This is a genomic window from Leeuwenhoekiella sp. CH_XMU1409-2 (assembly GCF_037029365.1).
In the GTDB taxonomy this organism is placed as follows: Bacteria; Bacteroidota; Bacteroidia; order Flavobacteriales; family Flavobacteriaceae; genus Leeuwenhoekiella; species Leeuwenhoekiella blandensis.
The window spans coordinates 1-112339 of the sequence record NZ_JAYMEI010000014.1 but is presented as its reverse complement, the minus strand read 5'-3'; the positions used below and the strand labels follow the sequence as shown (position 1 = coordinate 112339).

95 protein-coding genes and 3 tRNA genes are annotated in these 112339 nt (G+C 39.4%); 50 read left to right on the top strand and 48 right to left on the bottom strand.

Translation table 11 applies throughout. The features are described from left to right. Positions 1–202 precede the first annotated feature (202 nt). The 5 genes from WA338_RS14695 (at position 203) to WA338_RS14675 (ending at position 3797) form a co-directional block, all read left to right on the top strand. Positions 203–910 carry a DsbA family oxidoreductase gene (locus tag WA338_RS14695; protein WP_154648907.1) on the top strand — a complete coding sequence of 236 codons (708 nt, stop codon included), beginning with the start codon at positions 203–205 and terminating at the stop codon, positions 908–910. Between the two features lie 173 nt (positions 911–1083). Then, the gene (gene modA, locus WA338_RS14690) at positions 1084–1857 is read left to right on the top strand and encodes a molybdate ABC transporter substrate-binding protein (RefSeq protein ID WP_009779328.1); all 774 of its coding nucleotides are present in this window, start codon (positions 1084–1086) and stop codon (positions 1855–1857) included. After that, positions 1835–2254, top strand: coding sequence for a TOBE domain-containing protein (locus tag WA338_RS14685; protein WP_154648908.1), 420 nt, complete (start codon positions 1835–1837; stop codon positions 2252–2254). The genes modA and WA338_RS14685 overlap by 23 nt, the downstream gene beginning before the upstream one ends. Then, a complete protein-coding gene (gene modB, locus WA338_RS14680; RefSeq protein ID WP_009779330.1) occupies positions 2251–2922 on the top strand; it encodes a molybdate ABC transporter permease subunit in 672 nt (223 codons plus the stop codon). The genes WA338_RS14685 and modB overlap by 4 nt, the downstream gene beginning before the upstream one ends. Beyond that, entirely contained in the window at positions 2919–3797 is an 879-nt protein-coding gene (locus WA338_RS14675; protein ID WP_272985955.1) for an ATP-binding cassette domain-containing protein, read from the top strand. Before modB ends, WA338_RS14675 begins: the two co-directional genes overlap by 4 nt. Positions 3798–3862: 65 nt before the next feature. On the opposite strand, the gene fbp is transcribed toward WA338_RS14675, so the two are convergent. After that, entirely contained in the window at positions 3863–4870 is a 1008-nt protein-coding gene (fbp, locus tag WA338_RS14670; RefSeq protein WP_272985956.1) for a class 1 fructose-bisphosphatase, read from the bottom strand. A 303-nt stretch (positions 4871–5173) separates the two neighbouring features. On the opposite strand from fbp, the gene WA338_RS14665 reads away from it, so the two are divergent. From WA338_RS14665 to WA338_RS14645, 5 genes are all read left to right on the top strand, one after another. Beyond that, on the top strand, positions 5174–6442 hold the full coding sequence (locus tag WA338_RS14665) for an NAD(P)/FAD-dependent oxidoreductase (protein WP_009779333.1): 1269 nt from the start codon (positions 5174–5176) through the stop codon (positions 6440–6442). Between the two features lie 558 nt (positions 6443–7000). Beyond that, positions 7001–15259, top strand: coding sequence for an Ig-like domain-containing protein (locus WA338_RS14660; protein ID WP_336093873.1), 8259 nt, complete (start codon positions 7001–7003; stop codon positions 15257–15259). Between the two features lie 33 nt (positions 15260–15292). After that, positions 15293–16216 carry a PorP/SprF family type IX secretion system membrane protein gene (locus tag WA338_RS14655; RefSeq protein ID WP_009779335.1) on the top strand — a complete coding sequence of 308 codons (924 nt, stop codon included), beginning with the start codon at positions 15293–15295 and terminating at the stop codon, positions 16214–16216. 12 nt (positions 16217–16228) lie between these two features. Then, positions 16229–18151, top strand: a complete 1923-nt coding sequence (locus WA338_RS14650) for an OmpA family protein (protein ID WP_009779336.1) — start codon at positions 16229–16231, stop codon at positions 18149–18151. A gap of 491 nt (positions 18152–18642) precedes the next feature. After that, positions 18643–20124, top strand: coding sequence for an SLC13 family permease (locus WA338_RS14645; RefSeq protein ID WP_009779337.1), 1482 nt, complete (start codon positions 18643–18645; stop codon positions 20122–20124). 302 nt (positions 20125–20426) lie between these two features. Here WA338_RS14645 and rpe read toward each other — a convergent pair whose 3' ends face one another. The 11 genes from rpe to tamL form a co-directional block, all read right to left on the bottom strand. Next, complete coding sequence (rpe, locus tag WA338_RS14640; protein ID WP_009779338.1) at positions 20427–21086, bottom strand: ribulose-phosphate 3-epimerase; 660 nt, start codon at positions 21084–21086, stop codon at positions 20427–20429. A 250-nt stretch (positions 21087–21336) separates the two neighbouring features. Next, complete coding sequence (locus WA338_RS14635; protein ID WP_009779339.1) at positions 21337–22200, bottom strand: sigma-70 family RNA polymerase sigma factor; 864 nt, start codon at positions 22198–22200, stop codon at positions 21337–21339. 193 nt (positions 22201–22393) lie between these two features. Then, entirely contained in the window at positions 22394–25114 is a 2721-nt protein-coding gene (locus WA338_RS14630; protein ID WP_273016453.1) for an ATP-binding protein, read from the bottom strand. Positions 25115–25328: 214 nt separating this feature from the next. Continuing rightward, positions 25329–26528, bottom strand: coding sequence for a glutamate-5-semialdehyde dehydrogenase (locus WA338_RS14625; protein WP_273016451.1), 1200 nt, complete (start codon positions 26526–26528; stop codon positions 25329–25331). A gap of 53 nt (positions 26529–26581) precedes the next feature. Further along, positions 26582–27352, bottom strand: a complete 771-nt coding sequence (proB, locus tag WA338_RS14620; protein WP_072984438.1) for a glutamate 5-kinase — start codon at positions 27350–27352, stop codon at positions 26582–26584. 4 nt (positions 27353–27356) lie between these two features. Continuing rightward, entirely contained in the window at positions 27357–28163 is an 807-nt protein-coding gene (gene proC, locus WA338_RS14615) for a pyrroline-5-carboxylate reductase (protein ID WP_336093870.1), read from the bottom strand. A 381-nt stretch (positions 28164–28544) separates the two neighbouring features. Next, on the bottom strand, positions 28545–30770 hold the full coding sequence (locus WA338_RS14610) for a polyribonucleotide nucleotidyltransferase (RefSeq protein WP_273016448.1): 2226 nt from the start codon (positions 30768–30770) through the stop codon (positions 28545–28547). Between the two features lie 259 nt (positions 30771–31029). Beyond that, complete coding sequence (rpsO, locus tag WA338_RS14605; protein ID WP_009779345.1) at positions 31030–31299, bottom strand: 30S ribosomal protein S15; 270 nt, start codon at positions 31297–31299, stop codon at positions 31030–31032. Positions 31300–31395: 96 nt separating this feature from the next. Continuing rightward, positions 31396–32253: an acetyl-CoA carboxylase, carboxyltransferase subunit beta gene (gene accD, locus WA338_RS14600; RefSeq protein ID WP_009779346.1), complete on the bottom strand. Its 858-nt coding sequence runs from the start codon at positions 32251–32253 to the stop codon at positions 31396–31398. 127 nt (positions 32254–32380) lie between these two features. Beyond that, complete coding sequence (gene fbaA / locus WA338_RS14595; protein ID WP_009779347.1) at positions 32381–33448, bottom strand: class II fructose-bisphosphate aldolase; 1068 nt, start codon at positions 33446–33448, stop codon at positions 32381–32383. Positions 33449–33516: 68 nt separating this feature from the next. Beyond that, the gene (gene tamL / locus WA338_RS14590; protein ID WP_009779348.1) at positions 33517–36111 is read right to left on the bottom strand and encodes a translocation and assembly module lipoprotein TamL; all 2595 of its coding nucleotides are present in this window, start codon (positions 36109–36111) and stop codon (positions 33517–33519) included. 5 nt (positions 36112–36116) lie between these two features. Here tamL and WA338_RS14585 point away from each other — a divergent pair, with 5 nt between their 5' ends. Beyond that, complete coding sequence (locus tag WA338_RS14585; RefSeq protein ID WP_009779349.1) at positions 36117–36830, top strand: TrmH family RNA methyltransferase; 714 nt, start codon at positions 36117–36119, stop codon at positions 36828–36830. 50 nt (positions 36831–36880) lie between these two features. Here the strand turns inward: WA338_RS14585 and WA338_RS14580 are convergent, their stop codons facing one another. The 3 genes from WA338_RS14580 to ubiE are packed head-to-tail and all read right to left on the bottom strand — an operon-like array spanning position 36881 to position 39064. Then, positions 36881–37630, bottom strand: a complete 750-nt coding sequence (locus WA338_RS14580; RefSeq protein ID WP_009779350.1) for a methyltransferase domain-containing protein — start codon at positions 37628–37630, stop codon at positions 36881–36883. Continuing rightward, on the bottom strand, positions 37630–38331 hold the full coding sequence (porT, locus tag WA338_RS14575; RefSeq protein ID WP_336093866.1) for a type IX secretion/gliding motility protein PorT/SprT: 702 nt from the start codon (positions 38329–38331) through the stop codon (positions 37630–37632). The genes WA338_RS14580 and porT overlap by 1 nt, the downstream gene beginning before the upstream one ends. Positions 38332–38335: 4 nt before the next feature. After that, the gene (gene ubiE, locus WA338_RS14570; RefSeq protein WP_336093865.1) at positions 38336–39064 is read right to left on the bottom strand and encodes a bifunctional demethylmenaquinone methyltransferase/2-methoxy-6-polyprenyl-1,4-benzoquinol methylase UbiE; all 729 of its coding nucleotides are present in this window, start codon (positions 39062–39064) and stop codon (positions 38336–38338) included. Between the two features lie 214 nt (positions 39065–39278). Between ubiE and trkA the strand changes: the two genes are divergently transcribed. From trkA to WA338_RS14550, 4 genes are all read left to right on the top strand, one after another. Next, entirely contained in the window at positions 39279–40628 is a 1350-nt protein-coding gene (gene trkA, locus WA338_RS14565) for a Trk system potassium transporter TrkA (RefSeq protein ID WP_009779353.1), read from the top strand. A gap of 6 nt (positions 40629–40634) precedes the next feature. Beyond that, positions 40635–42143 (top strand): TrkH family potassium uptake protein, encoded by a 1509-nt coding sequence (locus WA338_RS14560; protein WP_336093863.1) that lies wholly within the window; start codon positions 40635–40637, stop codon positions 42141–42143. A gap of 97 nt (positions 42144–42240) precedes the next feature. Beyond that, positions 42241–43218 (top strand): YpdA family putative bacillithiol disulfide reductase, encoded by a 978-nt coding sequence (locus tag WA338_RS14555; protein ID WP_336093861.1) that lies wholly within the window; start codon positions 42241–42243, stop codon positions 43216–43218. Positions 43219–43306: 88 nt separating this feature from the next. Continuing rightward, a complete protein-coding gene (locus WA338_RS14550) occupies positions 43307–43867 on the top strand; it encodes a fasciclin domain-containing protein (protein WP_336093860.1) in 561 nt (186 codons plus the stop codon). 72 nt (positions 43868–43939) lie between these two features. Here the strand turns inward: WA338_RS14550 and WA338_RS14545 are convergent, their stop codons facing one another. Further along, positions 43940–45136: a pyridoxal phosphate-dependent aminotransferase gene (locus WA338_RS14545; RefSeq protein WP_009779357.1), complete on the bottom strand. Its 1197-nt coding sequence runs from the start codon at positions 45134–45136 to the stop codon at positions 43940–43942. Positions 45137–45153: 17 nt separating this feature from the next. Then, the gene (locus WA338_RS14540) at positions 45154–46260 is read right to left on the bottom strand and encodes a fatty acid desaturase family protein (protein WP_009779358.1); all 1107 of its coding nucleotides are present in this window, start codon (positions 46258–46260) and stop codon (positions 45154–45156) included. Between the two features lie 143 nt (positions 46261–46403). Between WA338_RS14540 and rsmG the strand changes: the two genes are divergently transcribed. Continuing rightward, the gene (gene rsmG, locus WA338_RS14535) at positions 46404–47033 is read left to right on the top strand and encodes a 16S rRNA (guanine(527)-N(7))-methyltransferase RsmG (RefSeq protein WP_272984720.1); all 630 of its coding nucleotides are present in this window, start codon (positions 46404–46406) and stop codon (positions 47031–47033) included. A gap of 99 nt (positions 47034–47132) precedes the next feature. On the opposite strand, the gene WA338_RS14530 is transcribed toward rsmG, so the two are convergent. From WA338_RS14530 to WA338_RS14510, 5 genes are all read right to left on the bottom strand, one after another. Continuing rightward, positions 47133–47414, bottom strand: a complete 282-nt coding sequence (locus WA338_RS14530) for a hypothetical protein (protein WP_009779360.1) — start codon at positions 47412–47414, stop codon at positions 47133–47135. 156 nt (positions 47415–47570) lie between these two features. Then, positions 47571–49196 carry an L-glutamate gamma-semialdehyde dehydrogenase gene (gene pruA, locus WA338_RS14525; protein ID WP_009779361.1) on the bottom strand — a complete coding sequence of 542 codons (1626 nt, stop codon included), beginning with the start codon at positions 49194–49196 and terminating at the stop codon, positions 47571–47573. Positions 49197–49426: 230 nt separating this feature from the next. Then, entirely contained in the window at positions 49427–49813 is a 387-nt protein-coding gene (gene apaG, locus WA338_RS14520; protein WP_009779362.1) for a Co2+/Mg2+ efflux protein ApaG, read from the bottom strand. 3 nt (positions 49814–49816) lie between these two features. Then, positions 49817–51055 carry a DUF3667 domain-containing protein gene (locus WA338_RS14515; protein WP_195891554.1) on the bottom strand — a complete coding sequence of 413 codons (1239 nt, stop codon included), beginning with the start codon at positions 51053–51055 and terminating at the stop codon, positions 49817–49819. A 30-nt stretch (positions 51056–51085) separates the two neighbouring features. Further along, positions 51086–52345 (bottom strand): type IX secretion system plug protein, encoded by a 1260-nt coding sequence (locus tag WA338_RS14510; protein WP_272984719.1) that lies wholly within the window; start codon positions 52343–52345, stop codon positions 51086–51088. Between the two features lie 243 nt (positions 52346–52588). On the opposite strand from WA338_RS14510, the gene WA338_RS14505 reads away from it, so the two are divergent. The 8 genes from WA338_RS14505 to WA338_RS14470 all read left to right on the top strand — a co-directional run bounded on the left by WA338_RS14505 (position 52589) and on the right by WA338_RS14470 (position 60098). After that, positions 52589–53941 carry a Na(+)-translocating NADH-quinone reductase subunit A gene (locus WA338_RS14505; RefSeq protein WP_009779365.1) on the top strand — a complete coding sequence of 451 codons (1353 nt, stop codon included), beginning with the start codon at positions 52589–52591 and terminating at the stop codon, positions 53939–53941. A 5-nt stretch (positions 53942–53946) separates the two neighbouring features. Then, positions 53947–55158 carry an NADH:ubiquinone reductase (Na(+)-transporting) subunit B gene (locus WA338_RS14500; RefSeq protein WP_009779366.1) on the top strand — a complete coding sequence of 404 codons (1212 nt, stop codon included), beginning with the start codon at positions 53947–53949 and terminating at the stop codon, positions 55156–55158. A gap of 2 nt (positions 55159–55160) precedes the next feature. Beyond that, entirely contained in the window at positions 55161–55895 is a 735-nt protein-coding gene (locus WA338_RS14495; RefSeq protein ID WP_009779367.1) for a Na(+)-translocating NADH-quinone reductase subunit C, read from the top strand. Positions 55896–55897: 2 nt separating this feature from the next. Further along, a complete protein-coding gene (locus tag WA338_RS14490; protein WP_009779368.1) occupies positions 55898–56545 on the top strand; it encodes an NADH:ubiquinone reductase (Na(+)-transporting) subunit D in 648 nt (215 codons plus the stop codon). 49 nt (positions 56546–56594) lie between these two features. After that, positions 56595–57326, top strand: coding sequence for an NADH:ubiquinone reductase (Na(+)-transporting) subunit E (nqrE, locus tag WA338_RS14485; protein WP_009779369.1), 732 nt, complete (start codon positions 56595–56597; stop codon positions 57324–57326). A gap of 2 nt (positions 57327–57328) precedes the next feature. Then, complete coding sequence (nqrF, locus tag WA338_RS14480) at positions 57329–58636, top strand: NADH:ubiquinone reductase (Na(+)-transporting) subunit F (protein WP_009779370.1); 1308 nt, start codon at positions 57329–57331, stop codon at positions 58634–58636. Between the two features lie 86 nt (positions 58637–58722). Beyond that, positions 58723–59085 carry a hypothetical protein gene (locus tag WA338_RS14475; protein ID WP_009779371.1) on the top strand — a complete coding sequence of 121 codons (363 nt, stop codon included), beginning with the start codon at positions 58723–58725 and terminating at the stop codon, positions 59083–59085. After that, positions 59082–60098 carry an FAD:protein FMN transferase gene (locus WA338_RS14470; RefSeq protein WP_009779372.1) on the top strand — a complete coding sequence of 339 codons (1017 nt, stop codon included), beginning with the start codon at positions 59082–59084 and terminating at the stop codon, positions 60096–60098. The genes WA338_RS14475 and WA338_RS14470 overlap by 4 nt, the downstream gene beginning before the upstream one ends. Here WA338_RS14470 and WA338_RS14465 read toward each other — a convergent pair. The 9 genes from WA338_RS14465 to WA338_RS14425 all read right to left on the bottom strand — a co-directional run bounded on the left by WA338_RS14465 (position 60091) and on the right by WA338_RS14425 (position 70555). Next, complete coding sequence (locus WA338_RS14465) at positions 60091–62178, bottom strand: T9SS type B sorting domain-containing protein (protein WP_272984718.1); 2088 nt, start codon at positions 62176–62178, stop codon at positions 60091–60093. The genes WA338_RS14470 and WA338_RS14465 overlap by 8 nt on opposite strands. A 5-nt stretch (positions 62179–62183) precedes the next feature. Beyond that, positions 62184–62951: a class I SAM-dependent methyltransferase gene (locus WA338_RS14460; protein WP_009779374.1), complete on the bottom strand. Its 768-nt coding sequence runs from the start codon at positions 62949–62951 to the stop codon at positions 62184–62186. Continuing rightward, positions 62948–63487, bottom strand: coding sequence for an HNH endonuclease (locus WA338_RS14455; protein ID WP_009779375.1), 540 nt, complete (start codon positions 63485–63487; stop codon positions 62948–62950). The genes WA338_RS14460 and WA338_RS14455 overlap by 4 nt, the downstream gene beginning before the upstream one ends. A 20-nt stretch (positions 63488–63507) precedes the next feature. Continuing rightward, positions 63508–64326, bottom strand: coding sequence for a type I methionyl aminopeptidase (gene map / locus WA338_RS14450; protein ID WP_009779376.1), 819 nt, complete (start codon positions 64324–64326; stop codon positions 63508–63510). Between the two features lie 123 nt (positions 64327–64449). Beyond that, positions 64450–65856: a TolC family protein gene (locus WA338_RS14445; protein WP_009779377.1), complete on the bottom strand. Its 1407-nt coding sequence runs from the start codon at positions 65854–65856 to the stop codon at positions 64450–64452. After that, a complete protein-coding gene (locus WA338_RS14440; RefSeq protein WP_009779378.1) occupies positions 65853–67211 on the bottom strand; it encodes an HlyD family secretion protein in 1359 nt (452 codons plus the stop codon). The genes WA338_RS14445 and WA338_RS14440 overlap by 4 nt, the downstream gene beginning before the upstream one ends. A gap of 6 nt (positions 67212–67217) precedes the next feature. Further along, a complete protein-coding gene (locus WA338_RS14435) occupies positions 67218–68885 on the bottom strand; it encodes a peptidase domain-containing ABC transporter (RefSeq protein ID WP_009779379.1) in 1668 nt (555 codons plus the stop codon). A 6-nt stretch (positions 68886–68891) separates the two neighbouring features. After that, positions 68892–69566: a TetR/AcrR family transcriptional regulator gene (locus tag WA338_RS14430; protein WP_009779380.1), complete on the bottom strand. Its 675-nt coding sequence runs from the start codon at positions 69564–69566 to the stop codon at positions 68892–68894. Between the two features lie 128 nt (positions 69567–69694). Next, on the bottom strand, positions 69695–70555 hold the full coding sequence (locus WA338_RS14425; protein WP_009779381.1) for a ChaN family lipoprotein: 861 nt from the start codon (positions 70553–70555) through the stop codon (positions 69695–69697). A 159-nt stretch (positions 70556–70714) separates the two neighbouring features. Between WA338_RS14425 and WA338_RS14420 the strand changes: the two genes are divergently transcribed. Both WA338_RS14420 and WA338_RS14415 read left to right on the top strand, forming a co-directional pair. Continuing rightward, positions 70715–71833 (top strand): DEAD/DEAH box helicase, encoded by a 1119-nt coding sequence (locus WA338_RS14420; protein ID WP_009779382.1) that lies wholly within the window; start codon positions 70715–70717, stop codon positions 71831–71833. A 155-nt stretch (positions 71834–71988) separates the two neighbouring features. Next, on the top strand, positions 71989–73470 hold the full coding sequence (locus WA338_RS14415) for a T9SS type B sorting domain-containing protein (protein WP_336093853.1): 1482 nt from the start codon (positions 71989–71991) through the stop codon (positions 73468–73470). Here the strand turns inward: WA338_RS14415 and trxA are convergent. Beyond that, complete coding sequence (trxA, locus tag WA338_RS14410; protein ID WP_336093852.1) at positions 73467–73763, bottom strand: thioredoxin; 297 nt, start codon at positions 73761–73763, stop codon at positions 73467–73469. The two genes, WA338_RS14415 and trxA, sit on opposite strands and share 4 nt — an antisense overlap. Positions 73764–73933: 170 nt before the next feature. Here trxA and WA338_RS14405 point away from each other — a divergent pair, with 170 nt between their 5' ends. Together WA338_RS14405 and WA338_RS14400 are read left to right on the top strand one after the other, a co-directional pair. Beyond that, positions 73934–74581, top strand: a complete 648-nt coding sequence (locus WA338_RS14405) for an SDR family oxidoreductase (protein WP_336093851.1) — start codon at positions 73934–73936, stop codon at positions 74579–74581. Between the two features lie 12 nt (positions 74582–74593). Beyond that, on the top strand, positions 74594–75088 hold the full coding sequence (locus WA338_RS14400) for a cupin domain-containing protein (RefSeq protein ID WP_272984715.1): 495 nt from the start codon (positions 74594–74596) through the stop codon (positions 75086–75088). A 97-nt stretch (positions 75089–75185) separates the two neighbouring features. On the opposite strand, the gene WA338_RS14395 is transcribed toward WA338_RS14400, so the two are convergent. The 3 genes from WA338_RS14395 to WA338_RS14385 all read right to left on the bottom strand — a co-directional run bounded on the left by WA338_RS14395 (position 75186) and on the right by WA338_RS14385 (position 75533). Continuing rightward, positions 75186–75268: transfer RNA gene (locus tag WA338_RS14395), tRNA-Leu, on the bottom strand. A 58-nt stretch (positions 75269–75326) separates the two neighbouring features. After that, positions 75327–75402 (bottom strand) — tRNA-Lys (locus tag WA338_RS14390). 58 nt (positions 75403–75460) lie between these two features. Next, positions 75461–75533, bottom strand: a tRNA-Lys gene (locus WA338_RS14385). Between the two features lie 122 nt (positions 75534–75655). Between WA338_RS14385 and WA338_RS14380 the strand changes: the two genes are divergently transcribed. Beyond that, positions 75656–76174: a shikimate kinase gene (locus tag WA338_RS14380; RefSeq protein WP_009779387.1), complete on the top strand. Its 519-nt coding sequence runs from the start codon at positions 75656–75658 to the stop codon at positions 76172–76174. On the opposite strand, the gene WA338_RS14375 is transcribed toward WA338_RS14380, so the two are convergent. Genes WA338_RS14375 through WA338_RS14365 form a run of 3 tightly spaced genes read right to left on the bottom strand, consistent with a single transcriptional unit; the run spans position 76166 to position 77641 of the window. Then, positions 76166–76669, bottom strand: coding sequence for a phosphoribosyltransferase family protein (locus WA338_RS14375; RefSeq protein ID WP_009779388.1), 504 nt, complete (start codon positions 76667–76669; stop codon positions 76166–76168). The genes WA338_RS14380 and WA338_RS14375 overlap by 9 nt on opposite strands. Further along, positions 76669–77268, bottom strand: a complete 600-nt coding sequence (locus tag WA338_RS14370) for a methyltransferase (protein ID WP_009779389.1) — start codon at positions 77266–77268, stop codon at positions 76669–76671. Before WA338_RS14370 ends, WA338_RS14375 begins: the two co-directional genes overlap by 1 nt. Next, positions 77258–77641, bottom strand: coding sequence for an RNA-binding S4 domain-containing protein (locus tag WA338_RS14365; RefSeq protein WP_009779390.1), 384 nt, complete (start codon positions 77639–77641; stop codon positions 77258–77260). Before WA338_RS14365 ends, WA338_RS14370 begins: the two co-directional genes overlap by 11 nt. 85 nt (positions 77642–77726) lie before the next feature. On the opposite strand from WA338_RS14365, the gene WA338_RS14360 reads away from it, so the two are divergent. Further along, complete coding sequence (locus WA338_RS14360) at positions 77727–78629, top strand: FKBP-type peptidyl-prolyl cis-trans isomerase (protein WP_009779391.1); 903 nt, start codon at positions 77727–77729, stop codon at positions 78627–78629. An 81-nt stretch (positions 78630–78710) separates the two neighbouring features. On the opposite strand, the gene WA338_RS14355 is transcribed toward WA338_RS14360, so the two are convergent. From WA338_RS14355 to WA338_RS14345, 3 genes are all read right to left on the bottom strand, one after another. Beyond that, positions 78711–79295 (bottom strand): outer membrane beta-barrel protein, encoded by a 585-nt coding sequence (locus WA338_RS14355; RefSeq protein ID WP_009779392.1) that lies wholly within the window; start codon positions 79293–79295, stop codon positions 78711–78713. Between the two features lie 111 nt (positions 79296–79406). After that, positions 79407–80360: a transketolase family protein gene (locus WA338_RS14350; RefSeq protein ID WP_009779393.1), complete on the bottom strand. Its 954-nt coding sequence runs from the start codon at positions 80358–80360 to the stop codon at positions 79407–79409. A gap of 86 nt (positions 80361–80446) precedes the next feature. Next, a complete protein-coding gene (locus WA338_RS14345) occupies positions 80447–81292 on the bottom strand; it encodes a transketolase (RefSeq protein WP_009779394.1) in 846 nt (281 codons plus the stop codon). A 197-nt stretch (positions 81293–81489) separates the two neighbouring features. On the opposite strand from WA338_RS14345, the gene tgt reads away from it, so the two are divergent. The 10 genes from tgt (at position 81490) to WA338_RS14295 (ending at position 90915) form a co-directional block, all read left to right on the top strand. Continuing rightward, positions 81490–82620, top strand: a complete 1131-nt coding sequence (tgt, locus tag WA338_RS14340) for a tRNA guanosine(34) transglycosylase Tgt (RefSeq protein ID WP_009779395.1) — start codon at positions 81490–81492, stop codon at positions 82618–82620. Continuing rightward, entirely contained in the window at positions 82621–83697 is a 1077-nt protein-coding gene (locus WA338_RS14335; RefSeq protein WP_009779396.1) for an LptF/LptG family permease, read from the top strand. Beyond that, a complete protein-coding gene (locus WA338_RS14330) occupies positions 83684–84598 on the top strand; it encodes a DMT family transporter (protein ID WP_336093849.1) in 915 nt (304 codons plus the stop codon). The genes WA338_RS14335 and WA338_RS14330 overlap by 14 nt, the downstream gene beginning before the upstream one ends. 87 nt (positions 84599–84685) lie before the next feature. After that, positions 84686–85639, top strand: coding sequence for an acetyl-CoA carboxylase carboxyltransferase subunit alpha (locus WA338_RS14325; RefSeq protein WP_009779398.1), 954 nt, complete (start codon positions 84686–84688; stop codon positions 85637–85639). 171 nt (positions 85640–85810) lie between these two features. Then, complete coding sequence (gene dnaB, locus WA338_RS14320) at positions 85811–87373, top strand: replicative DNA helicase (protein WP_336093848.1); 1563 nt, start codon at positions 85811–85813, stop codon at positions 87371–87373. A gap of 118 nt (positions 87374–87491) precedes the next feature. Further along, positions 87492–88097, top strand: a complete 606-nt coding sequence (locus WA338_RS14315; RefSeq protein WP_336093847.1) for a hypothetical protein — start codon at positions 87492–87494, stop codon at positions 88095–88097. Positions 88098–88260: 163 nt separating this feature from the next. After that, the gene (locus WA338_RS14310) at positions 88261–89445 is read left to right on the top strand and encodes an asparagine synthetase B (protein ID WP_442913226.1); all 1185 of its coding nucleotides are present in this window, start codon (positions 88261–88263) and stop codon (positions 89443–89445) included. After that, positions 89445–89984 (top strand): DUF922 domain-containing protein, encoded by a 540-nt coding sequence (locus WA338_RS14305; RefSeq protein ID WP_336093846.1) that lies wholly within the window; start codon positions 89445–89447, stop codon positions 89982–89984. The genes WA338_RS14310 and WA338_RS14305 overlap by 1 nt, the downstream gene beginning before the upstream one ends. 97 nt (positions 89985–90081) lie before the next feature. Further along, the gene (locus WA338_RS14300) at positions 90082–90291 is read left to right on the top strand and encodes a DUF2945 domain-containing protein (protein ID WP_009779402.1); all 210 of its coding nucleotides are present in this window, start codon (positions 90082–90084) and stop codon (positions 90289–90291) included. A gap of 6 nt (positions 90292–90297) precedes the next feature. Continuing rightward, a complete protein-coding gene (locus WA338_RS14295; RefSeq protein WP_009779403.1) occupies positions 90298–90915 on the top strand; it encodes an L-threonylcarbamoyladenylate synthase in 618 nt (205 codons plus the stop codon). An 89-nt stretch (positions 90916–91004) separates the two neighbouring features. On the opposite strand, the gene WA338_RS14290 is transcribed toward WA338_RS14295, so the two are convergent. From WA338_RS14290 to WA338_RS14280, 3 genes are all read right to left on the bottom strand, one after another. After that, positions 91005–91835 (bottom strand): OmpA/MotB family protein, encoded by an 831-nt coding sequence (locus WA338_RS14290; RefSeq protein ID WP_009779404.1) that lies wholly within the window; start codon positions 91833–91835, stop codon positions 91005–91007. 90 nt (positions 91836–91925) lie between these two features. Further along, complete coding sequence (locus WA338_RS14285; protein WP_336093844.1) at positions 91926–92924, bottom strand: glycosyltransferase family 2 protein; 999 nt, start codon at positions 92922–92924, stop codon at positions 91926–91928. Next, positions 92921–93367, bottom strand: a complete 447-nt coding sequence (locus WA338_RS14280) for a type I restriction enzyme HsdR N-terminal domain-containing protein (protein WP_040533248.1) — start codon at positions 93365–93367, stop codon at positions 92921–92923. Before WA338_RS14280 ends, WA338_RS14285 begins: the two co-directional genes overlap by 4 nt. Positions 93368–93469: 102 nt before the next feature. On the opposite strand from WA338_RS14280, the gene holA reads away from it, so the two are divergent. After that, positions 93470–94501, top strand: a complete 1032-nt coding sequence (holA, locus tag WA338_RS14275) for a DNA polymerase III subunit delta (RefSeq protein WP_273016442.1) — start codon at positions 93470–93472, stop codon at positions 94499–94501. Here the strand turns inward: holA and WA338_RS14270 are convergent, their stop codons facing one another. Further along, positions 94502–95215 carry a 16S rRNA (uracil(1498)-N(3))-methyltransferase gene (locus WA338_RS14270; protein WP_336093841.1) on the bottom strand — a complete coding sequence of 238 codons (714 nt, stop codon included), beginning with the start codon at positions 95213–95215 and terminating at the stop codon, positions 94502–94504. Positions 95216–95217: 2 nt separating this feature from the next. Next, on the bottom strand, positions 95218–96255 hold the full coding sequence (gene tsaD / locus WA338_RS14265; protein WP_009779409.1) for a tRNA (adenosine(37)-N6)-threonylcarbamoyltransferase complex transferase subunit TsaD: 1038 nt from the start codon (positions 96253–96255) through the stop codon (positions 95218–95220). 268 nt (positions 96256–96523) lie between these two features. On the opposite strand from tsaD, the gene WA338_RS14260 reads away from it, so the two are divergent. From WA338_RS14260 to WA338_RS14245, 4 genes are all read left to right on the top strand, one after another. Then, positions 96524–100882, top strand: a complete 4359-nt coding sequence (locus WA338_RS14260; RefSeq protein WP_272984653.1) for a translocation/assembly module TamB domain-containing protein — start codon at positions 96524–96526, stop codon at positions 100880–100882. A gap of 220 nt (positions 100883–101102) precedes the next feature. Continuing rightward, positions 101103–102089 carry a 6-phosphofructokinase gene (gene pfkA, locus WA338_RS14255; protein ID WP_009779411.1) on the top strand — a complete coding sequence of 329 codons (987 nt, stop codon included), beginning with the start codon at positions 101103–101105 and terminating at the stop codon, positions 102087–102089. Positions 102090–102118: 29 nt separating this feature from the next. Beyond that, the gene (gene gap / locus WA338_RS14250; RefSeq protein ID WP_009779412.1) at positions 102119–103120 is read left to right on the top strand and encodes a type I glyceraldehyde-3-phosphate dehydrogenase; all 1002 of its coding nucleotides are present in this window, start codon (positions 102119–102121) and stop codon (positions 103118–103120) included. 70 nt (positions 103121–103190) lie between these two features. Continuing rightward, the gene (locus WA338_RS14245; protein WP_009779413.1) at positions 103191–104051 is read left to right on the top strand and encodes a BadF/BadG/BcrA/BcrD ATPase family protein; all 861 of its coding nucleotides are present in this window, start codon (positions 103191–103193) and stop codon (positions 104049–104051) included. Positions 104052–104152: 101 nt separating this feature from the next. Here the strand turns inward: WA338_RS14245 and WA338_RS14240 are convergent, their stop codons facing one another. Then, complete coding sequence (locus WA338_RS14240; protein ID WP_009779414.1) at positions 104153–104533, bottom strand: RidA family protein; 381 nt, start codon at positions 104531–104533, stop codon at positions 104153–104155. Between the two features lie 23 nt (positions 104534–104556). Beyond that, entirely contained in the window at positions 104557–107364 is a 2808-nt protein-coding gene (locus WA338_RS14235) for a putative LPS assembly protein LptD (protein ID WP_009779415.1), read from the bottom strand. A 139-nt stretch (positions 107365–107503) separates the two neighbouring features. Between WA338_RS14235 and WA338_RS14230 the strand changes: the two genes are divergently transcribed. From WA338_RS14230 to WA338_RS14210, 5 genes are read left to right on the top strand one after another with little or no spacing between them, the layout of a single operon-like run. After that, the gene (locus WA338_RS14230) at positions 107504–108601 is read left to right on the top strand and encodes an N-acetylmuramoyl-L-alanine amidase family protein (protein WP_009779416.1); all 1098 of its coding nucleotides are present in this window, start codon (positions 107504–107506) and stop codon (positions 108599–108601) included. 59 nt (positions 108602–108660) lie between these two features. After that, entirely contained in the window at positions 108661–109611 is a 951-nt protein-coding gene (locus WA338_RS14225; RefSeq protein WP_009779417.1) for an MlaD family protein, read from the top strand. Positions 109612–109616: 5 nt separating this feature from the next. Then, positions 109617–110960 carry a (Fe-S)-binding protein gene (locus tag WA338_RS14220; protein ID WP_009779418.1) on the top strand — a complete coding sequence of 448 codons (1344 nt, stop codon included), beginning with the start codon at positions 109617–109619 and terminating at the stop codon, positions 110958–110960. A 33-nt stretch (positions 110961–110993) separates the two neighbouring features. Next, positions 110994–111428, top strand: a complete 435-nt coding sequence (locus WA338_RS14215; protein WP_009779419.1) for an LNS2 domain-containing protein — start codon at positions 110994–110996, stop codon at positions 111426–111428. Positions 111429–111458: 30 nt separating this feature from the next. Next, positions 111459–112250 carry a (Fe-S)-binding protein gene (locus tag WA338_RS14210; protein ID WP_009779420.1) on the top strand — a complete coding sequence of 264 codons (792 nt, stop codon included), beginning with the start codon at positions 111459–111461 and terminating at the stop codon, positions 112248–112250. Positions 112251–112339: the final 89 nt, after the last annotated feature.

Below are 112339 nucleotides of genomic sequence, written 5' to 3'. Positions count from 1 at the left end.
GTGCGTTTCTTCTCAGCTCCTTCTGAGTCTTTCATAAATAAGTCGAATTTGTGTCAACTTATTTCAGGACGGGACATTTTTAGAATAAGAAAAAGCAGCTTTTATGCTGCTTTTTTTGTTTTATGAGTTTCTTAGGTAATTTAATAGAATGCTTCACGACCAATCTCCAAATAGAAGAATTTAGATAATGGAACTAAATAAAATGAAAGTCGAAATCTGGAGTGATATTATGTGTCCGTTTTGCTACATAGGCAAACGAAACTTTGAAAACGCACTTGAACAGTTTTCGCAGCGCGATCAGATACAAGTGATTTGGAAAAGTTTTGCACTTGCTCCAGATTTGCAAACAGACACCAGCATAGATAGTAACCTATTTCTTCAAAAACATAAAGGGATGTCTGGAGCTCAGGCAACCGAAGCGATTAAGGGTGTTACACAGATGGCAAAAGCCTCCGGACTCGACTATGACTATGATAATGTTGTTGTGGCAAATACAAAAAATGGCCATCAACTGATTCATCTTGCAGCTCAAAAGGGTCTACAAAATGAGATGAAAGAACGCTTGCTAAAAGCTTATTTCATCGAAGGACATAATGTAGACGACACGCAAACTTTGATCAACTTGGGAACAGAGGTTGGTCTCGATGAGGTAGTTGTCAAGAAGACCTTAGAAGAACAGGAATTCTCAGCTTACATAGAACAGGACATTGCAGAGGCGCGTAACATTGGAGTTACCGGTGTGCCGTTTTTTGTTTTTGACAGAAAATATGCGGTATCAGGAGCACAACCCGAAGCAGCCTTTTTAGATATTTTGAACAAATCATTTTCAGAATGGTTTGCAAAGCAGGAGTTACCACATTTAGAGGTCTTAGAAGGACAAAGTTGTGATACTGATGGCAACTGTGACTAAAAGTCAATACAGGTTAAGATTGAAAAAACTCTCGATTATTGTCGAGAGTTTTTTGTTTTGTCTTGACCCTTCCGGTTATGATTCTTATTAAATATGTGAGAACCACGAGCGTAAAAGAAGAAGAAAAGCACAAGGATATTAAATAAGTAAAACGGTTTGTGGTAACTTCGATTATGCAGAACTTTCTATTGAAAACCCGCTTCCTTTTTATTGTAATACTTGCGGTGTTCACAGCTTGTAGAACAACAGAAGAACACAAAACAATTACTATCGCTACTGCCGCCAATATGCAATTTGCAATGCAAGAGTTGGCCGACACTTTTACTCAAAAAACCGGAACTTCTTGCGATGTGGTTATCAGTTCGTCGGGCAAGCTCACGGCGCAGATAAAAGAAGGAGCCCCGTATGATATTTTTGTAGCTGCCAATATGAAATATCCGCAGGAGGTTTATGCTGCTGGTCGAGCCAAAACTAAGCCTAAGATTTACGCCTACGGAAAGCTGGTGCTTTGGTCTTTAAATGAAAATATAGGTGTGGATCTTGAAACGCTAGAAAGCGAAGCGATACACCATATCGCTCTTGCAAATCCTAAAACTGCACCTTATGGTACCGCAGCAGTTTCGGCTTTGACGCAGTTGAAAATATATGATAGGATTCAAAATAAATTGGTCTTTGGAGAAAGCATTTCGCAAACCAACCAGTTTATTTTATCTGGCGCTGCAGAGCTGGGTTTTACTGCAATGTCTGTAGTCAAAGCGCCGTCTATGAAGTCTCGCGGAGTTTGGATAAGCGTAGTAGATTCTTTGTATGATCCTATAGAACAAGGTGTGGTTTTGATTGAACACGATGCCACAACTAAACCTGAGGCAGTCGCATTTTATGAATATCTTTTTTCTGAAGAAGCGCAGGAAATTCTTCAAGATTTTGGATATTCGATACGTGAATAGTTTTAACGGACACATACAAACTATCGAAGTAAACGGAAACTTGAGTTTAGTTCGGGTTTCGATTACGCCCAAGCTTCAGCTTAAGGCTATTGTGATCGATACGCCAGAAACCGCTGCTTATCTTCAGCCTGAAGCTTCCATCACTGTACTTTTTAAGGAAACCGAAGTGATTATTGCAACTGCAGAAGTGCCGGAGATCAGTTTGCAAAATCGAATCCCTGCGAGTATTAGTTCAATAGATCAAGGAAAACTACTCACAAAGCTCAAATTACAATCAGATGCCGGAGTGTTCACTTCGATCATAAGTACAGATTCCGCGTTGCGATTACAGCTAAAAGAAAAAATGATGGTCATCGCAATGATCAAGTTAAACGAAGTAATGCTACGTGCTTTATGAATTGGGAACCGCTAGTACTCACGTTTAAATTAGCTTTGTTCACGACCTTAATTCTTTTGGTCGTCGCATTGCCTTTGGCACGCTGGCTGAGCTCTACACATTCAAAATTAAAACCGGTAATAGAAACTTTGGTCAGTATGCCGTTAGTACTGCCACCTACAGTTTTAGGCTTCTATTTTTTAATAGCTTTTAGTCCAAATAATTTCTTCGGAAACTGGCTAGAGGAATGGCTGGGAATAAAATTGGTGTTTTCATTTACAGGCTTGCTGGTCGCTTCGGTTTTATACAGTTTACCTTTTATGGTACATCCTATTCAGTCGGGTTTAAGCAGCATTCCAAAGTCGGTAACCGAAGCTGCTTATGTCATGGGAAAGTCGCCGTTAGAAACGCTTTTTAAAGTTCAGCTCCCTCAAATTAAGCCGGCATTACTTACAGGTATTGTATTGTCTTTTGCACATACTGTTGGAGAATTTGGTGTGGTTTTGATGATAGGAGGTAACATTCCCGGGAAAACAAAAGTGGCTTCTATCGCTATTTATGATGAGGTAGAAGCGCTTAATTATGAGGCTGCACATTTATATTCCTTTATTCTTTTTGCCATTACCTTTTGCATTTTACTCGCGATTTATCTCATCAACGGAAATCATTTTAAAAGCCTTTGGAAATGATTGAAATTGATTTTAAAAAGAAACTTAATGGAGGAGATGGAGTCTTTGATCTGGCGCTGAAGCTAAACATTGAAGCTTCAGAATTAGTGACGATTTATGGCGCATCTGGTGCAGGCAAAACTTCAACCTTGAGAATGATAAGTGGTTTGATGAACCCAGATTCCGGAAGTCTGGTAGTTAAGAAAGAAATCTGGTATGATAGCGCAAAAGGGATCAATAGGAAACCTCAGGAGCGTAGTATAGGTTACGTTTTTCAAGATTATGCACTGTTTGCCCATATGACGGTTTTTGAGAATTTGAAGTTCGCCAGAGGAAAAAGAGATGCACATAATCCGATTGAAGAACTTTTGGAGGTGATGGAACTGCAACAGCTAAAACATCGCAAACCTGAAACCTTAAGCGGCGGACAAAAACAACGAGTGGCACTTGCTCGAGCGCTTGTGCAAAAACCAAAACTGCTATTACTTGACGAACCTTTTGCGGCTTTAGATAATACCATTCGGTTTAAGCTTCACGAATATTTAAAACGCGTGCAAGAACACTATCAAGTGACAACAGTTTTAATTTCGCATGAAGTAGGTGAAATTATAAAATTGGCAGATCGGGTAGTGGTTTTAGAGGTAGGTCAAGTCGTGAAAGCAGGGACGCCAGATGCGGTTTTTGCCAATCAAAACCTAAGCGGAAAGTTTCAGTTTCCCGGGATTGTTGTTAAGATCGAAAACGAAGAAGTGCTTAGTGTAGTGACAGTACGCATACATACACAGATAGCTAAAGTTGTGGTTCAACACGAGGAAGCGCAAGCACTTAGTCTAGGCGATCAGGTTATGGTGGTTTCAAAAGCATTCAATCCTATTCTCTACAAATTAGAAGCCTAGTCATAAAACAAAAAAAATCCGGAATGCATATCCCGGATTTTGTCTAATCTTTTAAAGGTGTCGTTTCAGTCTTTTTGTTGTAAGAACCATTCAATTTTTTCTACTTCAGTTTTACAACCGCAATAGAATGGTGCACGCTCGTGCAATTCGTTAGGGATTCGTTCCATAATTCGCCCATAACCGTCAGATGCTTTTCCGCCTGCCTGCTCTGTTAGAAAGGCCATTGGATTACACTCATAATTCAATCTAAGTTTTCCTTTAGGTGCTTTGGTTCCTTCAGGATAAAGGTATACACCCCCTAAAAGCATGTTGCGATGAAAATCTGCCACTAACGAGCCAATATATCTAGATGTAAAGGGTCTGTTTTCTTCTTCATTAAGTTCTTGCGCCCAACGTATAAATTTTTTGATTCCCTTAGGGAAATGCACATAGTTCCCTTCGTTTACTGAATAAATACGTCCTGAATCAGGGTATTGCATATTGGGATGCGATAGAAAAAAAGAACCAATTCCCGGGTCAAAAGTAAAGCCGTGGGTACCATTGCCCGTGGTATATACCAGCATTGTTGATGTCCCATAAATAAGATAACCGGCAGCCACCTGATTGATGCCCGGTTGTAAAAAATCATCTAAAGTTACCGGAGTTCCCACAGGGCTAATTCTACGATAGATACTAAAAATGGTTCCTACGGTGATGTCAACGTCAATATTTGAAGAGCCGTCCAGCGGATCTATAAGCACCACGTAATTTGCGTTCTTATGCTGTTCTTCATTAAACACAATAAAGTCTTCAAGCTCTTCTGATGCCAGACCGCAAATATCACCTCGATCGCGCAAAGTACTTATAAACATATCGTTTGCAAGTATGTCAAGTTTGGCTTGTGTTTCTCCCTGGACATTTTCTTTACCGGCTTTTCCGCGAATTTCTGCCAATCCTGCTTTATTGATTTCTTGATTCACCATTTTTCCTGCAAGGCGTATAGCACTCAAAAGCGCGGTGAGTTCGCCTTTGGCATACGGAAAATCCTTTTGGTTTTGAACAATAAATTCGCCTAGTGTGGTGTGTCTTTCCATAAAATTGTGTTCTGGTTGGTCTGTGTAGAAATTTTAGGTTTTCATTAAAAAATGTGTCAAATACATTTTTTACAATTGATTACTTTTCGTGTTTAGTGATAATTATGCAATAAATTGTAAGTAAAGTTAATTTAAAGTTTTGTGATAAGTGATCTGCAGATTGATAATTAATCAAGGCTTAAAACATATAAAAAGGAAATATTAGTACAGGAATTAGGAATACTTAAATGAAGCATTAAAATTATTTTAAAATCTGAGCTAACTCGATCAAAACCGCTAATTTCGAGCGTAATACTAGATTTTATGAGTAAACATATTGTAATTATAGGCGGAGGTTTTGCCGGAATCAATCTCGCAAAAAAATTAGGTAAAGTCTCCAGCTACAAAGTGACCTTGGTAGATAAGAATAATTACAATTTTTTCCCTCCATTGTTATATCAGGTATCAACAGGATATTTAGACCCGTCGAGTATAACTTTTCCGTTTAGGAATCTGTTTCGAGGTCAGGTTAATCTGCGTTTTAGAATGGGAACCTTTGAAGAGGTAAAACCTGAAGAACAGAAAATCATTTTAAACAATGGCGAGTTGACTTATGATTATCTCGTATTGGCTACGGGAACGCAAACCAATTATTTTGGGCTTGATCAAATAGAAAAGCATGCGATCCCGATGAAGACTTTAGAAGATGCGCTTGACATGCGCAATCTTCTTTTGCAACGCTTGGAACAGGCTACGCGTATCGATGATACTTCCCAGCGTTTGCCGTATTTAAATATGGTCATTGCCGGTGGAGGGCCAACCGGAGTCGAAATTTCAGGAGTTTTTGCAGAATTGCGTAACCATACTATAAGAAAAGAATTTCCTGAGCTTATAGGTTCAGGAAGTCGTATTTATCTAATAAATGGCGGAGGAGAACTGCTTTCTCCTATGAGCGAAAAAAGTCAGAAATATACTTTAGAGCAGTTGCAGTCGATGGGTGTTGAGGTGTTACTCAATACGCGCGTAGTAGACTTTGACGGGGAAAAAGTCTTGATGAAAGATGGTTCGCACATTTACAGTAAAAATCTAATTTGGGCTACCGGAGTTACGGGATTTCGATTTAAAGGTATTCCAGACACATCCTATGTCCGCGGAAATCGATTAAAAGTAGATGAAGTTAATCGCATAGAAGGACTTAAAAATGTTTATGCGATAGGGGATTCTTCATTGAGTGTTTCAGATCCAAAATTTCCAACAGGACACCCGCAATTGGCTCAGGTGGCTATGCAACAAGGACGCGTGCTGGCCAAAAATTTTAAGCGCATGGTAAAGAACAAGCCGCTTAAACCCTTTACTTACCTAGATAAAGGCTCAATGGCGATTATAGGAAGTAACAAAGCTGTTGCTGATATGCCCAAACCTAAAATGCACTTCAAGGGTTTTATGGCGTGGTTCATTTGGTTATTTGTACATCTGTTTGCTCTTATCGATTATCGCAATCGCGTGCGTACTTTTTACAATTGGTCAACCGAATATCTTACCAAAAACCAAGACTTACGACTAATTATAAGACCGAGTCGTAAGAAGCTTTGATTTACATTCACAATCTAAGCATAATGATGAACTTATTTAACAAGTAAAAACGTACATAAAATTTAATTGAATACAGCTTGCCTTCTAGGGAGTGTTCTAATGGCTTAAATTAAACGATTTACTAAATGGATTAAATTGAATTTAATTGTAACTATTTGTATGCGTGTCTATTAATAATTTTATTTACTTGTAAAAAAAGTATTTTTTTAATTTGATTTCCTATCGAAAAAATCTTAAACAATAAAAATAAACTTGTAAAAAATTAAAAAAATAAAAAACTAAACCGATAAAGTTTTGTATTTAATCTACATTTTGTGCTTTTTGTGGAATTCTTATATAGTTTAGTATAAAGAAAAACTAATAACTCTCATTTTCTTCTCCAAAATTGACGTTCAATCTTGTTTCTGCTCATAGTTTGTCCTGAGCGTTAGCAGGATTTTTCTCACCCCTAAGTATTGGTAAAATATTGATTGTTAGAAGCTTGTATTTTCAGGCCAGATCATCTTATGCCTAAACTTAGTGTTTTAATTAACCTCTCAACCTTAAAACAACGTGATTATGGTGAACTTTACTTTTCGAAATTTCTTTTTCAAAACTGTTCTTTGTTTCCTCTTTCTATTTAGTGTAGGACAAAAGCTTTATGCGCAAACGCAAACGTTTGCTACAGAACTGGTTGATGTAGATCCAGATTATGTAACTAATGCATCTTTCGCTGTAGATGGTGATTTGAATACCACAGCAGAGCTTGATGCCTCAAGTGGTATCGTGGCAGGGATTGGAGCTTACGACAGTTTTATAGAAATAGGTTATGCTGCCCCGGTACCGGCAAATACAACCACTTTTGTACGAATCGATACTGAAGATGAATTGCTGCGTGTATTGCTAGGCGGTGGATTAGGTAACCTCCTTGGTGATGTGCTCGGTGTTGTTTTAGTAGGAAATCAAGAATTCACCATAGAGGCGCGCTCAGGGAGTACAACGGTTCTAAGTGCAGACTCATCAGACCCTAATACATTTGATTCGGCGCGTGTGCGTGTGGTTACTGATGCTGACGGTGCAATGTACATCGCAATGACTCCAGATCAATCCTACAGTAGTATATACATTACAAACAGTATTGGATCTTTATTAGGTTTAGGAAATACAAGAACTTTAAATGTTCGAGGAGCTTTTTACACAACAGGTTCTGCGGTTTGTAATGATGCTAATTATACTTCTTTTGATGGTGATGGCCTTAGTTTAGATTTATTGACAATTGGTGGTGCCGGCGTTACTAATCCTGAAAATGCGATTGATAATGATCCCAATTCGTTCTCAGAACTAAGTTTAGGGATTTTAGATGTTACCGCTTCAATCGAGCAACTTATTTATTTTGATACCCCTTCGCAACCAACTGAAGATTTTAAAATTGGTTTAAGCGTAGACCCAACATTGTTAGCCTTAGGTGTGGTAAATAATATCACATTTGAAGCTTACAATGGACCTACATTAGTCTCAAGTTCGAGTCTTTCATCCCTATTAAATCTTGATCTGTTGGGATTATTGCAAGGCGGTGCTGTCGTGCAGGTTCCTTTTGACGTCGCGGGACCTGCAGACCGCATTGTGGTACGATATACTTCTTTGTTAGGAGTGAATGTCTTACAAAAGCTAGATTTATATGACGTGGCGATTACACCTGCTATTCCCGTAATCGACCCAGCCTCAGAGGATATTGAAGTTTGTGCGGGCGATAGTGCTTCTTTAGTAGCTACAACTGCTTCCTCTGGAGCTGAACTTCGCTGGTACGATAGCGCTTCTGGCGGAAGTTTATTAGCAACCACAGCAAGTGGCGAGGCTTTTACCACGCCAACATTAACTGAAGATACGACCTTTTATGTAGCTTCATTTTTAGCAGGTTGTACCGAAGAATCAGCACGGGTAGCTGTAGAAGTAACCGTAAACCCGTTACCAGAATCAGGAGACATCACTGTTTTAGGTTTTGATGCACCTATTTGTATTCCTGAGATTCTAAATATCGTTCCAACGACCACGATTAACGGAGACTTCAATTATTACTTAGATGCAAACGGAACCCTGCCGATCACAGACGGATTGGTAGAAGACGGCATTACGTATAGCATCAATGCCGATGGCGAACTGGAAGTTGAAGGATTAACCGAGGCTGATAGTCCGTTTAGAGTTTATGTGAGTGTAGTAGATGCAGTTACCGGATGTGAGAATGCACCTGGAGACCTTCAAGTTGTAGACATAACTTTAGATGGCGGCCCAGAACCAACGATCACTCTAGATCCTGTTACGGCAGATAATATCATCAATGCAGCCGAGGCCGGTACTACCATTGCAGTAAGCGGAAGCGTAGGAGGCGATGCCGAAGCTGGCGACCCTGTGGTGGTTACCGTAAACACCTTTACTTACAATACCACAGTAGCCGGCGACCTTAGCTTTTCGGTAGATGTAGCAGGAGCACAGTTGGTGGCAGATGATGACCTTAGTGTTGATGCTTCGGTAACCGCACAAAATCTATTACTGTGTGAGACTACAGTAGCAACCACGCAGGCTTATACAATAGATCTTGATGATCCTACACTTCCTACAGTAGATTTTCAGATCACCAATACAGACACCCCAACCATTACCGGAACAGCAGATTCTGTAGATGAGCTTACGGTTAGCGTAGACGGAATCACCTACAACGAAGGAGACGGTAATTTGATAGATAACGGTGATGATACCTGGACGCTTATCATTCCGGGTGCTAATGCGCTTGATGATGGAGTTTATGACGTAATGGCCACAGCAACTGATGCTGCAGGCAACAGCAGCAGTGATGCTACTACCGACGAACTTACGGTAGACACCACTGCACCTACAACCCCTACGGTAAATACTCAGGAAACCAGCGATACCACACCTACGGTGACCGGTACAGCAGATTCTGAAGATACTATTGTAGTTACTTTAAATGGAGAGACGTACAACGAAGGTGATGGAGATTTAACAGACAATGGAAATGATACCTGGACGCTGAATGTACCTGCCGGAAACGACCTGGCAGACGGCACTTATGATGTAGCGATCACCGCTACTGATGCTGCCGGAAACTCTTCTTCAGATGTTACTGTAGATGAATTGGTGATCAATACGACGCTGCCTACCCAGCCTACGGTGGTATCACAGGTGACCAGTGATCAAACCCCTACGATCACGGGAACAGCAGATTCTGCAGACGACCTGACCGTTACAGTGAACGGTGTAGTTTATGCCGAAACAGGAGCCGACCTTACCGATAACGGAGATAACACCTGGACATTGGTTATTCCTGTAGCACTTGCTGAAGGGGTTTATGATGTCACAGCAACAGCAACACAAGGCATCCAAAGTGCTACCGATCCTACAAATGGAGAACTTACAATAGACATCACAGCACCTGCGATCCCAACAGTAGATTTCTTGACCACAAATGACAATACGCCAACGATCACCGGTACAGCAGATTCTTCAGCAGATTTAGTCGTGACGGTAAATGGAGTTACTTACCCGGAATCAGGAACCGATCTGACCGACAACGGAAACGATACGTGGAGTTTGAATATTCCTGTAATTCTAGCAGATGGCACCTACGATGTAGTGGCTACTTCAACAGATGCAGCCGGAAACTCCAGTGTAGATGCAACGGTAGATGAACTTATCATCGATACTGCGACACCAACGATTCCAACGGTAGATTTTTTAACCACAAACGATAATACGCCCACCATCACAGGTACTGCAGATTCTGTAGATGATTTGGTGGTTGTGGTAAACGGAGTGACTTATAATGAGGGAGGTGGTATTCTTTTAGATAACGGCGATGATACATGGAGTTTGACCATTCCCGATGTGAATATTCTTTCAGATGGAATATATGATGTAGCAGCCATTTCAACTGATGCCGCTGGAAACAATAGTATGGATGCCACGGTAGATGAGTTGACTATTGATACGGTAGCACCTACGCTCCCAACAGTAGATTTCTTGACCACAAATGACAATACACCTGAGATTACAGGAACAGCAGATTCAGTTGATGATCTTGTAGTTGTAGTAAACGGAGTGACTTATACCGAAGGTGATGGAAATTTGGTTGATAATGGAGACGATACTTGGACTCTGACGATTCCTGATGCCAATGCACTTCCTGACGGAACTTACGATGTGATGGCGACAACAACCGATGCTGCAGGCAATAGCAGTATGGATGCTACAGTAGATGAGTTGACTATTGATACGGTAGCACCAACGCTTCCAACGGTAGATTTCTTGACTACAAACGACAATACGCCAACAATTACAGGAACAGCAGATTCCGTTGATAATTTGACAGTTGTCGTAAACGGGGTTACTTATTCCGAAGGTGATGGAAATTTGGTTGATAATGGAGACGATACTTGGACTCTGACGATTCCTGATGCCAATGCACTTCCTGACGGAATCTATGATGTGATGGCCACAGCGACCGATGCTGCTGGAAATAGCAGTATGGACGCTACAGTAGATGAGTTGACTATTGATACGGTAGCACCTACGCTTCCAACGGTAGATTTCTTGACGACTAACGACAATACACCGACGATCACAGGAACAGCAGATTCCGTTGATGATTTAGTAGTGACTGTTAGTGGAGATACGTATACCGAAGGTGATGGGAATTTGGTTGATAATGGCGATGATACTTGGACTCTGACGATCCCTGATGTCAATGCACTTCCTGACGGAATTTATGATGTGATAGCAAATGCGACCGATGCTGCTGGAAATAGCAGTATGGATGCTACAGTCGACGAATTGACAATTGACACCGTAGCACCAACGCTTCCAACAGTAGATTTCTTGACCACAAATGACACTACACCTGCGATTACAGGATCAGCAGATTCTGTTGATAATTTGACTGTTGTAGTAAACGGTGTGACCTATACTGAAGGCGATGGAAATTTGGTTGATAATGGAGACGATACTTGGAGTCTGACGATTCCTGATGTCAACGCACTTCCTGACGGAATTTACGATGTGATGGCCACAGCGACCGATGCAGCCGGGAACTCAAGTGTAGATGTTACCGTGGATGAGTTGACTATTGATACGTTAGCACCAACGCTTCCAACGGTAGATTTCTTGACTACAAACGACACTACACCTACGATTACAGGAACAGCAGATTCCGTTGATAATTTGACAGTTGTAGTAAACGGTGTGACCTATACTGAAGGAGATGGGAATTTGGTTGATAATGGAGACGATACTTGGACTCTGACGATTCCTGATGCCAATGCACTTCCTGACGGAATTTACAATGTGATGGCCACAGCGACCGATGCTGCTGGAAATAGCAGTATGGACGCTACAGTCGACGAACTTACAATTGACATCGTAGCACCAACGCTTCCAACGGTAGATTTCTTGACGACTAACGACAATACACCAACGATCACAGGAACAGCAGATTCCGTTGATAATTTGACAGTTGTCGTAAACGGGGTTACTTATACTGAAGGTGATGGAAATTTGGTTGATAATGGAGACGATACTTGGACTCTGACAATTCCAGATGCTAACGCACTTCCTGACGGAATCTACGATGTGATGGCCACAGCGACCGATGCCGCGGGTAATAGCAGTATTGATGCTACAGTTGATGAATTGACAATTGATACGGTAGCACCAACGCTTCCAACAGTAGACTTTTTAACCACTAATGACACTACACCAACAATTACAGGTACCGCAGATTCCGTTGATGATTTAGTAGTGACCGTAAATGGAGTTGATTATGCCGAAACAGGAACAGATTTGATCGATAACGGAGACAATACGTGGACGTTAAATATTCCTTTTGTACTTCCTGATGGGGTCTATGATGTTATGGCCGTTGCAACCGATGCAGCCGGTAATAGTAGTATGGATGCGACAGTAGATGAATTGACGATCGATACTACAGATCCAACGCTTCCTACGGTAGACTTTTTGACGACAAATGATAATACACCTACCATTACAGGAACTGCAGATTCCCTTGATAATTTGGTAGTTGTAGTCAATGGTGTAACTTATGTAGAAGGAGATGGAAGCTTAATCGATAACGGCGATGACACGTGGAGTTTGACCATTCCTGATGCCAACGCGCTTCCTGACGGAACCTATGATGTTATGGCGGTTGCAACTGATATTGCCGATAATAGCAGCAGTGATGCTACAGTAGATGAATTGACTATTGATACGGTAGCACCTACACTTCCAACAGTAGATTTCTTAACAACGAATGACAATACGCCTACGATTACGGGGACTGCAGATTCCGTTGATAATTTGACAGTTGTCGTAAACGGGGTTACTTATACTGAAGGCGATGGAAATTTGGTTGATAATGGAGATGATACGTGGAGTCTGACGATTCCTGATGCCAACGCGCTTCCGGACGGAACTTACGACGTGATGGCCACAGCGACTGATGTCGCAGGTAACAACAGCAGCGATGCAACTGTGGATGAATTAACTATTGACACAGTAGTACCAACGCTTCCAACAGTAGACTTTTTGACTACAAACGACAATACGCCTACGATTACGGGAACTGCAGATTCCGTTGATGATTTGGTAGTTGTAGTAAACGGAGTGACGTATACTGAAGGTGATGGGAATTTAGTTGATAATGGCGATGATACTTGGAGTTTGACGATTCCTGATGCAAACGCACTTCCTGACGGAATTTATGATGTGATGGCAACAGCGACTGATGCAGCCGGGAACTCAAGTGTCGATGCTACAGTAGACGAATTGACTATTGACACGGTAGCACCAACGCTTCCAACAGTAGATTTCTTGACTACAAACGATACTACACCAACAATTACAGGAACAGCAGATTCTGTTGATAATTTGGTAGTTGTAGTTAACGGTGTGACCTATTCTGAAGGTGATGGAAATTTAATCGATAACGGGGATGACACGTGGAGTTTGACCATTCCTGATGCTAACGCGCTTCCTGACGGAATTTATGATGTGATGGCAACCGCTACTGATGCTTTTGGTACCAGCAGTATGGATGTCACAGTTGATGAATTAACGATCGATACAATCGTTCCAACGCTACCTACAGTAGATCCTTTAACTACAAATGACACTACACCAACGATTACGGGGACTGCTGATTCTGTAGATGATTTGGTAGTTGTAGTAAACGGAGTGACTTATACCGAAGGTGATGGCAATCTGGTTGATAATGGAGACGATACCTGGAGTCTTACGATCCCTGATGCTAATGCACTTCCTGATGGGACCTATGATGTGATGGCGACAGCTACTGATGCTGCGGGCAACGTCAATATGGACGCTACAATAGATGAATTGACTATAGATTCAACCGCGCCCGGAATTCCAACAGTTAATAGCCAGACGACGGCTGATGTAACACCTGAAATTACAGGTACCGCAGATTCTTCAGGAAACTTGACGGTTTCTGTTAATGGAGTGACCTATACCGAAGGCGATGGAAATTTAACCGATAACGGTGATGATACTTGGATCTTGAGTATTCCTTTAGGAAATGAAATTGAAGAGGGTGTTTATGATGTGGTCGCTACCAATACTGACGCCTTGGGGAATTCAGCTACAGATGCTACTGTTGACGAACTAACTATTGATTTGGGCGTTCCTACAGGAAATCAAAATCAGACATTTTGTGCTTCAGATCAGCCTACTGTCGGTGATCTTGTTTTAGACCAAGATACTATCGTGTGGTATGCTTCAGAAACTGGCGGAACTCCTCTTGCAGACTCGACTGTTCTGTCTAATAACACCACATATTATGCAGCATTAGTTGTTGATGGTGTGATAGGTATGACTCGATTAGCAGTTACGGTATTGCTTACAGATCCAATTTCTGCAACTATCGATGCTTCGGCAGCGGTGGCTTGCCTTGGTGCTGAAATTACTTATACCACTCAGCCGGGAATGAGTAATTATATGTGGATGATCACTCCCGGTGGTAGTATAGTATCCGGTGGAGGATTAGATGATAATTTTATTACCGTAGTCTGGGACTTACCTGGTGACAATACAGTAGACGTTTCATTTGACAGTTCGTTAAGTTGTATTGTAGATAACACAGCATCATTGGATGTAGTTGCAGAAGCTTGTTCTGATCTTACAATTTCTAAAACAGTGAACAATCTTGTTCCGGCGATTGGAGAGCAAATTACCTATATGATAGAAGTGACCAATACCGGTCAAACCACATTGACATCGGTACAAGTAAGTGAAGTATTGCCTTCTGGGTTAGAATTTGACAGTTTTACCGCTCCGGTTGGAACGTATAACCCGCTTACAGGAATTTGGATTCTTCCAGAGCTTGCCGCAAACAGTAGTGCCACCTTAACGATTACAGTTACGGTACTCGAGACCGGGAACTATAGAAATGTGGCAGAGATCATCACTTCAAATCCTGTAGATAGCAATTCAGATAATAATTCAGATGAAGTAGAGATCGATCCAGATTGCTTGATGGTCTTCAATGAATTCTCTCCTAATGGCGATGGAATGAATGACCTGTTTACGGTTAGATGTATTGATAAGTATCCTAATAATGTGGTAAATATTTATAACCGAGTAGGGCAGTTGGTCTTCACGGCAAATGGATACAACAACACTTGGAACGGAGTTTCTAATGTTGCTAATTCAATAAACAAATCAAGTGGTCTACCGGCGGGAACCTATTATTATGCAATAGAGCTAGGAGATGGTGATCGCACGCTTACCGGATGGGTTTATATCGCACGATAATTTTTAATTCTCTCATTTTAAAATTTAGTTACCATGACAAAAGTAGTAACCTATTTAGTTGAAATTATAATTGTGTTCTGCAGTGCCTATAGTATCTATGGGCAGCAGGATCCCAATTATACACAGTATATGTATAATACGATGACCGTGAACCCGGCATATGTAGGGTCATCAGATAATTTTAATATCACAGCAAATTATAAAGCACAGTTTACCGGGATTGATGGTGCACCAGAAACCATAAATCTTGGTCTCGAGACTCCGGTGACCTATAATGTAGGTTTAGGATTAAACATTACGCGAGATGCTTTAGGACCTTCTGAAGATTTGAACATAGATGGTAATTTTTCTTATTCTATTAATATGTCAGAAAGAACCTATTTGTCCTTCGGTCTTAAGGCTGGTTTTAGAGTACTCAATGTGGATTTTAGAAAAGGAATATTTGATAATCCAAACGATCCTGCGTTTATGAATAATATCAACAACCAATTTCTTGGAATTCTAGGTGCAGGAGCTTACTTGTTTTCAGAAGATTGGTATTTGGGATTATCTACGCCAAACTTCTTTTCTCAAGAGTATTACAATGAAGAAGATACAATGGTTGATACCGAAGAGTTACATATGTATCTCATAGGAGGATATATTTTTGATATAGGCGGCAATACCAAATTCAAACCGGCTGTATTATTTGATTATACCGAAGGTGCTCCGTTACGAGCAAATCTTTCAGCAAACTTTTTATTCTTAGATAAGTTTACAGCAGGTATCGGTTATAGTTTGGACGCTTCTGTGAGTGGACTTGCCGGTTTTCAAGTGAGCGACAATATTTTTATAGGCTATGCTTATGATTATAATACCTCAGACTTCAATCAATACAATGATGGGAGTCACGAGATTTTGATCAAATTCTCATTAGCCCGCAGACGTGGCGCAACCTTCTCACCTCGATTCTTCTAAAAACTCAGCTCTATGAAATATCTATATATACTTTTTATTTTTTTACTGAATTTCTCAGTTTACTCTCAGAAACAGTTAGAGGAAGCTAATAAACTTCACGATCGGCACCTCTATGTTGATGCCGCAACTGAATACGAACTTTATCTGGATAAAGCAGAAAATGTAGCTCCAGAAACCTATATGAATATTGGTGATACGTATTACAATCTAAAGGATTTCAACAAAGCAAAGGAAGCCTACGAAAAATGGTACCGAGCGGTAGGTCCTAATCAGGATAATGCACAAGGGTATCAATACTACGATTCTTTGCGAAGCTTAAAACTATATGATGAGGCCCACGAGGTGGCAGAACGTTATTATAAGACTAGAGGTGCAGAAGCGCTTAGTAGTTATTATGAGGAGCGGGCTCGTTTTCAAGAATTGCTTAAAGGAGATACGTTATATGATATAAGAAACCTTGATTTTAATTCTGCATATGCAGATTTTGGTGGCGATTTTGACGAGAATGGCGCTTTCATATTTACCTCTGCCAGATATGATCGCGATAAGAAAATTTATGATCGAGATAATACCCCGTATCTTTCCATCTATAAAATAGGATTTCCATTAACAGATAGTTCAGAAATGGTAAATCTGTACAATAAGGATTTAGAAAGTCAGTACCATGACGGTACAGCAACCTTTTCTCCTAACAGTGACTATTTCTATTATGCTTCAAGTTATCAATCAGGAAAGCAAAAGGTTTATGAAGGTGATAAACGAAATTATTTTAAAATCTATCGTGTAGACTTGACTGCCAAAAGATTTAAGAAAGAACTTTTGCCTTTTAATGGCGATGCTTATTCTACAGGACATCCATTTATTACCGAAGATGGTACCAAGTTATTCTTCGCTTCAGATATGCCAGGAGGTTATGGTAAAGCAGATATTTATGTATGCGATATCTATGAAGATGGTTCGTTTTCTAAACCGAAAAACTTAGGTCCCAAAATCAATACCATTACAGATGATTTTTTCCCGTTTTTTGTAGATGATGTGCTTTATTTTTCTTCTGGTGGTCATGTAGGTTTTGGTGGCCTAGATATGTACAAATCTTATTTTAAAGACGGTATTTATGGTACGCCCATTAATCTGGGACCGGTCATGAATACCAATTCAGATGATTTTGCCTACCTAGAAGGAGACGAACCTAACAAAGGTTTCTTTTCTTCAGACCGTCCCGGAGGTAAAGGAGGAGATGATATTTATGCGTTCAATTATAATTTGGCAAAATGTGTACAATACATTTCAGGTACAGTCTATGATTTGGAGACCAAAGAACCCATTAAAGGAGCAAAAGTCACCGTATTTGATGAAGATGGAAAAGAATATGCTCGCATAGAAACCGGAGATGATGGTAGTTATTCGGTTGAATTATTATGCGAATCAACATATACCATTGAAGCCAGAAAAGCAGGGTATAGCGAAGATCAACTAGACTTTGAAACAGACGTTTTACCTGACCGTAAAATGAATATGGTTGATTTTAGACTGAAGGATCTTTCTGAAATTTTTGTGACCGATGGCGATATAGAAAAAATACGTATCGATCCAATTTACTTTGAATACTACCGCTACAATATTACCGATGTGGCTGCAATTCAATTGCGGCGTGTCATCGAAGTTATGGATGCTTATCCCGAAATGATCATCAAGATCGAGTCGCATACAGACCAGCGTGGTACAGATTATTTCAATAAAACGCTTTCTACAAATAGAGCAAACTCAACAAAAGATTGGTTAATCGAGAACGGTATAGATCCTTCTCGTATTCAAAGTGCTATTGGTTACGGCGAGTCCCAGCCCATTAATATTTGCGACGAAGAAGGAAAAACCTGTACAGAATTAGAATATTCTGAAAACAGAAGGTCTGAATTCATCGTTGTAAGCAGGTAATGAGAGGCGTTAGAATCTTTATTCTTCTAGATTTTGACGTAGAAACTCCCTCAATTGAGGGAGTTTCTTAGTTTTTAGAAGTGTAGAAATAATAAAGCAGGTTTAACAAAAATTGTTAAACCTGCTTTATTGTCAAAAATGAGTTAGTATCTTTAATCATACAAAATGAATAATTTCAAGTATTTGTATTTTATATAAAAGCAACTGGTAAAATTGTATATAAGCAGGCATTTATGCTGATTTCAACTCTGATTCATTAGCTGTAGGGGGCTCATGGATTTGTTGAAATTTGGTAGCCTGCTTTTTCTTTTGCTTAAAACTGAAAATACTCAACACAATATCTTTTCAAGAGTATTGCTTAAAATAATTACTTAGCAAGGCTGGTATCAAAGCGCAAATCAAATTTTAAAGGGCTGCCTAAATTTTATATTTAATTATAGTATTTTAAGCGACGTATAGAAGCTAAACCTTCTAAAGTCTGTGCTATAGTTATGAAATTAAACAAGTCGATATTTTTAGTTTTAGGTCCTTTACTTTTTGTAATCCTTCAGCAACTTGATCCTCCGGCAGAAATGCCTGAGTCTGCTTATGATATTCTTTGTGCAACCTTATGGATCGCCCTCTGGTGGGTCACCGAAGTTGTTCCTATTGCCGTAACCGCGCTTTTGCCAATCATATTATTTCCGCTTATGGGAGCAGTAGATATTTCTACTACTACAGCATCATACGGTCATAAATATGTGTTTTTGTACTTGGGTGGCTTCATCCTAGCAATCGCTATAGAAAAATGGCAACTTCATAAGCGTATTGCGTTGCACATCATACAACTCATAGGAACCAATGTCAAGAATATCATTTTGGGTTTTATGGTCGCCACCGCGTTTTTGTCTATGTGGATTTCCAATACAGCGACCTCTGTGATGATGTTACCTATAGGAATGTCAATCGTATCACAACTAAAAGATAACCCCAATACTATAGAAGATGAGAATCGCATTTTTGGTAAAGCCCTTATGTTGGGAATTGCTTACAGCGCTTCAATTGGGGGGATGGCCACGTTAATCGGTACGCCGCCCAATCTGGTTTTTGCAGGTTACATTCAAGAAGTCTATAATATAGATATCAGTTTTTTTCAGTGGTTTAAATTTGGTTTTCCTATTAGTATTGTGCTTTTGGCTATTTCCTGGCTGTACCTTACCAATGTTGCTTATACATTTAAACAGAAAGAATTCCCCGGAGGAAAAGCAGAAATCAACCGACTTTTAAAAGATTTGGGACCGATGCAAAAGGAAGAAAAAGTTGTACTAGCTGTTTTTATAGGAACTGCTTTTTGCTGGATCACTCGATCTTTTCTTTTAGAAGCTTGGCTGCCCGGTATTGATGATACCATCATCGCTATAGCTGCCGGAATTTTATTATTTATGCTGAATGCCGGTGAAAAAGGAGAACGTATCTTAGATTGGAAAGAAGCGACAAATATTCCTTGGGGCATTATTTTACTTTTTGGCGGCGGAATGGCTTTGGCGGCAGGTTTTGAAGAAACTGGTTTAGCGAGATGGTTTGGTTTGCAGATGACCTTATTAGAGGCGTTACCGCTCCTATTACTTGTTTTACTGGTGATATTCAGTGTGAATTTCATTACTGAATTGACATCTAACCTAGCAACAACGGCGATGCTCTTGCCAATTTTGGCTCCAATAGCTTTAGAGCTTGACCTTAATCCGTATATGCTTTTAGTAGCAACTACTGTGGCGGCATCGTGTGCTTTTATGCTTCCGGTAGCGACTCCGCCTAATGCAGTTGTTTTTGGTTCAGGATATCTTAAGATTCCAGATATGGTAAAAGCAGGATTTTGGATGAACTTGGTTTCAATAGTATTCCTGACTTTAGTGGTGTATTTTCTGCTTCCGTTTGTTTGGGATTTTGAGCCTTTTGGATTTACATCAAAATTTGAATTACCTCCTGCAAATTGATCTCGAGATTGAGGTAAAAGATGTGATGGTTAGATGTAGCTTCTGCATCTTAGCGTTAGAACTTTATTATTTAGGTGTTAAATAGGACACTATTACGGAATTCCGTAAAGCATATTCTGGTCAATTTTATTTCTTTGCTCCCGGATAAGATTAAAAAAACGAGCAGGTAACGTAAAAGGAGTCGAGAATTTTGTTTGCTGTAGGGGGCTTTACAGAAGAATTGATTTTCAATACGTATCTGCTCTTTTTATAGGTAGCCTGTACGATGAATTGATCAGTACTTCTTTGTTGAAATCACGCAATTAGGAAATGAGCTTTTTTAAATTTTCTATAGTATTTACCGGGTCTGAAGCTTTAAAAATATAACTCCCGGCAACCAATACGTCTGCCCCACAATTAATTAATTCTTGCGCGTTAGCATCTGTAACACCACCATCAATCTCAATGCGTGTTGAAGCATTATGGGTAAGAATGATCTCTTTAAGTTCCCGTACTTTTTTATAGGTGTTTTCGATAAACGATTGTCCGCCAAAACCGGGATTCACGCTCATAATGATCACTTGATCTATGTCGTTTATGACATCTTTAAGCAAGCTCACAGGAGTGTGTGGATTTAGCGCAACGCCAGCTTTCATGCCTTCAGCTTTTATCGCTTGTAATGTGCGGTGCAAGTGGGTGCAAGCCTCATAATGCACTGTGAGATTGTTACTGCCTAGTTGAGCGAAGGTTTTGATGTATCGGTCTGGATCTACGATCATAAGATGTACATCCATCACTTTTTTATTATGTTTTGAAATGGCTTGTACAACGGGCATCCCAAAAGAAATATTAGGAACAAAAACTCCGTCCATTACATCTACGTGCAGCCAGTCGGCATCACTTGAATTGACCATTTTGATTTCGCTTTCGAGATTTGCAAAATCTGCTGCAAGAATAGAAGGGGCTACATATTTTGGAGTCATGAATTCTTATTTTGATAGGTAAATTTAACCAATACTTATGGATAAGCATTTTTTGAAAGCGAGTAAGTACAAAAATTGCTACCATGAAAAATCCCCGGTAATCAGCCGGGGATTCATTCATCAATCAAAAAACGAACAGTTATGATGAACTGTTGTTACTTTAAATATTTTATTGGGGTTACAATTATAATGCAATTTAGTAAAAACCTAGCGAAACACCCCATATTTAACGAATTCTTGTAAAAAAGACTTAACCTAAATAAGTTTTTAAAATTTTACTTCTTGAGGTATGCTTTAATCTACGGATCGCTTTTTCTTTAATTTGTCTCACACGCTCGCGGGTAAGATCAAAGGTTTCTCCTATTTCCTCCAAAGTCATAGGGTGTTGATGTCCTAGACCAAAATATAAACGAACCACATCTGCTTCGCGAGGAGTTAAAGTCTCTAGAGCACGTTCAATTTCGGTACTTAGAGATTCACTTAATAACTCACGATCGGGATTAGGTGATTCTCCAGAGCGTAGTACATCATAAAGGTTAGAGTCTTCTCCTTCGATCAAAGGCGCATCCATACTCACGTGGCGGCCCGCGTTCTTGAGAGATTCTTTTACCTCATTTACGGTCATATCAAGCTCTTTTGCGATTTCTTCAGGGCTAGGCGGGCGCTCATTGGCCTGCTCTAGAAAAGCAAAAGTCTTGTTGATTTTATTGATGCTACCAATTTTATTTAAAGGCAAACGTACAATTCGCGATTGCTCAGCTAGGGCTTGAAGGATAGATTGTCTAATCCACCATACAGCATAAGAAATGAATTTAAAACCACGTGTTTCATCAAAACGCTGTGCAGCTTTGATGAGGCCTAAATTACCTTCATTGATCAAATCGGGTAGGGTAAGGCCTTGGTTTTGATATTGTTTTGCAACAGAAACCACAAAACGCAGGTTAGCTTTGGTTAATTTTTCAAGAGCGCGTTGATCGCCTGCTTTGATGCGTTGGGCAAGTTCTACTTCTTCATCAGCAGTAATAAGATCTACTTTACCAATTTCTTGTAAATACTTGTCAAGTGAAGCGGTTTCTCTGTTTGTAACCTGTTTTGTAATCTTAAGTTGTCTCATAGGACTATCACGTATTAAAAAATAGTTCCACCGGAATTACCGGTACTCAATGTTAAATGCTCTGCCACTGTTTTGGACAGATACACTTATTATACGTAGGATCACTAAGAAAGGTTACAGAATTTTTTAAATTTTTTTAGAAAATTTTAACACTTGGTTGAAGTGCGATTTTTTCTCGGTAAAAGATTGGGTTTTAGCCTTCTTTTAATTTGATAAGCTGCAGGTTGACATCTAAGAGTGCTTTATTATACAAATTTTCAAAAGCTTTTAAATGCGCTTTAGCATCCTCTAACTTGTCAGGCTTGGTTATATATGCTTCAATTTTTTGCAAATGATGACCGGGTTGCGTCATCCCAAGGTTCATAAAGCTTGATTTCATTTTATGCGCAAGTGTACTTGCTCGAGGATAATACTCGCGTTCAACACAATTACGCAGACTGTTTAGGTCTTCAGGTGTTTCGGTGATGAAGACTTCAAGTAGCGAGATCACAAAATCTTTATCATTATCAAAGATTTTAAAAAGGTTTTGGATATCTACAGAAGTAGATTCATTCTCGGGCGTAGTATCTTCAAGATCCTTTTTTGGGACAGGTTTTTGGGTCTCGGTATCTTCAGAAACTAACCAATATAAAACCTCCTTCAGCGCTTCTTCTTTTAAGGGTTTTGTAAGGTAAAAATCTATACCGGCTTTGATGGCATTTTTACGGGCCTCAGGAAAAACATCTGCAGAACAAGCCACTATGGGTACTTTTTTTAGAAGATTTTTTTCAGATTTTCTGATCAAAGCGATTGCATCGATTCCGTTCATAACAGGCATATGCATATCCATCAAGATAAGATCGTAGTTTGCTTTATTATTGGTGTAAATCGCAACAGCTTCCTCGCCGTTTTCAGCGATATCGGCTTCAACGTTTAAGCCTTGTAGTAATTGACGAATATAGAATTGATTCATCTTATTATCTTCGGCAACCAGTACTCTTAAACCTTTTAGACTTTGATTTTCAGTGTCTGAATGTTTCTCTAGTTTTTGAATTATTTGTCGCTTACTCTTGCTGTAATTCAGCTTAAAATAAAAGCTTGAACCTTTGCCGGGTTCGCTTTCTACAAATAACGAACCTCCTTGCAGATTGATCAACTCGTGAGTAATAGAAAGCCCCAGGCCGGTTCCATTAATTTTGGCGTGTTCAGGCTCATCTACCTGATAAAAACTCTTAAAGATATAAGGCAATTGATTTTTGGGAATCCCAATTCCGGTGTCGGTAACAATAAAGTTGATTGTGACCTCATCTGTCGTTTCTTCGATCAATTGAAGCTCCAAGTTTATTTTACCTTGTTTGGTAAATTTAATGGCGTTGCCAATTAAATTAGTAATGATCTGATTGAGGCGATATTGGTCACCAACAATAATGTCAGGGATGCGCTCATCTATTGTGGTAATAAGCTGAAGCCCCTTCTCACGTGCTTTAATTTCAAACGTATTTGTGAGATTAGATAAGACTTCTTTTAAGTTGAAATCCAGCGCTTGTAAAGAGAGTTTTCCGGCTTCAATTTTTGAAAAGTCAAGAATATCGTCAACTATAGAAAGCAAATTCTTTGCTGAAAAAGAGATTCCTTCAAGATTTTTCTCCAGCAGCTTTTTATCGTCTAAACCATTTTTTATGAGTAATTCAGACAGTCCAAGAATCACGTTTAGAGGAGTTCGTATTTCGTGACTCATATTGGATAAAAAGGTAGACTTTGCTTCAGCGGCGCGCTCTGCACTTGCTTTTGCACGTAAAGTATCGTTGCGTTGCGTGATATCGCGTATAAAAATACTGAAGGTTTCAACCGGCTCAGAATAGTTGTTGCTGAAACTTATTTCATAAGGTTCAATACTTCCTTTTTTGTTTTTAAGATCAACTTCTTTACGGTTGCCCAGTAATTTGGGCAGTTTATTTTGATGCAACGAACTGATGTCACTTTTTAAAGCATTGGTTACATCTTTCGGAAGCAGTGTGTAAATAGAGCTTCCTTTTAATTCTTTTTTAGAAAGGCTAAAAATGTTTGTGCTGAGTGTGTTACAATCTTTAATCGTGCCCTGTGCATCAAAAAGAATGTAGCCATCGAGCAAATTCTCTAAAACATCTACGTGAGTTGTTTTAGGCACGTTGGCAGAATCAACCTTTTCCTCGTTTACTTCAGTGGGTTCTAACGGAGTGTTGAAGAAGTTTTTTTGAGGAGACTCATGAAGTAAGGAAGTAAATAGCTGCGGAATAATGTCATTAATTGAAACGACGGCAGGTATTTTTTCATAAAAGCTCAAGAACTCTTCTTTAGTTCCAGAAAAGGCCGAGTCGACAAAATCTTGCCCAAATAACTCTCCAAACTCCTGATTGATTCTCAGCGCATCATCCTTAATTCTTCTAAAGGTGTTGATTTGTTTAACAATATCATCTGAAACAGGAGCTTTGAATGCCTTTGTAAGTGCATTGAGCCAAGAAATAGTATTAGTAAGCTCAGGGTCTTCATCTTTAAACTTTTTCAGAAGGATTATAAGAAAAAACTGCGCAAAGATTACTTCTTGATTTTTACCACTTACGTAAAGTGGAGCAAACGCATCAGAATTTGTAATCGAAGGAAAATTGAGCTTAATTTCTTGTCTAAGCTTTTGTTCTGTGCTGATGTATCGCGAGTCGTGATGAAGTAAATAATATTCAAGATCTAAATAAAAACTTGCAACACAAATTTCAGCGAGGTACTGATCCTCTGGAAATTCAAAGTTTTCAAGCTTAGATTCAATAAGCTTAAGGCGCGCTCCAGGTGTTCCTTGACCAATCAAATAATCAAAGAAATTTTTAATCGGATCAGTGTCAGATGGACTCTGATTTATTCTGCTAGCCCTATGCGTAAAAAGACGATCTATAAATGAGCTCATTGGGTGTGTTATGCTTTAAACGAATAGCTAATTTCGTTTAAATGCTAAAATAATGATTTTATACGAATCATATATGTTTATATTTGTAGGAAAACTTTGATTTTTAAAGATTTAAGAGATATCTATTAATTGTATCCAATTTCTACAAAAAACAAAAAAAAGAGGAACTTTTAGTTTAAAAAGTTCCTCTTTTTTTTGTTTGTAAATCAGTCTTTTAGACTCTTACATGCCCATCACCGAATACATAATATTTATTGGTCACCAATTGTTTAAGACCTAAAGGTCCTCTATGGTGTAATTTATCGGTACTAATTGCTAACTCGGCACCAACGCCCATTTGTCCACCATCGGTGAAACGTGTTGATGCATTATGGTAAACTGCAGCAGTATCTATGTTTTCCATAAAGGTTGTAGCAGCTTCTTGATCTGTAGTCATAATAGCGCTTGAGTGTCCTCCACTGTAGGTGTTGATTTTCTTCATCGCTTCATCCATGCTGTCTACTGCACCAAGTACGATTTTCATTGCTAAAAATTCTTCATACCACGTATCTTCATTAGGAATCACGGTATTATCGCTAAGAACTTCTTTTGAAGCTTCGTCTGCTAATACCTCGACACCTTTGGCTTTAAGAATTTGATCTAATTCTTGAATCTTAGCTTCATAATCAGCAATTTTCTTGTCTACCAATACTTTATCTAGCGCGTTACATCCAGATATTTTATCGGTTTTAGCATTGATGATTACTTCAATGGTTTTGGCCCAATCTGCCTTTGGATGTACATATAAAAAGTTATTTCCTCTACCACTTACCAAAACAGCACATTTGGCGTGCTCTTTTACAAAGCCTATCAAGCGCTCACCACCACGGGGAACAATCAAATCTAAAGGTTGATCAGGATTCTTTAAGAACGCCTGAGTTTCTTCACGATTCATTTGTAACATAGTGATCCAAGACTCATCAAGGTCATTCTCGCGTAAAGCTTGCTTCCAGCAGTCTACAAGAACCACATTACTATGATGCGCCTCTTTACCACCTTTAAGCAAAATTTTATTGTTTGCTTTAAAAGCTAGAACTGCAGCTTCAATAGTCACATCAGGACGCGATTCATAAATGATCATAATGGTTCCAAATGGAGCCGTCTTATTGATGATTTTTAAACCGCTATCAAGTGTTGTATTTGAAATTTCTTGACTTACAGGATCTTCTTGATCGCGTACTTCTTTAATCGCCTGAATCATTCCGGCAATTTTTGCATCGTTTACAACCAAACGGTCGTAAAGGGCTTGATCGTCACGATTAAAAGCTTCTAAGTCTTTTTTATTCGCTTCTAAAATTTCGCTTTTTCTAGACTCAATAATATTCATCATTGAATCAAGAACTTTATTTTTTATATCTGAATTGAGTAATTGCATTTTACTTTTTTTCTTTTATTAATTTGAATTGAATGAACTAATCTATTTCAAACTTAAGCTTGAAACTTAGTACCAATTTCTTTGCCTTCCAGAAGGTCGACAATCACATTAGGTTTTTTACCATTAGCAATAAAGCAAGTGATGTCTTTGCGAGCAGTTTCTTTAGCGATTTTAAGCTTAGACTTCATTCCTCCTCGTCCTTCACCTTCAGCTTTATTATTTTCTTGAACGTATTGTTCTACTTTCTGCTCAGGGTGTACTTCCGTCAATTTTTCTGATTCATCATCATCAGGATGCCCTGTGTATAAACCATCAGTATCTGTAAGTAAAATCAATGCATCTGCATTAATTAATTCGGCTACTAGACTTGCGAGCTCATCATTATCAGTAAACATTGACATGGTTAATGAAACCGCATCATCCTCATTTGCGATAGGAATAATACCTTCAGACAAAAGACCTTCATAGCAATTAATCATATTCTCGCGGTGCTTCCCTGGCGCAAAATCACGCTTAGTAGCAAGTAATTGAGCGCAATGCATACCGAAGCTATTAAATAGCGTATAATAGTGACGCATCATACGAGGTTGCCCAACTGAAGAGAATATTTGTCTACGGGTAGAAGCATCTTCATAATTGCATTCTCCTAGGACTTCTTTACCTGCAATTGCAGAACCTGAAGAAACTAAAACAGGCTGGTAACCTTTTTCATAAAGCTCTGCGATTTGTCTCACAAGCTCATGAAGAACAGGCCCAACAATTCTGTTGTTTCTATTGGTCATTACATTAGTTCCAACTTTTATAACTACACGTTTTGTGCTCATAGTTTTATTTTTCTTTACCGAGTTCTGTTGCACGGTCAAATGCTGCATATGCAGCTTCTTTAATTAATTCTTTAACGTTATTATCTTCCATTGAATCTAGTGCTGCACGCGTCGTACCACCTTTTGAAGCAACGCGATCCATCCACTTTTCAGGCGTAAGATTAGATTCATTAAATAGTTTTACAGCGCCTTCAAAGGTTTGTGATACCAATACTTTTGAATCGTTTGGAGAGAAGCCCATTTTTAATGCTGCTTCTAACATAGACTGCATAAAATAAAACACATATGCAGGACCACTACCAGAAATACCAGTAGAAGCATCAATAAATTGCTCTGTTTCTACGTGTATTGACTCACCAGTAGTATCTAAAAGACTTCTAACAGTCAATAATTCCACTCTACTAACCTCTTTAGATTCTGTAAAAGAAGTCACTCCTTTACCTACTTTGGCAGGTAAATTAGGCATAGTACGTATAACTTTTTTTACTCCTAACCCTGCTTGAATGGTATTTATAGTTACACCCGCCATTAATGATACAAAGAGTTGATCTTGGTTTATGTAGGGTTTAATACTGTCAAATAAAGATTGACTGTGGTACGGTTTTACCGCAATAAAAATAACATCAGCTTGTGGCACACATTCTTCAATGCTGTCATAAGCATCAAACTGCGCCATAGTTGATAAAGCTTCTGTTTTTTGAGGTGAGACATCAAAGATCATAAGCTTGCGCTTATTTAAAAATGGGGAGTTTGCCATTCCTTCGGCATAGGTAAGTCCCATATTGCCAGCACCTAATACTAATACTTTCATTAAATAGTTTTTAATTAATTAGTTCGCCCTATTTAGTGCAAGTATCATGCGAGACTCGGAAAATGAGGAAGTATCCTAGAATATTGATAGGAAAAAGCCTGTTAGCGTACACCCTATGAAGCTTAAGAAAGGTTTGCTAACTAAATGTTAAAAAAGCATTGCGGATTTCGCAGTTCCTTTTTGGCAGTTTTTCTGCCAAATGCTGTACATCTGTCAGTTTTATGTCAGTTGTAGTAGGTAATATCCAAATATTATGAATCAAAAAATATTTTTAAAGGAAATAAATTGAATTAAGCAGGAATTTTAATTTTCAGCGATTTGACTCAAAAAACATAAAAAAGGGAGCATTTAGCTCCCTTTTTCAATAAAATCTATCAGAAATTAATCTCTTTTGCGATCTTTATTTCTGTTATCGCGGCCTCTATTGTCGCGAGATCCACGGTCTTTGTTGTCATTATTTCTAGGAGCACGTTCTTTGTAACCTTCAGGTTTTGGCAGAAGTGCTTTACGAGAAACTTTTTCCTTGCGTGTACGAGAATCGATTCCGAAGTATTTTACTTCAAATTCATCTCCCATATTAACCACGTCGCTTACATTCTCAGTACGTTCCCAAGCAAGCTCAGATACGTGAAGAAGTACTTCATTACCCGGAGCAGCAAGATATTCTACGACAGCACCAAAGTCAAGCATCTTGATCACTTTCACTTTATAAGATTCACCAACTTTTGGTTTAAAAGTGATTGAATCTATTTTAGCAAGAACTGCGTTGATACCTTCAGTTCCTGTACCTAGAATTTCAACTATTCCTTCTTCGGTTACTGGATCTTCATTGATTACAATCGTAGTTCCAGTTTCTTTCTGAAGTTCTTGAATTACTTTTCCGCCAGGTCCTATAAGCGCACCAATGTATTCATTAGCAATGCGTGTAGTAACCATTTTAGGAGCGTAATCTTTAACATCCTCACGAGGTTCTGAAATAGTATCGGTAAGGTGATTTAAGATGTGTAAACGTCCGTCACGTGCTTGGTGAAGTGCTTTTACAAGAATCTCATAAGAAAGACCTTTTACCTTAATGTCCATCTGGCAAGCAGTGATACCGTCAGCAGTACCTGTTACTTTAAAGTCCATATCACCTAAGTGATCTTCATCTCCAAGAATATCAGAAAGTACAGCGTATTTACCAGTTTCAACATCAGTGATAAGACCCATTGCGATACCAGAAACTGGTTTCTTAAGTTTTACACCGGCATCCATAATCGCCATGGTACCTGCACAAACAGTTGCCATTGAAGAAGAACCGTTAGATTCTAAAATCTCAGAAACAACACGTACGGTATACGGGCAATCTGCTGGGATCATCCCTTTAAGCGCACGTTGTGCTAAGTTACCGTGACCTACCTCACGACGAGACGTTCCACGAATAGGACGCGCTTCACCGGTTGAGAAAGGAGGGAAGTTGTAGTGTAAATAGAATGTTTCTTCACCTTCGTAAGATGGCATATCAATTTGATTAGCCTCTCTCGAAGTACCTAAAGTTACAGTAGCAAGCGCCTGAGTTTCCCCACGTGTAAAGATCGAAGATCCGTGTACTGATGGTAAATAATCAGTCTCACACCAAATTGGGCGAATCTCAGTAGTCTTACGACCATCAAGACGTAAACCTTCATTTAAGGTAAGATCGCGTACCGCAGCCTTTTCAGCCTTGTAGAAATATTTAGAGATCAAATCTCCAAACGCTTCCAGGTCTTCTTCTGAGAAGGTTCCTTTTACTTCTTCTTTAATGGCGTCAAAAGCAGTGCTTCGCTCGTGTTTAGAAGAACCAGCTTTGGCTACTTCATACACTTTGTCATACGTTAAATCGTAAACTTTTTTCTCAAGTTCTGCGTCTTCAACTTCTGGTTCGTACTCACGGGTTGGTTTTTTACCAAAAGCTTCCGCAAGACGAATTTGAGCCTCACACTGAACTTTAATAGCCTCGTGAGCAGCTTTGATGGCTTCGGTCATTTCTTCTTCAGAAATTTCGTCCATCTCACCTTCAACCATCATTACAGAGTCAGCCGAAGCACCAATAACCATATCGATGTCAGATTCTGCTAACTGTGCGCGAGAAGGGTTGATGATAAATTCACCGTTTACACGACCTACACGTACTTCAGAAATCGCACATTCAAATGGGAAATCTGAAAGTTGAATCGCTGCAGAAGCTGCAAGACCCGCCATAGCATCAGGCATCACTTCGTCATCATGAGACATCAACTGAATCATAACTTGTGTTTCTGCGTGATAATCTTTTGGGAACAATGGGCGAAGTACACGGTCTACAAGACGCATCGTTAATACTTCACCATCACTTGGACGTGCTTCTCTTTTGAAGAAACCACCAGGATAGCGGCCGGCAGCAGCAAATTTTTCACGATAATCTACCGTTAACGGAAGAAAATCAACATCACTTTGCTTGTAGTTTGAAACTACGGTACAAAGCAACATACATTTACCGGATTGAACAACAACAGAACCATGTGCCTGTTTTGCTAATTTTCCGGTTTCGATAGAGATCTCTCTACCATCACCAAGGTCAATGACCTCTTTGAAAGTCTTTGGAATCATATTTTGATTTTTCATCTGTATCCTACATCGAGGATACTGTTAAACATAAGCTGCAAACCAAAAAGGTTAGCGGCAAGGTCGTTGTGTTGTTGTGTGTAGTGTTTGACCAATGAAAAACCTAAGGATAGCTTTCTTTGCCCTTTCGGGACTTAACCAAAAATATGGTTTTTATTTTTACTGAAGCTTCAAATGTTAGTCTGAAACAAACAGATTTTAAAAATAAAAGGGACTGAAAAACAGCCCCTTTTATAAATAAGAATTATTTTCTTAAACCTAATTCTTTAACGATAGCACGATATCTATTGATATCTTTCTTAGTTAAATAGTCAAGTAATGCTCTACGCTTACCAACTAATTTTACTAGAGAACGCTCTGTGTTAAAGTCTTTGCGGTTCTTTTTCAAGTGTCCCGTTAAGTGGTTGATGCGATGTGTAAACAACGCAATCTGTCCTTCCGCAGATCCGGTATCGTTTTTGTCTTTACCGAACTTGCTGAAAATTTCATCTTTCTTTTCTTGAGTAAGATACATGCCAATATTATTTAAATAGTTTTTATGTATTCAACGAGGCTATCTCGTTGAGCCGGCAAAGATACAATTAATTTATCAATCTTAACCTAACTTTTTTTAATTGCGAATTGCCTGATTAAGAATCAAGTCTATATAAAGATTGATGTTCTTTTTAAGTTCTTTACGGTGTGAGATGAAATCTAAGAATCCGTGCTCTTTTAAGAACTCTGCAGTTTGAAAATCTTCTGGCAATTCTTGACCGGTTGTATCGCGAACTACACGTGGTCCTGCAAAACCAATTAAAGCTCCAGGCTCAGAAATATTAATATCTCCTAACATTGCAAATGAAGCTGTTGTTCCACCGGTTGTAGGATCTGTGCATAATGAGATATATGGAATTTTTGCTTCGGCAAGTTGCGCCAATTTAGCAGAAGTTTTTGCCAATTGCATCAAGGATAGTGCAGCTTCCATCATACGTGCACCACCAGACTTTGATATAATTACTAGTGGTACGTTGTGTTTAAGCGAGTAATCTGCGGCACGCGCGATTTTCTCACCTACTACAGAACCCATAGAACCACCGATGAATTTAAAATCCATTGCGGCAACAACAAGGTCTTTACCCATACTCTTACCTACAGCAGTACGTACAGCGTCTTTTAAGCCTGTTTTTGACTCGGCATCTTTTAAACGATCAACATACTTCTTGGTGTCTTCAAAATTTAAAGGATCTTTAGAAGTGAGGTTTTTATCTAACTCTTTGTATTTATTATCGTCAAAAAGTATTGAGAAATATTCATTACTACCAATTCTTACGTGGTAATCATCTTCCGGGCTTACATAAAAGTTTTTTGCAAGCTCTTCTGCGTCAATAATTTTACCGGTAGGAGATTTGTACCAAAGTCCTTTAGGTACATCTTTTTTATTTTCGGTAGCAGTTTGTATTCCTTTTTCTTTCCGTTTAAACCAAGCCATAATTTGTGCTTTTTAGTTTTTAAGCTTTAGGGGTTGCCTCGTAAAATTAAGAGGCTGTTTTTAAAGGTTGAAAAACCTCAGAATATAAATCCTGAGGTTTTAAAATTTCTTTTTCGCGGATGCGAAATTACAAAGTATTTACGTTATTCAAATCTTCAAACGCTTTTTCTAATCGCGCAACAAAAGATTCTTCACCTTTACGTAACCAAACGCGTGGGTCGTAAAACTTCTTATTTGGGCTATCTTCTCCGGTTGGGTTACCTATTTGTGTTTGAAGATAGTCTGCATTTGCATCAAAATATTCACGAATTCCTTCAGTAAAGGCCCACTGTAAATCGGTGTCGATGTTCATTTTGATAACACCGTAGCTAATACCTTCACGAATCTCTTCTACAGTAGAACCACTTCCTCCGTGGAATACGAAGTCGATATGATTTTCTTCAACACCATATTTTTCTGTGATATATTCCTGAGAGTTCTTAAGAATTTTTGGAGTCAATTTTACGTTACCAGGTTTGTAAACCCCGTGAACGTTACCAAAAGCCGCAGCGATAGTGAACTGGTCGCTTACTTTGCTCAACTCTTCATATGCATAAGCAACTTCTTCTGGCTGTGTATATAGTTTAGAAACGTCAACATCAGAGTTGTCTACACCATCTTCTTCACCACCGGTGATACCAAGTTCGATCTCAAGAGTCATTTCCATTTTACTCATACGCTCAAGATACTTTTTACAAAGCTCAATGTTCTCTTCGATTGGTTCTTCACTCAAATCGATCATATGAGAGCTGAAAAGAGAATGACCGTGTTCTTTATAATATTCTTCTGAAGCGTCTAGAAGTCCGTCAATCCAAGGTAAAAGTTTTTTAGCACAGTGGTCTGTATGTAAGATTACAGTTGCACCATAGCGCTTTGCTAATTCATGAACGTGTTTTGCTCCTGCAATTGCTCCTGCAACTGCTGCTTGTTGATTGTCATTAGAATATCCTTTTCCTGCATTAAACTGGGCTCCTCCGTTAGAAAATTGAAGAATAACAGGCGCATTTAATTTTGCAGCGGTCTCTAAAACACCATTAATAGTGTTAGAACCAATAACGTTTACTGCCGGTAGGGCATAACCGTTTTCTTTTGCATGTTTAAAAATAGCCTGAACTTCTTTTCCGGTAGCAACTCCAGGTTTGATACTATGACTCATAGGTTGTTGTTTACTTAGTTAAAGGGCATAAAATTAATAAATAATTGGGGTTTAACCAGCTTATTTGATTAGAAAGGATAGTTAATACCCACATTGTAGACGGCATTGGCAAAATTTGTGTTTTTAAACCAGCGTTCGCCATTGGGTAAAGCAGGATCATAGGTTTTAAAACCTACATCAAACCGCAATACAAAAAAGCTAAAATCATAGCGTAGACCAAAACCGGTTCCTACCGCAATATCCTCTAAACTTTGGAAGCCTGTAAAGGTAGCTTGTGGGTCTTCTACATTATCTAGAGCATTCCAGATATTTCCAACATCTGTAAAAATGGCACCCTTTAAATCGCCCAGAAAGGTAAAGCGCTGTTCTAAATTAAAAGCAAGCTTCATGTTTGCTTCGTTAAAGTCGTTTGGGCTGTCTGTGCTACCAGGTCCTAATCTATAGGCCTGCCAAGCGCGGTTATCGTTAGAGCCACCACCAAAGAAACTGCGTATGAATGGAATACTATTGGAGTTTCCGTATGGGATCGCGATTCCGCCGTAGGCTCTAAAAGCAAGAATATTATCACTGCCAAAATCCCAATGCTTTATAAAATCCAATTCGGTTTTTACATATTGAGAAAATGTTACCCCTAGAATTCTTGACGAACCGTTCTCATTCTCTTCAAGTCCGATCAAATTACTTATCGCACTCAGGGTGTTTCCTGCAACTTCGAGCTTGGCTCTAAAACTGGTGAATTCATCATCAAAAAGATTGTCTCGGGTATTTTTATAATAGGTAAAACTCGAGGCGAGTATCAGGTTATCTTCAGTCAATCTTTGACGGCGTTCTTCAATATTCACGACATCATTAAACTCGGTTGTGGTGACGCCAATTGTTCGGTTTTGTACTTCATTAATAAATCCAAGTGCGCCATCAGGTATCGAGAGGTTGCCCGCATCATTATAATAAGAACCCGCTTGAGCCGGATAGTTTAAAGCGATAGCGTTCAACTCATCGTACGAATTCTCATAGACATTGAAATAATTAGGGATGTTTAGATTCCGAATATATTGAATGTCAAAAAGGTCAAAACGGTAATTTAAATTTGCTGAAGGTGTCCATTTGTAATTGATGCCGCCGGTGATGTTTTGCTTGTCAAGACCTATGTTTTGTTGAATTCCTATACCGGTAGTAAAACTTGTAGAAGGGGACATTTCTGGAGCGATAAAACCGGTGCGAATAGGAAAAAAGATACGCGGAATTGTTAAGCTGATATCTGCGCCAATTTCAGTAATATCAAAAAGCTCTGGGCTGTTACTGCCCGCAGCAGTCCTGGAATCACCTATACTCGCCCGTCCAGAAATTTGCAAGGTTTCCATTCCGCCAAGAACGTTACGTATGCGTAAAGAACCTCCACCTGCTATCCCGAAGGTTTGAATATTTGAGGTAGAAACATCAAAATCTGCTCTCAAATTGAATTTAGGCAGGGGCGTAAGCAGAATATTTGCAACAAGATCAGTTCCGTCGGGATCATCGGGATCTTCAGAAAACCGAAGGTCAGGATATCTAAAAGTTCCTAGTTGACTCAGGCGTATTAATGTTTGATTGCGGGACTCATCGCTATACGTTTCGCCCGGCTCAATAAAAATAGCGTCTATAAGACGTTTGGGTTTGTATCTGATCTTATCATAAGCATATAGATAATGATCATCACGTTCTAAACTGTCTGTAAAGGTATCGTTGCGCAGGGAATAACCATAATCTGTAGTGACTTTTACCTTGCTTATTTTATGCACTTGTAGAGGGAGTTCATAAACCGAATCACGCCCGCGTATTTCGCGGTTTCTGATGTTTAGCTCTAAATTTACCCGATGATTGGTATTAACCGAATCGCCTACAAAACTGATGAACTCCTGATCAAAATGAAACAAACCGTTATTACGCATCAATTCGGTAATACGGCTGGTTTCTGCATTGATGTCTAGCAGTTCATATTGTGCTCCGTTTTTTATAAACGCGTTTTCTTTGTGTGCTTGATAGATTGAATCTGCTGCTGGGGATTTGATAAATGTTTTTACAGAATCAATGATATAGGGTCTCTTAGTGTCAACTGCATAAACTATTTTTCCGCGTTTGTTGGCGCTGTCTTTTTCTATCGTATAGGTTGTTTCGGCATTAAACCATCCTTTACTGTTGTAGTATTCTGTGAGTCGTTCTGCTGAGCGCTTCGTGAGATTCTCAGTAATTATGGCAGGTTCTTCTCCAAAATCGCGCAGCACTTCATTAAACCCCAATTTAAATTTTATGTATTGGTCAAGTTGTTTGCGAGATAGAATGCTTGTCCAAAAATTTAAAGTACGTTGATTATTGTCATTAAGTTTGGCTTGAAGAATGGAATCTAGATTGGGTCGCGCCCAATTGTAAATGTATAACCGCGTAGGTGTGCCCAGCAAAGGCACTTTGCTGTTGGGCTGTAAATAAGGAATATTGTTGATGTTGTATTCTGTATTTACTTCGCCATTGACTACGATTTCATTTTCGGTTAATAAAAGTCGGCCTTCGGGTACTCGCTTTACCGCATCACAAGCTGCCAGGGTAGACAGTAGTATGATAATTAATCCTATTTTTGCGGAAAGTTTTTGCAAGGGCTTTTTTATAAAAATAACTTCAAAAATACACATTAGACGTGGTTAGCAAAAGCCAAATAAAATTAATAACGAGTCTGGCTCAAAAAAAGTACCGACAGCAAAACGCTTTGTTTGTTGTAGAGGGAATTAAAGGAATACGCGAATTTCTAGATTCGAGCTACGTATTACACAGTCTTTATGCGCTTGAAGGTGTTTTTGAAGATCAGGATACAACTGAGGTTTCACCTGCAGAACTCAAAAAAATATCGTTTTTAAAAACACCACAAAAGGCTTTGGCGCTTTTTGAAATCCCAAAACAGCGTTTAGAAATAAAATCGGGCTTTCAGTTGGTACTTGATGAGGTGCGTGACCCGGGAAACTTAGGTACTTTGATAAGGCTTTGCGACTGGTATGGTATTGAGCATCTTATTTGTTCTGAACAGACGGTAGATTGTTTTAATCCTAAAGTGGTGCAAGCGACGATGGGATCATTAACACGTGTAAACCTTGTGTATACCGATTTAGAAACTTATTTGTCAAAACAAAAGCTTCCGGTTTACGGCGCGTTTATGGATGGAGAAAATGTTTACCGCTCCCAATTGCCAGAGGAAGCGATTTTGGTTTTAGGTAACGAGGCTAATGGAGTTTCGGCGGCAGTTTCAGAAAAAATTCAGCAAAAAATAAGCATACCCCAATTTGGTTCAAGCACTACCGAAAGCCTTAATGTAGCCATTGCCGGAGCTATTTTAGTAAGCGAATTTAAACGCGGTTAGATTTTCTCGATCGTCGATATTAAATGTTCTGAGACTTACCTCAGGAAAATTTATTTGATCGCGCAAATACGTAAGCGCTTGTAGTCTGCATAATAATGACCGTCTTGAAATAGCGCCTCATGCACATTTTCCTGAACTTCTTTTCTAATAGCGTCTGCCTCATGCTCAGGAATGTCTGTGAAGTAGTGTTTAGCAAACATTTTGAGCCAATCGATAATGCCTGTTTCAGGATCTTTCAATTTAGTAGGGCGCTCGTATAAATGCGCAAAAGTTACCTGAAAGCCCGATTTTTCAAGAAAATAGCAGTAGGTTCCCAATTTAGGAAAGTACCAATTGATCGTTCTGGATTGCTTAAAATAACCTTTTTCTTCTAAAACTCTACTCAAAGCTTTGATAATGGTGTCGATATTTCCTGCGCCTCCCATTTCTAAAAGTAATCTTCCGCCGATTTTTAGATTGCTGTACATCGCAGAGATTGCTGCTTCAGGGTTTAAAATCCAATGCAGGGTTGCATTACTAAATATCGCATCGTAGCGTTCTTGATCTATAAAACTTTCTCCGCGAGCGGTTATAAATTCAATGTTTTTAAACTGCGCTTTTGCTGCATCAATCATCTCTTGAGAAGCATCAATACCTACAAGTTGCGCTCCGCTTTCGGCAATAGCAGCAGTGAGTTCACCAGTACCACAACCCAGATCAAGTATGCGTTCGTCTTTTTGCGGATTAAGCATACTAATGAGGTCTTTCCCGTAGTTAAAGACAAAGCCGTGTTTTTCTCTATATAAATCTGCTTCCCACATTATTGAAAGGTAAAGTTTAAAAATATACCGCGAGATTGCATGGTTTCAATATTTGAAGTGTATAAACTGTTTGGGTTTTCATCCCTAACCAGTTCATCTGTCAATGCAAAAACACCGCGTATACTTGGTGAAAATTTGAAATAAGGTAAATATAAGTCAATACCAAATCCTACCTCATAGTAAAAGGTATTGTTGGTCATTCTAAATTGTCCCGAACTGTTGTCATCGGGATTTTTCTCATTACTCGATAAGTTGTGCGAGTAACTAAAACCGCCCACAACAAATGGTTTGAAGTTATTAAGTCGCTTGGTTGAAAATTTTAATAATAAAGGGAAGTGTATATAGGTCGAATTGAGTTCGCGAATTCTATCATTTTCTTCTCCCGGAATATCAAGATAAAACAGTGTTCGTGCATTGTAAACCAAACCGGGTTCCAGGCGTAAATCTAAAAATTCATTAATACGTTTGTTCCCAAGCAGTCCTACATTGAAACCGTAGTTTTGCTCAACAAAAATATCAGGCCTAGCTTCTTTATAATCAAAATTGAAGTCGTACCGATTGATGCCAAAATAGTATCCCCAACTCCATGGTTTTTTGTCAAAATTCTCATCATTAAGAATGCGCTCCCGAGTCAAAAATTGCGCTTGCGCTGTTGATGCTGTGAGTATTAATAAAAAGACAAAAACCGGTAGTTTGTGCATAGAATTACTTTGATGCCAAATAAATTGTGGCCACGCCCATTGTTTGTGGGTTGGCTTCAACATGAGTAAACCCTGTTTTTCTCAAAATATTGTTGAGCTTTTCACCATAGGGAAAAACAGAAGCGCTTTCACTTAAATACGCATAAGCATCGCGATCTTTTGAAAATACCCGACCAATCAATGGGAGTAAGGTTTTGGTGTACAATCCGTAGCCTTGTTTAAACGGGAACTTAGTAGGTACCGAAGTTTCCAGGATTACAAAAATTCCGCCGGGTTTAAGAACGCGTAGGATTTCAGCCAGACCTTTCTCTAAGGTTTCAAAATTACGAATTCCAAAGGCAACGGTGATGGCGTCAAAATAATCATCTTCAAACGGAAGGTTTTCAGAATCTCCTTGAACCATTTTGATACGATCATCTAGATTTTTTGCAGCAACTTTTTCTTTTCCTACGTTAAGCATTCCTGCAGAAATGTCAAGACCTATAATTTCTTCGGCCTCGGTTTTAGCGAGATTGATAGCAAGATCACCGGTTCCTGTTGCGACGTCCAGAATACGCTTAGGTTGTGTGGCAGCTACTTTGTTTACCACTTTCTTACGCCATTTTACATCAATTCCAAAAGAAATCACACGGTTGAGTCCGTCGTATTCTTTAGAAATAGTATCAAACATGCGCTCTACTTGTTCGCGCTTTGACTGGTCTGAATCTTTATACGGATTAACGTTGCCGCTCATATTTTAATTTTAGTGGCAAATATAGTATTTGTTAGTCGATGAGGCCTGCTCTTTTAGAAGGCTGTTATAATTAAAGTTATCTCTATTAATTCTCCTATCTTTGCAAGGTTTTGCTCACAAAGTGAGCGCCGCAGGAACTCGAAGATTCGTGTTGCGGCCTACAAACCAAATGCCTTGCGGACTTGCCCCAAGGTAGTTTACTTTAAAATTGACTATGAAGATTGTAATTGCAGGTGCCGGGGAGGTAGGCTTTCATTTAGCCAAACTTCTCTCTTTTGAATCACAAGATATCACACTTATAGATGTTGATAAAGATAGTATTGCGTACGCCGATACACATCTTGATATACGAACCATACGTGGAGATTCAACCTCGATTGCAGTTTTAAAAGAAGCGCGTATAGATACGACAGATCTTATAATTGCAGTTACCTCTAGTGAAACCACCAACATTACAGTGTGTGTGCTTGCAAAACAGATGGGAGCAAATCGCACCATCGCACGTATTTCAAATACAGAGTTTATAGAGAATCAGGAGGTAGCCGGTTTTAAGAAATTTGGTATCGATGAATTGATCTCGCCAGAAAGTCTTGCAGCTTCAGAGATAGAATTGCTGCTCAATCAGTCGGCATTTAACGACAGTTACGAGTTTGAGAACGGAGCGCTTACAATGGTAGGAACTTCCTTGAGCAGAACCGCTTCTTTTGTGGGTAAAAGTGTAAAAGAGGCAGCGCGCATTTTTCCTACGTTGCATTTTATGCCTATTGCAATTCAGCGTGAAGGCACGCAGTATACGTTAATTCCGCGAGGTGATACCATTTTTAAAGAAGGGGATCAGGTGTATTTTATGACGGTAAAAGAAGGTGTAGATGAGCTCTATAAGCTTACCGGTAAGATGAAGCAGGAGATTAAAAATGTAATGATCTTAGGTGGAAGTAAAATAGGATACAAGACTGCCCGTGATCTTTGCTCGCATAATTTTAAGGTCAAGCTCGTAGAGAAGGATAATGATAAAGCCTATGATCTTGCCGAAAATTTACCTAAAACTTTAGTGATCAATGGGGACGGAAGAAACGTAGAGCTTCTTGAGGAAGAAAATATCTACGATATGGACGCTTTTATCGCCGTAACCGGAAACAGTGAAACCAACATTATGTCGTGTTTGGTAGCGAAGTCTAAAAGCGTTAAAAAAACCATCGCCTTAGTCGAAAATATGGATTATTTTCAGCTTTCTCACAGTATTGGTATCGATACGTTGATCAATAAAAAGTTACTTGCAGCCAATAATATTTTTAGATACATAAGAAAAGGCGATGTGGTCGCAATGACCAAACTCAATAATATGAATGCTGAACTTTTAGAATTTAGCGCTAAGCCTAATTCTAAAGTTATAGGTAAACGCATTAAAGATTTAGATTTTCCTAGATCGGCGACTATTGGAGGTATTGTTAGAGACGGAAAGGGTATTATTGCACTTGGAGAAAATCGCATCGAAGTAGGCGATCGTATTGTGGTGTGTTGCCTGTTACGATCGATCAACAAAGTAGAACGCATGTTTATCTAAGACTCTATGCCTAACAGACCCAGACTCAATCTAAAGATCATTTTTCATTTAATGGGCGTATTGCTTCTGTTTAACGGGGGTTTTATGTTTATTTCTGCAATTGTAGGCTATTTCTATGATGAGGTTTCGGTGGCTTTGGGGATTATTTCTGCTGGTTTGTTAACGATTTTTCTCGGGATGGTTTTTATGTTCTTTACCCGAGATCACAAAAAGGAAATTCAAAAACGGGAAGGGTATATCGTTGTTACCTTTGGATGGATTTTCATGTCATTGAGCGGTTGTTTGCCTTATTTGTTTACAGGCGCGATTCCTTCATTTACCAATGCTTTTTTTGAAACCATAAGTGGGTATACCACAACGGGTGCGTCGATTTTAAATGATATTGAAGCAATACCTGACGGAGTTTTGTTCTGGCGTAGTACTACGCATTGGATAGGAGGGATGGGGATTATTGTTTTGGCAATTGCCATTTTGCCTTTACTGGGAATAGGTGGTATGCAACTTTTTGCTGCCGAAGCACCCGGCCCAAATGCCGATAAATTGCACCCGAGAATTACCGATACCGCAAAGCGTTTATGGCTCATTTATTTTGGCTATACGGTAGCTGAAACCATACTTCTAAAAATCGCAGGAATGTCATTTTTAGATGCGATAAATCACGCGATGAGTACGCTTTCTACTGGTGGTTTTAGTACAAAAAACGCGAGTGTTGCCTATTGGAATGATAATCCGGCGGTTCAATATATTATCATTCTGTTTATGTTTTTGGCGGGAACCAACTTTATTCTGAGTTATTTCGCCTTCAAAGGAAAGCTGCGCAATGTCTGGAAGGATGAAGAGTTTAAATTATATTCAGCCTTTACTGTGGGGTTCACAGTGCTTGTCGTATTTATAATCATATTACGTGCTGATGTATCAATTTCTTCAATAGATCATCCAATGGTGTTTGGAGAGTATGAGAGCGCGATACGCCACGGATTGTTTCAAGTGATCTCTGTAATTACCACCACCGGTTTTGTTTCAGCAGATTTTACGATGTGGGCACCGTTTGCGACAATTATTTTCTTTGGTTTGATGTTTTTAGGGGGCTCAGCAGGTTCTACTTCAGGTGGAATTAAAGTAGTGCGCCATCTTATGATCATCAGAAATGGGGTACTCGAGTTTAAACGTACACTGCATCCAAATGCCATTTTGCCGGTACGTCACAACGGTAAAGCGGTTAAAAAAGAGATCGTATTTAATATTCTGGCCTTCTTTATTCTTTACCTTTTGGCTTGGATCATTGGTGCCTGTGGTTTGGCTTCGATGGGACTCGATTTTCCTACAGCTTTGGGAGGTGCAGCTTCATCATTGGGTAATGTGGGGCCTGCTTTTGGGATTTTAAGTCCTGTAAATAATTTTGATGCCCTGCCGATTTTAGGAAAGTGGTGGTGTGCATTTTTAATGTTGATCGGCCGACTTGAACTCTTCACTGTTTTGATTCTGTTAACGCCGTTCTTTTGGCGTAATCGCTAGTAAGGGTTAACTTTGTTAAGCTTTAAATTTAGTTGAAGTTAGAAGTTATGTTGCTTTTATTTTTCGACTAATCCCAACCAACCCAAAAATAATTGTTTTGAAAAATTACGATCTTATCATAATAGGTGGCGGCCCCATAGGTCTTGCTTGCGGAATCGCAGCCACAAAAGCAAAACTCAATTATATTATTTTAGAAAAAGGCGTTCTGGTTAATTCGTTGTATAATTTTCCTGAACAAATGACTTTTTTCTCTACTTCAAATCTGCTCGAAATAGGTGATGTGCCTTTTGTGGCGCATAATGATAAGCCTACGCGTAAAGAGGCTTTAGAATATTATCGTCGTGTTTATGACAGCTGGAAATTGAATGTACAGCTTTATACGCCCGTAGAGGCAATGACGAAAACCAGCGATGGATATGTGCTCAAAACCCCTAAGGAAGAATTTAAAACTTCGGCAGTAATTGTTTCTACAGGGTTTTACGATACCGCAAGAATGCTGAATGTTCCCGGAGAGGATTTACCTAAGGTGAAGCATTTCTATGACAGTCCGCATCCTTACGTAAATCAAAAGATCTTAGTGGTGGGCGCTGCAAACTCTGCCTGTGATGTGGCTCTAGAAACTTATTATAAAGGAGCAGAGGTTACGATGGCCATTCGCAGTAATGAGATTTATCCTAAAACCAAATATTGGATCAAACCCAACATCGAAAACCGAATTAAAGAAGGTTCGATCAAAGCGTATTTTGAAACTACAGTAAAAGAGATCAAACCGCATAGCGTGGTCCTAAATACTCCCGAAGGAGAGGTGGAACTGGAGAATGATTTCGTTTTAGCGATGATAGGTTATACGCCAGATTTCAGTTTGTTTGAGCGTCTTGGGATTCCGGTAGATGAGGAAAATCACAAGCGACCTATACACGACGAAGAGACTTTAGAAACTCCGCTTGCTAATGTATATGTCGCAGGCGTAATTAATAGCGGTCTTAAAACGAGTAAACTCTTTATAGAAAATACACGTGTACACGCTGATATGATTATGGAGGATCTGAAGACCAAATTAGCCATCCCTTCTTAATAGTTAATACTTTCTTAAAGCCTGAAAATTGAAAAACCGCAGGTGAGTTTCTCCACGTAAGTGTATTGTAACTAAAAAACTTTACACTATGAAAATGAGAAATTTATTACCAGTTTTAGCTTTAGGTCTTTTTATGATCGCAGGTACCGCAACTTTTGCACAGGAAACAAAAATGGTGGGTGGTGCTGCAATGTATCCTTCAAAAAATATTGTTGAGAATGCCGTAAACTCAAAAGATCATACGACTTTAGTAGCTGCGGTAAAAGCTGCGGCTCTTGTAGAAACCTTGCAAAGTGAAGGGCCTTTTACAGTATTGGCGCCTACAAATGCTGCATTTGAAAAGCTTCCTGATGGGACGGTGGCATCTCTTTTAAAACCTGAAAATAAAAAGGCTTTACAAGGTGTTTTGACGTATCATGTAATCGCGGGCAAAAATTCTGCAGCAGATATTATTCAAGATATAAAAGATGGTGGTGGAACCGCAGAGTGGACTACCGTTAACGGGCAAATGTTATGGGGAATGCTTGATGGAGATATGGTTAAAATTAAAGATCAAGCAGGAAATATAGCAACGGTTACGATTGCAGATGTATATCAATCAAATGGAGTGATTCACGTAATAGATACAGTGTTGTTACCTAAAATGTAATAGAGATAATTTTAAAAGTAAAAAGCGACCCAATGGGGTCGCTTTTTTTGTGTTATAAAGCTGAATTTTTTTTTAGGAAACTGCTTTTTTAATTCGGGCTAAAGCTTCTTTAATTTGGTCTTGACTTGCTGCATAAGAAATACGGATGCAGTTAGGATTACCAAAAGCTTCACCGGTAACTGTAGCTACATTGGCTTGCTCTAAGATATACAATGCAAAATCAGAAGCATTGTTAATCGTTGTTCCGTTGAGTGTTTTTCCGAAATAATGCGAGATATTAGGGAAAACATAGAATGCGCCTTCAGGTTCATTACATTCAAAACCTTCAATATCGTTGAGTAGACCTAGAATTAATTTTCTACGCTCTTTAAACTCATCAACCATATATTGAATTTTGCTCACAGGAGCTTCTAGGGCTGTGATTACCGCGCGCTGAGCAATACAGTTTGCACCGCTGGTTACCTGTCCTTGAATTTTGTTACACGCACGCGCGATGTATGCCGGAGCGCCTATGTAACCTATTCGCCATCCTGTCATTGCAAAAGCTTTTGCAACACCATTTACCGTTACCACTCGGTCGTACATATCTTCAAACTGCGCCATACTTGCGTGACCTCCTACATAATTAATATGCTCATAGATCTCATCACTTACTACTACAATTTGAGGATGCTTTTGAAGCACATCAGCAAGGGCTCTTAATTCAGCTTCGCTATAAATAGATCCACTCGGATTACACGGCGAACTGTACCAAAGCATTTTGGTCTTTGGTGTGATTGCTGCCTCTAGCTGTTCTGGAGTCATTTTAAAATCGGTATCCAAAGAAGTTTCAACTTCTACGGGTACACCTTCAGCAAGTTTTACTATGTCTGAATAGCTTACCCAATACGGGCAAGGTAGCAGCACCTCGTCTCCCGGGTTCAAGCATACTTGAGCAACATTGTAAAGTGATTGCTTAGCTCCTGTTGAAACTACAATTTGAGAGCGATCATAAGTAAGATTGTTATCGCGCTTAAATTTTGTAATGATGGCATCTTTCAGCTCAACATAACCGTCAACCGGTGTGTATGAATTGTAGTTGTCGTTTACAGCTTGTATCGCTGCATCTTTAATAAAATCTGGTGTGTTAAAATCTGGTTCACCAAGGCTCAAGCCAATGATGTCCTTTCCTTCAGCACGTAACTCACGCGCTTTTGCAGCCATAGCAAGTGTAGCCGAAGCAGCCAGATTATTAATTCTATCAGATAGTTGGTTGGTAAGTGTATCCATTTAAAAAATGTAAATAATTAAGCAGGTTGAAGAGCGGGTTGCATCCCCATCTCTTTTAAATATTTAAAATGAGCAATGATCGCTTTACGCGTCGTTTTATACTCATTATAGGGTAGGTTAAACTCCTGAGCCGTTTCTTTAACGATTTTTGAAATCTTAGTGTAGTGAATGTGGCTGATATGCGGGAAAATATGGTGCTCAACCTGATGATTGAGTCCGCCGGTAAACCAGTTCACAACTTTATTTTTTGTAGAAAAATTCACTGTGGTAAATAACTGATGTATTGCCCACGTGTTTTTCATCGTTCCGGTTTGATCAGGAAGCGGCATATCTGCTTCGTCAATCACGTGTGCCAATTGAAATACCACACTTAGAATTACTCCGGCAGTATAATGCATCACAAAAAAGCCTAATAAAACCTTCCACCAGGCAATATCTAAAACAAGTAATGGTAGAATGATCCAGATGCTTAAATAGATGAGTTTTGTGATCACGAGTTTAGTCCATTCCAATTTTGGATTTGGGAATTCTCCATAGGATAATTTACGTTTCAGATAACGCTTCATTTGAAGGAAATCTGTGGTCAGCGCCCAGTTAAAAGTTAATAGACCATATAAGAAGATTGAGTAAAAATGTTGAAAACGGTGATGCTTATACCATTTTGCGTGTTTTGAAAATCTTAGAATACGACCCGCCTCAAGATCTTCATCGTGACCGTGAATATTGGTGTAGGTATGGTGAAGCACATTGTGTTGTACTTGCCAGTTATAAACGTTCCCGGCAAGAATGTAGATGCTACTTCCCATAATTTTATTTACCCATTTTTTCTTTGAGAATGAGCCATGGTTACCATCGTGCATTACATTCATACCTACGCCGGCCATACCAACACCCATTACGATCGTAAGAAGCAATTGTGCCCAGCCCGGTAAGTCGATGCTCAGTAATAAGAAGTAAGGCGTCAGAAATAGCGAAAACATAATAATTGTTTTCAAGTACAATTTCCAGTTTCCTGTTCGTTCTACGTTGTTCTCTTTAAAGTACGTGTTTACACGCTTGTTGAGGGTTCGGAAGAATTTTGCCGAATCTACTCTCGAAAATTTTATTGTCTTTGTATTCTCCATAATTTAAAGCTTAGCGTAAAAAAGCATTTTTTTTTAAGTCTTTTTTAACGCGACCTCAAAAATAAGATTTATATCGTTTTAAGGTCTGAAAATCCTTTAATTTAACGCCCGAAATCCTAATTTTGTTGCCATAAAAGTCGAATATGGAGCTTATCAAGCATTATTTCTCAGATCTTAGTGATACTCAGTTAAATCAGTTTGAAAAACTGAACGATTTGTATCAAGATTGGAATCTAAAGATCAACGTAGTTTCTCGTAAAGACATTGATGAGATCTATTTGCGTCATGTTTTGCATTCTTTGGGAATAGCGAAAGTGCAAAAATTCAATCCCGGAGCTTCTATTCTTGATGTTGGAACGGGAGGTGGTTTTCCTGGAATTCCATTGGCGATATTATTTCCTGAAACGCAATTTCATCTGGTAGATAGTATCGGTAAAAAGATCAAAGTTGTTGAAGAAGTTTCAGCGGGCTTAGGGTTGAGCAATGTGAAGATCACAAACGATCGCGTTGAGAATATTGATGGGCAATATGATTTTATTGTAAGCAGGGCTGTGGCTCAGATGGAAACTTTTGTGCGATGGATCAAAGGCAGAATTGCAAAGAAAAGTGAACACGAACTCAAAAACGGAATTCTATATCTGAAAGGTGGGGATTTAACTGAAGAATTGAAGCTTTATACTTCGGCAACCATTTATGATCTAAACGACTACTTTGAAGAAGAATTTTTTGAAACCAAAAAGGTGGTGCATTTACCGTTGAAGTATAAGGGCTAGACTAAACATAAATAAAAAATGCGACTCAAATGGAGTCGCATTTTTTATTGGTACCACCACGGGTTTAAAACCCCGAGGCTTGCCTTTAGGCGGTTAATCTTAAGTTCGTAGCATATTGAGGTACGTGCGGTTGCATCGAGTACCAAATTTTCTTAGAAATTCCTGCGCGCGTTCTATAAGCGTGGCGCGTTGTTCTTGATCGATCTCAAGTAATGTATCTTCCAATTCTTTTAATTTATCGTCGATACTTTCAGGATCGCGCACGAGATATAATTTCTCTTTTTTTCGCGTAATTCTTCTTTTACTTTTCTTTTTTGACACATCGATTACCGAATATTTTACTTTCAGTACATACATCTTGCTATCCTCCGTCGTTGTCATGGTTCTTCCTTTTTGATTCTATACAAAGTTAAAAAAACAAATTCAATTAACCTTAAGGTTAACTTTAGGTAACGTTTAGTTAACATTGGGGTTTGATCAAAAATAAAGCTATCGCGTTGAATACGATAGCTTTATTGAGTTATCTCCTGAGGTCGTTTATTCTCCTAAGAATGGATATCTGTAGTCTTCTGGAGTTACAAATGTTTCCTTGATCAAGCGAGGAGAAGCCCAACGCAATAGGTTAAGCACACTTCCTGCTTTATCGTTTGTACCAGATGCACGAGCACCACCAAAGGGTTGTTGACCAACAACAGCTCCTGTAGGTTTATCATTGATGTAGAAGTTACCCGCTGCATTTTGTAACGCATCTGTAGCTTCGGTGATCGCATATCTATCGGCTGCTAGAACGGCACCAGTTAAGGCATATTCGCAATCGTCTACAAGTTCTAAAGTCTTTGACCAATCTGCATCTTCATATACATAGATCGTTACCACAGGTCCAAAAAGTTCTGTAGTCATCGTGGTATATTTAGGATCGGTAGTTACGATAACTGTAGGTTCTACAAAATACCCTTTTGACTTATCGTAATTTCCACCGGCAATAATTTCTGCTTCGCTATCTTCTTTAGCTTGGTCAATGTATTTGGCCAGTTTGTCAAAAGAGCCTTCGTGAATAACAGCAGTTATGAAGTTGCTCATATCTTCCGGAGAACCCATTTTGAAAGATTTGATGTCTTTTAATAAAGCATCTTTTACTTCAGACCAGATCGACTTGGCAACATAAACGCGGCTTGCAGCACTACATTTTTGCCCTTGAAATTCAAACGCTCCTCTTGAAATAGCTGTAGCCACTTGTTGAGGTTTTGCAGTTGGATGCGCAAGGATGAAGTCTTTACCACCAGTCTCACCTACAATACGAGGATACGTTTTATAGTTGTGAATGTTTGCACCTATTTTGGCCCAGATATTTTTGAATACGTGTGTTGAACCTGTGAAGTGAATCCCGGCGAAGTCAGGGCTCGCTAAAACCGTGTCGGTGATCATTTCAGGATCTCCCATCACCATATTGATCACACCTGCAGGAACACCTGCTTCTTCAAAAACTTCCATAATTACCTGAGCAGAATACACCTGACTGTCACTTGGTTTCCAAACAACGGTGTTACCCATAAGTGCCGGAGCTGCCGGTAAATTTCCTGCGATCGCAGTAAAATTAAATGGAGTGATAGCGTAAACGAAACCTTCGAGTGGGCGATGTTCTACACGGTTCCAGGCAGCTGCTGAAGATTCTGGTTGCTCAGAATAAATTTCACTCATATACTGTACGTTAAAACGTAAAAAGTCTATAAGCTCACAAGCCGAGTCAATTTCAGCTTGAAAAATATTCTTAGACTGCGCCAGCATAGTAGCTGCATTAATCTTGTAGCGGTAAGGCCCTTGTATAAGTTCTGCAGCCTTCAAAAATATTGCAGCGCGCTGTTCCCAAGGCATTTTTGCCCATTTTTTGCGAGCTTCTAATGCGCTTGCAATAGCATCTTCAATATGTGATTTTTCAGCAAGGCTGTAGTTTCCTAAAATGTGTTGGTGATCGTGAGGCGGAGCCATTGTAGCGGTATTGGCCGTTTCAATTTTCTCTCCATTTATATAAAGTGGCACATCAATAGTGCTGTTGTATAAATCTTTATAAGCGGTTAATACTTCATCTCGTTCTGGAGTTCCTGGCGCGTAGCTTTTTACAGGCTCGTTAATCGCAACAGGTACTTCAAAAAATCCTTTTGACATATAATTATTTTTTTGATTTTTTATTAATTGTTCTCTTGAACATTGAATCCGCTAAAGTTACAAAATATAAAAGGCAATACCTTAGCGGAATACTACAGTATTTTTTGGTATCGCCAATGGATTTTAGATCCTTTGGTTTGGCTTGAAATAGAAAATTTGTTTTGAACGAATGGCCAAGAACTTTACTCGAAGTGGCTTGTGAATTTGTAGAAAGAATTTGTCGAATCCTGCTAGTTAAGCAAATGTGTTGCACTTAATTTGAAGGTAGGGATGTATACTTGAAATTGAGAGGAATTGGTAAAATTGATCATGGTGTAGTAACCGTTCATCGCGCCAAAAGGTGAGCGTAGCAAACAACCTGAAGAGTAGGTGTGTGTTTGTCCAGGGTTGAGTACCGGCTTTTTTCCGATCACACCTTCACCTATAACTTTCTCTTGTGCATTTAAGGCGTCGTAAATATCCCAAGAGCGACTTAGGAGTTGTACTGTGTCTGTGCTGTTGTTTGTGATGCTTACTTTATAACCAAAAGCGTAGAAGAGCAGTCCCTCTTTTGAGAAAGAGCCTTCAAAATAAGTGTCTACAGAGACGCGAATGCCTTTGGTTACTTGTTCGACCATAATTTAATATAATGCAGCAGTGAGTATAAAAAATACACTACCCACAACTAAACCTAGCAATAAAAATACGCTATTTAAAATGAAAAACTTAAAAATTGTACGTAAACGACTTTCTTTGTAGAAATTGCGTAGAGCTTTATAAAAGTAAAACGGAGCGATTACCAGGATGAAAATTCCGGAAAGAACTTCGGAGCCTATTAGGAATTCAGGTATTAATAAAATGAGTAATACTAAAAAGAGGAATGTGAAAATGTGAAAGATGAAGATCACATGTTCCATATAGTTGTATTTGCGTTTTACCACAAAGAACTTCCTGAAGCAGGCTATTAGGTTCAAGCAAAAAGGACCTAGGTACGGGATTTTGTACAACCGACTAAATACCTTGTGATTGGTGTTTTTCAATTCTTCTTTAATGTATTTAAAAGAGTATCTTTTAAAATAAAGCAAGAGAAAAAAGCAAGCGAAAATCGGTGCGAGGAAGAATAAGAACACCGGAATTTTTTCAGCCAAATACTGACCAAATTCTACAGGATTTTCTTGTATGCGTTCAAAGCCATTTTCTCGCTCATACAGCCAAATATTAAATCTGCTTTTGGAATACTCTAGGCTATCAAGTGCTTGATAAGGATTTTTGATTTGAGTTTGTAATGAAAAACCTTGAAACATTTTAAACTTAAAAAAGCTGCGTTCAAAGAAATTTGTCGTGTCTAAGCTTTGTTCACGAGCATATACAAAAGGAAGACGCTCTAAGCTGTCTTGGTTTTTGGTTTTTAATGCAAGGTCTTTGTAATAGGCAATCGAATCTAATGCGATTTCCGGCTTGTCTTTATCCTTTTGAAAATTGAATAAATTCTGAAGCGAAGAATTGTTTTCAGATTCAACTTCATTGATTTGCATAAAATCGATAAAACCACTGATCAAAAAATAAATAATACTTACGCTTAGAAAAAACCTAAAGGGGTTTGCGTAACGCATGCGCTTACCGGAGGTGAAATTGCGAGTGATCACGCCGGGTTTAAAAAGTAGATCTTTAACCGTATATCTAAAACGAGAATCATAATTCACAATACTTATGATGAACTCATTTACATAATCACCTAAGGATAACCTTTTTGTAGAATTGAGTTGCCCGCAGTAGGAACAGTATCTGTCGCTTAATTCTAGAGGATGCCCGCAATTGAGGCATTCATTACTGCGATAACTGAGTGATTTTCTCGAAGATTGTTCTAGTTTGTCATTCACAATTTAAAGATAAAACGATTTTCTTAGAAATCAATCGCGACGCACATTAGAAATAGAAGTTGAAAGCGCATTTCCGCGACCTATGAGCTCATCAAAACGGCTGCCGGGAGCTCTATAGTATATAAGGACATCATAGATATTTTCAGTTTGCCAAAAATCTCCATCTACAGGATTAAAGGGAAGTAAGCTGCCATCTTTTACTACAACATAGCGATAATTGTAATAGCCTTGCTTTAAAAGTAAGGGCAATTCATAGCGCTTGCTTTCAGGGTTATACTGCATTTTGGTTGCGTCTTCGATCACATAATTGTTAAAATTTCCATAGACGTGAATTTCTTCATCTAATGCGCGCTGTGGATGATCTAGACTAAAATGAATCCAGGCATATTCTGCATTAACCTTGGGTTCATCGCCTTGAATGGTATTGATCTTGAAATTACCATTCAGGTCAGGGTTGTATGTGTAGACTGTATTGTCTCTCGTGATGTTTCCGAAGAGGTAATTGTGGTATAAATCTATAAGTTCGATATATTGAACTCTGTTGGTTGCGGCGCGAATGTCTTTGTTGTCAAAGTCAAAAAACTCGTTACCGGCAAAAAAAGACGTCTCTTCATCATAACGGTATTGCAGCATATTACCAATGCTAAATTGTGGTTTGATAGGACCGATGGCTCTTTTGAGGTCGTTATTCTGAATGATAAGCGGTTTGACCGTGTTTTCCGGGTTAATAAGAATGAGGTCGCCACCATCTACATTAAAGTTTACTACTTGTTTTTCTTCGATGTATTCAAGGTTTCGCGTGCGTAAAATTTCTACACCTACCGTTACCTGAGGATCATAAATCATAAACTTACGTGAGAAAATAAGTTCGTCCTCATTGTTAAAAACACTAAGCAGATAATTTCCAGATTTCAATAAAGCAGTAGTGTATTGGTTTGGGATTTGAAGTTCGTAATGGGTGTAAAGTTGAAGTGTGCTTACCGAATTTGTATAATTCATAATGCGCACGTCATCGACTCCTTTTAAATATTCGGTTTTAGCAAGTACCGAAGGTGTCCAGTCATAATTGTGGTGTGTAATGGTGTAATAATAGTCTGCTTCATCACCTATAATATCATCAAAACTTAAATTAAGCGGGTCACCAAGTCGCAATACCGGGAGCTGACTTTGAGACGTATTGCTATAAAATTGAACCGATTTTATGTAAGGTGGTGCAGCAACTTCAACAGCTACCTGACTAAAAGCGAAGTGTGAGAGCACCAAGAGTAAGAATGTCGAAAACGTTTTCATTTTGAAATTTCAGGTTTAAAGCGCCGTGAACGAAGCAAACAGCCCTTATTTGGAAACAGTCTGAATAAGGTCTAAAACTAGGTGTTATAAGCGGTTTGAGCGCCTTCAAATGTAACGAAAATAATGCCGCTTTATTTTTATATTATAGTTTGTGTTAGAAGCTTGTAAAATTTGTAAATTCGCACACCTCAATTCAAGCATATAAAGGGTTGAGAATAACAAGAACTTTAACATATACTTCCTATGTCAAAAGACATTAAGATCAAAAAGGGTCTTGATATTAAATTGGTGGGCGAGGCTGAAAAGTCGATCGCCGAGGCACCAAAATCAAGAACTTATGTGATCAAGCCTTCAGATTTTCATCTGGTAACACCTAAGATGTTATATAAAGAAGGAGCTAGCCTAAAAGCAGGAGAGCCACTTTTCTACGCTAAAAAAGATGAAAGTATCAAATTTGTTTCACCTGTAAGTGGAACACTTACTGAAATTAAACGAGGAGCAAAACGCGTTATTACACATTTAGTAATTGAAGCAGATGGTAAGGATACTACGGTAGAATTTCCTACGCTTGATGTAAATGCTGCAAATGCCGAGGCGATCAAGGCGCGTATGCTAGAATCTGGTCTTTGGCCATTTATCAAGCAGCGTCCTTATGATATTATTGCCAACACAGAGACGACTCCTGATGCTATTTTTATTTCAGGACACAACAGTGCTCCATTGGCGCCTGATTACAATTTTAGTCTGAAGGGTAAAGAAGCATATATACAGGCTGCAATTACCGCGTTGAGTAAATTGACTTCAGGTAAGATCTATTTAGGAGTAGGTAAAGCTTCAGATTCTGTTTTTGCTAACATAAGCGAAGTAGAGATGCATACGGTTTCAGGACCACACCCTTGTGGAAATGTAGGTACGCAAATCAATAAAATCGCTCCAATAAATAAAGGAGAAACCGTTTGGACCGTAGCGCCTGAGAATTTAGCGATCATCGGAGAGCTTTTCTTAACCGGGAAGTTTAACCCTGAGCGCGTGATTTCAGTTTCAGGATCTGGTATTAAAGCGCCTAAATATTATAAGACTAAGATAGGAGCTGAAGTTTCAACATTTGCATATTCAGCAGGTATTGAAGGTGATAACGTACGTATGATCTCAGGAAATGTGTTAACTGGAGATCAAGTAAATGCAGACGGGCATTTAGGGTACTACCACAATGAATTTGCTGCTATTCCTGAAGGAGATGATTACGAACTCTTTGGGTGGAATAAGCCGGTATTCAACAAGATTTCTTCATCAAGAGCTTTAACTTTCTCTTGGTTGTTCCCAAATAAGAAATACGATCTAGATACCAATACAAATGGTGAGCATCGTGCATTTGTAGTGACTGGTAATTATGAAGAGGTTTTTCCTTTGGATATTTACCCATTGCAATTATTAAAGGCTTGTATGGTACAAGATCTTGATGCGATGGAAGCTTTAGGGATGTATGAAGTAGCTCCTGAAGATTTCGCGCTTACCGAGTTTATTTGTGTGTCAAAACAACCACACCAAGCAATAATTCGTAAAGGACTTGATTTAATGTACGCTGAAATAGGATAAAAGCTATGGGATTAAAAGAAAAATTACACGGAATTAAAGAGGATTTCAAGGGCAAGAAAATGGCGCCTGCATTTAATGCATTGCACACCTTTCTTTATACGCCTAATGAAACCACGCATAACGGAGCTCATATTAGAGCCGTAGATGATTTAAAGCGTACCATGAACACGGTGATCATGGCGCTTATCCCTGTTTTAATATGGGGTATTTTTAATGCAGGTTACCAACATTATGCGGCAGTTGATGCAGCAAATGGAATTGTTAGAGAAGCAAGCCTTTTTGGTAACTTTTTTACTTGGGACAATTTTACGATGGGTGCAATTACGGTGCTTCCATTAGTGATTGTTTCTTATGGAGTTGGACTTTTAGTTGAATTCATTTTTGCTGTAATCAAAGGACACGAAGTAGAAGAAGGATATCTTGTAACAGGTATGCTTGTACCTTTAATTGTACCGGTAGATATCCCATTATGGATGCTTGCTGTTGCAATTGTTTTTGGTGTTGTAATTGGTAAGGAAGTTTTTGGAGGTACCGGGATGAATATTTTGAATCCTGCACTTACGATTAGAGCCTTTTTATTCTTTGCTTATCCTACTTGGATGAGTGGTGATAAAGTTTGGGTTCACGGAGCTAAAGAAGCAGTAGGTACTCCAGACGCGATTTCAGGAGAAACAATTTTAGGTTCTTATGCGCAGAATTCTTCTGTAGTATATGATTTTGCTGATAAGTTTTTTGGGTTTATTCCTGGTTCTGTAGGAGAGACTTCTACATTCTTGATTTTACTAGGAGGTTTGTTCTTAATGTTTACCAAGATCGCAAGCTGGAGAATTATTCTAAGTGCGATCGTTGGAGCTGCAGTAATGGGATTGATCTTTAACGGTGTTGCAGATGCTGGTTGGATAACAGAATCAAGTAAATTCTATGGATTGATGAGTACTCCATATTGGGAGCACCTGATCATAGGAGGAATTGCTTTTGGTATCGTGTATATGGCCACAGATCCTGTTTCTGGATCACAAACCAATACCGGTAAATATTGGTACGGTTTCTTAATCGGGTTCTTCTCGATCATGATTCGTGTATTTAACCCTGCATATCCAGAAGGTGTATTCTTAGCGATCTTATTAATGAACGTTTTTGCACCTACAATTGATCACTACGTGGTACAGGCAAACGTTAAAAAACGTATGAAACGTTTAAAACTTAAAACTGCTTAATAATGGCAAATACAGATAAAAACAGTTACACGATAATTTTTGCTATAGTGATGGTGCTTGTAGTGGGAGCATTATTAGCTTTTACCGCATCAAGCTTGAAGCCAACGATTACCGAGAATGAGCGCTTTGAAAAGCAACAGAACATCCTTTATGCTATGGGCGTAAATGAGAATGTTGAAGGCGCAGTGAATTTTATTCCGGCAAACGAGGTTGAGGCTGAGTTTTCAAAATATATCAAAGAACAATTGGTTATCCAGAACGGAGAAGTGAAAAAAGATAGTTCTGCATATTTGATTGACCTTAAAGGTGAATTAAGCAAAGATATGTCAGAGCGTAAGCTTCCATTGTTCGTAGGAGAAAAAGAAGGTAAAGATTATTACATTATACCGCTTTACGGTAAAGGACTTTGGGATGCGATCTGGGGCTTTGTGGCTCTTGATGCTGATTATGTTGTTCAAGGTGTATTCTTTGATCACAAAGGTGAGACTCCAGGACTTGGTGCAAACATCAAGGAGCGTTATTTTATGGATGACTTCACCGGTGAAGAAATTATGAACGGTACGCAGTACTCAGGGATCACTGTAGCAAAAGGAAATAACGACCCATTAAACGAACGTAAGGATGATGGAAAAGTTGATGCCATTGCTGGAGCAACCATTACCGGTAACGGTGTGACTGCTATGATCAATAGTACCGTTAAGCTTTATATACCTTACTTAAAAGATATTAAATTATAATTATGGCACTACTATCTAAAAAAGACAGAGGTCTCATTCTAGATCCTCTAGCAGATAACAACCCAATTACCATTCAGGTATTAGGTATTTGTTCGGCGCTTGCAATTACAGCTCAGTTAAAAGCTTCGATAGTGATGGCACTTTCGGTAGTGTTTGTACTTGCAGTAGGTAATGTCGTGATTTCTTTGATGCGTAATATCATTCCGTCAAAAATTAGAATTATCGTACAGCTGGTTGTTGTAGCAGCTTTGGTAATCATCGTTGACCAAGTGCTTAAGGCATTTGCTTACGAGTTGAGTAAAACGCTTTCGGTTTTCGTAGGTCTTATTATTACCAACTGTATCATTATGGGACGTTTTGAAGCCTTTGCATTAGGTAACGGTCCTTACAGATCGTTCTTAGACGGTATTGGTAATGCTGCCGGTTATGGGTTGATCTTGATTATCGTAGGTTTCTTTAGAGAACTATTAGGTTCGGGTACCTTATTAGGATTTAAAGTACTAGGAGATCCAATCGCAAAAACAGGACTTTATGCAATTGGGTACGAAAACAACGGTTTTATGTTGCTTTCGCCAATGGCACTTATAGTGGTGGGAATCATCATTTGGGTACAGCGTTCTAGAAACAAAGAGTTAATCGAAGAAAACTAAAGATTACGAATGGAGGTTTTCCTCTTTTCTAACTTCTTATTATAAAAAAATGGAACACGTAGAGTTATTTTTTAAATCAATTTTTATAGACAATATGGTATTTGCCACCTTCCTTGGGATGTGCTCTTACTTGGCAGTGTCTAAAAAAGTTTCTACCGCTGTGGGTCTGGGTGCTGCAGTAATCTTTGTACTTGCAGTAACAGTACCTATGAACTGGTTATTAGATCAGTATGTATTGCGTCCGGGAGCCTTAACGTGGTTAGGACCAGAATATGCAGATTATGATTTGAGCTTTTTATCTTTCATTCTCTTTATTGCGACCATTGCAACAATGGTACAGCTCGTAGAGATTGTAGTTGAAAAATTTGCACCATCATTATACAACTCCTTGGGTATTTTCTTACCGCTTATTGCTGTAAACTGTGCGATTTTAGGAGGATCATTATTTATGCAGTCTAGAGATATTCAAACTTTAGGTCTGGCATTCAATTATGGTCTTGCTTCAGGGATAGGTTGGTTTCTAGCGATTTTAGCAATTGCTGCTATCCGTGAGAAAATTAGATATTCTAATGTGCCTGCTCCTTTGAGAGGATTGGGAATTACCTTTATCATTACAGGTCTTATGGCTATTGGTTTTATGAGTTTTGGAGGAATGCTTACCGGAGGTGAGGAGAAAACCGAAACGACTGATGAGGTAGCAAAAGTAGAAGTTCAAAGTCAAGATACGACTGAAGAGGATGAATCTTTAGCTGAAGTATCTCAAGAAATAAACAACAAGTAAATATGTTTTTAGCAGCAAGTACAGGAGGAGTTATCGCAGCAACTGTAGTAGCGTTTTTAGTACTAACACTTGTGTTAGTAGGATTACTACTTTTTGCAAAAGAAAAATTATCTCCATCAGGTCCGGTAAAAATTACCATCAACGGAGAGAAAGAAATTGAAGTAGATTCAGGTAGTTCATTACTTTCTACTTTAGGTGGAAAAAAAGTATTCTTACCATCTGCTTGTGGTGGTGGTGGTACTTGTATTCAGTGTGAGTGTCACGTTTTAGAAGGTGGTGGTGAAGCACTACCTACCGAAACTCCACACTTTACCCGTAAAGAATTAGCAGCAGGAGCACGTCTTGCTTGTCAGGTAAAGGTGAAGCAAGACATGAATATCACAATCCCTGAAGAGGTATTTGGTATTAAGAAATGGGAAGCAACTGTTGTACGTAACTACAACGTAGCATCGTTTATCAAGGAATTCGTTGTTGAAATTCCTGAAGATATGGATTATAAAGCGGGTGGATATATTCAAATCGAAATTCCTGAAACTACAGTGAAGTTTGAAGATATTGATATTACTGCGCATCCAGAAGAGCACGAGACTCCAGATAAGTTTCAGGAAGAGTGGGATAAGTTTAAACTTTGGCCACTTGTGATGAAAAATAACGAAACTGTAGAGCGTGCGTATTCAATGGCTTCTTACCCTGCAGAAGGACGCGAGATTATGTTGAATGTACGTATCGCAACACCACCATTTGATCGTGCTAAAGGCGGTTGGATGGATGTAAATCCTGGTGTAGCTTCTTCTTATATCTTCAGTAGAAAGAAAGGTGATAAAGTAATTATTTCTGGGCCTTACGGTGAATTCTTCATCAACGAGTCTGAAGCAGAAATGCTTTATGTAGGTGGTGGAGCAGGTATGGCGCCAATGCGTTCGCATTTATATCACTTATTCAAAACCTTAAAGACTGGTCGTAAAGTGACGTATTGGTATGGTGGTCGTTCTAAGCGTGAGCTATTTTACCTTCAACATTTTTATGACTTAGAAAAAGAGTTTGAAAATTTCAGTTTCTACTTAGTGCTTTCTGAGCCATTAGAAGAGGATAACTGGAAGGTAAAAGAAGACATTCATAGTGAAGGTGACGGTTTTGTTGGTTTTGTTCACAACGCTGTAATTGAGCAGTATTTGAGCAAGCATGATGAGCCAGAAGAAATAGAATTGTATTTCTGTGGGCCGCCATTAATGAACAAAGCAGTTCAAAAAATGGGAGAGGATTTTGGTATCCCAGATGAGAATATTCGTTTTGATGACTTTGGAGGTTAATCTTCTAAAGTTTATAAAATGCAAAAGCCGTTACGAAAGTAGCGGCTTTTTTTCTACTATAATTTAGAGCGTAGTATCTTTGTAGCATGGCAGAATTATTAAATAAACAGGAGCTTCATAACCTTGCGATGAATATCGTAGGGAAGGATTTAGAAGAGCAAGGTTTTGAGTTTTTAGGGGTGAATAGCCAGTTGAAGCGTAACCCTCAGTTTGTGGCTTTAAAGAATAAAAAGCTGCATTTTGTTATTGTACGTGCGGTGGGCTATCCTGAAAACGCCAATACCTATGACGAAGGTTTTATGAGCGAAATGAAACTACATGCCGATAAGTTTAATGCCCGAACTTTTTACGCGGGTGTAGGTTTAGGTAGTGCTGAAGATTATGGTAAGCCTGTGGAAAAAGGAGATGCTTACACGGTAATTTATAATGGTTTACAAGAAATAGAATGATGAGATCTTTAACATTACTAGTTGTTGTTTTATTGATGATTGGCTGCAAATCAGAACCAAAATTGGTGGTTTTAAGCGGGCAAGCTTTAGGTACCGGCTATCAAGTGCAGTTTTACGCAAATGAACGTTTTGAAGTTGCTCAAAAATTTGATTCAACCGTTACTGCGATTAATCAATCGATGAGCACTTATCAACCAGATTCTGACATTTCGAGAATAAATGCCGGAGATACTTCGGTTGTTGTTGATGAGATGTTTAAAGAAGTTCTGGCTTTATCCAGAACGGTGTATCAGGCTACTAAGGGTTATTACGATCCAACCGTTGGTATTTTGGTAAATGCTTATGGTTTTGGTCCGGGAAAACCGCTCAAACAGCTTGATAGTGTGGTTTTAGATTCTTTAAAGGCCTATGTAGGTTTGGATAAAATCAAAATTTCTGAAGCAGGGAAAATCCTTAAAGAGAATCAGTCGGTTTATCTTGATTTCAACAGTATCGCAAAAGGATATTGTATCGATCGTATTGGAGTTATGCTGGAACAAAACGGAGTAGAAAATTACTTGATCGAATTGGGAGGGGAATTGTTGGCAAAGGGAAAAAACCTGGATAAGGATAAGCCTTGGCGTGTAGGAATAGAAAACATTAATGCGCCGGTAACCGATCGTGATTACACCGAAGCGGTTACGTTAATAAATAAAGGGATGGCGGGCTCAGGAAACTACCGCAAGTTTCGTGTTGATACTGTGACCGGTCAGCGGTATGTGCATACGGTGAACCCATTAACGGGTTTGGCAGAAAAAAGTGATGTGCTCAGTGCTACGGTAATAGCAAATAGCTGCGCAGAAGCCGATGCCTTTGCAACTGCTTTTATGGCCTTGGGTTATGAACGTGCCAAAGAGGTACTGGCAAATGTAGCAGGAATTGATGCCTACTTGCTTTATACGCAAACTGAAGCAGACAGTGTTCAGGTTTTTATGTCAGCTAATTTTCAGCAGTACTTAGTACCTTCTAATTAACTAAGCTAAAGTGACCTGTAACACGCGCTCCTTCCGGTAAAAGAAGTTCAAACCAATAATCATCGGCTTGGAGTAGTTTATCTAGGTAGGTGCCGTCCCAGCTGGCATTTTGTGCGCCTAACTCTTTCAAAAGTTTTCCGTAGCGGTTATATATACGTACGATAGCACCCGGATATTCTTCTAAACCTATCAACTCCCATTGATCGTGAATTCCGTCGCCATTAGGTGTGAAATATCTTGGGTAATCAAGAATTAAGAAGGCTTGAGAAACCACCGTTCCGCAGCCATTAATGTCTCGAACAGCAATGTTGTGATAGCCTCTTGAAAGACCGCCAAAAGTAGGATTGGACCCAAAAGGACCACCGTCAAGAGCGAACTCATACGATCCTAGTCCGGTTACTGTGATCGTGGCTTCATTTTGAGGGTAGTTTAAGCCTACAACTTCTATTTCTGTTATTGTGGCTCTTTCAGACTCAAATACCTCAGTTGACATTGTTGTGCTGCAGCCATATGAATTGTAAACCGTCACGTCATACACGCCGGGTTGATCAATAACAATCTCATTTAAATTGGCGCCGCTTTCACCAGTACTCCATTCATAAAACGCAAATCCGGAAGCGATCGCTAACGTAAATGGATTAGGGTCATCGATACATAAATAGTGAATTTCAGCAAGCTGGAACACTGGAGGATCAACAACTAAAATGTCAAACGAGCCATCAGAATAGCATCCGGTCAAGAGATTGATACTTCTAAAATAAATAGTTCTTGAGTCTGCTGAAGCTTGCCAGTTCAGCGGTAATCTGTTGCTGTCATTGGCGCGGTCTTGTATGGACTCATAAAGATACGTGTCGTAATCATCGGGATCAAGACCATTTAGGGCTTCGGTTTCAATATTTGAAAAGTCATAAGTAAGGGCGTTGTTCCCATCTCGACACGCAATTATTGTACTGGGTTGGCTTAAGGTAGGGCCAAACTCATAATCGATTCTAAAACTATCGGTAACGACACAGCTTGTAGCGTTACTTCGTATAGTGAAGAAAATTTCAATTCCGCTTTGCGGAACATCTACAGCAGTTATAGCACCGCGATTAGTAAACGCATCAATAGACGACCTGTAATAGGTGATATCTAAATCGGTACCTTCCTGAGTTATTTGCTCATTTAAGGCTGTGAGATCGTAATTTTCAATACCTGAAGCATTACAAATATAAAGTTGGTCGGGATTGTTGTAAGCCGGACTTCTGTTTACAATAAGATCAAATTCTTCGATAGAAGAGCAGGGTCCTGTTCTGCTGGTTATACGAGCATAAACAGTTTGAGAATTTGCGCGGGTATTGGTGTAGCGGTTAGGTAGGCTATTCTGATTTAAATTAGCGTCACCTAATGATGCGTGAAAACTTACTTCAGAATCCGGATGTCCGCTTATAATAGTTGAAGCGTGACTTGATAGATCAAAAGAATAAAAACCATCATCGTTTCCATCATCATCACAAACCTCAAGATCCTGAACGGTATTGTAATCGGGTGTTTCTGGTAATTTGGCGGTTCCATTTAAATTAATTTCAAAACCTTCGGCGCCGTGAGCGCGATCAACAAGCAAGTAGTAGCGCTCACCGGCATTAACTGTTAATTCTTGAAGATAACCATTGCCGTCACCACCAGGTCCTTCTGAGAGGTCTGTTTCGGTGGAATTTAAACCGGTGTTAGCGCTTACTCCAGCGGCCTGAGGGTTGGTGCTACTGCAGCGGATAGACATACCTAAGTTGGCGCAATCGGTCACCGGACCATAAACTGCAAAGTCAAAATCATCGGTTCCGTTTTCAGGAACGATATCAAAGCCTAAGCTTCCTCCTTCTTCAATATTGATCTCAAACCACACGGTGGCATTATTGAAATTATAGCAAGGTGGGACAAAATTCCCCGGTAAACTGAATTCATCAAAACCAACACCGTTTGGTTCAACGCCAACGGGTGTGTTTCCGCAGAGAATTATTGCATCGGTACAATCATTAGCTTGACTGTAGGTCCAATTGCTGTAAATAACTAAAACAAGTAAGAAGATATAGTTTTTGAGCATACATATTATTTAAAGCAAACCGGTAAAATCTCGCCTTTTGCAAGTCGGTATTTATCAACTTCTGCAGCATCTAACTGCGCGGTATAATCGACCTCATGTACTTTGAAACCGATAGTACGTAATTTATCAAAATAATCGCGACCGTAAATACGCACGTGATCGTATTGCCCAAAAATTGCTGCACGTTCGTTTCGGTCTGTGATACTGTTATCTTCAAAAGTATCTGCTCGCTGCAAATCCTGCGGAATTTGTAAAATAGCCATTCCGCCGGATTTTAGAATACGATAAAGCTCTTGCATTGCTTTTGTATCATCGGGAATATGTTCTAAGACGTGGTTACAGAAAATAACATCGTAAGAATCATCTTCGAATGGCAAGTCGCATATATCTGCTTTCACATCTGCCAGCGGCGAATTTAAGTCTGTAGTAGTGTAGTCGAGATTTTTCATGGCTCTGAAGCGCTTGTAAAAAGCTTGTTCCGGTGCGAAGTGCAACACTTTTCTAGGAGCTTTAAAAAAATCTGTTTCGTTCTTTAAATAGAGCCAGAGCAACCTGTGGCGCTCGAGAGAAAGCGTAGAAGGGGAGAGCACATTTTCGCGTTGATTCTCGTAACCATAAGGTAAAAACTTTTTAAAAGTCTTTCCGTCTATGGGGTCTTGATAGGTGTCTCCGCGCAAGCTAAGCGCCAGAAAAGGACGTGCAACATAGCTCAAACGGATTAAAAGCGGTCTGGGAACTAAATTTAGAACACGTTTAAAAAGCTGTGCAATCATACTTGAAGATCACCCCAGTTTTCACCGGTCTTGATACGGTGCAATTGCATTTCAGAAACGCCAAACTGTTTTGCCAATACTTTTAAGCGTGTACGACGGTTAGGGTCTAGCAATTTTTTCTTGAGCACTTTAGCTTCAGCATAGCTTAATTTGGTGTAATGGCGTTCTCCCGAGGTACGACGTTTTATATCTAACGGACTTGTTTTTTGATGCGCATAGCGCTCTTTATGCGTTGCCCATTTTAGGTTGGTAATACGATTGTCTGTCTTGTCGTGATTGAGATGTAGAACAGCTTTTTCGTTCTCACCGGCTTTAAGAAATGCTTTTGCCAATAATTTGTGCAGATAGAAGTTGCGACGTTTACCACCTGCGAGTTTAATGTTTACCGTGATGTAGCCGTTAATATGCCCACCTTTGATAATATTTCCTTTAGGGTTTTTATTGTAACTACGTACTTGACCGTAATTTGAAAGCCCAATTTTATAGCCTTCTTCCCAGTTTTCTTCACGGTAGTCGATCCAAGTTTCTAGCTGCATGGCACTTGGTATTTTGTTAGTTAATTGGTTATAGGTTGCGCTCTAAAAGCGTCTTCTTCATCACTTACGATTCCTAGGGCGTCATAAATATACTTAAAAGTAGAAAGAAGCTCAGGTTTTCCATCAACTAATGCAACATCGTGCTCAAAATGAGCACTTGGCTCCCCATCACGTGTGGTGATCGTCCAGCCATCACGATGCTGTTTAATACGGTGTGTACCGCGATTGACCATAGGTTCGATCGCTACGACCATACCTTCAATAAATTTTTTACCACGACCGCGACGACCATAATTAGGCATTTCGGGATCTTCATGCATAGAAGCACCAACACCGTGACCTACCAGTTCGCGTACAATTCCGTAGCCGTGCGCTTCGCAATATTGTTGAATAGCATAGCCCACATCACCTACGCGATTGCCAAACTTAAATTGCTCGATTCCTTTGTAAAGTGATGCCTTAGCAACTTCCAAAAGTTTTTTTGTTGCCGGTTCAACTTCACCTACTTCAAAGGTGTAGGCGTGATCACCATAAAATCCATTTTTGAGTGCGCCGCAATCAATAGAGATGATGTCTCCATTTTCAAGAGGTTTGTCATTAGGAATACCGTGAACCACTTGCTCATTAGGACTCATGCAAAGCGAATTGGGAAAGTCGTACAGACCAAGAAATCCGGGTACAGCCCCGTGATCGCGAATGCAGGTCTCTGCAATTTTATCGAGTTCGAGCGTGGTTACTCCTGGTTTAACTTCTGGTGCAAGGGCTCCTAGAGTTTTTGAAACGATTAATGCGCTTTCACGCATAAGTTCTATCTCTTCTCTGGTTTTTACAATGATCATTAATCTCTTTTTTGGAGCGCAAAGTTACGAAGATTAGCGAGAAAATCGCGGTATTTAGATGGTGGGTTTAAACCATTTTTAGGTAGAATAATACCTCAAAGAATTCAGGCAATTAAAAGTCTTCTAAATATTATCTGGATTGGTAGCAAGCGTTTTGAATAGCTTGGCTTTAGCCTTTTGTAATTTATAGGTAATCTCGATTTGTTTCAATTGTGAATCAATAAGCTTTAACTCGCGCGAATTGATCAAGAAAATTGAACTTTCTCCCACCTGATATTTGCGCTCTTCTGCATTGAGCATCGTGGCGTAATTCACGACAAGTTCTTCAGCTACGATATTCTGCTCTTTAAGCGTGATGAGTTCTGTATTCACGGCTCTCACCTTGTTTTGCAATTCTAGTCTGGAGTTGGTTAATTCTAATTCAGAATCTTGAAGTTTAAGCTTCGCAAGTTGAAGATCTCCGCGTTCTTTCCGAAGGAATAAAGGCATTTTAAAGTGTAGCCCGGCTTTATAATTTTGGGTATAAAAGCTATCCAGATTATCAGGTTCTGAAGTGATAAAATTATAATTAACATCAATCACCGGAAGCAACTTATTTCCTTTCAAACGCTTTTCGATCTCGAGACCTTGTACTTTGTAGGCAAGCGAACGCATTTTAGGATGTTCTTCTATCTGAAAGTTTGCAATATCAAAGCCTGTGATTTTAAGGGTTTCATCAACTACGTATTGTAAATCTTCCTGCGGATAGACGGCTTCTTGCAGTTCTACAGGAATATTGTTACCCAGCCATAAGAAGTTGGCCAATTCTAGCTTTTTCTGAATGTATTCTAAGCGCACTTCTCTCAGGCTCAAATCCCTGCTCTGAACGCTTATTTTAGCTTCGGTAGTATCGATCAAAGGAATATCTCCTGCGAGCGCACTTCGCTTGATTCCTCTAAATCTAATGATTGAATTTTCTAAGGCACGCTCGTAGAGCAGTACTTTTTTATAAGCTTGAAGCCAGTCAAAATAAGCGATAGCAGCATTGTACAAAACCTGGTTTACCGCAAGGTCGAGATCTGCACGAGCTTGTTGCCGGTAAACCTTTGCCTGTTTAAGCGTAGCCATACGCTCATTAATCCATAAACCTTGTCCTAAAGATGCCGAAATTCCTGCGGTATACAATCCGTTTTCAGGTACGGTTTTCTGCGGATTTAAATAATAGCCTTCATTTTCTTCAAACTGCGCTTTTAAGTCAATACCATACCAGGTTGGGACTTTAAAAGTAGCGTTGAGTAAATTGTAATATTCGGTCTCTTTAAAAACCTTTTGGTCAAAATCTACTTCTACTTTAGGATCAAACCCACCACGGGCTTTAAGCAGTTTTGCGTCCCCGGTTTCTAAGATAAGGTTTGCCTGCTTAGCCACCGGATGGTTTTGCTTTACCAAGCTTATATATTCTTCAAAGCTTAAGATTTGCAGTTCCTGATCTTGAGCAAAAAGCCCAGAACCGTAGAGGAGTAGTATGAGTAAAACTAGAGGCTTTCTCATTTCTTATCTTTTTCTTTTGAATCGTTAGAATCACTAGGCGTGTAGTAATTTGGCGGGAAGCCATTCAGTTTTCGCCATAATTCATACCAGATAGGCACATCTTCAAGAAGTGCCAAGGTGCTCGCGCCGGCGCCTATACGTAAGGCTTCAGGCCAAGGTTGCTCATCAGGATCTGGTGCCAGAAGTACGCGGTATTTTCCGTTAGGACTAATGAAGCGTTCAATAGCGACTACTTTACCTCCAAAAGTTCCGAAGGAATTATAAGGCCAACCGCTGAACACAATAGATGGCCAACCATCAAACTGAATACGTACTTTTTCGCCGTTATGAATTAGGGGTAAATCTATAGGCTTAACATAGGTTTCAACGGCGATGTCAAAGTCAGAAGGCATAATGCTTACCAGTTGTTGCCCTTCTTTAAACGTTTCTCCGATACCGCCTATGATAGCTTTGTTAATGTATCCACTTTGCGGTGCACGTACGTAATATAACGCGTTGCGTATTTCATAATTCGTTCTGGTGTTTTCTAATTTGCTTACCGCTGCTTCAGTATCAAGTTGTGTAGAAAGGGCAGTAGCTTGATCACTTTGTGCTTTTGAAATTTTATCAGCATAGGTCGCTTCAAGACGATTTAGCTCGATTTGAGCATTGAGCAGTTCGTTACGACTTGCAAGTAATTTATTCTCTTGAGAAATGATTTTTGCCTGAGCTTCCTGAAGTTTTAAGCGTTTTTCTTCAACATCGGTGACCGCTTTTAGACCTTCTTGTTGAAGACCTAACGTACGCTCATATTGACGTTCTGCAATACGAAGATTAGTTTTTGTAGCTTCAAAATCGATACTGTCGCTTTTGATTTTAAGTTCGGCCTGAATACGTTTATTTTCTGCTTGTTGCAGTTTTAGAACGCGTTCATTACGCAAGGCTTCAATTTGATTTCCTAAAGCGTTTACTTTATTTCTGTACGATTCAACAGAACTTGCTTTTGCACGTACCTGTTGATCGGTTCGTTCGACAAGGTTTGGGTCAAAGTATTCATTTTTTACTTCAGTAATAAAGAGAATAGTGTCTCCTTTCTCTACAAAATCACCTTCACGTACATACCATTTTTCTATACGGCCGGGGATAGGAGATTGTATGGTTTGCGGGCGTTGTTCTGGGGTTAGGGTGGTGACATAACCTATACCAGAGATCGTCTGCGTCCACGGTAGAAAAAGTACAATGATCAGAATAATGCTGAATACCTTTAAAAAGCGGTTGAAGTAAGCATAATGCTTTTTCTCAAGGACTTTCTTTGATGCCTTGTAGCCCGAAATATCAACCTTTTCGTTTATTTTATCTTGAGATATATTAAGCATAGGTTTCTAATTTGAAGTTGAAAGTTTACCGGAGTCAAGCCATAAGGTTCTCTCGCAGCAATTTTGCCATGCCTTGTCTTTACTGGCAACAATGATGGCCCACGGATTTGACTTATCAAATAAAAAGTTTACAATGCGTTCTTTTTCTTCTGTCGAAAACTTTGTGAGTGGTTCTTTGAGAATAAGCAGTTTAGGTTTGCGCACGATACTACGCGCCATCACGATTTTATCTGCAATCGTTTTTGATAAACGCTGTCCTTCTGGCTTGATCAAGGTGTTGAGTCCGTTGGGTTGATCTTTTACAAAATCAGCAAGGCCCATTTTTTCAACCGCCCAGTCGATGTTTTTCTGAGGAACCGTTTTATCACCAAACGTGATATTGTCGAGAATGGTGCCTTCAAAAGGAGTTTCTTCAGGAAAAGATTGCCCAAGTAATGCCCGGTAATGATTCAACTGAATACCTTTAACCGATTTGTTGTTGATAAAGAATTCCCCGCTAGTTGGTTCTAAAATTCCTGCGATGATCTTAAGCAGTGTAGACTTGCCAGATCCGTTAGGGCCATTTACAAGCACGTGATCTCCTGGATTGATTTTAAGAGAGACTTTGTCGAGTATGGTGACTTCATCGGCGTGATCTTCATAGCTTACATTGCGCAGTTCTAAGTGAAGATTATCTTCTGCTTCAAAGGGTTTAGAAAGTTCCTGGTCTTCCAGTTTCTTATCTACGACCTGTCCCACCTTTTCCAACGCGGTAAGCAAGTCATAAAAATTCTCTAATCCTAAGATGAGCTTTTCTACAGAACCTATGATAAGAACGATAATGATCTCTGCAGCCACAAATTGACCAATGTTCATCTGTTGATTGAGTACCAGAATTCCACCTATAAGCAAAAGACCTGCGGTTACCAAAACCTTAAACGCGATCATTTGTATAAACTGAATGCGTAAAATTCTAAAGTGACTTTCACGCGAGTCTACATAATCACTTACCAAAGCATCGTTTTTATCTAATGCCAGACTCGATCTTCCTGAAAGTTTAAAGCTTACCAGAGCACGCGCGATTTCTTGAATCCAATGCGCGATTTTGTATTTATATTTTGATTCATTCAAGCTCGTTTGCAAACCGGTATTTCCTGTGAATTTAAATACCAGATAAATAAGCAAAATGAGTAAGATTCCGTAGAAAATAAAAAACGGATGATAAAAGGAAAGCAGAATAAGACCAAAGATGATCTGTACCAAAGCCGCCGGAAAATCAAGTACCAGTTTATACAAACTTTTCTGAATCGTAAGAATATCAAAAAAGCGATTGGCCAATTCCGGAGGATAATAATCTTTGAGTTCGCTCATTTTAATTTTAGGAAATCTATAGGTGAACTCAAAAGAAGCGCGTGTAAAGATCTTCTGCTGAATGTTTTCAAGTATGCGTATTTGCATCAATTGTAGTGCGCCAACAAAAGCAACGCCAAGGGTAACCAAAATCACAAGAATGATCCACGACGTGGTGATTTGTGCACCTTGGATAAGATTTACAATAGCCTGAATCCCTAACGGAAGCGAGAGACTCACAATTCCCGCAAATATGGCGTAATAGAGAATCTGCAAAAAATCTTGCTTCTCTAATTTTAAAAGCCGTACAAAACGTTGCCAGGGCGTTAATGTTTTAGAATCCATATATAATTAGGAGTTTAATAAGTTTGAAGTGAGGTGTATAAAATACTGTGAAGGTGAAGTCTTTTTACTACAATCGGTCAACGAGGTAAAATGATCTTTCAAAAAGTGTTGGTGCAAAGATCCTGCGAGAATAGTGCTGGCCAAACTTGCAGGATACGGATAGCCCTCATTCACATCGGCAATCATTTCTTTTAAGCGTGTGGTGAGCCGTTTATAAATCACAAAATATCCCTCTTTATTTTCATCGTCAACTTCTTTAGTCAAATAGGATTTAGAGTACTCGTTAATCACGATTTTGTTTAACGCCACCTCATTAATATGATTGAACGAATGATCTTCTTCTACTTCGCGCGTTAATATTTCTATCGCTTGTTCTAATTTTTCTTTAGGATCGTGGATGTTTGCAGTTGCAAAAGCCAGTTGGTATTCTTTCCAGCCCCAATACCAATTGGTTAAGTAGATCAAAAATTTATGCTTATTCTCAAAATACCGGTATACAGAACTCTCGTTAGATTCTATACGCTCTCCGAGTTTTTTAAAAGTGAAATTATCAAAGCCTAAATCATTGATGAGTAGAATGCCATGTTCTACGATGCGTCTTCCTAACGAGGAAGATTCCGGGTCTTTTAAATAGACGTTGTCATTGATAGTGATCTTCAAGTTACGAAGTAACTCATCCATAAAAGAATATTTTAATCGCTAATTTAATAGTAATACTATTAATCTTGAAAATTTTACAATTATTTTAGTCTATAACGTTATAGTGTTTAAGGATAGAATTTTGAAAATGAGAAGCTTAAAAAGGAGTTCTAATAGGTTTTAGTCATATCTTCATCAATAACGATAATGAAATCAGCTTGATTTAGATAAGCTTCTTCAAGCGTATCGAGGTCTTTTTGAGCAACACTGGTGATGGTGGTATAATTCAATTTAGGCGCTCCGTTTTTGAGATACCACAAGATTCCTTCGTGAAAATCGCTATGAAACGAACCGTTATAATGAATAAAAACCTTGTTTTCTTCTATGTTTTGCAAGATAAAATGTGCCATCGTGGCATCTTTTATAGCTTGAGCCATAACCAGTTTAGGAGAGCCGTGATCTCCCATCATTTTTAAAATTTCTTGATAGCGTGGCAGTTCAGGATCAAAAGCGATAGGCAGCGGAGCAATCCATTCTTTTTCTTCAGAAGGCAAACTGTCTAATACTTCAAAACCTTCTTTGTAAACCATACTGGCATATCTTCGGGGAACATTTGTAGCAATAAATTGTAGGGAATTGTTCTTAGCAAAATCTACCAAGGGTTGATAGTCTGTTTTATGATTTACCCAAAGGCGTGCGGTAGAATCGAGCTGTTTTAAATTGATGCTATCGCTTAAATAAGCATTCAGTTGCTTTTGATTATCTGCCTCGATCATTTCGGCTCCTAGAATAAGTGTTTTGGTAGAAGCCAAATCTTGAGTCACTTCCAATTCCAGCCAATGCGCAATGGGATTGTCGTGCATTTCACCAAATAAGATCACATCTTTTCTGTTATTTAAGGTGTCAAGCATAGCTTGGTAGGTTGTAGGTTTTCCGCTGCTATCAAATAAAGCATAAGCAGGTTTGTCCTGTGCAATAAGCTGAATACTCACAAAAAAGATAACAAGTGGAAAAAGGTAAAGGGCGCGCATAGTGGTGTTTTTGTCGTTTAAAAATACAAGATTTATTGCATCATTTTTTGTGATAGTCAAGATTTAAAAAGAATGATTAATCAATTGTAGATCAAACTTTAGCTATCTGCATTCATTTGGCTACCTGCTTGCGTATCTTTGCAACTCTAAAATCACAGCATGGTACAAAATTTTAAGAGCTTAGGGCTCAACAAGAATTTGATAAAAGGGTTAAATGAACTTGGTATTCAAACACCTACCGAAATTCAGGCTCAAGTGATCCCTTTACTTCTTGAGGGAGCCACGCATCTCGTTGGGCAAGCACAAACCGGTACCGGAAAAACGGCTGCTTATGGTTTACCTATTTTAGAACAGATAAATCCCAATCAGAAAAGTATTCAAGCGTTGATCTTGTGCCCAACGCGAGAGTTGAGTCAGCAAGTGGCCAAACAACTATTCAAATTCACAAAATACACAGATAAAATTTTTACCGAAGCCGTCTATGGAGGTGAAAAAATAGACATTCAGATCAAGAATCTTAGTCGGCCTACTCAGATTGTCGTGGCTACTCCCGGCCGATTGATCGATCTGTTGAGTCGTAAGGCAATCGATCTTTCTCAGGTAAATACCGTAGTGCTTGATGAAGCAGATGAAATGCTAAGTATGGGCTTCAAGCAACAATTAGATGATATTCTGAGTCATTTGCGTAATGTAGAGAACAAATGGTTGTTTTCGGCAACAATGCCACACGGGATCAAGCAAATTGTAAATCAACACATGGCAGAAGATGCACATCGCATTCAGATAAGCCGCGATGTGGTTAATAAAAATATTGAGCATAAATTTTTGCAATGCGAAGAGGTTGATAAACTTCCGATTTTATTAGATTTTCTAAAAACTAAAAAGGGAGAGCGCGGTATAATCTTTTGCAAAACTAAAGCGGCTACCGCAAAACTAGCTAAGCAGCTTATAGCAAAAAATATCGCTGCAGAAGCTCTGCAGGGCGATATGTTACAAAAAGAACGCGATAAAGTTATGCGTGCTTTTAAAAATGAAAGCTTACGCGTTTTGGTAGCTACCGATATTGCTGCACGTGGTATTGATGTTCAGGATTTAACGTTTGTTGTGCATTATCAAATGCCAGATCAGGAAGAATATTACACACACCGAAGCGGTCGTACGGCCAGAGCAGGTAAAGAAGGACTTTCGTTAGCATTGGTGACTTCAAAAGAATTACGCATTTTAAGGAGTTATGAGAAGGCGTTGGGAATTGGCATTAGTGAAATTCGTGCTAAATAGGTACGGATTCCGCAAGTTGTAGTTTGTCAACTTGTTTATAGTATATTTAGGAGTTATTACTCTCGTTAATGTTTTATAAAAGTTTATTAGTCCTAGTTGTTGTGCTTTCTAGCTTTCATGCTAAAGCGCAAAGCGTTAATTCGGCATATCTCTGTATGTCTGACGGATCGATTGTTTTAGCTGATTTTGACACTTGTAGTGTGCAGGATGTAGTTACTCAAAATAACTATCTGCTTGGTGATATAGCCGAAGGCGATACCCCAACCTCTTTATACGGTGTAGACTATTCCAATATTTACACTATAGATTTGATTGCTCAAGAAATGCGGCCACTGGGAGCGCTTAGCTTTATAGGCACTAGCGGGGCTTATTTAAACTCTTTGGTTAGAGAATCTGAAGGTACGCTACTCGCGGTTTCTGGTGACAGCACAGGTTCTTTATATCGAATTGACGTACAAAACTTAACAGCAACACTTTTAGGCGCAACAGGTTATGCTTCAGCCGGAGATCTTACTTTTTATGAAGGCGAACTCTTCTTATCGGCAACCGGGGGTGGTTTAGTGCGTGTGGACATCGAAAATCCTTCTTCAAGCGAATTGATAGGTTCAATGAATGCCGGAGGTTTTGCAGATATTTTTGGTGTGGTTACCGTAATACAGGGAGATCCTTGTGCGGGAGACGTAAATTATGAAATGATCGCTACCGGTGGTAGAGACACACGCGTTGTTGATGTGACTACAGGTGCGACTTCTGCGCTTTGTTCAAATCTTTTTTCAGGAAGAAGCATTTTTGGTGCTGCCGAAGTGACTGTGGCTACTTTGTGTCAGTTAAATTTAGAGTTGAATGCGGTGAGCCCGGTATGTTCTGGAGAAACGCTAACTGTAGAAAGTACGGTAGATCCTAATGAAGCAATAGGGACTTTTACGTATGAATGGTATGAAGTGGGAAGTTCTCAGGTATTGAGCACTCAGCCTAATTTTACGGCGACTTTTGACCGTACTACGGTTTTAGAATGCGTGGTAACCGATGCAGACCGAGTAGCGCCTTATCAAACCGCACGTGCTGAAATTACAATAGAAGTTACACCGTCTCCGGTTATTGATGCAATCGAAGATGTGGTAGCCATTGATACGTTTACACTTCCTGAAATTACAGGTGAAGCCATTCCTGATGCAATGGTTTTCACAAGTGAAGCTTTGGGCGAGGGTACAGTCTATAGACCAGGTGAGCAAATTACAATTGCTGATTTTTCTAGTTTTCCTATACGTTTGTATATGTATGCCGAAAATGAATTAGGGTGTAGTGTTCAGGAGTCCTTCGAGCTTATGATCTACAGTGCCGAAGATGTTACCGACTTAGGGAGGTTTTTAATAGATGCGCCTGCGTTTTTTACACCCAACGGAGACGGCTATCACGATTTATGGAGTATTGGTTTTCAAGAAAATGTAATGCTGGATGAGGTTTCGATTTACGACCGCTTCGGGAAATTGCTCAAGCGTTTAAATCCAAATAATTTGAATTGGGATGGCAGGTATAACGGTGTCGATATGCCTAGCAATGCGTATTGGTTCAATATTAAATACCGGTATGAAGAGCGGCAATTAGAATACCGAGGGCATTTCACTTTAAAGCGTTAATGATTTGCGATCACATTTTTAATATCAGCACGGCTAAGCACACCGCTTTGGCGCCACACTTGTTTGCCGTTTTTGAAAAGCATTAACGTGGGTACACCGCGCACCTGAAATTTTTGAGCTAAAGTTTGATTCTTGTCAACATCTACTTTAACGATTTTTACCTTTTCGCCTAAATCCTTTTTCACATCTTCAAGAATAGGCGCAAGCGTTTGGCATGGTCCACACCACGTCGCAAAAAAATCGATTAGCACAGGAATTTCAGAATCTGTAAGGTTGCCAAAACTTGTTTTCATATCGCAAAATTAGGAGTAAAGAGCCAAATTAGAAAAGCCTTTAACGACATCTTAATACTATGCTAAGATAGGGCGTTTGCAGCGTTAAATGCCGTTAATCTATGCGCAGCCTTTGGCGGTAGTTAATAACTTGAACTTTAATAAAAATTCAATCTATTAAAACGATAAATATGGAGACCAGCAAAGAAAATGTTTTAGTTGCCGGTGCAAACGGTACAACAGGAAAATTGATAGTAAGCTATTTGAGAGAATCACAATATTATAATCCTGTAGCTATGGTACGCAAACAAGAACAACAAAAACAGTTTAAGATTCAGGAGGTTGATACGGTACTTGGTGATCTGGAGAAAGATCTTTCTCGTGCAGTTAAAGGAATTGACAAAGTTATTTTTGCAGCAGGTTCAGGCGGGCATACAGGGCCTGATAAAACTATTGATGTTGATCAGGAAGGAGCAAAAAATCTAATCGATGAAAGTAAAAAAGCAAATGTCAAAAAGTTTGTGATGCTTAGTGCGATCAATGCAGACAATCCTGAAAGTAGCGATTCCCTAAAGCATTATTTAGAGGCTAAACGAAATGCTGATAATTTTTTAAAAAATAGCGGTCTAAACTACACAATTGTGCGTCCCGGAGCTTTGACTAATGAAGCTGGAACACGCAAGATTGAAGCGGCTCTAGATGTGGAGCGAGGAGAAGTTACAAGAGACGATGTTGCTTACACCTTAGTTCACGTGCTCAACGACGATGTTGCCCAGAATGCTACTTTTGAAATGATCGAAGGGGATCAGAGAATAGAGGACGCAATTAAAGAATTTTAAAACCACGCAACTATGAATAGAAAATACATTGCAATTTACGTTACTGTTTTATTGTTAACCATGTTTTCCTGTGTAGAAAGCAAGCAAAAGGAGGCCGAAGTAGAAACAGAAGAGCAAGCTGAAACACCGATTTTTGAAAAAGGAAATCTTACTTCAAAAGAAAAATTTGTCGGTGATGTTTATATGAATTTATTGGTTCCCGAAGATTCAACCTATACTACAAAATCAGGTAGTGTTACGTTTGAAGCAGGATCGCGTACCAACTGGCATTACCATCCCAGCGGTCAAATTCTAATGATAACTGAAGGAACAGGATATCACCAGATCGAAGGTCAGGTTAAAGAAATTATTGCTAAGGGAGATGTGGTTAAGGTGCCAAAGAATGTAAAACACTGGCGCGGTGGTTCAAAAGAAGAGGCTATGACGCATATTTTTGTGATTCCAAATACCGAAATGGGAGCTTCAGTATGGTTTGAGCCTGTAAGCGATGAAGAGTTTTCTGAGTAGCAATTACAAGTATTTCTGCATTCTAAAAACAGAAATAAACTCGATATAAAAGAAAAAGCCAGTGAATTTGAGTTCACTGGCTTTTTTAGTTTAGTTGTACCCGGGATGGGACTTGAACCCACACGTACGAAGTACACACGGCCCTCAACCGTGCCTGTCTACCAATTTCAGCACCCGGGTCTGTTTAATTCAAAATTACTATAAAATAAAACCAGATGGTAAAATCTGGTTTTAATTTTGGTGACTTGGCTGGGGCTCGAACCCAGGACCCTCTCCTTAAAAGGGAGATGCTCTACCAACTGAGCTACCAAGTCTGGTAAAAAAGCTTCTAAAAAACAAAACCAGACGTCAAAATCTGGTTTATGTTGCTTGTGACTTGGCTGGGGCTCGAACCCAGGACCCTCTCCTTAAAAGGGAGATGCTCTACCAACTGAGCTACCAAGTCTTTCCTTAAATGCGGCTGCAAATATACATCCATTTTTTTAATCTACACAAGCCTTTTTGTGATAAATTTGAATAAAATTGCAGAAGCTTCGATAGGCTTTTGAAAATCAGTATTTTTTAAGAATGAAAATTTATTTAATCGGCTATATGGGCTCAGGGAAATCTACTTTAGGTAAGATTTTGGCTCAGGAACAGGATATGAATTTCATCGATTTTGATGATTTTCTAGAAGAAAAGGAAGGTAAATCCATCTCGGAGATCTTCAATGAGCAGGGTGAGATTTATTTTAGAAAAAAGGAAGCCCTTTATTTACAAGAACTTTTACAAGGATATGATAATAGTGTTATAAGTCTTGGTGGAGGGACTCCTTGTTATGGTGACGCGATGCAACGCATCAATGAAGCAGAAGGAACTTCGGTTTATATCAACGTTCCGGTAAAAGAACTTGCAAGCCGCTTATGGTCACAACGGGAACATCGCCCGGTATTGAAGCATCAGGATACGCCTGAAAAACTCGAGGAATTTGTGCGTAAACACCTTTTTGAACGCAGCTTTTACTACAACCAAGCAGTAGTAAAAATAATGGTGAAGGAGCAAGGTGTAGACGAACTCATAAAAGCCTTAAAGACTAAGTTATTCTAAGATAGCAGAATCTTGCTCTGGTTTAAAGCGCACTTTTACCCGCTCATTTAATGAGGTGCTTAAAGAAATCCCTTTAAAGTCAGCTTTTACAGGATATTTCTTGTGATTTCTATTGACTAGAACTGCAGTTTTGAATTGTTTCAGAGGAACATCAAGAAAATGCTTAACACCGTAAATTAAAGTAGTTCCAGAGTTTAAAACATCGTCAATAAGTACGAGTGATTTATCTTGATAGTCGGCAGGATCAAGAGAGGTGGTTACCGTGCCTTGTGGTGCTGTTTTGTTCATTTTTACTTTGCACAAAACACATTTTAGATCAGAAACTTCTTCAAGAATCACCTTGAGACGCTCTGCGATAACATAGCCGTTTTGAACCACCCCGGCGAGAATAATTTCTTTTTCGTCAACATTGCTTTCGTAGATTTGATACGCAATGCGGCGTATTTTATTTTGAATGTCTTGGTGATCTAAAATGGTTAGCACTTCGGTTTTCATCAGGATTCTTGATTTGATTTTTCAAAGATAAAAAAGAGTTCGTTGCCCAATCGTGGTTTTATCGAATTATAACAGGCTTCTAATGTTTTGATGTTGAAGTATTCTGAAAACAACTTCTTGTATTCCTCAGAGCTGCCACCAAACGGAGGGCCTTTTTCCGTGAGCGGAAAATTAAATAAAACTCCGCTAATCTTTCCTGAATCTTTAAGTAAAGAAGCTGCATGCGCAGCATAATCGGGTCTTTTATCAGGTTCTAAAGCACAGAAAAAAGTTTGTTCTAAAATAAGATCATAGGAGGTGTGATGCTCAAAAAAATCCCCTTCGATAAGTTGGTAAGCTGTAGTATCTGGTAAGGCTTTTTTTAACTGAGTCAACGCCGATACAGATAGATCAATAACGTCTACATTTTTAAAGCCTTGCTGCGCCAGATAACGTACTTCGTGACCGTAGCCGGCTCCCGGAACAAGAATTTGAATGTTCTTATCATCGATCTGGTCTATGTATTCTTTCAGCGGTGTAGAAACCGAACCGATATCCCAACCTGTTTGCTGGTTTTGATAACGGTCTTCCCAATACAATTTGTTTAAATCAGTTTTCAAAAAAGTCGTCTTTTTCGTAGAAATCATCTAGGTCGCGACGGTCTTTCTTGGTAGGACGTCCGGTACCTTTTTTGCGATAATAGTCTTTAGAATATTTGAGTAAATCTAATTTTTCAAGATTTTCTGCAGGAGTTTTGTCAACATAATACAAACCAACCAATTTAGCACCAACACGGCTTGGTGGGTGGTCTAAAACCTCAATAATATAATTCACTTGATTCTTTCTAATTTGAATCGTATCTGAAGGAAAAACTTCTCTAGAGGGTTTAACTGCAACATCATTTATTTTTACCTGTCCTTTTTTACAGGCATTTGTAGCGATAGAACGGGTTTTAAAGTACCGCACACACCACAAATATTTATCAACACGCATAATCTATTGCTTTAAAGCTCGTTTTTAACAACACAAAAATAGCGTAAAATTGTATCTTGCGCGACCTAAAAGCAACATGATGACTATGATGAGAAACATATTTTTGGCTGCAATGGGCCTAGTATTTTTTATCTCTTGTAAAAACGATGATGACAATACCGTAGAAATTGAGGTGCGTGATCGGGGGGAAGTGCAGGTAGAAAGTTCGGCAAATTTGACCGCCTATTTAGATACTCATTTTTATAACTACGAGGAGTTTGAAACACCACCTGCAGATTTTGATTACAAAATACGCTTTGATACGATAAGTGGTGATAATGCAGACAAGACGCCGCTTTCTAGTCAGGTCATTACCCGCCAATATACTTTTGAAGAAACAGAGTACGAGCTTTACATTTTAAAAGCACGTGAGGGCGAGGGTGTTCAACCTACATTTGCAGATTCTACGTTCTTAAATTATGAAGGTCGTGTAGTAGGTGGCAATCGTTTTGATGTTGCAATTTCTCCGGTTTGGTTTGATTTATCTCAAGTTGTTTTTGGTTTTGCAAATGGGGTTAGTGAATTAAAAGCAGGAACTCAGTTTACTCAAAATGCTGACGGAACTTTTGACTTTGGAAATGACTATGGAATAGGGGCTGTTTTTATTCCAAGTGGTTTAGGATATTTTAACGGGTCAGGACCTGGCTTTGGTTCGTATTCAGATTTGGTATTTACCTTTGATTTGTTTCGTGCAGTAGAGGACACCGATAATGACAGAGATGGAGTACCTAACTGGATGGAAGATATTAACGGAAATAATTATGTAAACGAATTAGGAGATGATACCGATGGAGATCGCGTTCCTAATTATTTGGATACTGATGATGACGGTGATGGGACGTCTACCCGAGAAGAAATAAATTTAGATGAAGATGGTAATTTAGTTTTACCATTTCCAGATAGCGACAATGACGGAACTCCAGATTACTTAGATCCTGAGATTAGTTAAATGCTATACATATCACATAAAAGAAAAGGCCCGTTATCAACTTGATAACGGGCCTTTTTTATTTCAACAATTGTGCGACTATTATAAATTAAGCGAAAGGCTTAAGATCAATTGATCGGGTCTTGTGTCAATACGATCCCCTCTAGTGATAATGCCATTATTATCTAAGAACTCAGCTTCATTGTCTCCAAAACCACGCTCATAGCGTAAATCAATTCCAAGTTTGCCTAAAGCTAAACCTGCGCCGATATTCAAACCTACCGTAAAGTCGTTTTTAACATCACCTAGCGTAATCCCATCATATTCTGTATCTAGAATATATTGAAATGCAGGACCTGCAAAAACCTGTAAAGGACCTAAAACTTCAAGTCCAACAAGAACGGGTAGATCTAGCTTTTGCATGCTAAAATCGTCATCCTCGTAGGTTGAATTAAGTTTGGTGTACACAAGTTCTGGTCTGATATAAAGTTTTTCTCCGGCACGGCCAAAAACTCCAACGTGATATCCTATGTCACTGCCTGGATCTTTATAAGCATTTTCCGCAGAGACTGTAATGTCTCCTGTGCCTCCGTAGTTAAGCCCGGCTTTAATACCAAAACCCGGATCTGATTGCGCGTGTGCAAACGACACGACTAAAAATAAAATTCCTAAAAATGTTCTTTTCATAACGGTTAAGTTGTGCCCTGTTAAGAGCGGTTTAAATAAATTTAATCAATTACGATCGATTTATTCTAGCCGATAGAAGTAAACATTTTTAGGAATCTAGTATAAAAGTGCTTACTTCTTAGCTAGCACTCTATTAACGGCTTCTACTATAGATTTAGTATTAAGACCGTATTTTTCCATAAGTTGAGCAGGCGTACCGCTCTCTCCAAAAGTATCGTTGGTTGCTACAAATTCCTGATAAACAGGATCGTTTTTAGCAAGTAAACCAGATACACTCTCACCAAGACCACCTAGGTAATTGTGCTCTTCACAGGTTACTACGCAACGGGTTTTCTTAATTGAATTTAGAATCGCTTCATCATCAAGCGGCTTGATGGTGTGAATGTTGATCACTTCGGCTTTGATTCCTTTTTCTTCAAGTTCTTCGGCAGCTTCTAGTGCGTGCCATACCAAATGACCGGTTGCAAGAATAGTTACATCAGAACCTTCCACAAGGTGTAATGCCTTACCAATTTCAAACTTTCCGTCAGCTTCGGTAAAGTTAGGAACGCTAGGTCTACCAAAACGTAAATAAACCGGACCTTCGTGATCTGCAATCGCGATGGTAGCGGCTTTAGTTTGGTTAAAATCACAAGGATTGATCACAGTCATTCCCGGTAACATTTTCATAAGACCTAAATCTTCTAGAATCTGGTGAGTCGCACCATCTTCTCCTAACGTAAGACCAGCGTGAGAAGCACAAATTTTTACATTTTTACCCGAATAAGCAACGCTTTGACGTATTTGATCGTAAACACGACCAGTAGCAAAGTTTGCAAATGAAGTAGCGTAAGGTATTTTTCCGCCTATAGTCATACCGGCAGCCATACCAATCATATTAGCTTCTGCAATACCGGTTTGAAAAAAGCGCTCTGGGTGATTCTTAGCAAAGTCGTTCAATTTTAAAGATCCGGTAAGGTCTGCACAAAGGGCAACAACATCTTCATGAGTTTTTCCCAGTTCGTCCATACCTGCACCAAAACCAGAACGAGTATCTATATTTCCTGAATTTGTGAATTTTTTCATATTTCTGACCCCATTTTATTCAGTAATGAGTAAAATATATTCGGGGTAATTTTTAAGGTTAATAGTTTCTTTTTGATGGGTACCAATTAGTAGTCGCCTAAAGTCTCAGGGTTTTGAGCTAGTGCTTTTTCTAATTGCTCATCATTAGGAGCTTTACCGTGCCACGCGTGACCATTCATCATAAAGTCAACACCGTGTCCCATAATGGTATGTAATAAGATACAAACAGGTTTTCCTTTACCGGTGCGTGATTTTGCTTCATTAAGACCAGCGATAATCGCTTCGATATCATTTCCTTTTTCAACGTCTAAAACATCCCAGCCAAAAGCTTCAAATTTAGCTTTAACGTCTCCCATATTTAAAACGTCATCCGTACTACCGTCAATTTGCTGACCGTTTAAGTCAACTGTTGCAATAAGGTTATCTACTTTATTACCAGCAGCATATAAGATCGCTTCCCAGTTTTGACCTTCTTGCAATTCACCATCACCGTGAAGGGAATAAACAAGACTGTCATCACCATTGAGTTTTTTGGTTTGAGCAGCACCTAAAGCAACACTCATTCCTTGTCCTAATGATCCTGACGCGATGCGAATTCCCGGAAGTCCTTCGTGCGTAGTAGGGTGTCCTTGCAGACGAGAATCTATTTTTCTAAACGTGTTTAATTCTTCAACCGGAAAATAGCCAGAACGAGCCAAAACGCTGTAAAATACCGGTGAGATATGACCATTAGACAGGAAGAATAGATCTTCGTCTTTTCCGTCCATATCAAAACCTTCTTTACGTTTCATTACTTCTTGGTATAAGGCTACAAAAAATTCTGTACAACCTAAAGAGCCTCCCGGATGCCCAGAACTCACTTGGTGTACTTGCCTTACGATGTCTCTTCTTACCTGAGAGACAAAATCTTCTAATTGTTTTGTGTTTGGCATTTTGATTAAGTTAAAATTTGATTTTCAAAAATACCCATTTTAGACAGGTATTACAATCAATAACCCATATATTACTAGTCTTTTAAGGAAATTTAAGAAGTTTTATATTTTAAGTGTAAAATCCGCACTTATTATGCGGGATTTGCAGCAAACACTATCTATTAAATAGTTTTATCTTTGCCGCTCTAAATTATACTATGCAATTTAATCTTGTTACAAAAGACGCTGCCAGCAAGGCACGTGCAGGAGCAATAACGACAGATCACGGAACCATTGAAACCCCCATTTTTATGCCGGTGGGAACTGTTGCTACCGTTAAAGGGGTGCATCAACGTGAGCTTGAGCAAGATATAAATCCAGACATTATCTTAGGAAACACCTATCATTTATACCTAAGACCACAAACCGAAATTCTCGAGAAGGCAGGTGGGTTGCATAAATTTATGAATTGGGACCGAAACATTCTTACCGATAGTGGTGGTTACCAAGTGTATTCGCTTTCAGCAAATAGAAAGATCAAAGAAGAAGGTGTCAAGTTTAAGTCACACATCGATGGCTCATTTCATATGTTTACGCCAGAACGGGTGATGGAAATTCAGCGAAGTATCGGGGCCGATATTATTATGGCTTTTGATGAATGCACGCCCTATCCTTGCGATTATAATTATGCAAAACGTTCTATGCATATGACGCATCGCTGGTTGGATCGATGTATTGATCATTTGGCCAAGACGCCGGTGAAATATGGTTATGATCAGGCGTTTTTTCCTATTGTTCAGGGAAGTACGTATAAAGATCTACGGAAGCAATCTGCAGAATATATAGCCAATTCAGGCGCGGTAGGTAATGCCATTGGCGGACTTTCGGTAGGGGAGCCTGCGGAAGAGATGTATGCGATGACCGAAATTGTGACTGATATCCTTCCGGAAGATAAACCGCGTTATTTGATGGGTGTGGGAACTCCAATCAATATTTTAGAAAATATTGCGTTAGGTGTAGATATGTTTGACTGTGTGATGCCTACGCGTAATGGCCGTAACGGAACCTTGTTTACCCAACACGGAACCATAAATATTAAAAATAAAAAGTGGGAAGATGATTTTTCTCCCTTAGATCCAGACGGAACGACCTGGGTGGACACCGCGTATTCTAAAGCTTATGTAAGACATTTATTTAGTGTAAATGAGATTTTAGGCCGTCAAATAGGTACGATTCACAACCTTGGCTTTTATATGTGGCTGGTGCGAGAAGCGCGTAAACATATTATTGCAGGTGATTTTTATACCTGGAAAGAAAAAATGGTAAAACAAATGGATAAGAGACTCTAGATGAAAATCCTAGATTGGTACATACTTAAGCGTTATCTGGGTACTTTTATCACGATGCTCTTGTTGTTTATCCCTATTGGGATCACGGTAAATCTGGCAGAGAAGATCGATAAGATGCTGGCCAATGAGGTGCCGTTTGTAGAGATCGCACTGTATTATCTAGATTTCACCATCTACTTTGCAAACCTGCTGTTTCCGTTATTTTTATTCTTATCGGTAATTTGGTTTACTTCAAAGCTGGCAAACAATACCGAGGTTATCGCTTTTTTAAGTAGTGGTGTTTCGTTTTATAGATTTTTGAGGCCCTACCTTATCGGGGCAACAATCGTATGTGTTGGCGCTTATATTTTAGGAACTTATCTGGCACCTGCGGCGAGTCAGGGTTTTAATGAGTTTACCTATGAATATCTCAAAAATGGTAAAGCAGCCCGTGAAACCCGAAACGTATATCGGCAGATTAACGATAACGACTACATTTATGTAAGCCGCTTTACGCCTTCGAGTAAAATGGGGCAAAACTTTACATTAGAGCATTTTGAGAATAACACCCTTCAGTATAAAATACAAGCGCGAAGCATTGTTTACAGACCAGAGGATACCTTGTACCGTCTTAATGGTTACAAAAAAAGAATTGTGGGCAAAGAAGGTGATATTTTAATTTCAGAACCTAAATTAGATACCTTGTTTTCGTTTGATCTTGAAGATTTAACGCCGCTTGAATATATCGCTGAAACCCTAACGACACCGCGATTGAGAGAGTTTATAGATAAAGAGCGAGCCAGAGGTTCTTCTGCAATTAATAGGTACGAGGTGGTGCTGTACAAACGCTACAGTTTGCCGGTGAGCGCCTATATTTTGACCATTATTGCAGTCGCAGTTTCTTCTATGAAGCGCCGTGGTGGAATGGGAATCAACCTAGCCTTGGGGATTTCTCTAGCGTTTATTTTTATCTTCTTTGATAAGGTTTTTGGTACTATTTCAGAGCAATCTGACTTTTCTCCTATGGTAGCCGTGTGGCTGCCTAACGTGCTTTTTGGTATCTTAGCCATATATCTTCTCAACCGTGCAAAACGATAGTCTTAAAAGTTACTTCCATTTTCACATCATTGTGTTTATTTGGGGGTTTACGGCAGTTCTGGGTGCTTTGATCAGTATTGGGGCAACGGCATTGGTTTGGTACCGTATGCTCATTGCTTCGATAGTCATTTTTGGCTACATAAAATTTAAAGGGATTTCGCTCAAGGCGAAAGGCAAAACGATTTTAGGTCTGGCAGGTGTGGGAGTTCTTATCGCTTTGCATTGGTTAACCTTTTTTGGTGCGGTTAAAATCGCAAATGTTTCGATCACTTTGGCGATGATGAGCACAGGAGCTTTTTTTACGAGTATTTTAGAACCTATTTTTTATAAACGGAAATTGATCTGGTACGAGCTCGTTTTTGGCTTGCTTGTAATTTGTGGTTTGTATCTCATTTTTGAAGTAGAAACGCGTTATACTGAAGGAATTATTGTCGCGCTTATTTCTGCATTGCTAGCTGCGTTGTTTACGCTATTCAATGGCAAGTTTGCAAAAAAGCACAATTCTGTGATGATTTCTTTTTATGAATTACTCACCGGAGCCTTGTTTATTACCGTTTTTTTGGCGCTTAGCGGAACGTTTGATACTTCCTTTTTTCAATTACAGCAAATGGATTGGGTGTATCTCTTGATACTTGCGACCGTTTGTACTGCATATGCGTTTATCGCTTCGGTAAAAGTGATGAAACATTTAACGCCATACACCATTATGCTCACCACAAATATGGAACCCGTGTACGGAATCATCCTCGCTTTTCTCATTTTAGGCGATGCCGAACAAATGAATACCGGCTTTTATCTGGGCGCAATACTCATTTTATGTACCGTAATTTTAAACGGAATTTTAAAAAATGCCCGTAGACGCAAGGCTGCACGCGCATTAAAGAATTTAGAAACAAATTAAAAAATAGACCGGCTAAAAACCGATAAGGGTTTGGGAGAAGCTTTTTAAAACCTTTATATTTGTCAGCTAACTAAAATTTTCCCCTAAATGGAATATTTAGAATTTGAACAACCCATTAAAGAGCTAGAAGAACAACTTCAAAAATGCTCGCTTATAGGAGAGGAAAGTGATGTAGATGTCACCAACACCTGTAAGCAAATTGAGAAAAAACTCAACGATACCAAGAAGGAGATTTATAAAAATCTTACACCTTGGCAGCGTGTACAGTTGTCACGTCATCCTAACAGGCCCTATACTTTAGATTATATCAAAGCGCTTTGTGGCGATACCTTTCTAGAGCTTCACGGCGATCGCAATGTTAAAGATGACAAGGCGATGATAGGTGGTTTGGGTAAAATAGGGGATCAAAGTTTTATGTTGATCGGTCAGCAAAAGGGCTTCAATACTAAGACACGTCAGTATCGTAATTTCGGTATGGCAAATCCTGAAGGTTACCGCAAAGCATTACGCCTAATGAAGAGCGCAGAGAAGTTTAATCTTCCCGTGGTATGCTTCATTGATACTCCGGGAGCTTACCCTGGTCTTGAAGCTGAAGAGCGTGGGCAAGGAGAAGCTATTGCGCGTAATATTCTTGAGATGACACGTCTTAAAGTGCCCATCATCGTTGTGATCATAGGTGAAGGAGCAAGTGGCGGCGCCTTAGGTATAGGTGTTGGAGATAAGGTGTTGATGCTTGAAAATACATGGTACTCTGTGATCTCACCAGAATCGTGTTCTTCGATCTTATGGAGAAGCTGGGAGTTTAAAGAGCAAGCAGCAGACGCATTGAAGCTTACCGCAAAAGATATGAAGAAGCAAAAGCTTATTGATGAGATCGTAAAAGAACCATTAGGGGGAGCACATAGCGATCGAGAAGCGACCTTCTCTACAATAAAAGAAGAGATTTTAAAAGCATTTAATGAGTTCAAAAACTTATCACCAAAAGATTTGGTTGAAAAGCGTATGGATAAATACTCAAATATGGGGGTGTTTAAAGGTTAAAACAGTTAAACATCACTTGCGACAAAATTCCGGAGATTTGCTCTCCGGTTTTTTTTTATGCTTGTTAACAAGAATATTTAGTTATCAACATGCTATTTGTTAACTTATGGTGGATAACCACAGCTGCAAAAAGTTGAACCCGCCTTAACAAATTTTTTACATTCGTCCTCTATGGAAAATCTGCAGACAAAACCTAATTATATCAATCCTAAAAAAGACGTGATCTCCCTTGAGCGTGGTAAATTACCACCTCAAGCTATTGATTTAGAGCAAGTTGTTTTAGGTGCGATGATGATTGATAAAAAAGGGGTTGATGAAATTATAGATATTTTAAGCCCTGAAGTTTTCTATAAAGATGCTCACCAACACATTTATGATGCGGTTCGTGCCTTGTTTGAAAATGGGGAGCCTATTGACTTATTAACGGTTTCTCAGCAGTTGAAGCAAATGGGAAAATTGGATCAAGCTGGCGGGGACTATTATTTGATTCAATTAACGCAAAAAGTATCCTCATCAGCGCATATTGAATACCACGCTCGTATTATTCTTCAGAAGTACATTCAGCGTAGTCTGATCAAAATTTCTAACGAAATTATCGAAGAAGCTTACGATGAGACTACAGATGTATTCGACCTACTCGACAACGCCGAGAGTAAACTTTACGAAGTAACTCAAGGTAACATCAAGCGTAGTTCTGAAACGGCGCAAAGTTTGGTAATTCAAGCAAAAAAGAAAATTGAAGAGATTTCAAATAAAGAAGGACTTTCAGGTATTCCATCCGGTTTTGATCGTCTTGATAAATTAACCTCGGGCTGGCAGGCGAGTGACTTGATCATTGTTGCAGCACGTCCTGGTATGGGTAAAACGGCACTTACGCTCTCCATGGCGCGTAATATTGCGGTAGGTCAGGGAATTCCCGTGGCGTTTTTCTCGCTGGAGATGGCTTCGGTACAGTTGATTACGCGTTTGATCTCTTCAGAAACCGGACTTTCCTCAGAAAAGCTACGTACCGGTAAACTTGAAAAACACGAGTGGGAGCAGCTTAACGTCAAAGTAAAGAGCTTAGAAAAAGCACCTTTGTTTATTGATGATACGCCTTCGCTTTCCATCTTTGATTTGCGTGCAAAAGCGCGTCGTCTGGCTTCGCAACACGGGATCAAAATGATCATTATCGATTACTTGCAGTTGATGACCGCAGGAGGTAGTCAAAAAGGTGGAAACCGGGAACAGGAGATCTCGATGATCTCGCGTAACCTTAAAGCACTTGCAAAAGAATTGATGGTGCCGGTAATCGCACTATCACAGTTATCGCGTGCGGTAGAAACGCGTGGTGGGAGTAAACGACCGCTGCTTTCTGACCTCCGTGAATCGGGTGCGATCGAGCAGGATGCCGATATTGTATCCTTTATTTATCGTCCGGAATATTATAAAATTGATGAGTGGGATGATGAAGAGCGCAGCCCAACAGAAGGTCAAGCCGAGTTCATCATTGCAAAACACCGTAACGGTGGATTGGAAAACATCAGGCTGAAGTTCTTAGGACACCTTGGTAAATTTGACAACCTTGATGACTTTAGCACTCCGTACCAGTTTGAGTCTGCGATGAATCAAAATGCTGCGGCTAACGATGATACCTTTACTCCAGACAGTTTCCCAACGCCTGATCAGGCATTTGGAAGCTCGATGAATGATGGTGGTTTTGATAAGGGTGGAGAAGATGAGGTTCCATTCTAGAATCTAAAGAAAGATATTAGAAAAGGAAGTCAGTTTTGACTTCCTTTTTTTATGGAATCAAGTCTTAAACTAAAGCAACCTTTTGCATAAATTCCATCTTAAAGCTAAATGATACTTTATGAAAAGTAAGTTTCTAGTAATATTCGCCATCAGCTTGATATCGTATGTCGCCAAAGCTCAATTTGCAGAAAAGAACTGGGCCTATTTTAGTTTAGGAGGTGTAGTGGGGTCGCATCTAGGAGTTTCGGTGAGTGCAGATTATGTATACGATAATAAATATTCATTAGAAATTGGCTGGGAACAATATATTAGGTCTTCACAGAATAAACCTGATGATTTTTCGTCGGGACTGGTAAATTTATTTCTGTTGAATTTATTTGAACCTTTCGAGCAGAGTGATATGGTTCAACTCCAAGGGGGAAGAGTCTTTATTTTGAATGAAAAGAAAAGTATTCGACTAAATATTATGGGAGGATTGGCTTTTACATCAATTAAAGATGCATTTGATTTTAGAGTTGTAGATTCGCCCTTTCTAACTGATAATTACACATATGAATACAGTAAGCGTAATACTATAAGTTTATTATTTTCCCCACGAATAGAGTTTGCAACTGCCTATTATGGTCTAAGTTTATCCCCCAAATTCATATATAATAAAGATATAATCTATTTTGGATTAAGTCTTAATCATATGATTGGCGTTCTGAGGCCAAAATCTGAATAGCAATAAATATACTAGGCATAGTCTTTGAATCGTTGTAACTTCAACAGCGTAAAATACAAGACTTTTGAGATTGAAATCATACTTTTTATTTAGACGTTTCTGGCTGTCGCTTTGTTTTAGTTTTTTTATTGTTCCGGCATTCGCTTCCTATGTTTTGATTCCTATGGATGCCGAAAGTCAAAAGGAACATCTAAAAGCCTACGGAATCACGTATTGGACGCTCAACCAGCAGCAAAAAGTAAAATGGTTGCTCAATTATCGTGGGGGTGCATTTTTACTTCCGGATACCGGAGCACTCCAAAAAGAATGTATGATTCGCGGGGTGTCGTTTGAAGTTTTAAGCGATGCAAAAACCGAAGCTATTCTGGCAGAAATCGAGAGTCCGTCCCAAAATATGGAGGCGATCGTTTTGGAGAAAGCGCCCAAAATCGCGGTATATACGCCAGATGGTTCGGTGCCCTGGGATGATGCCGTGACTATGGTTTTAGAATATGCTGAAATTCCTTATACCAAAATTTACGACCGGGAAGTATTGGCAGACGAACTCGTGCTTTATGACTGGTTGCATCTGCACCACGAAGATTTTACCGGTCAGTACGGGAAATTTTATGGATCCTACAGAGCGACTTCTTGGTATATCGAAGAAAAGAAACAAGCTGAAGCCTTAGCTACAGAATTAGGTTATGATAAAGTCTCTCAAGAAAAACTAGCCGTGGCAACAAAGATCAGTGATTATGTCATAGGCGGCGGTTTTATGTTTGCGATGTGTAGCGCGACCGATAGCTTTGATATTGCGCTTTCGGCAACGGGTGTTGATATCTGCGAGCCGATGTTTGACGGAGATGCTTCAGAAGCAAATTATCAAGCTAAAATCAGCTACGACCGCACCTTTGCCTTTACCGACTTTACACTGGTCAAAAATCCGCAACAATATGAATTCAGCAGTATAGATACCACGCCTTTTCGTAGAGTTCCCGCAGACACCGATTATTTTAGTCTCAAGGAATTTTCAGCAAAATGGGATCCGGTGCCTACAATGCTTTGTCAAAACCACACAGCTTTGGTTAAAGGCTTTATGGGGCAAACCACAGCCTATAATCCGGAAGAGATCAAAGCCAATGTTTTGGTGCTGGGAGAGAATAAAGCCAACGGCGAAGCACGTTATATACACGGTGTAAAAGGGAAGGGCTTTTTTACCTTTTACGGCGGTCACGATCCTGAAGATTATCAGCATCGTGTAGGAGACCCTAAAACCGAATTGAAATTGCATCCTACAAGCCCCGGCTATCGTTTGATTTTGAATAACATTTTGTTTCCCGCAGCTAAAAAGAAAAAGCAAAAAACCTGATGAAACCGCTTGTTCTTGTAGGATTTTGCCTCTTTGTTTTATTTGGCTTTCAGCGAAAATCTGCCCGTATGCCGTGGCGCGATGGACATACGTTGAGCTGGTCTGATTTTCAGGGATTACCTTCAAAAGGCAGCGCGTTTTCAGCCAGTTCTAATACTGGCATCAGTCATCGGTTTACGATTAAAAGCACCGGGATTATTGATAAATCCAAATCGATCATTAAGGCCAATTTCTATCCGAAACTGTCATGGTATAAACCAGAACTTATTGATGAATTTACCTTAAAGCACGAGCAAACGCATTTTGATATTTCTGAAGTGCATGCGCGAATGTTTCGCAAAGCGTTAGCCGAATTTCACTTTACTCGTAACTCAAAAGCAGAAATTCAGAAAATCTATAAAAAGATTGAAAGCAGCCGGCGCAAAATGCAAAGTCAGTTTGATGCCGAAACCGAACACTCCGTAAACCGGGAGGCTGAGAGGTTGTGGGAAGCAAAAGTGCTGGCTTTACTTCATAAGTATCAACCTTGGGCGGGCTGAAACGCTTAATTTTAAGTTTTCTTATGCAGTGCACGTTAATCTTCTGTTAGAAAATTATGGTTTCCTTCGGTTCTCATCTAACTTTAAAAGAAAAACTATGATACGAGAAGGAAGTACTGTAAAATGGAAATGGGGTAACGGGACTGCAACCGGTGAGGTTAAGGAGTCTTATTCTAAAGAAATTACCAAAACTATTGATGGTAGTGAAATCACCCGAAAAGGAGAACAAGGAAATAAAGCACTTTTAATTAAACAGGAAGATGGTTCTACTGTTTTAAAATTAGAAAGCGAAGTAGAGAAAGCATAACAGCTAATGGCAGAGTTTATAAAACTTTATGATGAAAACCCAAGCGAGCGCGAGATCAAGCGCATTGTTGAGGTTTTAAAAAATGATGGGGTGATCATTTACCCTACAGACACGGTTTATGGTTTAGGTTGTGATATTACAAGCAACCGGGCGCTCGAACGTGTTGCACAATTGCGTGGAGTGAAATTAGCAAAGGCAAATTTTTCATTCATCTGTGAAGATCTGAGTAATCTTTCAGATTATGTGCGGCAGATAGATACGCCAACGTTCAAATTGTTAAAGCGCGCATTGCCGGGACCATATACTTTCATTCTTCCGGGAAACAACAACTTACCTACTGTTTTCAAGAAAAAGAAAACCGTGGGAATACGGGTGCCAGATAATAACATTGCACGCGCAATTGTGAGTCATCTTGGCAATCCTATCATTTCAACTTCAATTTATGATGAAGATGATGTGATCGAATATACCACAGATCCTGAATTAATTCTGGAAAAATGGGATAAGCTTGTAGATGTTGTGATTGATGGTGGTTATGGAGGTAATATTCCGTCTACCGTGATTGATTTGACCAGTGGCGAGGCGGTTGTATTAAGAGAAGGAAAAGGGGAACTTACCATTTAAATACAAATCCTAAATAGAAAACCCTTTGATGAAAGCAATAAAAAACCCGGTCGCAAGACCGGGTTTTAATATTTTAAAACTAACTGTTCTTAGTTTTTAGGCATTCCTTCTTCAATCATTTTGTAGAATTGGTCTAGCTTAGGAAGAACAACAATACGTGTTCTACGGTTACGCGCACGACCTTCTGCAGTATCGTTGCTAGCTAGAGGCACGTAGTAACTTCTACCTGCTGCAACCATACGCTCTGGTGGTACACCAAACTCTTCTTGAAGAATACGTACTACACTTGTTGCACGCTTCACACTAAGATCCCAGTTATCTTCGATTACAGAAGTGCTGATAGGCTGGCTGTCTGTATGACCTTCTACCATAAACTCGATGTCTGGCTTGTTTTTAACTACAGTAGCGACTTTACCAAGAACTTCTTTAGCACGGTTGGTTACATCCCAACGACCACTGTTGAATAAAAGCTTATCTGAGATAGAAACATAAACCACACCTTTCTCAACATTGATCTCGATGTCTTCATCGTTTAAGTTACCTATAGCTCCTTTTAAACTTGTAACAAGTGCAAGAGTTACAGAATCCTTACGGTTCATCGCATCACGGAAAGCTTTGATCTGAAGATCTTTTTCTTTCATTTGCTCAAGAGACTTTTCTAAGTTCTCAGCACCTTTTGCTGAAAGTGTAGTTAAATTTCCTTGAGTATTGATGAGATTATTATTCGCGTTTCTAAGATCAGTGATTTGCTCTTTCATCGTTTCACTTTGTGCTAAACAAGCATTAAGTTTAACGGTAGCTGTATTAAGCATATCCTGCGTTTCTTTTTGTTTAGCCTCTAATGCCGCATATTTCTTCTGAGATACACAAGAGGAAAGAAGTACCAGCGCTGATGCCGATACAATCATTAATTTTCTCATAATTTTAGTTGTTATCTTTAATTTTTAGTAACGTCAAATTTATTAAAATTAGTGCCCAATTGCCCAACCTTAACAATACTTTAAATTTTGTTAAAATAGGTCGGTGTAGTGCTTCTTTTGCCGTATGAAATACGCCCAGACAATAGATTTGACTTTGGCGTAAGGTCCACTTCCGGCGGTATGACTACGAGTTTTAAGCAGTTTTGGGGTTTGGGCATAAAAATTGAAATGCGCTTGCAGCACCGCTGTAAAATGCTTCAGTTTTCCTTCAGCTAAAAATTTAAAAGCGGCGATCCCGTCGAGACACATTCGCGTAAATAGAATAGGGTAGACTTTAAATCCGGCTACATTTTTAAGCAAAAGCATCAAGTTGTTTCTAAAATTCAAGTAGGTCTTTTTCGGATTCATTTGTTCTAGAGTAGCTCCACCTAAATGAAACACAGTACTCTTTCCAATACATTGAATAGAATATCCTAAATTCTTGATCCGCCAGCATAGGTCGATTTCTTCTTGGTGCGCAAAGAAGTTTTCGTCTAGCGCGCCGGCTTCCCAAAAAACGGACTTGCGCACCGCTAGACAAGCACCGCTTGCCCAGAATAGTTCTGTAGTGTCGTCATATTGGCCAGCATCTTCTTCACAAGTGTCAAAAATACGACCGCGACAAAAAGGGTATCCCAGAGAATCGAGAAATCCTCCGGCGGCACCCGCATATTCAAAATGGTTTTTCTTTTTTAAGTCTAAAAGTTTTGGCTGTGCAGCACCCAAATTTTTATCGCTTTCAAAAGCCTTGATCATAGGTTCTAACCATCCGGGAGTCGTTTCTATATCACTATTCATCAGGATGAAAAGTTCTTCTTCCAGATGTTGAAGCGCATCATTATAACCTTTAGCATAACCGCCATTTGAAGTATTCTGAATGATCTTTACCTGCGGAAATTCAGCTTGTACAAAAGAGACAGAAGCATCGGTTGAAGCATTATCGGCGACGTAAATGCTTGCTAAATGCGCGCTGTGTTTGATGACACTGGGCAAAAATTCTTGAAGCAGTTTTTTACCGTTCCAGTTGAGTATGACGATGGCTGTTTTCATAGGCTGTAAACCGGGATATCTCTTAAGAAGATATATTTTTTAGCTTCATAATCCATTTGACAATAGTAGTGGTTGAGACCGTTGGTAACCATTAAATATTCAGCTTTTACCGCAAGATTATAGCGCGCGATCTGGTCAAAAGTCTCTTGTGTGATTTTAACCTTAGGCGCTTTACATTCAATAATTAGAAAAATACTTCCGTCAGGATTAAAAATAACCCCATCATAACGCTTTGAGGTGTTGTTGATCTTTAATTCTTTCTCAACATTTATAAGCGATAACGGGTATTTATAAACGCTCAAAAGATGTTTTACCACGTGTTGGCGTACCCATTCTTCAGGGGTGAGCACCACAAATTTTTTACGAATGGGGTCAAATATAAGCGGTTTATTTTCGCTACTTTTGAGCCTGAAGGCATATGGAGGAAAATTCAATTCTTGCATCGTTTCAAAGGTAATCAACCTTCGGAATTTTTAGGCCTGCATCAGTTTTAAAACTTCGTCCCCATCGGGATAAGCATATAAAAAAAGAGATTCAATACAACCTTGGTAGAAGAAGTTACACGCATTGTAAAGGATATTAAAAAAGGCAATCTAAGACCTATTTATTTTTTAATGGGAGAAGAACCTTATTATATAGATCAGCTTGCAGATTATATTGCAGATAATGTGTTGACCGAAGAAGAAAAAGGCTTCAATCAAATGGTGCTTTACGGTCGTGATGTTTCTCTTGATGATGTGTTGTCACAGGCCAAACGTTTCCCGATGATGGCAGAGCGTCAAGTGGTGATCGTAAAGGAAGCTCAGGATATGTCACGCGAAATTCTGTCGCAACCCGATAAAAGCAAGAACAAACTTGAGGCTTACGCCGAAAATCCGCAGCCTACTACCGTTTTGGTGTTTTGCTATAAGTATAAAAAGCTCGACAAGCGCAAACGTGTGTATAAAGAAATCGCTAAGAGCGGACTCATCTTTGAAAGTAAAAAGCTGTATGAGAATCAAGTAGGCGATTGGATTCGTCGTGTGATGTCTGGCAAAGGCTACACCGTAGAACCCAAAGCCGCGCATATGCTCGTAGAATTCCTTGGTACCGACTTGTCAAAGATCAATAACGAATTAGAAAAACTTCGACTAATTCTTCCCGAAGGCAGCACGATCACACCACTTGCGGTAGAAGAAAATATCGGGATCAGTAAAGACTTTAACAACTTTGAGTTGCAGCGCGCCATTGGTGAGAAAGATGTGGTGAAAGCGCATCGTATCATCAATTATTTTAGTCAGAATCCTAAGGATAATCCTATGGTCGTGACTATTGCTTTGCTTTTTAGTTTCTTTCAAAATTTATTGATCTATCACGGTTTGCCGAGTAAAGACAAAGGCACCGTCGCAAAAGCGCTTAAAGTGAATCCTTATTTTGTAAGTCAGTATGTAGATGCGGCGCGTAACTACCCAATGAAAAAAGTGAGTCACATCGTTAATTTATTACGTACGGCTGATGTAAAAAGTAAAGGTGTGGGCGCTTACAATCTTTCGCAGGGAGATTTGCTCAAAGAACTTTTGGTGCAAATAATGTCTTAGTTAAACTTCGTTTACAAAGGCAACACTGTGCGTGGCTACGATCGCAGCAGTCTCGGTGCGCAAACGGCTTTCTCCAAGCATTACAGGACTGAATCCTACTTGAATCGCTTGTTGGATTTCGCTTGGCGAAAAGTCTCCCTCGGGACCTATCAAGATCAAAACGTTTCTTTTAGGCTGAAGTTTTTGCTTCAGTGAAAATCTGTTGGTTTCTTCGCAATGCGCGATAAAGCGATCTCCGTTGAAAGTTTTTGTAGTCTCTAAAAACTCACTGAAGGATTGCGCTTCATTCAGTTTAGGAATATGCGCTTTCAACGACTGTTTCATCGCACTTTGAATGATGCGCTCGTAGCGCTCTTCTTTAATGACCTTGCGCTCGCTATGATCGCAAATGATAGGTGAGATTTCAGAAATTCCTATTTCCGTCGCTTTCTCGAGAAAAAGCTCAAAACGATCATTCAACTTTGTTGGCGCAACAGCCAAATGTAAATGATAGGGTAGTGGCTGTTCTGAGGTTGCTTCTAAGATCTTAACCGTACAGTTTGACGGACTTGCCGAAATGATTTCAGCCTTAAAAAAGTTTCCGCTTCCGTTAGTGATATCCAGCACGTCACCGGTACGTTTGCGCAGTACTTTTACGATGTGCTTGCTCTCGTCTTTAGGAAAAGTTGCTTCTTTAGCTTCTGCAGCAATTTCAGGATGATAAAAGAGTTGCATACTTAGATTTTAAGTCGTGATTGCGCCATTACTTGAGTATCGGTGTAACCGGTTTCGGCAAGGTTTTCTTCTAAATATTTAAGGTAGCCCACAATCCCGATCATAGCAGCGTTGTCTGTGGTATATTCAAATTTGGGCACAAAAGTTTTCCAGCCATATTTTTGTTCAGCTTCTTTAAGTGCTTTGCGAATCCCGCTATTGGCTGAAACGCCACCGCCGATGGCAACGTGTTTGATTCCGGTTTGTTTTACCGCTTTCTTGAGCTTATCCATCAAGATATTGATAATCGTATACTGAATGGAAGCACAAATATCATTCAGATTTTTATCTACAAATTCAGGATCTGCAGCGATCTCTTTCTGATAAAAATATAAAACAGCAGTTTTAAGTCCGCTAAAGCTGAAATCAAGCTCGCCTACTTTTGGCTTGGTGAATTTATACGCTTTAGGATTTCCCAGTTGCGCGTACTTATCGATCAAAGGTCCACCGGGATAAGGCAGGCCAAGAATTTTGGCGCTTTTATCAAAAGCTTCACCTACAGCATCGTCTAAGGTTTGGCCAATGACGGTCATTTCAAAATAGCTGTCAACCCGAACAATTTGCGTATGTCCACCGGAAATCGTCATTGCTAAAAACGGAAACTCGGGTTTGTCATAACCTTCTTCTTCAATAAAATGTGCAAGAATATGCGCTTGCATATGGTTCACATCGATCAACGGGATGTCTAATCCCATCGCAAGAGATTTGGCAAAAGAGGTTCCTACGAGTAATGAGCCCATAAGTCCGGGACCGCTGGTAAAAGCGACCGCATTAAGCGCTTCTTTTTTTACATTTGCCTTGCGCAACGCCTCGTGCACCACAGGAACAATATTTTGCTGATGTGCGCGTGATGCCAGCTCAGGAACAACACCGCCATATTGCTCGTGAACAGCCTGACCCGCCACAACATTTGCAAGGGTTTTGTCGTTGTGAAGCACAGCAGCCGCTGTATCGTCACAAGAAGATTCTATAGCAAGAATATAGGTGTTATTTTTTGACATTAGGTCGCTAGGTATAGGGAATGTTAATGTACTTTTACCCAAACAGGGATTAAATATGTTGAGGTTTATCTCAGTTATTAATTTCTAAGCAATGCAACATCAAAAAGTAATGTTTATGCTGTAAGTACACACGTACTGTTTCAATAAAATTAGACTTTAGTTTTCTGTTATGAAGCTAAAGCGGGACAAAGTTAAAACTTAAAAACGTATCAGAAAATTTAGAAAAATAATTACGCGAACCCTATTTATTTTAATAGGTGTCTTTGCATTGCTTTTAATTATTTTTTCGATTCCTGCGGTACAGACTTCGGTTGCAAAAAAGGTGACCAGCGCGCTGAACGAAACCTATGGTACGGATATTTCCATTCAAAAAATACGTTTAAAATATAACGGGAATGCGCTCATTAAAGACGTGTATATCGCAGATCATCATCAAGACACCTTGATTTATGCCGAAACGGTAGAGACAAGCTTGCTGAGCATACGTGCCTTGATCAAAAATGAAATGCCTTTAGGTGGTGTTTTTCTGGATGAGGCAAAACTCTATGTGAAAAAATATCAAGGAGAAGAAAATGATAACCTGTATATTTTTTCGCAGAAATTTAACACGGGGAAAACCGGAGGCACGCCTTTCAAATTATCTTCTTCTGAAGTTGAGATCGATCATATGCATTTCAAATTTGTCGATGAAGATCTTGACACACCAGAGGTTATAAATTATAGAGATCTGCATCTTTTAGCTGAAGACTTTGATCTTGACGATGTGACGGTTTCCGCACAGATTAAGGAGTTGAGGTTTGATGCCGACAGGGATTATCACTTGAGAGGTCTAGAAGCCGACTTTAAATACAGTCCTGACGAAATCATACTCAACGGGATGGTGCTTTCAACAGAACACTCGGTGATACGAGGAGATGTATACCTTGATACCCGTAATAATGCCTTTGAGGATTTTAATAATCGGGTGATTTTCAATATTGATTTTGAGCCAAGCGAAATTTCAACTACAGATTTACAAGCGTTCTATGCTGAATTTGGTGCAGGAGAGAAAATAATGCTTTCCGGGATAATGCAGGGAACGTTGAATGATTTTAGAGTAACCAATTTTGATTTAGCGGGGTTCAATACCAGTAGAGTGCAAGGTGACGTGAAGTTTGAACAACTTCTTAGTGATGTTAATGCTTTTAATATTGAAGGAAACTACCGGCAGTTAAAAACGAGTTATCTTGACCTGACGGCCTTACTTCCCAACATTTTGGGAAATAACCTGCCTAAAGAATTGGTGCGGTTAGGAACTGTAGATCTTAATGGTGTACTTAACGTCACCGAAAACACGGTCTATGTCAAAAGCAATATTCAAACAGATCTTGGATTTCTGGAAACCGATATTGATCTGCGAAACACTCAAAATATTCAAAACGCATCTTATGTAGGGATGTTGCGCGGAGAGTCTTTTAATATGGGGCGCTTATTAAAGGTTCCTAAGTTGAAGAACATTACTTTTAATGTACGTGTAAACGGGGCTGGAGTTAAAGCTGAAACTTTGGATACAAGAGTAGAGGGGCTTATTAGCTCTGCAACCTATAATAACTATACGTATCGCGGAATAACTGTAGCCGGTAATTTGCAAAACCCCAATTTTGACGGTCGCCTTACGGTAAGAGATCCTAATGCAAATTTTACTTTTGACGGTCTTATAGATGTTTCAGATGAAATACACACTTATGATTTTACCGCAGAGATTGACCATATCGATTTAGGAAAGCTCAATTTCTTACAAGATACTTCAGCAGTTTTAAAAGGAAAAGTGGTGATGGATATGCGAGGTACTAACATCGATGATACAGGTGGTGTGATCGCTTTTACCGAAGCAAGCTTTGAAAATTCAAATGATCTGTATGAATTTCAGGATTTTGTGATCACTTCAGGATTTAGACGTGGCATACGCACGATCACGATGAATTCACCAGATATTATTTCGGGACAGGTTTCAGGAGTGTTTAAAATAGGAGATCTAAAAGCCTTATTTCAAAATGCAGTAGGAAGTTTGTATACCAATTATGAGCCGCGAAAAATCACTGAAAATCAGTTTATGGATTTCAATATTCAGATTTACAGTAAGATTGTTGAGGTTTTGGTCCCTGATATCGAATTAGAGCCCGATACCTTTGTGCGGGGTAGTGTGGTTTCAGATGATTCAGAATTTAAGCTAACCTTCAGATCACCGCGCATAAAAGCTTTTGGAGTTTTAGCCGAAGCAATAAACGTACGCGTAGATAATAAAAATCCGCTCTTCAATGCGTACGTAGAGGCAGATAGTATTGGTACAGGAATTTATGGCGTGAGTGATTTCAATTTGATCAATGTAACCTTAAAGGATACACTCTTTATACGTTCAGAATTTAAAGGAGGTCCGCAAAAGCAGGATAATTATGACTTGAGTTTTTACCATACGATCAACGAAGAGAATAATTCGGTAATTGGATTTAAACGCAGTAGTCTCAAATTTAAAAATAACGAGTGGTTTTTAAATGAGACAGATAATAAGGATAACAAGCTTGTTTTTGATAACAACTTTTTAGATTGGGAACTTAAAGAATTGGTCTTGTCTCACGAAGAGGAGCGCATTTCTTTAAAAGGTGCTGTTAAAGACAGTACCTATAAGGATATAAAAACAAATTTTGAGAATGTACGCTTATCTCACATCACACCTTATATAGACAGTTTAGACTTGCGTGGTTTAGTGAATGGGAATCTGGATATCCTTCAAAAGGAAGGCGTGTATTTGCCCAATAGCTCTGTAAATATTGCAAACTTCACCATTAATGATATATTGATGGGCGACTTGGATTTGGCGGTTGAAGGCGATGAAAGTCTAACCAATTATCAAATAGACACCCATTTAAATAACGATAATACCGAAGTCCTTTCGGCATTAGGAACGATTAACGTCGCGGCAGAAAACCCGGCGATAGATCTTGATGTGCAGCTGCGTAAATTAAATATGAAAGCATTTAGTCCGTTGGGAGGCGACGTGATCTCAAAAATTCGTGGCTTGGCTAGTGGTCGCGCCCGCGTGACGGGCGACTATCGCAATCCGGATATTGATGGCGAAATTTTATTGCGCGAGGCCGGTTTGGGGATTCCCTATTTAAATACCGACTATGACTTTAGAGGTACAGCTCGGGTAACCCTCGACAATCAGGAATTTCGGTTTGGTTCTGTTGCATTGGTAGATACCAAGTATAAAACAACCGGAACCTTGAGCGGTACTATAAGTCATCAATACTTTAGAGATTGGGATTTAGACCTGGATGTCAATACAAACCGACTTGTTGTTCTAGATACAGAACCCGACGACTTTGCCTTGTATTATGGTACGGCTTTCATTAGCGGAGAAGCCAGTCTTACCGGTCCTACAGATGAACTCGTGATCGACGTGACAGCGACTACCGAAGAAGGAACCGTCTTTAAAATTCCGCTGAGTGATACAGAATCTTTTGGCGACAACAGCAATATTTACTTTCTAAGTCCCGAAGAAAAGCAGGCGCGCCTGGAAGGTGAAGAAGTGGTTATTGAAGAAATAAAAGGGCTCGAGTTAAATTTTGATCTTGAAGTTACACGCGATGCTGAAGTAGAGATCGTTGTGGATGAGGTAAACGGAAGTACTTTAAAAGGACGCGGAGCAGGGTATTTGCTTATACAGATCAATACCAACGGTAAGTTCAATATGTTTGGTGACTTTACACCGTACTCAGGGACTTACAACTTTAGATATAGTGGAGTTGTGCAGAAACAATTTAATATTCTGCCGGAAGGTAAAATAAGTTGGGACGGAAATCCTACAGAAGCCTTGCTTGATATCAGTGCAGTCTATAATACACAAGCAAACCCATCGATCTTGCTTGAAAATCCTTCCATTAACCGAAAGATTCCGGTGGATGTGATCATCAATTTGGACGGCGAACTCGTACAGCCGGAAATCACCTTTGATTTTGAATTCCCGAATACGAGCTCTATCGTAACTTCAGAGCTGGCTTATCGTCTTGACAACAGAGCCACTCGAGAGCTTCAGGCATTTTCATTAGTTACACAAGGGGCGTTTTTTAGCCAGAGCGGTATAGATGCGCAATCTGCAGCCTACGGAAACCTGATAGAAACCGCTTCGGGCATTTTTAATGATCTACTATCTGATGAGGATGGTAAATTTAATGTAGGACTAGATTATGTGCAGGCCGATAATCGTCCAGATTTACAAACTTCAGGGCGTTTTGGTTTTACGCTTTCTACCCAAATTTCAAAGAAAGTATTGATCAATGGTAAAGTGGGTGTACCTGTGGGAGGCATCAGCGAGCAAGCGGTTGTGGGTGATGTTGAGGTGAATTTCCTATTGAATGAAGACGGAAGTCTGCGGGCCACCATTTTCAACCGCCAGACAGACATTCAATTTGTAGCTCGAAACAACGAAGGCTATACGCAAGGTGCAGGATTATCTTATTCGGTAGACTTTAATACCTTTAAAGAACTGATTCAAAAAGTTTTTAAGGGTAAAGCTCGGGAGGTCGAAGAAGAAATCAAGGTTATTCAACCAGATTCTGAAATTCCCTACAACGGTTTCGAGCAATAGGTAGATTTTAAATTCTTTTGAGAATATGATATTTTGAGGATATCTAAATTTTTAATCTACTAAAAACAGCCTATTTAGATTATAAATACCCCAAATTTATCCACTTTTAAAAAATAGTTGTTAACGATAACGATTGAAATTGCGAAAGCCACGAATTTCATTAAGAATGGCTTAGGAATATGCAATTCAATTGCTATTTTTACTTCTCATTCAACAGTAAATGGCACAAAAAATTAGAAAAATCGGAGTTTTAACTTCTGGTGGAGATTCCCCTGGAATGAATGCAGCCGTACGTGCAGTAGTACGTACCTGTGCATATCATAAAATAGATTGCGTAGGTGTTTACCGTGGGTATGAGGGATTGATTGATGGAGATTTTGAACCTATGGATGCGCGAAGCGTACGCGATATCATTAATAGAGGTGGTACAATGCTTAAATCGGCACGCTCTGACCGATTTAGAACACCCGAAGGTAGAAAAATTGCCTTTGATAATTTAAAAGAGAACAATATTGACGGCCTTGTCGTTATTGGAGGAGACGGTACTTTTACCGGTGGTCTTATCTTTAATAAAGAATACAACTTTCCTATAATGGGAATCCCCGGTACTATTGATAATGATATTAGTGGTACAGATAAAACTTTAGGCTACGATACAGCATTAAATACTGCGGTAGAGGCTATCGATAAAATACGCGATACAGCGAGTTCGCACAACCGTTTATTCTTTGTAGAGGTGATGGGGCGTGATGTAGGCCATATTGCACTTAACGCAGGTGTCGGAGCAGGGGCAGAAGAGATTTTGATCCCTGAAGAGAATTTAGGTTTAGATCGTCTTTTAGAATCTTTATTACGCAGTAAAGCCAGTGGTAAAACTTCTAGTATCGTGGTAGTAGCTGAAGGAGATAAGACCGGGAAAAATGTATTTGAACTCAAAGATTACGTAGATGAAAACCTTGAAGGTTACGATGTACGTGTCGCGGTTTTGGGGCATATGCAACGTGGAGGTTCTCCAAGTTGTTACGATCGTGTTTTGGCTAGTAGAATGGGCGTAAAAGCTGTAGAATCACTTTTAGCCGGAGAAAGCAACTACATGGTAGGAATTCAACACGAGAAGATGGAGCTCTACCCGATTGAGAAAGCGATCAAAGGAAAAACGCATATAAATAAAGAACTCGTTCGTGTGTCTGAAATAATGACCACATAATTAGTAATACAAATCAAATAGTAAATACAATGGGAAATTTAAAATTAGGTATTAATGGTTTTGGCCGTATAGGTCGTATCGTTTTTAGAGCAACTGTAAAACGTGATAACGTAGACGTTGTGGCGATTAATGACTTATTAGACGTTGAGCACCTTGCATACCTTTTAAAATACGACTCAGTACATGGTAATTTTGATGGTACTGTTGAGGTAAAAGATGGTAATCTTGTGGTAGATGGTAAAACAGTACGTATTACCGCAGAGCGTGACCCTAAAAACCTTAAGTGGGATGAAGTAGGAGCAGATGTTGTTGCAGAATGTACAGGTATCTTTACTTCTATGGAAACTGCAGATTATCACCTGCAAGCAGGTGCTAAGAAAGTTGTGATCTCTGCACCGTCTAAAGACGTGCCTATGTTTGTTATGGGTGTAAACCACAAAGACGTAACTGCTGATAACAATATCGTTTCTAATGCTTCTTGTACAACAAACTGTCTTGCTCCATTAGCAAAAGTGCTTAACGACGCATACGGAATTGAAGAGGCTTTAATGACAACTGTTCACGCAACTACAGCAACTCAAATGACTGTAGACGGTCCTTCTAAGAAAGACTGGAGAGGTGGTCGTTCTGCATTAGCAAACATCATTCCTGCAAGTACTGGTGCTGCAGTAGCAGTAACTAAAGTAATTCCTGAATTAAAAGGAAAACTTACCGGTATGGCATTCCGTGTTCCTACTCCAGATGTATCTGTAGTAGATTTAACGGTAAAACTTTCTAAAGATACGAGCTATGAAGACATCAAGAAGACCTTTAAGGCAGCTTCTGAAGGTGAAATGGCTGGTGTATTAGGTTATACTGAAGAAGCAGTAGTTTCTCAGGACTTTGTAAGTGATCCACGTACAAGTATTTTTGATGCAGGTGCTGGTATCGAATTGAATTCTAAATTCTTCAAGATCGTTTCTTGGTATGATAACGAGTTTGGATATTCAAACAAGTTAGTTGACTTAGCGGAATACGTTAATTCACTATAATCGTATTAACTGAATATATGCCCTTTAAACCTCCTCGGGTTTAAAGGGTTTTTTAAACTCTCACAAACACATGATATTATTAGTAGATAGCGGATCGACCAAAACAGACTGGATCGCATTAAATGCCGAAGGTGCAGAGATTTTTCAAACACAAACTTTTGGGCTTAACCCACAAGTGTTGTCTGCAGAAATCTTGACAGAGCGTATCATCAACAATTATGAATTGTACAAGCATCGTCACGATGTAACGCACGTTCACTTTTATGGGGCCGGTTGCGGTACTCAGAAACCCAAGGAGTTAATTCAAGGTGTATTTCAGGACTTTTTTGATAAGGCTCAGGAAATCGACATTAAAGAAGATACCTATGCCGCACTTTATGCTACTACTAAAAAAGATGAAGCTGGTATTGTTTGTATTATAGGAACAGGATCTAACTGTAGTCTTTATGATGGTGAGAATATCGAGCAGAAAGTAACTTCTTTAGGATATATTTTGATGGATGACGGAAGCGGTAACTATTTTGGTCGCCAATTGCTGCGTGATTTCCATTTCAATAAAATACCAAAGGAACTCGCTTATGAATTTGCTAAGCAGTTTGATTTAACAGCAGAAAGTATAAAGAACCATTTATACAAAATGCCTAACCCAAACACCTATTTAGCACAGTTTGCTCGTTTTGTGATTACCAATAAAGATCACGATTACTGTAAAAAACTAATACGCAAAGGGTTTAAATTATTTATAGAGCATCAAATTCTTCAGTTTGATAACGCTAGAGAAATTCCTGTTCACTTTGTAGGATCGATTGCATTCTATCTACAAAGCGAACTCAAAGAGCTTCTTGAAGAATACGATCTTAAAATAGGAAAAGTATTGAAGCGTCCTATCGAAGGTTTGGTAGCTTATCACAAAAATTATATGATGGTGTAATGCACTATCATTACTCAATAAAAAAAGCCTGAAAGTTTTCTTTCAGGCTTTTTTTATGGGCTACTGCCAAATATTTGATATACGTGTTTTTTCCTCTTGTGTTATTTGATCGCGATCATTGAGATCTCCACATTTACAAATTTTGGAAGGTTTGCAACTTCTACAGTCTCACGCGCAGGAGCTGTTTCTTCATTAAAGAAGGTTCCATAAACCTCATTTACTTGAGCAAAGCTGTTCATGTCGCTTAAAAAGATCGAGCTTTTAACCACGTTTTCAAAAGTAAGTCCGGCTTCGGTTAAAATAGCTTCTAAATTTTGCATTACCATTTTGGTTTCCGCAGCAATATCCCCGCTTACAAGTTCGCCGGTTTTAGGATCTAATGGAATTTGACCGCTTACAAAAAGCGTATCGCCTGCAAAAACCGCTTGATTATAAGGTCCTATGGGTGCCGGAGCGTTGGTTGTGCTGATAATTTTTTTCATCGTATTTGGTTTTTTAGATTGGTTTAAAGTTGTTGGTCTGGCGTACGGCGCTGCTCGTATTTGAGGTCGCTCAACACGCTAGATTTGATTCCTATAAAGAAGTTCCAAGATGCATAGGTGCCAAAGGGTGTCCAGGCAAACGTCATATTAAAACTCTCTAAATCCCGAGCAAAACGCAATTGCGTAGGAGTGAATTTGCCTGTGGTCAGGTCAATACCCGATGAAGCTCCTACAAACCATTTTTCGCCCAATTCTACATCACCACTAAAGTTGATCGCGTGCGAAGTGATCGCATTTTGGCGTGCCGCATTCCCATAATTCACATTATAATTCACACGTAAATTCCAAGGGATGGTGTAGTTGTAAAGTTCTTGATTTTCATCAGGGTCTTCATCTGCACCTTCGGTATCGTTAAATTTATTCTGAAGCTGCCTGCTGTCTTCACCAAGGAGGTTATCGCGCCTCCCGCCGTTACGGGCTGTTTGCGTGTCTTCTCCTTCACGGTCATCATTTTCCTTTCCAAAGCTTTTACTGCTGAAGGAATAGCCAAAGTTGGCACTCGCATTGGTAAGTCTAAATAAGCTTCCGCCGTTGGCGATATTCAGTTTGTCAATACGTCTGTTATTGTTATTTAGCGCATAAGGGTCAAGGATCATATTAAAATTGACACTTAATTTGCTTTGAATAATAGGAATGGTACCACGCACTGATACCGGACTCAATTTTAGACTGTCTGCCAGAAAGTTATAATTTGTCGAGATCGCCAAGTTGCTGATGAGGTCGATCTTTTTGGGTTCTACAGCCGTACTGTCTTTGTCTCGTACTTTGGCCTCAACGGTGTTATTGATGCTTAAACTTACTCCACTAGAGCTAAAATTACTTGGAGCACCATAAAAACCACCTTCAAATCGAGAATAGCTTACCTCACGGGTTAAATTTCCATTGGGGTTGTTGAGTTCGGACGCGAGAAACGTCTCGTAATATTGATCAAAACCCGGGTTGTAATTAAAAGAAAGCGAAGGCTTCATCGTATGCCGTATGGCTTGTATTTTTTTATCGTCGCCGAAGTTAGCCTGCCCGTAAACCGTGGTACCTACGCTGGTGCTAAAATTATAAGTTGTAAAACGATCAAAACCACCTATGGTATCTTGCACAATTTCGCGTAGCGTAGGATCAAAACGCTGATCGATAGTTTCAAAAACCCAGCTTTCCTGAACGTTTGTACTTGCCGAAACACTAAAGTGCTTGAACAGTTTAAAGTTGGTAGTGATAGGGATACTATGGCGTACGCCTAACTCAGCATCTCTAAACATTTGCGGTGTAAAAAATAAACTATCTGTGGTTTCAAAGCGGTTTTCGCCGCTCATACTGTAGTTGAAATTTATATTTTGAAAAAAGCCCTTTTTGCTGCCTGAAGAAGGTGCGAAAGGGTAAATTCGATCTACGTTAAGCTGTACACTGGGCAAGGTCATATTAATTGCTTGCGTTCGGGTGTTTTGAGAATGTCGTGCGGTTAACGCCAGATTGACCTGCGGAACCGTTTGAAAGGTTTTAGAATAAGAAACCGAAGAGCTCAAAGTATTTGTTAATCTACTCGCTGTGTTATCGATGTTTGTAGATTGCTGGAAATAATTGCTACTTCCCAAGTTTACCGAAGCAGAAAAACGCGAATTAGGACTCGCCTTGGTATCCTGACTATGTGACCACTGAATGTTATAGGTGTTGGTTTCAGAGAAGTCGGGTAAACCGCGCTCACTGTTGAGCAGGCGTTCAAAACGAATGTTCACGTTTCCGCTAAAGCTGTAGCGCTTCCTGTAACTGCTGGCTGCCCGTAAGGCGTAGCTTCCGTTAGTATAATAATCTCCTGTTAAGGTGAGATCCATATAATCGTTTACCGCAAAATAATATCCCCCGTTCTGCAGGAAATAGCCACGCTCATTATTCTCCCCGGGAGAAGGCATAATAAATCCCGAAACGCTGGTTTCTTTTTCCATAGGGAAATAAGAAAACGGTACTCCTAAGGGTATGGGAACATCATATACGAACATGTTCACAAGACCGGTGACAATCTTTTTGTTGGGTACAAATTTTACTTTGCGCGCATAAAAATAATATTCGGGGTCGTCTTCATTTTCACTGGTGGTGAAGCGCACATTTTTCATGAACACTACAGAGTCGTTCACCCGTTTACTTACTTCATTTTTAATATAAAATTCTTGCTGCTGTGTACGCGAACCGTAAATAAGCGCTTTTTCGGTCTTGAAATTATATTTGATCGAATCGGGTTCTACGGTATTTGGGCCTTGAACAAAAACAGGCGGCTGGTTATAACCCGTAGAATCGGTTATTCCTTTAGCAAAAACCGTGTTGGTATTGTTGTCTACAATTATTTGACCGGCCGTGATGGTAATATCGGTATAAGCAACCTTTGCCTCATTGTAGAGATAAAGCTTATTCTCGCGGCGGTCAAAAGTAGAATAGTCTGTGGCGCTGTATTTTACAATATCGGTAAGCGCCTCGCGAGGAGCTGCGATACTATCTTTTAGCGTACTATCTTGTTGCTGTTCTGTAACTTGTTCGGGAAGTAAAGACCCGGTAGGCTTGAGTCGGTTGTCTATGTTTGCCGTGTCTGCAGGGATCGTTTTTAAAGTATTAATCGGTAGGTCTTGAGCCCACAAAGACCCATAGCAAATAAGGCTTAAGCCTAAAATGAGCAGTACGGAAAGGATCTTTGTTTGCAATGGGATTAATACTATTTTTGTAAATGTAAGGGCAAATTTCAAAGTGCCAAAATTACATCTATTTTTTAGAAGCCCTAAAGTAATGCGCATTAAATCTGTGCGCTTAAAACTTTAGTGATGTTCTAATTTTTTTGATTTTTGATGAATGATAAAATCTAAAGCGCTACCTATAATTTAATCTGGCCTGCAATTTGCAAAATACAAGGTGGTTTTAAGACGTTACCCAAATATGAGAACGACAACAATCTATATATTAGTATTTTTAATTACACTTCCTTTTCAGCGAGCTTTAGCTAATCTTAAGCCTGTTGACTCTAAGCGATTTGTAGTGGTGATAGACGCCGGACACGGTGGTAAAGATCCGGGTAAAAATGCACGAGGAGCAATCCTTGAAAAAGATATTGCGCTTAAAATCGCATTGCTTATAGGCGAAGAATTGCAAAAACAAAAAGATATAGAAATCGTTTATACGCGTAAAACCGATGTGTTTGTTGAATTGGATGAACGTGGTGCGATTGCTAACAGAGCGGAAGCAGATTTGTTTATTTCGGTGCATTGTAACGCGCATAATTCACAGGCTTCAGGAGCCGAAACCTATGTTTTAGGATTGCACCGAAACAAAACCAATTTTGAAGTAGCAAAGGCCGAAAACGAGGTGATCTATCTGGAGGACAACTACGAGGAGAAATATGCACAGTATAATTTAAATTCTCCCGAATCACTTATCGGGTTGACCTTGATGCAGGAAGAATTTCTAGATCAGAGTATTCAGCTTGCGAGTTATGTGCAAGATAATTTCCGTCAGAAATTGCACCGCAAAGACCGAAGCGTCAAACAGGCGGGATTTGTGGTTTTGCACCAAACCGTTATGCCTAGTATTCTTATTGAAACCGGTTTTATCACCAATACCGAAGAAGGGCGTTATCTTAATTCTTCAAAAGGTCAGCGTGATATTGCACACGCAGTAGCACAGGCGGTGGTAAAGTATAAAGAGAATGTGACCACTAATGATTTTTTAGGCGTTAAAAAAGTAGTGCCTGCAGTAGAGGTAAACGATGTGGTGGTTAAAGATGCCATTTTCAAAGTACAAATAGCGGCTAGTAGCAGAAGTTTAGAAACAAAGCCTTATAACTTTAAAGGCTTGCGAGGTATTCAGCGCAGTAAAGAAGGCAAGCTTTATAAATACTACTACGGCGACACTTCAAATTATACCGAAATAGAACGTATGCTTCGGGAAGCCAAGGCTAAAGGTTATACTACGGCATACATTGTGGCCTTCAAAAATGGAATCAAGCAAAACGCTAATGATTTTATAAATAAAAGTTAGGGCGTAAAGCCTTAATAGAATTTATTCCTAAATTTGAGGCTCATCAAAAAAAAATTACATTGAACATTTCTAGAGAAGTAAAAACAGGACTTCTGGCGGTAGTGGCCATAGCTCTGCTGATCTTCGGTTACAGTTTTTTAAAAGGGAATAATCTTTTAAATAACGACCGTACATATTATGCCATCTACGATAACGTAGAAGGCTTATCACCGGGTTCAAATGTCACAATAAATGGCCTTGTAGTAGGTAAGGTATTGTCTATAGATTTTGCAGATTCAAGAGGAGACTTGCTGGTCACTTTTAATGTTCAGAATGATTTTCAGTTCTCAACAAGTAGTAAAGCTCAAATTTATGGTGGCGGACTCATAGGCGGTAAAAACCTGTCTATTGTTCCGGATTATGAGCGAGGTGAAACTGCACAATCAGGAGACACGCTTGAAGGCACTATTGATGAAGGTATTTTTGAACTCGTTAATGAGCGTTTAACACCTTTACAGGCAAAAGTAGAAGAAGTGATCAATAGCACAGATTCTGTGTTGGTTGGCGTTTCTGATGTTTTAGATCAAAAAACCAGAAAGAATCTACGGGAAACGATTGCTCAAATAAGTGAAACTGCAACCAATTTTAATCAGGCTTCCCAAAATTTAAACAAACTACTTGCAGATAACGATCAAAAGCTCACCCGTACTTTTACCAATCTTGATGAGATGTCTGCCAACTTTAATAAGGTAAGCGATAGTCTTTCTAAAGTAGACATTAATGCACTTGTCTTGCGTATGGAAAGCGTGCTTGCAGACTTTGAAAGCATCTCTTCAAAAATTGAAAACGGCGAAGGAACTCTGGGACAATTCATCAACGATGACCAGATGTATAATAACCTAGAGCGTGCTACCAAGCAAATGGAAGAGTTGATGCAAGACATCAAACTTAATCCAAAACGTTACGTACACTTTTCAGTATTTGGAAAAAATCCCGGACCTTACGAAGAGCCTAAAGATTCACTTAGATAAACCTTATGCAGTATTTACCTAATATTTTGTTTGTTATTGCCCTACTGGCAGGAGTTGGTTTTTTTGTGTTCAATATCAAAAAGCTAATTCGCAACATTAAGTTAGGTCGTGAAGAAGACCGCAGTGATAACAAAGGGCAGCGGTTTAAGAACATGGCCAAGATCGCTCTGGGTCAATATAAAATGGTCGTGCGCCCGGTGAGCGGTATCATTCACGTTTTAGTGTATCTCGGCTTTATCATTATAAATATTGAAGTGCTCGAGATTATCATCGATGGGATTTTCGGTACGCATCGAATTTTTAGTTTCCTCGGAGGATTTTATGATTTCCTGATTGGAGTCTTTGAGATTTTTGCGCTTTTGGTACTAGTAGGTGTGATCATATTTTGGATCCGCCGAAACATACTTCATATCAAACGCTTCTTGAATAGAGAGATGAAAGGTTGGCCTAAGTTAGATGCGAACCTCATTCTTTATTTTGAAGTTGTACTGATGCTTTTGTTTTTAACAATGAACGCAGCAGATCTAAGCTTACAAACCAAAGGTGCCGAGCATTATGCAAGTGCAGAAGGCATCGTAGGAGCTTTCCCTGTAAGTCAGTTTATCGCACCGCTTTTTGAGAATATGAGCGTTGCATCATTAATATTAGTTGAGCGAGCGGCGTGGTGGATTCATATTTTAGGAATTCTGGTCTTTTTGAATTATTTATATTATTCTAAGCATTTACATATTCTGCTTGCTTTTCCTAATACATATTTCGCACGATTGAAACCTCAGGGACAATTTGACAATTTAGAGGCGGTTACCAATGAAGTAAAATTGATGATGGATCCTGATGCTGATCCATATGCAATGCCTGAGGAAGGTGCAGAGGAAGAGGTTCCTGCGAAGTTTGGAGCGAGTGAGGCAACAGATTTAAGTTGGGCACAATTGCTTAATGCCTACACGTGTACAGAATGTGGTAGATGTACCAGCGAATGTCCTGCCAATCAAACCGGCAAAAAATTATCTCCGCGTAGAATTATGATGGCGACGCGCGATCGTATTGAAGATATTGGTAAAAATATAGATGCTAATAAAGGAACCTTCAAAGAAGATGGTAAGCAATTATTAGATGACTATATTAGCCGAGAAGAATTATGGGCGTGCACGACCTGTAATGCTTGTGTTGAAGCTTGCCCGGTAGGTATTAATCCATTATCTATTATTATGGACATGCGTCAATACCTCGTAATGGAGCAAAGTGCTGCGCCAACAGACTTGAATAATGCGATGACCAATATCGAAAATAATGCAGCTCCTTGGCCGTTTAATCAAATGGATAGAGCCAATTGGATCAACGAGAATTAGTAAACCAACCAGTAAAATCAAAATAGAGAACTCATGAAAAAAGAGGAAGTAGACAAAATGTTAAGCGACAAGCTGCAAGACGGAGAACACGTAAGTCCGGTTTTGCCAGAAGGTGTTAAAAACTACCTCATTGACATAGACGGAACCATCACAGAAGATGTTCCTAACGAAGAGCCAGAGCGTATGGCGACCTGTAAGCCGTTTCCAGATGCTTTAGCAACTTTAAACAAGTGGTATGATGAAGGTCATATTATTTGCTTCTTTACTTCACGTACTGAAGAGCATCGCGAAGTGACCGAAAACTGGCTTAACGAGCACGGTTTCAATTATCACAGTTTGTTGATGGGGAAACCACGTGGAGGTAATTACCACTGGATAGACAATCACCTGGTACGTGCTACACGTTACAAAGGGAAGTTTACAGATCTTGTAGAGAAAGATGTAACTATTGAGGTCTTTAAAGATTAATTCTTTTAAATAAGAGCTAAAAATTAAATTATGGCAGAAGCGATCAAGGTACCTACGATGGCCGAATATATGGCTCAGGGCAAATCCCCAGAAGTTTTATTTTGGGTGGGCTGCGCCGGAAGTTTTGACGATCGTGCCAAAAAGATCACAAAGGCCTTTGTTAAACTCTTAGCAAAAGCCGAAGTTGACTTTGCAGTACTCGGTACCGAAGAAAGCTGTACAGGAGATCCTGCTAAACGTGCGGGAAATGAATTTTTGTTTCAAATGCAGGCGGTTACCAATATTGAAGTTTTGAACGGATATGAGGTAAAAAAAATCGTTACTGCATGTCCGCATTGTTTCAATACCATTGCCAATGAGTATCCTGGTTTAGGCGGAAATTATGAGGTGTTGCACCATACGCAGTTTTTAAAAGCCTTGATCAACGAGGGCCGACTTACCGTCGAAGGCGGAAAGTTTAAAGGTAAGCGTATTACTTTTCACGACCCTTGTTACTTAGCAAGGGCCAATCGTATTTACGAAGCGCCACGGGACCTTCTAAAAAAACTAGAAGTAGAACTTGTAGAGATGCGACGTTGTAAAACCAAAGGGTTTTGTTGCGGGGCAGGAGGGGCACAAATGTTTAAAGAGCCAGAACCCGGTACTCAGGATGTAAATATTGCTCGTACAGAAGAGGCGCTCGAGACCAAATCAGAAGTGATCGCCGCGGGTTGTCCATTTTGTAATACAATGATGACCGATGGTGTTAAGAATAAAGAAAAAGAAGATAGTGTACAGGTGTTAGACATCGCAGAAATGATAGCATCTGCAGAAGACTTGTAAAATATCTGTCTCTGAGTCGTCCTAAAATAGGTTGACAGTTTTTAAAAGTTTAAATCAATCCGGTGAAGCTAGCTTCACCGGATTTTTTG

What these genes read in the sequence shown, in the direction of transcription:
- WA338_RS14695 (WP_154648907.1), top strand. Translation starts at nt 203, where the DNA reads ATGAAAGTCGAAATCTGGAGTGATATTATGTGTCCGTTTTGCTACATA.
- modA (WP_009779328.1), top strand. Translation starts at nt 1,084, where the DNA reads ATGCAGAACTTTCTATTGAAAACCCGCTTCCTTTTTATTGTAATACTT.
- modB (WP_009779330.1), top strand. Translation starts at nt 2,251, where the DNA reads ATGAATTGGGAACCGCTAGTACTCACGTTTAAATTAGCTTTGTTCACG.
- WA338_RS14675 (WP_272985955.1), top strand. Translation starts at nt 2,919, where the DNA reads ATGATTGAAATTGATTTTAAAAAGAAACTTAATGGAGGAGATGGAGTC.
- fbp (WP_272985956.1), bottom strand. Translation starts at nt 4,870, where the DNA reads ATGGAAAGACACACCACACTAGGCGAATTTATTGTTCAAAACCAAAAG.
- WA338_RS14665 (WP_009779333.1), top strand. Translation starts at nt 5,174, where the DNA reads ATGAGTAAACATATTGTAATTATAGGCGGAGGTTTTGCCGGAATCAAT.
- WA338_RS14660 (WP_336093873.1), top strand. Translation starts at nt 7,001, where the DNA reads ATGGTGAACTTTACTTTTCGAAATTTCTTTTTCAAAACTGTTCTTTGT.
- WA338_RS14655 (WP_009779335.1), top strand. Translation starts at nt 15,293, where the DNA reads ATGACAAAAGTAGTAACCTATTTAGTTGAAATTATAATTGTGTTCTGC.
- WA338_RS14650 (WP_009779336.1), top strand. Translation starts at nt 16,229, where the DNA reads ATGAAATATCTATATATACTTTTTATTTTTTTACTGAATTTCTCAGTT.
- WA338_RS14645 (WP_009779337.1), top strand. Translation starts at nt 18,643, where the DNA reads ATGAAATTAAACAAGTCGATATTTTTAGTTTTAGGTCCTTTACTTTTT.
- rpe (WP_009779338.1), bottom strand. Translation starts at nt 21,086, where the DNA reads ATGACTCCAAAATATGTAGCCCCTTCTATTCTTGCAGCAGATTTTGCA.
- WA338_RS14635 (WP_009779339.1), bottom strand. Translation starts at nt 22,200, where the DNA reads ATGAGACAACTTAAGATTACAAAACAGGTTACAAACAGAGAAACCGCT.
- WA338_RS14630 (WP_273016453.1), bottom strand. Translation starts at nt 25,114, where the DNA reads ATGAGCTCATTTATAGATCGTCTTTTTACGCATAGGGCTAGCAGAATA.
- WA338_RS14625 (WP_273016451.1), bottom strand. Translation starts at nt 26,528, where the DNA reads ATGCAATTACTCAATTCAGATATAAAAAATAAAGTTCTTGATTCAATG.
- proB (WP_072984438.1), bottom strand. Translation starts at nt 27,352, where the DNA reads ATGAGCACAAAACGTGTAGTTATAAAAGTTGGAACTAATGTAATGACC.
- proC (WP_336093870.1), bottom strand. Translation starts at nt 28,163, where the DNA reads ATGAAAGTATTAGTATTAGGTGCTGGCAATATGGGACTTACCTATGCC.
- WA338_RS14610 (WP_273016448.1), bottom strand. Translation starts at nt 30,770, where the DNA reads ATGATTCCAAAGACTTTCAAAGAGGTCATTGACCTTGGTGATGGTAGA.
- rpsO (WP_009779345.1), bottom strand. Translation starts at nt 31,299, where the DNA reads ATGTATCTTACTCAAGAAAAGAAAGATGAAATTTTCAGCAAGTTCGGT.
- accD (WP_009779346.1), bottom strand. Translation starts at nt 32,253, where the DNA reads ATGGCTTGGTTTAAACGGAAAGAAAAAGGAATACAAACTGCTACCGAA.
- fbaA (WP_009779347.1), bottom strand. Translation starts at nt 33,448, where the DNA reads ATGAGTCATAGTATCAAACCTGGAGTTGCTACCGGAAAAGAAGTTCAG.
- tamL (WP_009779348.1), bottom strand. Translation starts at nt 36,111, where the DNA reads ATGTGTATTTTTGAAGTTATTTTTATAAAAAAGCCCTTGCAAAAACTT.
- WA338_RS14580 (WP_009779350.1), bottom strand. Translation starts at nt 37,630, where the DNA reads ATGTGGGAAGCAGATTTATATAGAGAAAAACACGGCTTTGTCTTTAAC.
- porT (WP_336093866.1), bottom strand. Translation starts at nt 38,331, where the DNA reads ATGCACAAACTACCGGTTTTTGTCTTTTTATTAATACTCACAGCATCA.
- ubiE (WP_336093865.1), bottom strand. Translation starts at nt 39,064, where the DNA reads ATGAGCGGCAACGTTAATCCGTATAAAGATTCAGACCAGTCAAAGCGC.
- trkA (WP_009779353.1), top strand. Translation starts at nt 39,279, where the DNA reads ATGAAGATTGTAATTGCAGGTGCCGGGGAGGTAGGCTTTCATTTAGCC.
- WA338_RS14560 (WP_336093863.1), top strand. Translation starts at nt 40,635, where the DNA reads ATGCCTAACAGACCCAGACTCAATCTAAAGATCATTTTTCATTTAATG.
- WA338_RS14550 (WP_336093860.1), top strand. Translation starts at nt 43,307, where the DNA reads ATGAAAATGAGAAATTTATTACCAGTTTTAGCTTTAGGTCTTTTTATG.
- WA338_RS14545 (WP_009779357.1), bottom strand. Translation starts at nt 45,136, where the DNA reads ATGGATACACTTACCAACCAACTATCTGATAGAATTAATAATCTGGCT.
- WA338_RS14540 (WP_009779358.1), bottom strand. Translation starts at nt 46,260, where the DNA reads ATGGAGAATACAAAGACAATAAAATTTTCGAGAGTAGATTCGGCAAAA.
- rsmG (WP_272984720.1), top strand. Translation starts at nt 46,404, where the DNA reads ATGGAGCTTATCAAGCATTATTTCTCAGATCTTAGTGATACTCAGTTA.
- WA338_RS14530 (WP_009779360.1), bottom strand. Translation starts at nt 47,414, where the DNA reads ATGACAACGACGGAGGATAGCAAGATGTATGTACTGAAAGTAAAATAT.
- pruA (WP_009779361.1), bottom strand. Translation starts at nt 49,196, where the DNA reads ATGTCAAAAGGATTTTTTGAAGTACCTGTTGCGATTAACGAGCCTGTA.
- apaG (WP_009779362.1), bottom strand. Translation starts at nt 49,813, where the DNA reads ATGGTCGAACAAGTAACCAAAGGCATTCGCGTCTCTGTAGACACTTAT.
- WA338_RS14510 (WP_272984719.1), bottom strand. Translation starts at nt 52,345, where the DNA reads ATGAAAACGTTTTCGACATTCTTACTCTTGGTGCTCTCACACTTCGCT.
- WA338_RS14505 (WP_009779365.1), top strand. Translation starts at nt 52,589, where the DNA reads ATGTCAAAAGACATTAAGATCAAAAAGGGTCTTGATATTAAATTGGTG.
- WA338_RS14500 (WP_009779366.1), top strand. Translation starts at nt 53,947, where the DNA reads ATGGGATTAAAAGAAAAATTACACGGAATTAAAGAGGATTTCAAGGGC.
- WA338_RS14495 (WP_009779367.1), top strand. Translation starts at nt 55,161, where the DNA reads ATGGCAAATACAGATAAAAACAGTTACACGATAATTTTTGCTATAGTG.
- WA338_RS14490 (WP_009779368.1), top strand. Translation starts at nt 55,898, where the DNA reads ATGGCACTACTATCTAAAAAAGACAGAGGTCTCATTCTAGATCCTCTA.
- nqrE (WP_009779369.1), top strand. Translation starts at nt 56,595, where the DNA reads ATGGAACACGTAGAGTTATTTTTTAAATCAATTTTTATAGACAATATG.
- nqrF (WP_009779370.1), top strand. Translation starts at nt 57,329, where the DNA reads ATGTTTTTAGCAGCAAGTACAGGAGGAGTTATCGCAGCAACTGTAGTA.
- WA338_RS14475 (WP_009779371.1), top strand. Translation starts at nt 58,723, where the DNA reads ATGGCAGAATTATTAAATAAACAGGAGCTTCATAACCTTGCGATGAAT.
- WA338_RS14470 (WP_009779372.1), top strand. Translation starts at nt 59,082, where the DNA reads ATGATGAGATCTTTAACATTACTAGTTGTTGTTTTATTGATGATTGGC.
- WA338_RS14465 (WP_272984718.1), bottom strand. Translation starts at nt 62,178, where the DNA reads ATGCTCAAAAACTATATCTTCTTACTTGTTTTAGTTATTTACAGCAAT.
- WA338_RS14460 (WP_009779374.1), bottom strand. Translation starts at nt 62,951, where the DNA reads ATGATTGCACAGCTTTTTAAACGTGTTCTAAATTTAGTTCCCAGACCG.
- WA338_RS14455 (WP_009779375.1), bottom strand. Translation starts at nt 63,487, where the DNA reads ATGCAGCTAGAAACTTGGATCGACTACCGTGAAGAAAACTGGGAAGAA.
- map (WP_009779376.1), bottom strand. Translation starts at nt 64,326, where the DNA reads ATGATCATTGTAAAAACCAGAGAAGAGATAGAACTTATGCGTGAAAGC.
- WA338_RS14445 (WP_009779377.1), bottom strand. Translation starts at nt 65,856, where the DNA reads ATGAGAAAGCCTCTAGTTTTACTCATACTACTCCTCTACGGTTCTGGG.
- WA338_RS14440 (WP_009779378.1), bottom strand. Translation starts at nt 67,211, where the DNA reads ATGCTTAATATATCTCAAGATAAAATAAACGAAAAGGTTGATATTTCG.
- WA338_RS14435 (WP_009779379.1), bottom strand. Translation starts at nt 68,885, where the DNA reads ATGGATTCTAAAACATTAACGCCCTGGCAACGTTTTGTACGGCTTTTA.
- WA338_RS14430 (WP_009779380.1), bottom strand. Translation starts at nt 69,566, where the DNA reads ATGGATGAGTTACTTCGTAACTTGAAGATCACTATCAATGACAACGTC.
- WA338_RS14425 (WP_009779381.1), bottom strand. Translation starts at nt 70,555, where the DNA reads ATGCGCGCCCTTTACCTTTTTCCACTTGTTATCTTTTTTGTGAGTATT.
- WA338_RS14420 (WP_009779382.1), top strand. Translation starts at nt 70,715, where the DNA reads ATGGTACAAAATTTTAAGAGCTTAGGGCTCAACAAGAATTTGATAAAA.
- WA338_RS14415 (WP_336093853.1), top strand. Translation starts at nt 71,989, where the DNA reads ATGTCTGACGGATCGATTGTTTTAGCTGATTTTGACACTTGTAGTGTG.
- trxA (WP_336093852.1), bottom strand. Translation starts at nt 73,763, where the DNA reads ATGAAAACAAGTTTTGGCAACCTTACAGATTCTGAAATTCCTGTGCTA.
- WA338_RS14405 (WP_336093851.1), top strand. Translation starts at nt 73,934, where the DNA reads ATGGAGACCAGCAAAGAAAATGTTTTAGTTGCCGGTGCAAACGGTACA.
- WA338_RS14400 (WP_272984715.1), top strand. Translation starts at nt 74,594, where the DNA reads ATGAATAGAAAATACATTGCAATTTACGTTACTGTTTTATTGTTAACC.
- WA338_RS14380 (WP_009779387.1), top strand. Translation starts at nt 75,656, where the DNA reads ATGAAAATTTATTTAATCGGCTATATGGGCTCAGGGAAATCTACTTTA.
- WA338_RS14375 (WP_009779388.1), bottom strand. Translation starts at nt 76,669, where the DNA reads ATGAAAACCGAAGTGCTAACCATTTTAGATCACCAAGACATTCAAAAT.
- WA338_RS14365 (WP_009779390.1), bottom strand. Translation starts at nt 77,641, where the DNA reads ATGCGTGTTGATAAATATTTGTGGTGTGTGCGGTACTTTAAAACCCGT.
- WA338_RS14360 (WP_009779391.1), top strand. Translation starts at nt 77,727, where the DNA reads ATGATGAGAAACATATTTTTGGCTGCAATGGGCCTAGTATTTTTTATC.
- WA338_RS14355 (WP_009779392.1), bottom strand. Translation starts at nt 79,295, where the DNA reads ATGAAAAGAACATTTTTAGGAATTTTATTTTTAGTCGTGTCGTTTGCA.
- WA338_RS14350 (WP_009779393.1), bottom strand. Translation starts at nt 80,360, where the DNA reads ATGAAAAAATTCACAAATTCAGGAAATATAGATACTCGTTCTGGTTTT.
- WA338_RS14345 (WP_009779394.1), bottom strand. Translation starts at nt 81,292, where the DNA reads ATGCCAAACACAAAACAATTAGAAGATTTTGTCTCTCAGGTAAGAAGA.
- tgt (WP_009779395.1), top strand. Translation starts at nt 81,490, where the DNA reads ATGCAATTTAATCTTGTTACAAAAGACGCTGCCAGCAAGGCACGTGCA.
- WA338_RS14335 (WP_009779396.1), top strand. Translation starts at nt 82,621, where the DNA reads ATGAAAATCCTAGATTGGTACATACTTAAGCGTTATCTGGGTACTTTT.
- WA338_RS14325 (WP_009779398.1), top strand. Translation starts at nt 84,686, where the DNA reads ATGGAATATTTAGAATTTGAACAACCCATTAAAGAGCTAGAAGAACAA.
- dnaB (WP_336093848.1), top strand. Translation starts at nt 85,811, where the DNA reads ATGGAAAATCTGCAGACAAAACCTAATTATATCAATCCTAAAAAAGAC.
- WA338_RS14315 (WP_336093847.1), top strand. Translation starts at nt 87,492, where the DNA reads ATGAAAAGTAAGTTTCTAGTAATATTCGCCATCAGCTTGATATCGTAT.
- WA338_RS14310 (WP_442913226.1), top strand. Translation starts at nt 88,261, where the DNA reads ATGGATGCCGAAAGTCAAAAGGAACATCTAAAAGCCTACGGAATCACG.
- WA338_RS14305 (WP_336093846.1), top strand. Translation starts at nt 89,445, where the DNA reads ATGAAACCGCTTGTTCTTGTAGGATTTTGCCTCTTTGTTTTATTTGGC.
- WA338_RS14300 (WP_009779402.1), top strand. Translation starts at nt 90,082, where the DNA reads ATGATACGAGAAGGAAGTACTGTAAAATGGAAATGGGGTAACGGGACT.
- WA338_RS14295 (WP_009779403.1), top strand. Translation starts at nt 90,298, where the DNA reads ATGGCAGAGTTTATAAAACTTTATGATGAAAACCCAAGCGAGCGCGAG.
- WA338_RS14290 (WP_009779404.1), bottom strand. Translation starts at nt 91,835, where the DNA reads ATGAGAAAATTAATGATTGTATCGGCATCAGCGCTGGTACTTCTTTCC.
- WA338_RS14285 (WP_336093844.1), bottom strand. Translation starts at nt 92,924, where the DNA reads ATGAAAACAGCCATCGTCATACTCAACTGGAACGGTAAAAAACTGCTT.
- WA338_RS14280 (WP_040533248.1), bottom strand. Translation starts at nt 93,367, where the DNA reads ATGCAAGAATTGAATTTTCCTCCATATGCCTTCAGGCTCAAAAGTAGC.
- WA338_RS14270 (WP_336093841.1), bottom strand. Translation starts at nt 95,215, where the DNA reads ATGCAACTCTTTTATCATCCTGAAATTGCTGCAGAAGCTAAAGAAGCA.
- tsaD (WP_009779409.1), bottom strand. Translation starts at nt 96,255, where the DNA reads ATGTCAAAAAATAACACCTATATTCTTGCTATAGAATCTTCTTGTGAC.
- pfkA (WP_009779411.1), top strand. Translation starts at nt 101,103, where the DNA reads ATGGCACAAAAAATTAGAAAAATCGGAGTTTTAACTTCTGGTGGAGAT.
- gap (WP_009779412.1), top strand. Translation starts at nt 102,119, where the DNA reads ATGGGAAATTTAAAATTAGGTATTAATGGTTTTGGCCGTATAGGTCGT.
- WA338_RS14245 (WP_009779413.1), top strand. Translation starts at nt 103,191, where the DNA reads ATGATATTATTAGTAGATAGCGGATCGACCAAAACAGACTGGATCGCA.
- WA338_RS14240 (WP_009779414.1), bottom strand. Translation starts at nt 104,533, where the DNA reads ATGAAAAAAATTATCAGCACAACCAACGCTCCGGCACCCATAGGACCT.
- WA338_RS14235 (WP_009779415.1), bottom strand. Translation starts at nt 107,364, where the DNA reads ATGCGCATTACTTTAGGGCTTCTAAAAAATAGATGTAATTTTGGCACT.
- WA338_RS14230 (WP_009779416.1), top strand. Translation starts at nt 107,504, where the DNA reads ATGAGAACGACAACAATCTATATATTAGTATTTTTAATTACACTTCCT.
- WA338_RS14220 (WP_009779418.1), top strand. Translation starts at nt 109,617, where the DNA reads ATGCAGTATTTACCTAATATTTTGTTTGTTATTGCCCTACTGGCAGGA.
- WA338_RS14215 (WP_009779419.1), top strand. Translation starts at nt 110,994, where the DNA reads ATGAAAAAAGAGGAAGTAGACAAAATGTTAAGCGACAAGCTGCAAGAC.
- WA338_RS14210 (WP_009779420.1), top strand. Translation starts at nt 111,459, where the DNA reads ATGGCAGAAGCGATCAAGGTACCTACGATGGCCGAATATATGGCTCAG.